Source organism: Metapseudomonas boanensis, from assembly GCF_042232855.1.
GTDB classification, from domain to species: Bacteria; Pseudomonadota; Gammaproteobacteria; order Pseudomonadales; family Pseudomonadaceae; genus Metapseudomonas; species Metapseudomonas boanensis.
In genome coordinates, this window is record NZ_CP113889.1 from 2,797,177 (window position 1) to 2,908,710 (window position 111,534).

Here is a 111,534-nt window from a genome sequence, read left to right on the forward strand (position 1 = left end):
CGCTGGACTTCGGCGCAGTCCAGTTCCCCCAAGCACGCCTTGCCCATGGCGGAGTGGAACAGGCTGGCCTGCAGCCCCACCACCAGGCGGTTAGCGGGGTAGCGCTTGCGCAGCACATCGGGAATCGAGCTTTCCACGACGTAAAGGTCGTCGCCATCGAAGAACGACAGGTCGGCGACAAGGCCGGTGCGTTCGCTGAGCTCACGGAGCAGTGGTGCAGCTTGTTCCACCAGGCGGCTGCTGAAGCGCTGGCTGGGGTTGCCGAACAATCGCTTGGAACGCAGCTGATACCGACGGTCGCAGAGGCCGCGGTAGAGCCAGTCCTGGTCCTGCAGGGTGTGCAGTAAGCGTGACACGGTCGCCTTTGGTAGGCCGGTGAGGTAATGCAGCTCCTCCAGGCCCAGCGGGCCGTGTTCGCCCAGCAATTCGACTATGGCCAAGGCGCGCCCCACCGAGCGCACGGTCCCACCTTCGTCTTTGCCTTGCATTGCCGTCTCCAGCGCTACCCTTGATGGAATTGTCACACGGGCGCTGCAAGATGCAGGCCCGAATGAGCTGGACGCTTAGGCGATTCGCCTATCGTGCATCGCCAAGCAGCGGTGGTGGACAGTTACGCACCCACTGTGTGAGCTGCTCATGGGCGTAGGCCAGTTGCAGCACAGCGAGGTCCGCCTGGGCGCGGCCGATGACTTGCAGCCCCATGGGTAGGCCGGCATTGTTGAAGCCCACAGGGATACTGATGGCTGGCAGCCCGGCTAGCGTGGCCCCAATGACTATCTCCATCCAGCGATGGTAGGTATCCATTTCGCGTCCGCCGACTGCCCTTGGCCAGTCCAGCGATGCATCGAAAGGAAACACTTGGGCGCTGGGCAGGAGCAGGTAGTCGTAACGCTCGAAGAGCTTCATCAGCGTGCGGTACCAGTCGCTACGGTCCAACGAGGCCTTATAGACATCGTTGGCGCTCAGGCGCAGCCCACACTCCACCTCCCAGATCGCCTCCGGCTTGAGCTGGGCGCGGGTGACGGGGTTGGCGTAGGCTTGGCCCAGGCTGCCGGCGACCAGCCAGTGGCGGTGCACCAGCCAGCAACGCCATAAGCGCTCCGGGTCGAAGTCGGGGTGGCAGGGTTCAACCTCGCAGCCCAGGTCACGGAAGTCAGCGAGGGCGCTTTCACAGAGCGACAGCACGCCGTGCTCCATCGGCAGGTACCCCTTGAAATCGCCCAGCCAACCGATTCGGGTGCCCTTGAAGTCGTGCTGCAAGGGGCCCGCGAGGTCATCACTGCCGCGGATCGACAAGGGCGCGCCCGGCTCATGGCCTGTCTGGGTGCGCAGCAGCGCTGCCACGTCAGCGACGCTGCGGCCCATGGGGCCTTCGGTGGCGAGTTGCTGGGCGAACAGCTCGGGTGTAGGGCCAAAGGGCACCCGCCCAAGCGACGGACGTAGTCCGTAGATGTTGTTGAAGGCTGCCGGATTACGTAAGGAGCCCATCATGTCGCTGCCATCGGCCACCGGCAGCATGCGCAGTGCCAGGGCGACTGCTGCGCCGCCGCTGCTGCCGCCGGCGCATAGGCTGGGGTCATAGGCATTGCCAGTGGTGCCGAAGACGCCGTTGTAGGTATGGGAGCCGAGGCCGAATTCGGGCACGTTGGTCTTGCCGATGAACAGCGCGCCTGCCGCGCGAACCCGCGCCACGGCGTAGGCATCGTGCTGGGGGACCTGCTTGGCAAAGAGGGGGGATCCCATCGTCGTGTGGATACCGGCGGTAGCGGCAAGGTCCTTCACCGCCTGGGGCATACCATGCATCCAGCCCAGCCACTGGCCCTGCGCCAGTTGGCGGTCGCGCTCATCGGCCTCGGCCAGCAGTTGGTCAGCCGGTTGCAGCGAGACGATGGCGTTCACCTCGGGGTTCATCCGGTCGATCTGATCGAGATAGGCCTGCATGACCTCACGGCACGACAATTGCCGTTTACGGATCGCTTCCGATAACCGCAGGGCCTGGAGGGTGACGATTTCCTCCCGCAGCGAGCGGGTGGCTTGGGTGTAGAGGGGGGCATCGAAACGAGTCATTCAGAGGCTCCGGGCAGCAGGGGACATCAGGTTGGCGCGGCGCTGCTGGCGTTCCAGGGCCGCGGGTGCGCCTTCACGCAGGAACCAAGTGGAAATGAGGCCGATCAGCGAAGCGAACAGCACATACCAGGCCGGGGCCACCGGCGTACCGCCTAATTGGGTCAGCCAGGTGACGATGAAGGGGGCAAAACCGCCGAAGAGCATCACCGCCATGTTGTAGGCCAGGGCAAGGCCCGTTGAGCGCACGCGAGTCGGGAACTGCTCCGCCACGGCTGTGGGGGCCGGGCCATAGAACACGCCCATCATGGCGCACAGCAGCAGTTGCATGACCAGCAGGCGTTCGACGCTGGGGGCTGCGGCTACCCAGGAAAACAGTGGGTAGACCAGTAGGAAGAACGCCAGGGTGCCGGCGAACAGCACGGGGCGCCGGCCGATACGGTCGGACAGTGCCCCGGCCAGCGGGATGATCAGGGTCATCAGCGCCACGGCGAGCATCTGCACCATGAACACCTGGTCCAGCGGCAGGCCGAGTTGCTTGTGGGCGAAGGTCGGCATGTTCACCAGCACCACGTAGAAGGCCACGGTGCCGCCGATGGTGCCGCCCATGGTTACCAGCACGGCGCGGCGATGCTCGCACAGTACTTGCATCAGGCGAATGGGCTCGCCGCCTCCTTCCTGGTGAGCGTCCAGGAAGGCTTCGGTTTCCTCCATGTGGCGGCGCATCCACAAACCCACCGGGCCAATCAGCAGCCCGATGATGAAGGGGACCCTCCAGCCCCAACTGTCCAGTGCTTCCGGCGACAGGGTATGGCTAACCAGGGCCCCCATGCCGGCTCCGGCGAATACGGCCAGGCATTGCCCGAACAGCTGCCAGGCACCGTAGAGGCCACGGCGATTGGCCGGCGCGCTTTCCACCAGGAATGCAGTGGCGCTAGCGTACTCGCCGCCAGTGGCGAAGCCTTGGAGCATGCGCGCGACCACAATCAGGATCGGGCCGCCGATGCCAATGGCGGTGTAGTCCGGAGCAAAGGCGATCAGGGCAATGGCCAGCGTCATCAGCAGGATGATCAATTGCATGGCCGCCTTGCGGCCCTTGCGGTCGGCGTATAGACCCAGCAATACGCCGCCTACCGGGCGCATGAAGAAGCCGACGCCGAAAGTCGCCAGGGCCATCAACAGCGAGGCGTGCTCGCTTTCAGCGGGGAAGAAAAGCCGAGCAATGATGCTTGAGAGGAAGCCGTAGACGATGAAGTCGTACCACTCGAGGGCATTGCCGATCACGGCAGCGGTCACCTGCCGGGTACGCGAAGTTCCACTCTGGGAAGCGTGCATGGAAATTCTCCAGGAATCAGGCGTGGGTGGCAGGGGCGAAGGGATGGGGCATTGGTGCCTGTAGCCAGGTCTCGGCCAGAGCGGCCCAGTACGCGGCACCGCGGGCCAGGATCTCGTCGTTGAAGTCGTAGCCGGGGTTATGCACCATCGGTCGCCCTGCACCGCTGCCGTTGCCGATGAACAGGTAGCTGCCGGGGCAGCGCTGCAACATCCAGGCGAAATCTTCGCTGCCCATTACCTTCGGTGCGTTCTGTACCTGTTCCGCGCCTGCCAGTTCTTCGCCGATGCGCCTGGCAAAAGCCGTCTCGGCTTCGCTGTTGACCAAAGCCGGATAAGCCGGGCGATGCTCGATGCTCGCACGGCAGCCGAAGCTCTGCGTCTGGCTGTGGATAATCGCCTGTACCCGCTCCAGCACTTGCTCGCGTACCTGGGTATCCAGGGCTCGCAGGCTGAGCCGCAGCAAGGCCTTTTGCGGAATCACGTTGGCGGCCTCGCCGGCCTGCAGCGCGCCCACCGTAACCACGGCGGCCTGCTGCGGATCGACATTGCGTCCCACCACCGTTTGCAGCGCCATCACTACGCTGGATGCCGCCACCAGTGGGTCGACGCTGAGATGCGGGGTGGAGCCGTGCCCACCGACGCCTTCGATGATGACTTCCAGCAGATCCTGGGAGGCCATCAGGGGCCCGGCACGGAAGCACAAGTGGCCGGCGTCCAGTCCAGGCATGTTGTGCATGCCGAACAGGGCATCGCAGGGGAAACGCTCCAGCAAACCGTCCGCGAGCATGGCCTCGGCGCCGCCCTGACCCTCCTCGGCGGGTTGGAAAATCAGGTTCAGAGTGCCCTCGAAGTTCTGAGTGGCGGCCAGGTAGCGCGCCGCGCCCAGCAGCATGACGGTGTGCCCATCGTGGCCGCAGGCGTGCATGCGCCCGGCGTGACAGCTGCTGTAGGTGAGGCCCGTGGCTTCGTCGATGGGGAGTGCATCCATGTCCGCGCGTAGGCCCAGGGTGCGGGGGCCGCTGCCACTGCGCAGCACACCGACCACGCCGGTGTGGCCGATACCGGTGTGCACTTCATAACCCCACTCGCGTAGCAGCTGGGCTACGAGGGCCGCGGTGCGTTGTTCTTCGAAACCCAGTTCAGGGTGGGCGTGGATATCCTGGCGCAGTGCCTTCAGGTCGTCGGCGACGTCATTGAGCCAGGCCTGGATGTGCGCATGGTGAGCCATGTCGTTCTCCTTATGGCCGGATTGGAGTCCGGTCTTGTTGATCGGGGCCGCGGATGCGTCGGCACCGGCGCGGCTGGCCATCAGATAACCGCGAGCGGGAAAGGAGGACAACGAAAGCCGGTTCCACAGGGTGGAACCGGGGCGCAATGACCTGGGATTGCAGGGGTATGGCGAATCAATTCAATGCAGGACGACTCTGAAGCGTCCCACGGTGCAGGGGGAACCAGGGGAGCTAGCGAGGCAGGCGGTAGTCCTCAGGCCCCATCAGGTCCATACCGCACTCGAGGTTTTCGATCCAGTAGAGGAAGGCGCTGATCATCTCGCGGCCCACGAAGGGGCGACCGTGTTGCGGCACGATCATTTCCACATCCATCCCGCGCACCATATCGACCCAGAGCCGGCAGATCTTGTTGCTGGCCATATAGCGGCGGTGAAAGCCCTCCATGTTCGGTACATGGTTGACGAAGTCGCGCACGGGAGTGGCGTCTTCCACCAAGGACGCGCCCATGTCGCCGGAGAAGAGGATACGGCTGACCGGGTCGTAAAGCTGGAAGTTGCCCACCGAATGGAGGAAGTGCGCCGGTACTGCTTTCAGTTTGCACTTGCCCAGTGTGATCGACTCCCCACGGTCGGGAAGGGCGATGATCCGGTCATAGGTGGAGATGCCGTGGCTGATGGCCAGGTAGTTGGCTGTGAGGTGCGGCAGGAAGCGCGCCCAGAGCTTGGAGCAGATCACTCGGGCGCGGGTATGCAGCAGCCATTTGGCCAGGGAGGCGATGATGTCCGGGTCCTGGTGTGAGGCGAAGATGTAGGTGAGGTCCTGCACCGGGATGTGCTTGGAAAGCTCAAGGGACAGCGGTGTGTAGGTCAGGTCTCCGCCCGGGTCGAGCAGCAGGTACTGCTCATTGTCGGTTATCAGGAACTGGTTGGATTGCACGCCTTCGCCGCTGACCAGATCGTCGAACATCAGGCATTGGTGGGTGCCGTTGTCGAACAGCACGATAGGCTCGCGGCGCATGGAAACCTCAGATGAAAAAACGACGCGCAGATGTAAGGCATTTCTGAAGGACGAGTGCTGATCCAGATCAAGGCACCGGATAACTGGGGACGACCCGTCAATCGCCCCTAGATGGGTATCCATCCTGCAACTCAAGCTCTCATCCGAGCCCTAACGACGACAGCGCCTTCTCCAGCCGCTTCGCCCTCGGGCCGCTGGCGATGTCCAGCACACCCTGGTCGCGCTTCCAGAGCTTCGCCCATGCGTCAGGTCCGCTGGCAAACGCCGCGTCCAGTTCGCTCTTGATTGCCTGGAACTGGGCGAACAGCGCCGCAAGCAACACATGCATGGCGGGCATGTTGGCGCACTGCCGAGCGACTTCAGCGGCTCCGGCCAGCAGGCCGAGAAGGCGCAGCTGCAGCGCCTGCGGCCAGGCACATTCGCGGCCGACACCATGTAGCCACGCACAGAGCGCGGCCAGTACGTGGAGATCCTCAAGGCTGCGGAAGGGCTTCACGTAGGCTTCCCAGCCGTCGCCCGCCAGGCGCTCGCAATGGGCGCCTTCCAGAAGCAGGCGTGCATGGGGCACCTCTGGCATCAGCGGCAAGGGCTTCAGCGGCTCGATGCGTACGCCAGGGGCGCCGTTGCGTACCACCACCAGGGCCAGGCGAGGTGACTCGCCAGCGGCTTCCTCGCGCGCCGCCACCAGCAGCCAGTCAGCCGCATTGGCGGCGGTCACGAAGTCCTTGCGCCCACTCAAGCTGAGGCCGTCGAGCCGCGTCTGCATGTCCGTCGGGCGCACACTGCGGTTCTCGGTCACGCACAACGCGCCCAGGCTCTGCGGTGCGGAGGGCCAGAGCAGCCGCAGCGCACCCTGGTAACCGGCGAGAAAAGCCATGCCAGGTGTTGCCGCCAGGCGACCGCCCAGCACAGCCAGCTCAAATGGCGTCACCTCGCCCAGGCGTTCCAGCAACTCGCCGTAGGCATCATCCAGGACCGGGTTCAGGGGCTGGCGATCGGTGATCTCGAACAGGCGTTGCCAGGGCATGGGGGGCTCCTAAAGGGTTGTCATACAAGCATCATGCGAACGTCATGGGGGTGACACCGGGTCTACCTAGCCTGAGCTTGCACAACAAGATCGTCCGGCTGCAACCGGGATCGAGTCGGCCAACGGAGGCTTATTCATGACCCAGATCGCCATGACCCGCGACAGCGTCGCACCCAACGGGAAAAGCCCACGTCGCCTGCAGGCCGAGCGCCTGAAGGGTATCGCTGCCATGCGGGAGGCCCAGTCGCTGCGCTACCGCGTGTTCAGCGCGGAGTTCGATGCCAAGTTGAACGGTGCCGAGTTCGGCCTCGACATGGATGACTACGATCCACACTGCCTGCACATCGGCGTACGCGACCTGGACAGCGGTGAGCTGGTGGCGACGACCCGCCTGCTCGACCATCGGGCCGCCCACGACCTGGGCCGCTTCTACAGCGAAGAGGAGTTCCGCCTCGATGGCCTGGGCGAGTTGCAAGGGCCGGTGTTGGAGATCGGTCGCACCTGCGTCGATCCAGCTTATCGCAATGGCGCCACCATTGCCGTGCTCTGGGGCGAATTGGCTGAAATCCTCAATGAAGGCGGCTATCGCTACCTGATGGGGTGCGCGAGCATCCCGATGCAGGATGGCGGCGTCCAGGTCCAGGCGATCATGCAGCGTCTGCGCGAACGCTATCTCTGCACCGAACACTTGCGTGCCGAGCCCAAGAATCCGCTGCCGGAGCTGGAGCTGCCGGGCAACGTGATTGCTGAAATGCCGCCGTTGCTCAAGGCTTACATGCGCCTGGGGGCGAAGATCTGTGGCGAGCCCTGCTGGGACCCCGATTTCCAGGTGGCGGATGTATTCATCCTGCTCAAGCGCGACGAACTCTGCCCGCGCTACGCCCGCCACTTCAAGGCGGCGGTTTGAAGTGGGAATGCTCAAGAGCCTGCGCTTCCAGGGGCGAGTCGCCCGATTGCTGGCCGTGATCGGTGTTGGGATGCTGCTGGCGGGTTGGATGGCGATCCTCGAGCGCCTGCTGCGACGTGACCTGATGCCCACGCGGCAGCGCCTCACTCGTTGGTTCCTGGCGCGCTTGAGTGGGGCGCTGCCGTTTCGCATCCATGTCGTCGGAAATGTTCCGCAAGAGCCGATGCTCTGGGTCAGCAACCATGTGTCCTGGACAGATATCCCGCTGCTGGGGGCGCTGGCGCCGCTGTCGTTCCTGTCCAAGGCCGAGGTACGTGCCTGGCCGGTGGCAGGGTGGCTTGCGCGCAAGGCGGGTACGCTGTTCATCCGTCGCGGGTCGGGCGACAGCGGGCTGATTGGCCAGCAGTTGGGACGTCACTTGGGCCTGGGACGCCACCTGCTGATCTTCCCTGAGGGCACGACCACGGACGGCAGCGGTTTGAAGGTTTTCCACAGTCGCCTGCTCACCAGTGCGGTAGAAATCGGCGTGGCCGTTCAGCCTGTAGCAATTCGTTACCTGCGCGACGACCAACTCGACGAGGTGGCGCCCTTCATCGGAGACGATGATCTGCTCTCGCATCTGCTGCGGTTGTTGCGCAGCGAGCGGTCCGAGGTCCACATCCAATTGCTGGAACCCATCGCCAGTACGGGGCTCAGCCGCACCCAGTTGAGCCTACGCGCCAGGAAAGCTGTTCAACTGGCGCTGTTTGGTGAAGAAGAGAAGGACATAGCAGCCTGAGCGCTACTCAGCGCTTGGCAGGCGGCACTGTAAGGATGTCGCATTCAAGTTCGCGCATCGCTGCGTCGGCGACGCTGCCGATCATGATGCGCTTGACGCCCGTGAGCCCGCGCGTGCCCATCACCAGTAGGTCGGTGGGCGTATCGTTCACGAGGCGGCGCAGTACGGTCATGGGCAGGCCTTCCTCGACCAGGCGCAGCCCAACCTGGGACTCCAGTCCTTCCCGGTGCAGGAACTCCTCCAGCTCACGGGTAATCCGAGTGCGTTCAGCGGCTGCATAGTCGCCCGGAATCGCTGCAGGCGCGCCCGGCGCACCGGCAGCCAGTAGCATTGTGCTGCCAAGAGGGTCGAAGGCATGCACCGTCCGCACGCCCGAGTCTGGCAGCAGACCCAGGTTCTGGCTGGTGCGCACAGCATGGGCAGAGGTGGAGGAGCAGTCGACGGCGAGCAGTGGGGCCTTGTAGTCCCCCTCGGGCACTTGGTTGACCAGCAGCACCGGAACCTGACTGGTGCGGATCACGCGCTCCAGCGTGGTGCCAACGAAAATATCGCGCAGCGGATTCTTGCGGTGGCTGCCCATCACCAGCAGCTCGACCTCGGACCAGCGTGCGCAGTCGCCGATGTGTTGCGCCGGGTCGCCGACCTCAACCCAGATCTCGGGCTCGCGGCCGGCCAGTTCCGAGAAGTAATCCAGACGCTCGGCGAGATACCGGCGTACCTGCTCGACCTCCAGTTCGACGCGGAGTTGTGGCTGGTCGCCATCGACCACGTGAAGGATGAACCACGGGCAATCGAACCGCCGGACCAGGTTGGCGGCGCGCAGGAGCGCTCGTTCGGAGCGATTGGAAAGATCGGTCGCCAGCATCAGGGATTTCATGGAGCACCTCACCAGCCAAAGTGACTTTTATCATTGCACTGCAACCGCTGGCCGGGGCCCTTGATTCAGATCAAGCGCGGGCCTTGGCGTCCTGCGCAAATGCCTGGAGTTCAGGGTAGAAGCACTGGAAATCTTCGCTCAGCGGCTGGTAGAGCCGCTCCAGCTCGTCCATGGCGCCGGCCAGCGCTTCGGGGCGGGATAGGCGTCGGCTCATGCCCTGGATGACCTGCTCGAGTACGGCGAAATCCCGGTAGCTGCCGAGCCAGTCCTGGGCCGCCATGCGCGGCGCGATCAGCGCCAGCCGGCCAGGCAGGTTCGCTTCGGCACCGAGCACCTGGTAGACATTGTGGGTGAAGAGGGTGAGCGGTTCCGGTGCGTAGAGCGGCCAGTCGCGGGCCAGGCAGTGGTCGAAGAAAATATCCAGGAGGATGCCGGCCATCCGCCGACGCTCGGCGGGAAAGCGCAGTTTGGCCTGAGTGATGAGCGGGTGGCTGTCGGTGTAGGCGTCGATGCGCCGATGCAGGCGGATGCCCGCCTCGATTTCCGTGGGCCAGTTTCCGGCCAGCGGGCCTTTGACGAAGTCGCCATAGAGGCTGCCGAGCAATTGGGCCGGCTGCGAGCCGCCGAGGTGCAGGTGTGCGAGGTAGTTCATGGGAGCAGCTTAACCCAGCCCTTGAGGTTTCATCATGCCGGTCGATGATGACTATCGGCGCAAACGATCTGCGTATCGTCTTTCATCGATATAAAGTTCGTTCCATTGCGATATACGTACCGGCCCAGACATGAGCACGACCATCGACATCGACGAAATCATCAAGGCGCTCTCCCATCCGCTGCGCCGCGAGATGCTGCTCTGGTTGAAAGACCCGGAGAAGTACTTCGTCGAGCAGGACCACCCATTCGAGATCGGCGTCTGCGCCGGTAAGTTCGACCAGCGCTGCGGGCTTTCGCAGTCCACAGTCTCTGCGCACCTGGCCACGCTGCAGCGAGCGGGTCTGGTGACCAGCCGCAAGGTGGGCCAGTGGAACTTCTTCAAGCGCAACGAGGCGGTCATTGCTGAATTTCTTCGCCAGATGAGCGACGAGCTGTAACTGCAGCACCTGCCACAACCTCATTTTGATCAAGGAGCAGGCTCATGCCGACTTCGCTTCTCGTCCTCGCTTTGTCCGCGTTTGCCATCGGCACCACGGAATTCGTCATCATGGGCCTGTTGCCCGAGGTGGCCGCCGATCTGGGTGTGTCCATTCCTGGCGCCGGCTGGCTGGTCACCGGCTACGCCCTGGGCGTAGCCATTGGTGCGCCCTTCATGGCCATGGCCACTGCCAGGCTGCCTCGCAAGGCGGCGCTGCTGGCGCTGATGGGTGTCTTCATCATAGGTAACCTGCTCTGCGCCATTGCCGCTGACTACGACCTGTTGATGTTGGCGCGGGTCATCACGGCACTCTGCCATGGTGCCTTCTTCGGCATTGGTTCGGTCGTGGCTGCAAGCCTGGTACCGGCCAATCGCAAGGCCTCTGCCGTGGCCCTTATGTTCACCGGTCTGACCCTGGCCAATGTCCTCGGCGTGCCGCTCGGCACAGCCCTGGGTCAGGCTGCCGGCTGGCGCTCGACCTTCTGGGCCGTGACCCTGATCGGTGTGGCTGCCCTGATTGGCCTCTGGCGCGTGCTGCCTCGGCAGGCCGATGAGGAGCCGGCGGATATCCGCAGTGAGTTTTCTGCACTACGCGGGGCAGGCCTGTGGCTGGCGCTGTCGACCACCGTGCTGTTTTCCGCTGCCGTGTTCTGCATCTTCACCTACGTGGCGCCGTTGCTGGGCAAGGTCACCGGCGTTTCGCCCCAGGGCGTCACCTGGTCCCTGCTGCTGATCGGCCTGGGCCTGACCCTCGGCAATGTGATTGGCGGCCGCCTGGCCGACTGGAAGCTGACGCCGACCCTGATGGGCGTGTTCGTTGCCCTGGCCGTGGCATCCACCGTGTTGAGCTGGACCAGCGCCGCGCTGATCCCCACGGAAATCACCCTGTTCCTCTGGGCCACCGCCGCCTTTGCCGCCGTGCCGGCCCTGCAAGTCAACGTGGTCGCCTTCGGTAGCGCCGCGCCGAATCTGGTCTCCACCCTGAACATTGGCGCTTTCAACGTCGGTAACGCCCTCGGCGCCTGGGTCGGTGGCCTGGTCATCGACCAGGGCCTTGGCCTCACCACTGTTCCCCTGGCTGCTGCCGTGCTGGCGATCTTCGCCCTGGTGGCCACCGTTCTCACCTTCAGCAACCGTAATCCCGAGCTGCAAGCGGCTCTCGACTAACCCGAGGTAAACGACATGCCCACGCTCTTCGACCCGATCAAGATCGGCGACCTGGAACTCGCCAATCGCATCATCATGGCGCCGCTGACCCGCTGCCGCGCCGACGAAGGCCGCGTGCCCAACGCGCTGATGGCCGAGTACTACACCCAGCGCGCTTCGGCCGGCCTGATCATCAGTGAGGCCACTTCGGTGACCCCGCTCGGCGTCGGCTACCCGGACACCCCCGGCATCTGGTCTGCCGAACAGGTGAAAGGCTGGAGCAACATCACCAAGGCCGTGCATGCCAACGGCGGCAAGATCGTGTTGCAACTCTGGCACGTTGGCCGTATCTCCGACCCGAGTTATCTGGGCGGAGAAGCCCCGGTTGCACCCAGCGCCATCGCTGCCAAGGGCCATGTGAGCCTGTTGCGCCCGATGCGCGACTATCCTGTGCCCCGCGCGCTGGATACCGAGGAGATCGCCGATGTCGTCGAGGCCTACCGCATCGGCGCCGAGAATGCCCTGGCGGCCGGTTTCGATGGTGTCGAGATCCACGCCGCCAATGGTTACCTGCTCGACCAGTTCCTGCAGGACAGCACTAACAAACGTACCGATCAGTACGGCGGCTCCATCGAGAACCGCGCGCGCCTGCTGCTGGAGGTGACCGATGCGGTGATCCAGGTCTGGGGCGCCGGGCGCGTTGGCGTGCATCTGGCCCCGCGTGCGGACTCCCACGACATGGGGGATTCCGACCGTGCCGCCACCTTCGGTTATGTCGCCCGCGAGCTGGGCAAACGGGGCATCGCCTTCATCTGCGCCCGCGAGAAGGAAGGCGAGGACAGCCTCTCGCCGCAGCTCAAGGAAGCTTTCGGCGGCGTGTTCATCGCCAACGAGCGCTTCACCAAGGGCAGCGCTGAAGCCTGGCTGGAAAGCGGCAAAGCCGATGCGGTAGCCTTCGGCATACCCTTCATCGCCAACCCGGACCTGCCTGAGCGCCTTCGTCTGGATGCGCCGTTGAACGAGCCGAAGCCGGAAACCTTCTATGCCTCGGGCCCAGTGGGTTATATCGACTATCCGCGTCTGTAATGACTCATGGCGGGTGGGTTGCGTCCTGTCGGGCGCAACCCACTGACAAGTCATGCCTGAAAGCTGCGGCCCGGACTGAAGCCCGGGCCGCAGCGCTCCTTGTGTCACTTACTCGATCACGGCTCCCCGCAAGCATCGGACGCCATCCTCTGGTAGTTTGGCTGCCATTGATTGTCAGCCCGGCCGGGTTCTTGCCGGGTTTGGCGGAACCTGGCTCCGGCATGTGTGACCAAAGGTGCCGGGCCGGAGTCTCTCCGCCGTCAGCGACATGCCAAAGGAAGCCTGCATGCACAGATCGATACGCACCACATTCTTCGCGCTCCTGGGCGCCTTGGCCCTGCCGGCCCATGCGAGCTGGTACCTGGACAACGAGTCATCCCGGATATCCTTCATTTCCACCAAGGCTGGCAACCTCTCCGAGGTTCATCGTTTTCTCACCCTGCACGGCAAGATCGCCGACAACGGCAACGCCAACCTGCGTGTCGAACTGGAATCGGTCAGCACGGGCGTGCCATTGCGTGATCAGCGTCTGCGAGAGCAATTCTTCGATATCGCCAGGTTTCCCAACGCCGAGATCAGCGCCCAGCTCGATCTTCGTCCGATCACCGACCTTGCCCCAGGGGCCCAGTTGGAGCTGAGCTTGCCGTTGACGGTGAAGCTCAAGGACAAATCGCAGGCATTCAACGCCGAGCTGCTGGCCACGCGCCTTGATGATCGGCGCTTCCAGGTCGTGACCCTGGCTCCGCTGGTGCTGCAAGTCGAGCGGTTCGGCCTGGCCGATGCCATGGAGGGGCTGCGCAAGATTGCCGGCGTGCCGAGTATCAGCCTGTCGGTTCCTGTGGGTGCGGTGCTGATCTTCACGGCGCGCTGATGGGGCAGATATTTCCCTGGAAGTCCGGCAACCGCTTCGAACTGCTGATCGACGGCCAGCAGTTCTTTCCGGTCATGCTCACCGCCATCGCCCGGGCCGAGCACCAGGTAGCCCTGGAGCTGTACCTGGTGGAGGATGGCCATTGTAGCAAGGCGCTGGTGGATGCCCTGTGCACGGCGGCCGTTCGCGGGGTGCGGGTGCGTTGTCTGTTCGATGGCTTCGGTAGCCTGCGCCTGGGGTCCGCCTTTCGTAATCGCCTGCTGGCGGCCGGGGTTTTGTTGCAGGTTTACAACCCGTTGCGCTGGCGCCGCGGCGTGCGCAACTTCCACCGTGATCACCGCAAAATACTGGTGGTGGATGACCGCGTCGCCTATGTCGGCGGCACCGGCTCGACCGATGAGTTCTGGAACCCGGTCAAGCAGACCAGCCTTTGGCACGAGGTGATGGTGGCGGTGGAAGGACCGTTGGTGGCGCACTGGCAACTGATCTTCGACTACCAATGGCTGGCCAGCTTGGGCCGGCATCCCTGGAAGCCGGAAGAGGCACCAGGGCTGGCGCACCTGCCGCCATATCCACCGATGGGTGAGGGGTTGGGCCGCGTGGCTTATGCGAACGCCCGCCAACACCGGGACATCGTTCAATCGCTGGTCCGTAGCATACGCACCGCGCGGCAACGCGTGTGGCTGGCTACGCCTTATTTCCTGCCCAGCTGGAAGGTGCGTCGCGCCCTGATCAAGGCGGCTCGGCGTGGTATCGAGGTCCGATTGCTGCTGACCGGTCGGCGTACCGATCATCCGCCGGTGCGCTTTGCCGGGCAGCGTTATTACCCCCGTCTGCTGCGTTCCGGTGTGCGGATATTCGAGTACCAACCGCGCTTCCTGCACCTGAAGATGGTGCTGGTCGATGAGTGGGTGAGCGTCGGCTCGTGCAACTTCGATCACTGGAACCTGCGCTTCAACCTAGAGGCCAATCTCGAGGCGCTGGATCCTACCCTGACGGCCGCCGCTGATGCCTGCATGCGCCAGGATTTCATCGACAGTCGCGAGATCAGCATTGATGACTGGCAGGCCCGGCCCTGGCACAAGCGGCTGCGTCAAAGGCTTTGGGGCTGGCTGGACCGACTGGTGGTCAACCTGCTGGACCGGCGCCGCTGACCCACACTTTCGACGGGCGGGCCGCCGAACGAGGGTAACGGGTCACTGCAGTTGGTGGGCGAGGAGCTGGGGCGCAGTGAGGTCATGGCAACTCACGAGGTGCAGCCCAGAGAGCGTTTCGCTGCCAGCGGCAAGCCCGTGCGCCCACAGCGCAGCTTCTGGCGCCGTGTCAGTCGCGTCCTGGACAAGATCGGCATCTGGGATGTCCTTGTAGTAGGGGCCTATTACCCGCTGCCGATCCGGCCTGTGGATAATTGGCTAACCTTTGAAGCCCCGGGGCTTCCACTTCAGGAGGATGCGAGATGGCCGCGAAAAAGATTCTGATGCTGGTCGGCGACTATGCCGAAGACTACGAGACCATGGTGCCGTTCCAGGCCCTGCTGATGGTCGGCCACAGCGTGCATGCGGTGTGCCCGGACAAGGTGGCCGGGCAGAGCGTGCGCACCGCGATCCATGATTTCGAGGGTGACCAGACCTACAGCGAGAAGCCAGGCCACAACTTTGCCCTGAACTTCGACTTCGCCAAGGCCAAGGCCGACGATTACGACGCGCTGCTGATACCCGGTGGCCGCGCCCCTGAATACCTGCGCCTGAACCCGAAGGTGCTGGAGCTGGTGAAGGCCTTCGACAAGGCCGGCAAACCCATCGCGGCCGTCTGCCACGGAGCCCAGTTGCTGGCGGCTGCGGGCGTCCTGGAGGGGCGCGAATGCAGTGCCTATCCGGCCTGCGCGCCGGAGGTTCGCCTGGCTGGCGGCAGCTATGTGGATATTCCGGTCGATGGCGCGCATGTGCAGGGCAATCTGGTTACTGCCCCCGCTTGGCCGGCGCATCCCGCCTGGTTGGCAGGGTTCCTCAAACTGCTCGGCACGCGGATCGAGCTGTAGCCCAGTGGGTGGACGGGGACCCAGTCGAACCTGCGATGCCGCTCGTGCAGGTTGGGCTGACCCCTGGCGAGGCCCAACAATCCCATGCACGCATTTCGAGCCCAGGAGGCGCGCCATGTGCGAGCTCTACGTCAAGGCCGATCCGATCCTATACGAGTCCCGCTCGCGCTCACTGCGCATTCGCGGGGTGGTGACCACACTGCGGTTGGAGAACCAGTTCTGGGACATCCTGCGCGAGATCGCTGAGGTTGATGGCATGACCACCAATCAGCTGATCACCAAGCTCTACGACGAAGTGATGGACTACCGTGGCGAAGTGGTGAACTTCGCCTCGTTCCTGCGCGTCAGCTGCACCCGCTACCTGGCCCAGCGCCGCGCCACGCTGCATGAAGTGCCGAAGGCGCGGATGCAGGGCTAGCATCTCAACAGACCTGCTCGATCCACTCGTTCAGGTTGTAGTAGTTGGTCACGCGGGCGATTCTGCCGCAATGGATGTGGAAGAACGCGCCTGCCGGCAGCACGTAGGTCTGCCCCTTTGCCGGCGGCAGACCCTCGTCATCGGCCAGGTACTGGCCATGCACCACGAACTCGGCGGCGGCGCGGCTGCCGTCGGCATTCTGCATGACCACGATGTCGGACAGGCGCTCCTTGTAGCAGCGGTTCATCTTGTCCATGAAGGCGGCAAACGCTGCCTTGCCCATCTGCCGCTCGCCCTGGTTGATGTCATGCACCACGTCTTCGCTGAGCAAGGCGAGGAAGGCCGGCATGTCGCCAGCGTTGAAAGCGTTGTAATAGGCCTGTACCAATTCGGTTGCGGTCATGGTTCGTTTCCTGTCGCAAAGGGGGCAGTCGTCACCTGCCGGGCATGATAGGGTCTTGCCGCTTACCCGGCTTAGCCAGGGGCGTCATCCACATCAGCAAAACGACCGCGTCCATGCATATCCGTCTGCTACATGGCCCAGCCATCGCGCCGCACATCGGCAACCTTGCTCGCCTGCGCCTGACTGTATTCCGCGAGTTTCCCTACCTCTACAACGGCACGCTCGAATACGAAGCCGAGTACCTGGCGACCTATGCCGAGTCGCCGGAGAGCCTGTTCGTCCTGGCGCTGGATGGTGAGCGAGTAGTGGGGGCATCCACCGGTCTGCCGCTGGTCGATGAAACGGAGGAGTTCCTGCAGCCGTTCCGCGAGCAAGGCTGGGACCCTTCGAGGATCTTCTACTTCGGCGAGTCGGTGCTGCTGCCCGAGTACCGGGGAACCGGTCTGGGCGTGCGCTTCTTCGCCGAGCGCGAAGCCTATGCGAGGCGGCTTGGGCGTTTCGAACACTGCGCCTTCTGCGCAGTCGAGCGTCCGCTCGATCATCCGCGCCGCCCGCTGGATTACCAGCCGCTCAATGAGTTTTGGCAGCGACGAGGCTATCGCCATTACCCGCAGCTCAGGACCGAATACCACTGGCGCGACTTGGACGAAGCCCAGGAGTCCGCCAAACCCATGTCCTTCTGGCTCAAGGAACTTGCCCCATGATCAGGATCGCCGCTTGCCAGTACGCCATCGAGTTGCACGAGACCTGGGAATCTTACGCGGCGCATCTACACGGACTATGTAGAGAAGCCGCTGAGGCTGGCGCACAATTGCTGGTGCTGCCGGAATACGCGGGCCTGGTGCTGACCGGGCAGCTGCCTCGCGAAGAGCGCAGCGACCTGCTGGCGTCCATCGCCGGTATCCAGCCACTGCTTGGCCGCTGGCTGGCATTATGTGCCGACATTGCCCGGCAGTTTGACCTGTATCTGCTTCCCGGCAGCCTGCCCGTGCGTGACGCTGATGGCCTTTACCGCAACCGCGCTTGGCTGTTCGGCCCGGATGGCTTCTTGGGCAGCCAGGACAAGCTGATCATGACGCGTTTCGAGCGCGAGCAGTGGGACATCGCTGCTGGAGAAGGCCTGCGGGTTTTCGATACGCCCTTCGGGCGGTTGGGCATTCTGATCTGCTACGACAACGAATTCCCGCTGTTGGCGCGGACCCTGGCCGAGGCCGGGGCCGACCTGATCCTTGCGCCCAGTTGCACTGATACTGAAGCTGGCTACCACCGCGTCCGCATAGGCGCCCAGGCCCGTGCACTGGAGAACCAGATCGCCGTGCTGCAGGCGCCCACCGTCGGTCCCGCACCCTGGTCGCCGGCGCTGGACGAGAACATCGGCCGCGCCGGCCTCTACGTGCCACCGGACTATGGCATGCCCAGTAACGGCGTGATTGCTGAAAGCCCCGAGCTTTGTCCCGAAAACAGTCGATGGCTGCTTTGTGACCTGGACCTGGCCGAAGTGCGCCGGGTACGCGTCGAAGGCCAGGTGTTCACCCGTCGTGACTGGCCGGAGCAGTTCAGGCAGGCAAGGCTTCGGTAGGGGGGACGTCGTTTGCCCCTTCAAGAAATAAAAACGCCCGGCCAATGCTGGGCGTTTTTGTCTGGTTGCCGAGATGTCCATCGAGAACGTCGATCAGAAGTCCTTGAAGGAGGGTGCAGCCAATTCGCCGTAGCGAGTCGAACCGATCTCGTTCAGGTGATGATTGTCAAAGTAGATGAGCACGCCTTCATCGAAAGGCGCCTCGGAGAACAGTTCACTTTCGGAGAGGTTCAGGAAGCGGGCTGACTTGTGTTGCGCGACGATCTGGGCGATTCGGCTGTTTGCCGTTTGCCATTCTTCGTTGCGCGTTCTTACTACTGGCAGACCGAGGCGTTCGAATCTGTTCATGCGCTGCATATTAGTGTTGAACATGGGCAGCTGGGCCATGACCAGTACTTGCTGACTCCGCGCGTCAGTACTCGCCAGGAACTGATCAAAGGCTTGCAGGAACTTGTCGCTTTGCGCCTGGTATTGCCACATGGCGGCAATGACGATTTTGTCAGCCTTCTGGAGGAACGGGGCGGCTGCATCGATCTGCGATCTGCAAGGGGCTTGAGCCCATTCCGGAAGGCGTTCGATATCGAAACCGGGGATGGTAACGCAGCTGCTGCCAGTGATGACTCGGGCCGCCAAAAGGTTCGCTCTGCCGACGACGTCGAAGAAAACGTTCAATTGTGCTGCATGGCTATCGCCGAGGACGAGGAGCGTATTCTGGCTATCGTGGTCCCCCCTGATGCAGTCGCCAATAATTGTTCCGTGGCAGATCGTTCCACTTGGCGCGTAGCGAGTCTGTTCCAGGGGAAGGGGATCGATCACCGAGCGATTCAGCGTTTCAGACAGGGTCAGCATCGGGACGGTGATCAGGCCGACTACAGCAATACGTTTGATGGTCGACCGACCTGTTCCTTGAGATCGGAAAGGGCACTCGATCCAGCGGTAAGACAAATAGGAAAGACCAAGGGTCAGCAGTGCGAATGACAACAGGTAGGAAAGTTGGAGTTCATATTGACCGGTGTAGTAACGCATTGCCGACAGAATCGGCCAGTGCCAGAGGTAAAGTGAGTAGGACAGGGCGCCAATCCAGACCATTGTGCCTGTGGATAAGACCGAACTGATGGCGCTGCGCCTTGCTGCAATCATGAGCATCACGCCCAAGCAGGGCACCAAGGCGGTTACACCAGGAAACGCCAGGGACTCGTTGATCCAGCAGAAGCTTCCCATCACCAGGCCCAGTCCGATGCAGGCCAGGATATTGGCGAGCCGGGGCGACCAGTTATCGCCCGGCTTGAAGATGGCGAGGCATGAGCCGAGCAGGAATTCCGGGATACGTGCCACCAGGGAAAAGTACATTTCCTGCCGGTTGCCGGGATCATTCAGGCGATAGGTCACATAGGCTGTCAGGGCCATCGCCAGGCTGGGTAATAACACTCGATGGAAGCGCGCAGGCACCACAACCAACAAGAGGGGCAGGATCAGATAGAACTGCATTTCCACTGCCAGCGACCAGGTGTGGATCAGCGGAAGCTCATGCGCGGTGGGTGCAAAGTAGTTTCCAAAACCGGCGAAATATTGGTTGCTGTTGAAATAGGCGGCTGCTTTCAAGCTCTTTTCAAAGAACCTGAAGTCATCCGGAGTAAGCAGAACGGCCATCACGCCTGAAACGATTGCAAGCAAAGCGACGTAAGCCGGCACGATCCGCTTGAGTCTGCTCAGGTAGAACTCACTGAACTTGAATCGCCCCGATTGTTGCTGGCGCGAGATGATGGATGTAATCAGAAAGCCTGATATCACCAGGAACACGTCGACACCGACGAATCCACCGGGCAGCCAGTTTTTGTTGGTGTGAAAGAGGATTACGGCCATTACGGCGATGGCTCGCAGCCCTTGGATATCGTCCCGCTGCAAAAGCGCCGGTGCGTTCGCACTTTCCAGAGAACGAGAGAGCTGATGCACTGTCGAGGGCTGGTCGATGTACTTGTTTGCGCTTGGCATAGGCTAACTACGTCGGGTTAAGCAATTGATTTGCGACTTAACCATCGAGTCTGATGGATTGTCGATGTCTTCCGTCGCCAACAAAAAAACGCCCAGCCAAAAGGCCGGGCGTTTTCTTCAGCGGTTGAAGCTTACTTCACTTCCACCGCAAGGTTTTCCGCAATCTTCTTCTGCCAGATGGCCGGGCCGGTGATGTGCACCGACTCGCCGTTGGTATCGACCGCGACGGTGACTGGCATGTCCTTCACGTCGAACTCGTAGATGGCTTCCATACCGAGTTCTTCGAAGGCCAGCACCTTGGACTTCTTGATCGCCTGGGCCACCAGGTAGGCAGCGCCGCCGACGGCCATCAGGTAGACGGCCTTGTTGTCCTTGATCGCTTCGATGGCGATGGGGCCACGCTCGGACTTGCCGATCATACCCAGCAGGCCAGTCTGCTCCAGGATCTGACGGGTGAACTTGTCCATGCGGGTAGCAGTGGTGGGGCCGGCTGGGCCAACCACTTCGTCGCCGACCGGATCGACCGGGCCAACGTAGTAAATGAAGCGGCCCTTCAGGTCCACCGGCAGTTGCTCGCCCTTGTTCAGCATGTCGACCATGCGCTTGTGCGCAGCGTCGCGGCCGGTGAGCATCTTGCCGTTGAGCAGCAGGGTTTCGCCCGGCTTCCAGCTCTGCACTTCTTCCGGAGTGATGCTGTCCAGGTCAACACGGCGAGCGGACGGGCCGGCTTCCCAGACGATTTCCGGGTAGGCGTCCAGTGACGGGGCTTCCAGGCTGGCCGGGCCGGAGCCGTCGAGCACGAAGTGCGCGTGACGGGTGGCGGCGCAGTTGGGGATCATGCACACCGGCAAGGATGCGGCGTGAGTCGGGTAGTCCATGATCTTGACGTCGAGCACGGTGGTCAGGCCGCCCAAGCCCTGGGCGCCGATGCCCAACTGGTTGACCTTCTCGAACAGCTCGAGGCGCATCTCCTCGATTTTGGTCTGCGGGCCGCGTGCCTTCAGCTCGTGAATGTCGATCGGGTCCATCAGGACTTCTTTCGCCATCACCGCGGCTTTTTCGGCAGTACCACCGATGCCGATGCCGAGCATGCCCGGCGGGCACCAGCCAGCGCCCATGGTCGGGACGGTCTTCAGTACCCAGTCGACGATGGAATCGGAAGGGTTGAGCATGGCCATCTTCGACTTGTTCTCGGAGCCGCCGCCCTTGGCGGCCACGTCCACTTCCACTTTGTCACCGGGGACGATGGAGTAGTGGATGACCGCTGGGGTGTTGTCCTTGGTGTTCTTGCGGGCCCCTGCCGGGTCGGCCAGGATGGAGGCGCGCAGGACGTTTTCCGGCAGGTTGTAGGCACGGCGTACGCCTTCGTTGATCATGTCGTCGACGCTCATGGTGGCACCGTCCCAGCGCACGTCCATGCCGACGCGGACGAACACGGTGACAATACCGGTGTCCTGGCAGATCGGGCGATGGCCAGTGGCGCACATGCGGGAGTTGATCAGGATCTGCGCCATGGAATCGCGCGCGGCGGGCGACTCTTCACGCCGGTAGGCCTCGTGCATGGCCTGGATGAAATCGACGGGATGGTAGTAGGAAATGAACTGCAGGGCGTCGGCGACACTCTGGATCAGATCGTCTTGCTTGATCACGGTCATGGGGTGCGCTCCTCTTCGAACGGGAACATCTGGGAAGCGCCGGACCACGACCCGGCGCGCTTTCAAGGCTCAAAAGGCGCGGCAGTATAGCGCGTGCTCCGTCTCGGGCACAGTCGCGGGTTGTTGACCTTGGTCGGTTGTCGGACACTTCCTACGGACTATGTTTTTTGTGATCACAAGGTTACATTGATGGCATGGTGCCATTGCGGGAAGGAGCCCATGAGCCCATCCAACCAGCGGGTAAGCCATCGAGCGCTGCAAAGCTTGCTGCTGAAACGCTTCGGTATGGCCGCCGTTACCTATTTCATGAGCCTGTCGTTGTGCTGGATCGCTATCTTCGGCGGACTCTTTCGGGGCCCTCTGTCCACGGCCCTGGCCAGCACCGGGCTGGTGATCCTTTCGCAACTGGTGTTTCTCGCGTTATTCACTAGCGGTCGAAATCTACGATTCAGCGACCCCAGCCTGACCGAGGCACAGGTGCTGGTCGCAATCTGTTGGCATACCTGGTTGCTCTCGCTCGTCGACACTGCCCGGGGCACTTTGCTGGTGATGTACGTGCTGATCATGCTATTCGGCGTGTTCCAGTTGAGGCCCAGGCTATTCGCGCGCTGTGCGGCCTTCGCTTTTTTCGCCTTCGCCGGACTCAACTTGCTGGAGGCCTATCAGATGCGCTTGGCGGAGCCGAGCCTGGCGCTGCTGCAGGTGTGCGCATTACTCGTGGTGATGGTCTGGCTAAGCCTGTTTGCCAGCTATGTCCAGGCCCTGAGGCAGCGGATGCGCCAGCGCCGATTCGCGTTGCAGGCGCACCAGGACACCCTGCGCGGCATGATGCGCCAGCTGGAAGACCTGGTTGCCACTGATGAGCTGACGGGTTTGTTCAATCGCCGCCATTTCCTGAGACTGGCCTCACGCGAACTCGAAAACCTCTCGCCGAGCCATCAGCACGGCATAGCGCTGATCGACCTCGATCATTTCAAACGGATCAATGACGGCCATGGGCACGCTGTCGGCGATCGCGTGCTGCAGACGTTCGCTACGGTGGCGCGAGGCTGCCTGCGGGAAGGTGACGTCCTGGCCCGCTATGGCGGCGAGGAATTCGTCCTGCTATTGCCCAACTGCGATGCCGATCGCATCACCGCCTGCTGTGAGCGCTTGCGCAAGGCGTTCGCCAACGCCGAACTGGCTTGCGTCGATGTGCAGAGCTTGAGCCTGTCAGTCGGGATGACCCTGGTGGGGTTGGGCGATGATCTCGATGATGCGCTGCAACGGGCGGATCAGGCACTCTATCGAGCGAAGCGCAATGGACGTAACCGTTGCGATGCTGCTTGGGAGAGGCTGGGTGCCTGAACTCGAAGTTGCCGGAAAGCGCTGGACTGTAGAGCCTGCCACCAATCTGCTGGATGCTCTGAACGCGGCGGGCTGTAACGTGCCCTATAGCTGCCGGGCGGGCAGTTGCCATGCCTGCATGGTGCGTTGCGTTTCTGGCGAGCCAGCGGACGCGCGGCCCGATGCCCTGGATGCTGGGCGACGCACGGAGGGTTGGCGGCTGGCCTGTCAGTGCCTGGTGGTGGAGGACTTGGTGGTCGAGGTATTCGATCCGCTGCGCGATGGTCTCGCGGCCGAGGTCCTGTCTGTGGATTGGCTCATTCCAGACGTGTTGCGCCTGCGCCTATCTCCACTGCGACCTTTTCGTTATAGCGCCGGCCAGCATGTGCTGTTGTGGAACGACGAGGGTATTGCCAGGCCGTATTCCCTGGCGAGCCTGCCTGGCGAAGATGACTTCCTGGAATTCCACCTGGAGTGCCGCGACCCTGGCCTGTTCAGTGGTCGCGCGCGTCGCCTGCGGCCCGGAGACGTGCTACGTCTGGGCGAGTTGCATGGCGGAGCGTTGCACTATGACCCTGCGTGGGATGACCGGCCTTTGCTGTTGCTGGCCTCCGGCACTGGCTTGGCGCCGCTCTGGGGTCTTTTGCGGGAAGCTCTGCGCCAGCATCATTCGGGGCCTATCCGTGTCATTCACCTGGCCCATGATGCCTCCGGCCATTACCTGGCTGAGCCGCTTGCAGTACTTGCGGCGGCGCATGCCTCGGTGCAGGTCGAACTGATTACTCCGGCGGAGCTGCCAGGGATTTTGGCGCAATTCCGCCTTGTTTCCCGCAGGACCGTCGCCTTACTCTGCGGCCAGCCCGCCAGCGTCGATGAATTTGCGCGCCGGCTTTACCTGGCCGGTCTGCCACGAAACCAATTGCTGGCTGATGTATTCCTGACTCGCGTCCCTTGAGCGCGAGGACCTATAAGAACCGAGGACCATCCCAATGAGCGAGCACATTCTCGTCGAGCGCGAGCAGGGTCTGCTGACGCTGCGCATGAACCGTCCGGACAAGATGAACGCGCTGACCCGCGCAATGTACAGCCGTATGGCCGAGGTGCTGGACGGCGCCAACGAGGACCGCAGTGTCCGGGCCGTGCTGATTACCGGTAGCGAAGAGTGCTTCACCAGCGGCAATGACATTGCCGACTTCCTGCAAGAGCCGCCGTCGGGGATGGATAGCCCGGTGTTCCAGTTCATGCGTGCGCTGTTCGACTTCAGCAAGCCCGTGGTGGCGGGGGTCAGTGGCCCGGCAGTGGGCATCGGTACCACGTTGTTGCTGCACTGCGATCTGGTCTATGTCAGCCGCGACGCCAAGCTGAAAATGCCGTTCGTCAACCTGGGTCTTTGCCCGGAGTTTGGTTCCAGCCTGATCCTGCCGCGCTTGCTTGGCCATGCGAAGGCTTCGGAACTGCTGCTGCTCGGAGAATCCTTCACTGGCGAACAGGCTGCAGCCTGGGGCATCGCCAACGCGGCACTGGAGAGTGGCGCAGCAACCCAGGCCAAGGCTCTGGAGTCGGCACGTCGATTCCTCGAGTTGGCCCCTTCGGCGCTGGAAGTGAGCAAGCACCTGATGCGCGCGCCAGGGCGCGAAGAACTACGCCGGGTGATCACCGAAGAGGGCGAACTGTTCGGCCAGCGCTTGCGCTCACCAGAGGCGGTGGAGGCCTTGTCGGCATTCATGCAGCGGCGAAAGCCGGATTTTTCCAGGTTCGTTTGATTCCTTGGTGATGCATTTATTGTGGGTACGAATCTATTCGCAATGCAGGCCAAGGGTGTGCCCTTCAGGGTTTGGGGACTGCTTTGCAGCCCTTTGCGAATGATTTCGCACTCGCGGGGGGCCGTCCCTCTGGGGAGCCAAGTGACCATGGATTTCTGTAGGCGGCCGGTTTGTGCCAGACGCCCCGTGAAGCTTTTCGCGAATGAAAGCCCTCCCGCAGGTAGCCGGGCCGTATGGCGACCTGATGCACGGCATTCGTCGGAATGACCGCCCAGTCGCCGGCGGCTTCGGTAGACTCTCGAACCTTGTTTGGTCGTCCAGAATTCTGGGCTTCCTGATCGTTCTGGTTTTACAGGTGGCGTGCCTTTGGTACACACCTGAAGCGGAGTTGAAGATGTCGCTGCAGGCGCTTTGGGCAATGTTTATGGCTCACCCGGCCCAGGTCGTAAATGGCCTGGCCATGTTCTTTGCGTGTGCAGGTGCTTGGGTGCTGGTCGCCACTCGCTTGCGCGAACAGCGCAGCGTTGCGCAACTTGCGGCCGACAGCAAGGTCGAGGAGCTTGAGGAAGAGGCTGCGTTCCAGGATGAGCCCTCTCGACGCTTGAACCACTTCTTCTACGCCTTCGGCTACTTCAGCCTGGCGGTGGCCCTGGGTGTCTCCTGGGCAAGCACCCAACTCTGAAGCGCTTGCGCAGACATGAAAACGGCGACCCTGGGGTCGCCGTTTTGCATTGCAGGCCGCGTTAAAGCGGCAGGCCCGCCTTGATTCGGTACTGGTTGCGTACCGGGGTCGCGTACTGCAGTACCAGGAAAGGCCGCTGTTCCTCCGAGCAGGCGCTCAGGCGCTTCTGCCATTCGGCCTTGGCCGCTGCCAACTCGTCGGCGGGGAAAACTGCGGAGGCATCGGGTACCTTCAGCTCCGGGTCTTTCTGGTCCCACATCGCATAGGCCAGATAATGCGCCGGGAACAGCCGGTAGCCGCTGAGAATCTGCTTGTCGATCTCCGCTGCCAGCTGCTTGGCATCCTCGCTGGCGCTGCCGACCACGCTGCCGAAGTTGATATGAACCCGGCCCTTGTAGCCGGTGATACCCAGGGCAATGCTGGCATCGTCCTCGCCCGGGGACTTGGTATAGCTGCCGGTGCTGGCGCGGATCTGCAACTCCCGGGCCTTGGCCTGATCGCAGGGGTCATACTCGTAACTGATCGACACCGGGACCAGGTGCAGATCGCGGATCACTGCGGCGAAGGACTCATCCTTGCGGCTCATGTGAAACATCTTGAGGATCGCCGAATCGGTGCGGTCGTCCCCGTCCTTGGCGCGGCCTTCAGCTTGGGCGATCCAGATGGATTGGCCGTCGTTGCGGATCGAATGGTTGATGTAGGCCGAGAGCAGCTGGTAGGCGGCCAGCTTCTCGCGTCGCCCAGTGATCGAGCGGTGCACGATGAAGCTCTTGTTCAGACGCATCAGGTCGGAAACGAATGGCTTCTGTAGCAGGTTATCGCCGATGGCGATGCGTGGCGTCGGCAGGTTGGCGTGGTACACGGCGTAGTTGACGAAGGCCGGGTCCATCACGATATCGCGGTGGTTGGCGAGAAACAGATACGCAGTGCCGGGCTTCAGGCGTTCGACGCCGGAATAGGTCACGCCATCGGTCGCGCGCACGATGGTGTTGTCCACATAGTGCTCGATGCGATCCTGCAGCGCGGCGACCGACTTGATGCCGTTGAACTCACGACGCAGGCGATGAGCTATAACAGGCTTCAGAAGCCAGCCCAGTGGGCCCGCCAACTTGGGGAAACGGTAGCGGGTGAGCGTGCCGAGGAAGGCGTCATCGGCGAACAGGCGCGCCAGTACTGCCGGGACTTCAGCATCATCGTAGGGTCGGATGGCTTCGAATTCGCCCATCATGGTCTCTTGTTCTGGATACGGCTGGAGGGTGGATGCGAGCCCGGGGATGCAGGGCCTCAAATAGACCGGCGATTATACCTGCAAGTCACACAGGAGGCGGCGATGCTGGAAACACAGGATTATCAGTGCCCTTACTGCGGAGAACCCGTGGAAGCGGTCCTCGACCTTTCCGCCGGTGATCAGCAGTACATCGAGGATTGCCCGGTCTGCTGCCAGCCGATTGTCTTCGACCTCCGGACCGATGGCGTCGACTGGACTCTCGAGGTCCGGAGGGAGGATGACTGATGCAGCGTATCTATGAGCCGCAAGACCTGATCGAGGCCGAGCTGTTGCTGGGTATGCTGGCCAGCGAAGGGGTGGAGGCTCATTTGGCTGGTGGACATCTACTCGGCGCCATCGGCGAGTTGCCGCCAGCCGGATTGCTCGGCCTGCTGGTCGAGGACCAGCAGGCCGAACGGGCGCGGGGCTTGATCGCCGCGTACAATGCCGCGCAACCCTTGCCGGGCGAAGAGCCTGACAGCTATCCCGGCACTCTGCTCTGTTGAGCCTCTTCCCTGGTTGGTTCCCATGTCCGGACGCTTCGCACTCTTTCGCTGGTCGCCCGCGCTGACGGCCTTGCCCGGATTCCCGGGCGACCAGCAGCCCCATTGGAACCTCGCGCCCGGCGGGCGTGTGCTGATGATCCGCGAGACACAATGCGAGCGGCGCATCGACCTGGCACGCTGGGGGCTGACACCCGCCTGGCTGACCGACCTGTCCAGGACGCCCGCCCATGCCCGTGCCGAAACAGTGGCCGAGCAGCCGATGTTCCGCGACGCGTTCCGCGCCCGGCGCTGCCTGCTGCCGGCCAATGGCTTCTATGAGTGGCGCGGGGTTCGCAAGCGGCCCTACTGGATCAGCGCCGAGGGCGGGATGATGTACTTCGGAGCGCTCTGGGAGGCCTACCCGGCGGGAGGCGTCGAGTACCTTAGCGTGGCGTTGGTGACTCTGGCCGCTGCGGACCTGCGCCGGCCCCTATTGCTCGATGAGGAGGCTCAGCGCATCTGGCTGAGCACTGAAAGCAGCGAGCCGGAGCTGCTGGCGCTGCTCGCCAAGCCACAAATGCAGCTACGCGAACGCGCCCTGGCGAATCTGGTAAACGATCCGAAGCTGGATGGGCCGGAGTGCCTGACGCCGGCGTGAGGACAACGGGATGACGGCAGATCTCATGGATGCGAATTCATTCGCAAAGGGCTGCCTTGCAGCCTCTCGGTTTCCCGGCAGGTCCAAGACCTGCATCGCGAATGAATCCCCACCCAGATTAGGGTGTCCCACCGACACGCGGGCCTTTTACCTCACACCCTGAATTGATTGATCAACCGGCGTTGCTGCTCGGCCAGCTTGGTCAGTTCGGCACTGGCGTGGGAGGCTTCGTCGGCGCCGCCAGCGACTTCGTTGGCCACCTGGCCGATGTTGATCACGTTGCGGTTGATGTCCTCGGCTACCGCACTCTGCTCTTCGGCCGCGCTTGCGATCTGGATGTTCATGTCATTGATCACCGAGACCGCCTGGGTAATTGACTCCAGGGCATGGGCAGCCTCGGTGGCGTGCTGCACGCTGGCGTCGGTTTTCTGCTGGCTGTCCTGCATCACCTTGACCACCTCGTGGGTACCGCTCTGCAGTTGCTGGATCATGGTCTGGATTTCTTCCGTGGCCTGCTGGGTCTTTTGCGCTAGGTTGCGCACTTCGTCCGCTACCACGGCGAAGCCTCGGCCTTGTTCGCCGGCGCGTGCTGCTTCGATCGCCGCATTCAGCGCCAGCAGGTTGGTCTGCTCGGCAATGCCACGAATAGCCACCAGGATTGCGTTGATGTTCTCGCTGTCCTTGGCCAGTGCCTGGACGACGCTCACCGCGTGGCTGATTTCCGTGGCGAGCACGGAAATAGCGTCTGCAGTGCTTTGCACGATACGCTTGCCGTGGTTCGCGGCCTGGTCGGCATGGCTGGCGGCTTCCGCTGCATGGGTGGCATTGCGGGCCACGTCCTGCGCAGTGGCGGTCATCTCGTGGACGGCGGTGGCCACCAGCTCGATTTCCGCCAGCTGCTTCTGCACGCCCTGGTTGGTGCGGATGGCGATGTCGGCGGTGTGCTCGGAGGAGTCGCTGACTTTCTGCACCGAGCTGACGACCTGGCTGATCATCGCCTGCAACTTACCGAGGAAGGTGTTGAAGCCGCCTGCGATGGCGCCCATCTCGTCCGCCCGCTCGTTGCGCAGGCGTTGGGTGAGGTCGCCTTCGCCCTTGGCGATGTCGTCGAGCATGCCGACCATCTCGCGCAGCGGCCGGGCGATGCCGTAGCCGACGAACCAGATCACCAGCAGGCCCAGGCCGGCGATGAGCAGGCCGACCAGGGTCATGCCGACGATATCGGCATCACGCTGGGCCTTGAGTTCGCTTTGCAGTTGGTTGAGTTCGCCAAATACCACCGCTTGCGGTAGTTGCAGCAGCAGGGTCCAGCGCACGCCAGTGTCGGCGATGGTGAAGGGAAGTAGCAGCTCGATCTGCTGGTGCTCGCTGTCCCAGGTGTAGGAGGGTTGCCCAGCGGCAAGCGTGGCCAGTCTGGCGACTTCTTCTGCCGGCAGGACGCTGGAGGCCAGTTCGCCAAGTTTGGTCACGTCCTTGGTGTAGGCCACCAAGCGACCATTGGCGGAAATCAGGGCGATTTCGCCGGCGCCATCGTACAGGTTCTGATCGGCGTTCTTCAGCAGTTCCTGAATGAACTCGAGGGACAAGTCTGCCCCCACGGCGCCGCGAAACTTGCCGTCGACCAGGATCGGCGCGTTGAACGACGACATCATCACCATCTTGCCGCCCATCTCGTAGGGGGCCGGATCGACGATGCAGGGACGCAGGCCTTCTTTCGGGCACAGGTAATATTCGCCCTCGCGGACTCCCGTCGCCAGCTGCTTCTCGCTTTCCAGGGTGGCCCCCATCGGCTCGACCGTGAGGCTGCCATCGGCCTTGCGGTACCACCAGGGCATGAAGCGGCCGCTGGCACTGTAGCCGTCGGCGTCGCGACCGACGTACTCGGCATCGCTGCCAGCGAAAGCGTCGGGCTCCCAGGCCGCGAAGGTATCCAGCAGCTTGGGGTTCTGCACGACGGTCTGACGCAGTAGACGGGACATTTCGTCCCGACCGATTTCCAGTTCAGACAAGCCGTTGGCCCCTGTCTGGCCCATCAGCATGTTGGTGCTAGCCAGTCCCTTGACCACCGTGAGTGGGTATTCCAATTCCCGCTGGATCTGGCTGACCTGCGACCGCGCCAATGCGACAAGACGTTCCTTGATGCCCTGCTCGAGCAACGCCTGGGCGCGCTGCTGGACTAGATCCTGGGTGTGCGCACCGGAAAACAGGGCATACAACACAAGGGCGGCGACCACTGCCAGCACGCTGGCACCGGCCAGGGCAGCGATGGAGAATTGGATGGACCTGAACTTCATAGGGGCTCCGGATACAGAAATCACGCCTGGCCCTCTGTATCGGCAGGCAGATGAAAATTCCTGAGTCCGGGACGCAGATAAAAACGGCGTTTTGCATGTCCATATGCGACACGGTTGCCGCGTCTTCAAGCGCAGCCGTAGCATATCGTCCGTTGTATCTGTGGAGAGCCACCATGGCCAAGCTGTTTTACCTGTCCGGACTGACCGCGGCCCTTCTCCTGGCGGGCTGCCAGGCTGTCAATACCACGAGCGGTGGGGCAGTGGGCGTCGATCGGCAACAGTACATGTTCAGCATGCTGTCGACGTCAGAGGTCAACCAGATGTACGCGCAGTCCTACCAGCAGACGTTGAGCGAAGCCTCGCAGAAGGGGGTACTGGATAAGAGCAGCGCCAACGCCCGTCGCGTCAATGCGATCGCCAAGCGGCTGATCGCGCAGGCACCTGTCTTCCGTCCCGATGCCGCGCAGTGGGCCTGGGACGTCAACCTGATCGACAACGACGACCTCAATGCCAACTGCGGCCCGGGCGGCAAGATCATTGTTTACAGTGGCCTGATCGAGAAGCTCAATCTCACCGATGACGAACTGGCTGCGGTGATGGGCCACGAAATTGCCCATGCCCTGCGCGAGCACAGTCGTGAAGCCATGTCCAAAGCCTATGGCGTGCAGATGGCCAGCCAGATCGGCTCGGTTCTCGGCGTGGGCCAGGCCGGCTTGGGTATGGCCAACGCTGGGGTCGAGTACCTGATGACGTTGCCGAACAGCCGCGGCAATGAAAACGAAGCCGATTTGATCGGTCTGGAGCTGGCGGCTCGTGCCGGCTACAACCCGAACGCGTCCATCAGCCTCTGGCAGAAAATGAGCAAGGCTGGAGGAGGTGCACCGCCGGAGTTCATGAGCACCCACCCGTCGTCCAGCACGCGCATGGCCTCGCTGCAGGCGGCCATCCCGAAAGTCATGCCGCTCTACGAGCAGGCCAAGGGACGCTGATCCCGTTGATGGTCTGGCGGGCTCGCAATGCCCGTCCTAGACTGCTTGCCGTCCCCTGTTGCTATCGGGGGACGGTTCTGCAACGGATCGAGGAGCTGCAGTGAGAATCGCCGTACTCGGAGCCACCAGCCTGCTTGGCCATCACACGGCGCGGGCAGTGAAGTCCGCAGGGCACGAGCTGGTGTTGATTCACCGGCCTGAGTCACGGGTCGGACGCCTGAACTACCTGGAGCCGGAATGTCACGCCGTCGAGCGACTTGATTATGTCGGGTTGAGGCGGGCGCTGAAGGATATTGATGCGGTGGTCCGGTGCGATGACCCCTTCCCGCAAAAGCCGCGTCGTTGGCAGGAAGAGGTCGCCAGCGCGCTGGACGAGGCCAACCATTTCTATGCTGCCTGCCTGGCTACCCATGTGCCGCGCATCCTCTATGTCGGCAGTTCCATCGCCTTGCCGCGCCATCCGGAGGGCCTGCCTGGGCACGAAGGGCTGTTTTATGAGGGTATGCCACGCTGGCGCAATCCCTTCCTGCTGACCAGGTGGGCGTTGGACGAACAGGCTCGCGAACAGGCTCGTAGCGGCCTGCCGGTCATCATCGGGATTCCCGGAATGAGCCTGGGTGAAATGGATTTCGGGCCGAGCACCGGTCGCCTGATCACGGCGATTGGCAGCGGGCAGATGACGCACTACGTGGCGGGCCGGCGCAACTTGATCGATGCTGCTGATGCAGGGCGCGGGCTGCTGCTCACGCTGGAAAAGGGCCGCGTCGGGGAGCGCTACCTGCTCACTGGGCAGAACATCGAAATGAAGGCGCTGACTGAGCGCATCGCCCAGCTCTTGGGTGTAGCGCCGCCGCAACCCATGCCGTTGGCCCTGGCCCGTGGCATGGCGGTGCTTGGCCGTCTGCGCTATCGACTGTCCGGCGAGGCGCCAATGCTGGATGACGTGTCTGTCGCGTTCATGGTTGGGGGGCAGTTCCTGGATGGCAGCAAGGCGCGCAACGAACTGCGGTTTGTCGCCGAGACGCCCTTGGAGGAAACGCTGGAGCGGACCATTCGCTGGTTCCGCGCCAACGGTTATCTCTGAGCGGACTGCGTCAGGGTAGAGCTTTTTCGGCAAAGGGTTGAATCGACAGGCCCAGTTGGGCGCGGAAACTTTCCATGTCGAACATGGTGCAGATCTCCTGCACCTCGCCCAGGCTGTTGAAGGTCCAGAAGGCCATGGCCGAGATACTGAGGATCTTGTCGCTCGGCGGATAGCCGAGTGCCGGCTTCTGGATGCTGCCGATCAGCGTACTCCAGGTCACCACCTTGTTGCCTTCGGCAACGCATTCCTCGATCACGACTTCCAGGTCGGGCATCGCTTCGCGGATGTTCTGCACCATCTCGCAATAGGCGGCGCTGCCCAGTGGCCGACCGACGAAAGAACTCTTGTAAAGGAAATCCTTGCTTTGAAGCTGTTCGGCCAGAGCCAGGTGCCCCCTGTTCCACGACAGCTCGATGTGCTGGCGAACCCGCCGTTTCATATCGTCCAGTGACATGTGGTGCGTACCTGCGTCTGATCCCAGGCGGCACTTTACCAGCGCGATTCGCACTGCCATTGGCCGTAATGCCACTGTAGGTTGGCGTTGAGTGGAACGAAGCCCAACGTGCAAGCACTTCGTGCGGGCGCTCAGCCCGTCGTCCTGCCTGTTGGGCTTCGGCAAGGCCCAGCACCAACCTACGTTATGATCAGAGCACGCCGCTCAGGCTCAAGGCCTGGTACACGGCATAGGCAGCCAGGGCGGCAAAGGCTGCGGCGGCCAAGCGGCGGATCAGCGTCAGCGGCAGGCGGTCGGCCGCGAAGTTGCCTGCCAGCACCACCGGGACGTTGGCCGCCAGCATGCCGAGCGTGGTACCGAGTACCACGAGGATGAAATGCGGGTACTGGGCCGCGAGCATGACCGTGGCGACCTGGGTCTTGTCGCCCATTTCGGCGAGGAAGAAGGCGATCAGCGTCGTCAGAAAGGGGCCGTACTTCTTGAAGCCCGAGGCTTCGTCGTCGTCAATCTTGTCGGGCACCAGCGTCCACAAGGCCACGGCAGCGAAGGAGGCAGCGAGAACCCAGCTCAGGGTGGCGGCGGAAAAGAAGCTGGCGACCCAGTTGCCTACGGCGCCGGCGGCGAAATGGTTGGCCAGGGTGGCGGCAACGATGCCCCAGATGATCGGCCAGGGCTTGCGGAAACGCGCGGCCAGGAGCAGGGCGAGCAATTGCGTCTTGTCGCCGATTTCGGCCAGGGAAACGATCAGGGTAGGTACGAAGAGAGATTCCAGCATCAGGCTTCCTAAGGGGCGGGTCGACTAATCACCATGACACGCACAACCTGCCCGCCCCGGGTCAGGTGTAACGTGTCATAGGTCTTGTCAAACCGCTTTCCGTGTAAAAGGTGCCTGCGCTTGCTCATGCTGCGTTGAAGGCAGACTCGGAATGCTCATTTACAGTCGTAAATTCCGCTTCCTCGCCTAGCTTCGCCTTGCCTGATCTTCGCTCGGCTACTTTTTCCTACGGAAACCCATTAAGGGCTGGGTCGCATGCGCCATGGTCTGCTGACCAAGTGTGTTGACGCATGCCGGGCGAGCAGGGCGCTCGCGGGAGACTACTCCCCTAGGACGGGGCGCATTTTGCACAAGCCGGGTGGTCCCGGCAAGTGCAGATCGTCACGGCTCAGTCTTCACAGGCCCTGACATCCATGGCGTCGTAGCGAACCAGGCGCGAGCCTTTCTTGACGCGATAGCCGAGCCAGATGACGAGGAACAGCGGCAGGCTGATGTACGTCGCGGCAAGGCCAGCCCAGTCGATGCGATCGCCGAAGAACGCCTGGTAGTTCTGTCCGAGGGTGATGGCCAGGCAGAGGGCGAAGGCGAACAGTGGGCCAAAGGGGAACAGTTTTGCGCGGTAGGGCAGGTCTTCCAGGCGGCCGCCTTGGGCCAGGTAGCCTTTGCGGAAGCGGTAGTGGGAGATGGCGATGCCCAGCCAGGCGATGAAGCCACACATGCCCGAGGTGTTCAGTAGCCAGGTGTAGAGCGTGGAGTTGCCGACGATGGAGGTAAAGAAGCACAGTGCGCCGACCAGGGTGGTGGCATACAGCGCGTTGCGCGGCACGCCGCTGTTGGAGAGGCGGGCGAAGAGTCTGGGCGCTTTGCCCTGCAGGGCCAAGTTGTAGAGCATGCGGGTGGAGGCGTACATCCCCGAGTTGCCCGCCGAAAGGATGGCCGTGAGGATCACCGCGTTCATCACGCTGGCGGCAGCCGCAAAGCCGGCGCGTTCGAACAGCAGGGTAAACGGCGAGACGCTGATGTCGCTGGCATCGTTCTTCATAAGATTGGGATCGGTGTAGGGAATCAGCACGCCAATCACAAAGATCGCCAGGATGTAGAACATCAGGATTCGCCAGAACACCTGGCGGATGGCGATGGGGATGTTCTTCCTCGGGTTCTCGGATTCACCGGCGGCGATGCCGATCAGCTCCGTGCCCTGGAACGAGAAACCGGCGATCATCGCGACTCCGACCATGGCCTGGAGCCCGCCGACGAAGGGTGCATCGCCCTCGGTGAAGTGGCTGAAACCGGGGGACGCGATGCCGCCCATGATGCCGAAGATGGTGGCCAGGCCGATGCCGATGAAGATCACTACCGTGACCACCTTGATCAGCGCGAACCAGAATTCGCTCTCGCCGAAACCCTTCACCGACACGACATTCAGCAAGAACATCAGGCCGAGGAACAGGGCGCTCCAGTAGATCCCCGGGATGTCTGGGAACCAGAAACTCATGATCAGCTGGGCCGCCACCAGTTCGGCGGCAATGGTCACCGCCCAGTTGTACCAATAGTTCCAGCCCAGGGCGAAGCCGAAGCCTTCATCGACGAAGCGGCTGCCATAAGTGCTGAACGAGCCGGAAACAGGCATATGGGCAGCCATTTCACCCAGGCTGGTCATGAGGAAGTAGACCATCAGACCAATCAGCGCATAAGCCAGTAGCGCGCCGCCGGGGCCGGCGGTCGCAACCGTCGCACCGGATGCGACGAACAGGCCGGTGCCGATGGAGCCGCCAATGGCGATCATGTTCAGGTGGCGAGGTTTCAGGTCCCTGTGCAGCCCTTCCCTTGGGGGCGTAGCACTGCCGATGTTCAAGTTGGTCACGCAAAACTCCAGGTATCCCGGTCAATGCCGGGCCAGGCAGCCAGCGAGTGGCCGCTCCATTGGGGATCAGGTTGGGTTGCCCGCCGAATTAGCTGTGGCGGGCGCTGTAGATTCGGAAGCCGTCACCCTCTGCGAGTGTGCGGCAGGGGCCGAGGTAACGCTCGATGAGCGGCGGATATTTGAGGAAGCTGTTGGCCACCAGGCGCAGTTCGCCACCGCGCTGCAGGTGGGCAACTGCCTCGTGCAGCAAGTCTTCGCTGGCCTGGTAGTCGGTGTGCACGCCCTGGTGGAACGGCGGATTGCTGACGATGGCGCTGAGCCCTTCAGGGGCACCGTGGATGCCATCGGCCGTCATCACATCGGCCTCCAGGCCATTCGCGGCCAGGGTCAGGCGGCTGCTGGCAGCGGCGAAGGCGTCCACGTCCAACAACGTCAGGCGGCTCTGTGGATAACGTCGCTTGAGCACCGCCCCCAGCACCCCTGCACCGCAGCCGAAATCGAGCATGTGGCCACCGGGCAGGCCGTCCAGCTGCTGCAGGAGCAGCGCGGTGCCGCGGTCGAGTCGACCGTGGCTGAAGACACCAGGCAGGCTGATGACCTCCAGCGGACCATCCGCCAGCTCCAGGCGATAGCGCTGGGCAAGGCTTTCCAGATCGGGCGCGGCGGGGGGCTGTTCGATGCTTACCTGCCAGAGTTGGCAGTGGCGTGCGCTATCCAGCTTGCGTGGCTTGCCGAACGCGGCCAGTTGCTTGGCGGCGCGCTCGATGCCGCCGCGCTTCTCGCCCACGAGGAACAGTTCGCCAGCCGGCAAGCGCGCAGCCAGGGCAGCCAGCAGATAGTCGGTCAGCTCGCGGGATTTCGGCAGGAACAACACGGCGGCGACGAACTCGCTTTCAGGCGCTGTAGTACCGAAGTCGCAGCGGCCGGGAAAACGCACGTCCAACGCCGCCTGTTCGCCTGCATGCCAGCTCCAGCCGCGGGCCTGTGGCAGGGTGCCGAGCAGGTCATCGGCGGGGAGGCCGGCCAGCATTACCGGGCCTTGGAAGAGTTCCGCTTGGCGGAGCAGCACTTCACTGCGCGGGTCCATGGGCAAGGCTCCTGAAAAAAGCCGGGAATTCTAGCAGAACGCCCGGGCTTCAACCGACCACCCGGAGCGGCGCACCGTCGGAAAAGGCGCGAGCATTCTCCGCCAATTGCACGACGATCCGCTGTCGCGCCTCACGGCTGCCCCAGGCATTGTGGGGGGTGACGATCAACCTGGGGATATCTCCGGCCAGCAGCGGGTTGCCGTCGCGCGGGGGCTCCTGGGTCAGGACGTCGGTGGCGGCACCGCCAAGGTGGCCGTTGCGCAGTGCATCGGCGAGGGCTTGCTCGTCCACCAATCCACCACGGGCGGTGTTGACCAACAGGGCACCGGGCTTCATCGAGGCCAATTCGGTTGCGCCGATCATGTTGCGCGTCTGGTCGTTGAGCGGGCAGTGGAGGGTCAGGGCGTCCACCTGTGGCAGCAGCTGATGCAGCGGCATCCGATCCGCGCGTGGCGGGCGGCCAGGCAATTGGCCGAGCAGTACGCGCATGCCGAAGGCTTCGGCCAGTCGCGCAACCGCGCCGCCCAATTCGCCGTGGCCGAGCAGGCCGAGGGTCTTGCCTTGCAGCTCGATGATCGGGAAGTCCAGCAGGCAGAATTGGCTGGCCTGCTGCCAGCGGCCGGCGCGTACGGCAGTCTGATAGTCCGGCAGGCGGGTGGCTAAAGCGAGCAACAGTAGCAGCGTGTGTTGCGCCACCGAGGGAGTGCCGTAGGCCTGGCAGTTGCTTACGGTAATGCCTTGGGCGCTGGCGGCGGCCAGGTCGACGTTGTTGGTGCCGGTGGCCGCCACCAGGATCAGCTTGAGATCCGGGCAGGCGGCGAGGGTCGTGGCGTCGAGCGGGACCTTGTTGCTGATTGCGACCTGGGCACCCTGGAGGTGCTCGATCACCTGGTCGGGAGCGGTGTGCGGGTGCAGGTCCAGTTCATCGAAGGCCTGCTGGAGCGGTGCCATGTCGAGGTCGCCGAGGTCGAGGGAGGCGTGGTCGAGGAACACTGCGCGGCTTATTTTCATGCTGAGCTGTACCTTTTTCTGAGACATCCGAAGGCGTAAGGTGGCCAGCCTATCAGACCCGCTCCCAACCTTCGGAGGTCGCATGTACTGGACGGAATTCCTCACTGTTGCCCTGATCCATCTGCTCGCCGTGGCCAGCCCCGGCCCGGACTTCGCCATCGTGGTGCGCGAGAGCGTCGCCCACGGTCGTCGCGCGGGCACTTGGACGGCGTTCGGTGTGGGTACGGGAATCTTCGTGCATGTGGCGTATTCGTTGTTGGGCATTGGCCTGATCGTGTCGCAGTCGATCATGCTGTTCAATGCGTTGAAGTGGTTGGCTGCGGCTTATCTGCTCTATATCGGTATCAAGGCGCTGCGTGCCAAGCCCTCTGACCCGGTGGCAGCCGAGGCGGCGCTGGTCGCCGGCGAGCGCAGCTCGCGCGGGGCCTTCGCAACCGGCTTCGTCACTAATGGCCTGAATCCCAAGGCGACGCTGTTCTTCCTCTCGCTGTTCACCGTGGTGATCAATCCCCAAACGCCTCTGGCGGTGCAGGCGGGTTATGGCGTGTACCTGGCCTTTGCTACCGCAGTGTGGTTCTGCCTGGTGGCGATGCTATTCAGTCAGCGCCGCGTACGCGCCGGTTTTGCCCGCATGGGGCACTGGTTCGATCGCCTGATGGGTGCCGTGCTGGTGGGGCTTGGCGTCAAGCTGGCGTTTACCGAGCTGAAGTAAGAAAGTTGATCGCCCAGTTACGACTTTGGCGGGCAAGCCTTGTGGGTGCGAATTCATTCGCAAAGGGGTACGCAGTGACCCCATGTAATTCCAGGGCAGGCCTCGAGTCTGCTTGGCAAATGGATTGGCTCTGTCCCAGTTAAGTGTTGTCACTGGCTGGCTCCCTTGTAGGAGCCAGCTTGCTGGCGAACGGGCTCATTTCGCGAGCAAGAACTCGGCGTCCCCCTCGCTCCTACAGGGCTCTCAGCCCGACCGTTGATGGCTAGCAACAGCTAACGCCGACAGAGCCAATGGGTTTGCCTGCACACGGAGAGGGGGGCTGAGGCCCGGCTGGCTGCCTCACTAAAAAAACTTTACGAATTGTCGGAGGAGTTGCCTATCCGAGTTGAGGCCGACACTCCTTAGAGCTTCGCCACAAAAAAAGGCGCGGTATCGACCGCGCCTTTTTCATTCTGCTTACGCTGTTACAGCAGTTCGACGGCCACCGCAGTCGCTTCGCCACCGCCGATGCACAGCGAGGCAACGCCACGCTTGCCGCCCTTGTTACGCAGGGCGTTGATCAGGGTGAGGATGATCCGCGAGCCGGTGGAACCCACCGGATGGCCCTGGGCACAGGCTCCACCGTAGACGTTGACCTTGGCATGGTCGAGGCCGTGCTCACGCATCGCCAGCATGGTGACCATGGCGAAGGCTTCGTTGATTTCGAACAGGTCGACGTCGTCCTTGTTCCAGCCGGTTTTCTTGAACAGGTTGGTCATGGCGCCGATCGGCGCCAAGGTAAACTCGCTCGGATCCTGGCTCTGGGTGGCGTGACCAACGATCTTCGCCAGCGGCGTGAGGCCGCGGCGGGAGGCTTCTTCGGCAGTCATCAGCAGCAAGGCGCTGGCGCCATCGGAGATCGAGCTGGCGTTGGCGGCGGTGATGGTGCCGTCCTTCTTGAACGCAGGTTTCAGGCTCGGAATCTTGTCCAGGTTGGCGGTCAGAGGCTGTTCGTCGTCCTTGACCAGGACCTCACCCTTACGGGTGACGACGTTGACCGGGACGATCTCGGCGGCCAGCGATCCATCGGCGATGGCGGCCTGGGCGCGCTTCAGTGACTCGATGGCATAGGCGTCCATCTCTTCGCGGGTCACACCGTACTTGTCAGCGGTTTCCTGGGCGAAGGATCCCATCAGCCGGCCGCTGCGGGCATCCTCCAGGCCGTCGAGGAACATGTGGTCCTTGATTTCGGCATGGCCCATGCGCAGGCCGGTACGCGCTTTTTCCAGCACGTAGGGGGCGTTGGACATGCTTTCCATGCCGCCAGCGACCATGATCGAGTTGGTGCCGGCTTTGAGCAGGTCGTGGGCCAGCATCACGGCTTTCATGCCGGAACCACACAGTTTGTTGATGGTGGTGCAGCCAGCGGTCGCCGGCAGGCCGGCGTTTAGCGCAGCCTGGCGTGCCGGGCCTTGCTTGAGGCCTGCGGGCAGTACGCAGCCCATGATCACTTCCTGGACATCAGCGGGCTGGAGACCCGCGCGGGCAACGGCCTCGCGGATGGCGAGCGCACCCAGGTCCACTGCGGAAACGCTGGACAGGCTGCCCTGGAGTCCGCCCATGGGAGTGCGGGCGCCGCTGACAATGACGATATCGGACATCTGGAACCTACCTCATTGGATGATGTGACGCGACTGGACGAGCGCGGCGATTCTAACTCGTGACTGAAACTGGCCAAAGGGTCACGGGAAAAATCATTCTTTTGACTGATTAAGCGTCCTGCGAAGGAGCCTAAAGTCGGGAAAAGCCAAAAACCACAACTCCTCACCAGGTGTGCTCCCTATGCTTCAGACCCGAATCATCGAACCCGCAGCCAATGCCTACACCTACCCCCTCCTGATCAAACGCCTGCTGATGTCGGGCAGCCGCTACGAGAAAACACGCGAGATCGTCTACCGGGACAAGGTTCGCCACAGTTACGCTACCTTCAACGAGCGGGTCGCGCGTTTGGCGAATGTCCTCACCGAGGCCGGTGTTAAGGCTGGAGACACGGTGGCAGTGATGGATTGGGATAGCCATCGTTACCTGGAGTGCATGTTCGCCATCCCGATGATCGGGGCGGTGCTGCACACCATCAATGTGCGCCTGTCACCTGACCAGATCCTTTACACCATGAACCATGCCGAGGATCGTTTCGTGCTGGTCAACAGCGAGTTCGTGCCGCTGTACAACGGCATTGCTGCGCAGCTGACCACGGTGGACAAGACGCTGCTGCTCACTGATGCGCCCGAGAAGACGGCCGACCTGCCGAATCTCTTGGGCGAATACGAGACGCTACTGGCGGCGGCTAGCTCAACCTATGCTTTCCCCGACTTCGACGAAGACTCGGTCGCCACCACCTTCTACACCACCGGCACCACGGGCAATCCCAAGGGCGTCTACTTCACCCATCGCCAGCTGGTGCTGCACACCTTGTCGATGGCGGCGACCATTGGCGCCCTGGACAGCATCCGCCTGATGGGCACTGACGACGTGTATATGCCCATCACCCCGATGTTCCACGTCCATGCCTGGGGCGTGCCATATGTTGCCACCATGCTCGGCGTCAAACAGGTCTACCCGGGCCGTTACGAGCCAGACATGCTTTGCCGCCTCATCAAGGAGGAGAAAGTCACCTTCTCCCATTGCGTGCCGACCATCCTGCAGATGGTGATGAACGCACCCAACGCCCAGGGGCACGACTTCGGTGGGCTGAAAATGATCATCGGTGGGAGCGCGCTGAATCGCACCCTGTATGAAACGGCCAAGAGCCGTGGGATCCAGCTCACCGCGGCCTATGGCATGTCTGAAACCTGCCCGCTGATCTCCGTTGCCCACCTCAACGAGGAGCTGCGTGCCGGAAGTGAGGATGAGCGCATCACCTACCGCATCAAGGCTGGTGTTCCTGTCCCTCTGGTCGAGGCAGCGATCATGGGGGGGGGCGACGGCCAATTGCTGCCCGCCGATGGTGAGGCCCAGGGCGAGCTGGTGCTACGCGCACCCTGGCTGACCTTCGGCTATTTCAACGAGCCGGAGAAGAGCGAGGAGCTGTGGGAAGGCGGCTGGTTGCACACGGGCGACGTGGCGACCGTGGACGGCATGGGTTTCATCGACATCCGTGACCGTATCAAGGATGTGATCAAGACGGGTGGCGAATGGATTTCCTCGCTGGAGCTGGAGGATCTGATCAGCCGGCACCCGGCCGTGCGTGAAGTGGCGGTGGTCGGTGTACCCGATCCTCAATGGGGGGAGCGCCCCTTCGCCCTGGTGATCGTGCGTGACGGACAGTCGTTGGACGCTAAAGGGCTCAAGGAACATCTCAAGCCCTTTGTCGAACAAGGTCACATCAATAAGTGGGCCATTCCCAACCAGATCGCGCTTGTTACCGAAATTCCCAAGACCAGTGTCGGCAAGTTGGACAAGAAACGCATTCGCGTCGATATCGCACAATGGCAGGCTGCCGGTAGCGCATTCCTCTCCGCACTTTGAGTGCCCGCGGGCCGCTGTCTGGAGAGGCGCGGCCCGCAGCCAAGCAAACGCTTGGCTTACATATTGCTCACTTGTGAGAAATCTTGGCTATGTTTCTTACCGAAGGACTGGACGGAGCCATCGGAAGGAGCGAGCCAGACAACCTGGGGGCTGCAAATCACACTTTCGAGGGATCAAGCGTTAATACCTGCTGGCTATAGTCCGTACCAATCCATAACAAAAAACATACATGGAGTAGCGTCGATGACAAAAACCACCCAGCTCTGGCGCCTGGCAAGATTGCCCTTGGCCGTCAGCCTCGCTTCCACACTCGCCGCTCCGGCATTCGGCGTCACCTTCAACATCGGGGAAATCGAGGGCCAGTTCGACTCGGCTCTCTCCGTGGGAGCCAGTTGGTCGATGCGTGGGGCTGATCCGGATCTGATCGGCGTCAACAACGGTGGCGATGGCCTTTCACAGACCTCCGACGATTCCCACCTGAACTTCAAGAAAGGCGAGACCTTCTCGAAGATCTTCAAGGGCATTCATGACCTGGAGTTGAAGTACGGCGATACCGGTGTGTTCGTACGCGGCAAGTACTGGTACGACTTCGAGCTGAAGGACGAGAGCCGTCCGTTCAAGGACATCGACGACAGCGGGCGGAAAGAAGGGGCCAAGGCCTCCGGGGCTGAACTGCTCGACGCCTTCGTCTATCACAACTACGACATCGCCGACCTGCCTGGCTCGGTCCGCCTGGGTAAGCAAGTCGTCAGCTGGGGTGAGAGTACCTTCATCGGCAACAGCATCAACTCGATCAACCCGATCGACGTGTCGGCATTCCGCCGTCCGGGCGCCGAGATCAAGGAAGGTCTGATTCCGGTCAATATGTTCTATGTGTCCCAGAGCCTGACCGACAACCTGTCGGCTGAGGCCTTCTACCAGTTGGAGTGGGACCAGACCGTTGTCGATAACTGCGGCACCTTCTTCGCCCAGCCTGACGTGATTGCTGATGGCTGCGACGATAACCTCCGCGTATTGAGAAAGGCATCGAGCCTGAGCCCCGCTGCTCTCGCTGCCTTGAGTCGGTTCGGGGTAAATGCCAACGAGGAAGGGGTACTGGTTCGTCGCGGGCCGGACCGTGATGCGGATGACGACGGCCAGTACGGCCTTGCTCTGCGCTACTTCGCCGAGCAACTCGATACTGAATTTGGTGGCTACTTCATCAACTACCACAGCCGGGCTCCGATTTTCAGCGGCGCGAGCGCTACCCAGGCGCAGCTGAATGCAATCAACGCCGGTTTGCCAAACGTTCCGGCCCTTGGCGCCAACAACCCGGCTAACCTTCGCCCGTTGGCAGTCGCCGGTTCTTCGAACTACTTCGTCGAGTACCCAGAGGATGTCCGCCTCTACGGCTTGAGCTTCTCCACCACTCTGCCCACCGGTACTGCCTGGAGTGGTGAGGTCAGCTACCGTCCTAACCTACCGGTCCAGCTGAACACCACCGATATCCTCTTCGCGGGTGTCGACTCCCTTGGCGGACTGTTCGGCAACGCTTCGCTGCTGCCAGGCGTTCCGGGACAGGACCTGCACGGCTATCGCCGCAAGGAAGTGACCCAGTTCCAGACGACCTTCACGCACTTCTTCGACCAGGTCATGGGGGCTAGCCGCCTGACTCTGGTGGGTGAGGTCGGCGTCGTTCATGTCGGTGGCCTGGAAAGCACCTCCGAGGTTCGTTATGGCCGTGACCCAGTCTTCGGCCCTGGTCCGCTGCCGGCCACAGGGCCAATCAATACTTGCGTGGCTCTGAATACCAGCACGCTGGGTAGCGCCACCGCAGAGAACGTCAGCAAGTATTGCGAAGACGATGGTTTTGTCACCAGCACGTCCTGGGGTTACCGCATGCGCGCCGTGTGGGATTACAACGATGTGTTCGCCGGTGTGAACCTGAAACCCAGCATCGCCTGGTCCCATGACGTCGATGGTTACGGTCCGAATGGTCTCTTCACCGAGGGCGCCAAGGCAGCCAGCCTGGGCCTGGATGCCGAGTACCAGAACACCTACACCGCCAGCCTGGCCTACACCGACTTCTTCGGCGGCAGGTACAACACCTCGATCGACCGCGATTTTCTTGCGCTCAGCTTCGGCGTGAACTTCTAAGCGGACTGGAATCTTGAGGAAAACGAAATCTATGAAAACAACAAAGAGTCTGCTGCAAACCGGCGCCCTGGCGCTGTCCCTGATGGCCTCCGGCGTCATGGCTGCGGTATCTGCCGACGAAGCAGCCAAACTGGGCACCAGCCTGACCCCGTTGGGCGCCGAGAAAGCCGGCAACGCTGATGGCACCATCCCAGAGTGGACCGGCGGTCTGCCGCAGAACGCCGGTAGCGCTGACGCCAAGGGCTTCCTGTCTGACCCCTTCGCCAACGAACAGCCGCTGTTCACCATCACCGCGCAGAACGTTGACCAGTACAAGGACAAGCTGACCCCCGGCCAACTGGCGATGTTCAAGCGCTACCCCGACACCTACAAGATGCCGGTGTACACGACCCACCGTTCGGCGTCCGTGCCGGCCAACGTGGTCGAAGCCACCCAGTACAACGCCACCAACACCAAGCTGGTGGAAGGCGGAAACGGTCTGGAGAACTTCCGTACCGCCAACCCCTTCCCGATTCCGAAGGACGGCCTGGAAGCCATCTGGAACCACATCACCCGCTATCGCGGTGGCAGCGTGCGCCGTCTGGTGACCCAGGCGACCCCGCAGCCGAATGGTTCTTATAGCCTCGTGTACTTCCAGGACGAGTTCACCTTCCGCGACAAGTTGAAGGACTACGATCCGAACAAGCCGAGCAACGTGCTGTTCTACTTCAAGCAGCGCGTGACCGCGCCATCGCGCCTGGCGGGCAACGTCCTGCTGGTGCACGAGACCCTGAACCAGGTGAAGGAGCCGCGTCTGGCATGGCTCTACAACGCTGGCCAGCGTCGTGTGCGCCGTGCACCGCAGGTGTCCTACGACGGTCCGGGTACCGCCGCCGACGGCCTGCGGACCTCCGACAACTTCGACATGTACAACGGTGCACCCGACCGGTACGAGTGGAAGCTGGAAGGCAAGAAGGAGATCTATATCCCCTACAACGCCTACAAGCTGGACTCGCCGAAGCTCAAGTACAGCGACATCATCAAGGCCGGCCATATCAACCAGGACCTGACCCGCTACGAGCTGCACCGCGTGTGGCACGTCGTGGCTACCCTGAAGCCGGGCGAGCGCCACATCTACGCCAAGCGTGACTTTTACATTGACGAGGACACCTGGCAAGCCGCTGCCATTGACCATTACGACGGTCGTGGCACTTTGTGGCGCGTTGCCGAGGCGCATGCCCAGTATTACTACAATAAGCAAGTGCCGTGGTACACGCTGGAGAGTCTCTATGACCTGCTGTCCGGCCGCTACCTGGCGTTGGGCATGAAGAACGAGGAGAAACAGTCCTACGACTTCAGTTACACCGCCGGTGAAAGCGACTACACCCCGGCAGCGCTGCGTCAGGCAGGAGTTCGCTAACAGTTCGCAGCACCCTGTTAAGGAAGCCGGCCTCCGGGCCGGCTTTTTCTTGGCTGTAGTTTCCCTGGGGACTTCTATTGGGCTTCCGTAACGGCTAGGCTCGATTGGGTTCGCGCCCTTGAAATCGCTATTCCAAGAAGCCAGGTGATGACTGACCTTTCTAGTTCGCGATCCAGAGCGTCGGTAGCCGTACAGATGGCCGATGCACGATTCTTCCGTCCGCCACGGCCCGCCGGCTATGTGTCGCGGCCGCGCCTTTGTGAGCGCCTGACCGCGGGCCTGGGCGGACGCCTGTTGATGCTCAGTGCGCCAGCGGGATTTGGCAAAAGCTCCCTGGCGATCGAGTTTTGCGAGGTCCTTCCGGAGGGCTGGCAAAGCCTGTGGCTGAGCCTCAGCCGTCGCGACTGCGACCCTGGGCGTTTCCTCGAGCGCTTGTTGGACGGCTTGCGCCAGTTCTATCCCGGGCTTGGCGACGAGGCCATGGGCCTGCTGAAGATGCGTCAGCGGCACCAACCGTTCGCGTTTGAGCAATGGCTGGACGGTTTACTCGATGAAATGGCCGTGCGCCCAGAGTCCGGGCAGCCCCTGCTGCTGGTGCTGGACGATTATCACCTGGCGCAGAACGCGGTCTTGGACCGTTGCCTGCAGTTCCTTCTCAATCACTTGCCAGACGGCTGGGTGCTGTTGGTGACCAGTCGTCAACGGCCTGACTGGCACCTGGCGCGGCTGCGCCTGTCGCGACACTTGCTGGAACTCAATGAGCAGGACCTGCGCCTGACCGAAGATGAATGCCTGGCCCTGCTGCGCAGCCAGGGCGCCCGGCTGGAAGACGATGACCTGGAAGGCTTGCTGCAGCGCAGCGAAGGCTGGGTCGCCGGGCTGCGCCTCTGGCTACTGGCCGGCCAGGACAAGTCGGGTTGTGATGGCTCGGACATGACGCCCCTAGGCGACGAGAGCTTGATCCGCGAATACTTGCTTGAGGAAGTGATTGAGCGCCAGCCGGCGGACGTCCAGACCTTCCTCTACGAAACGGCACGCCTGGAGCGCATTTGCGCAGAGCTTTGCGATGCCGTACGCGAGAGCCACGACAGCAGTTCCATCCTGCGACACTTGCAGGCCCACCAGGTGTTCCTGGTCCCGCTGGACGAGCATGGCCGCTGGTTCCGCTATCACCATTTGTTCTCCGATCTTCTGCGCACGCGCCCGCTGTCCAGCGTCTCACCATCAGCCATCCATCTGCGGGCCTGTCGCTGGTTCAGCGCCCAAGGGCTGCTGGATGAAGCAATCGAGCAGGCGTTGCGCGCCGGCCAACCAGACGTTGCCGCTTCGCTGGTGCAGAATCTGTCGGAAGAGCAACTGCTGGCCAATCAGAATATCGCCATGCTGCTGCGCTGGAAGATGGACCTGCCGGACAGTCTCCTGTCCAGCACTCCCCGGCTGATCGTGCTCTACAGTCTTGCCTTGGGCCTGGCTTGTCAGCTGGACGCTGCGGAAGAGCTGGCCGGAAACCTCGCGCGTTTCCTGCCGGCCCCCGATGCCCTGCAGCAACGTAGCCTGATGGTGCAATGGCTGGCTATCAGCGGTGTCATTGCGCGTGGGCGTGGAGATATCCAGCGGGCCGAGCAGATGTGCGCCGAAGCCCTGTCCGCGCTGCCTCCAGAGAACTTCGGCCTGCGCCAGCTCTGTCTGTCGACTCTGGCCAACATTGCGATGGTGCGGGGCGATCTCTGGCGCGCGCGCGGGCTCAACCGGGAAGCGCTGGAGCATGCGCAGCGGGGGGCGAACCCCTTGTTCGAAGCGTTGGTGCACTATGATCGCGCCCGGGTGCTACAGGCCAGGGGCGAGGTATTGCGAGCCCTGCAGGAGGTCCAGCAAGGCCTCGAGCGGCTGCGCACCATCCGTACACCGCGTTCCTCTGTTGCCCGGGCGCGGTTGATGCTGTACCAGGGCTACCTGCTCAGCGTGCGGCTGCAACCTCAGGCTGCGCGGGCCAGTGTGTCGGCCGGAATTGCCGAGGCGCGGGATTGCCGCGATATCAGCTTGCTGATCGGGCACTGCGTGCTCGCTGGACTGGAAGGCCGTGAGGGGCGCTTCGCTGCAGCTTTCGCGCAATTGGCCGAGGCTGAGCGGCTCATGCATATCTGGGACGTGCCGCCAGTCTATTATCTAGCGATGATCACTCTGGCGAAATGCGATCTCTGGCTGGCCCAGGGGCAGATTGAACTCGCCGAAGCCTGGCTGCCGCGCCTGGCGGAAGCCTATGGTGGGGAGCACGCGGCTGCTGCGCCCGAGTTTCACCCGCAATTGCCCTTGTTCATTGAGCTGCAACTGGCCGTCCTGGCCCAGGCCCAGGGGCAGCACGAGGAAGCGGAGCGACGCCTGCGGGCCCTTTTGTTCAAGGCTGAAGCTCAAGGTGCGCAGCATCTGGCCTTGTGGGTCCAATTGAAGCTGGTATCGCTACTGCGCACCAGTCGGGAACGCGAAGCAGCCACCATCCTGAATATGGCGCTCGATGCACTTCCCTGTGGATCATTGCTGCCCTATCGGCAACTGCTACAAGAGCACCCACAGTGGCTGCGCGAGCAATTGGGGGCGCGCGATTCCGGGCCGGTTCGCGAACTGCTCGATCTGCTGCCAGGGGCCGCCCATGAGACTCTGCCTGAAGCGCTCGTTTCGGAAGCGCTCAGTTCGCGTGAGCTGGCGGTCCTGCGGCTGATTGCCCAGGGCTGCTCCAACCAAGAAATCAGCGAGAAGCTTTTCATCTCCTTGCACACAGTGAAGAGCCACGCCCGTCATATCAACGGTAAGCTCGGTGTGGAGCGCCGCACCCAGGCCGTGGCGCGCGCCAAAGCCCTGGGCTTGTTGCGCTGAAGTTGCGGGTGGTGCGCGGAGGTCAAGAGCTGGGCGGGCATTCTTCGGCGCGGCAGGCTGGGCCAGTTGGCCTTCCACATCCTGCTGGATGCCGGCCTGCACCAGGAGGAGTTCGCCCATGCTGGTGCGCACCTCGGCGTGGGGGGCTGTTCGGCCAGCTCCGCGACCCGCGCCAACAGTTGCCCTCGCACGTCACTACCCAGATGCACGAGCAGTTCGGGCATCCGTTTTGCCAGTTCCGCGCTGTAAAGCACCAGGTCTTCGCGATTGAGCTGGCGTAGCTCAAGAGGCGCATAAATATTCAGCGGCGGCCAGAAGTTCTCCTCGCTGACCATCCGCTGGTAGATCGACCCGATGAGCTCACCGTTGCGGCGGGGCAGGGCATTAACTTGGGTTTCATCGATCTCCTGAAGGGCCGCGATCATCTGCCGGTAATCTGCGCTGTCCCAAGGGCGCTGGATGTCGGGAATCTTCTGGCCGAGGTAGAACAGCTCGGCGGCCGGCACGCGCTGAGCGAGCAACAGAAGGAGGATGGCCAGCGCCGATAGCGGTTCGTGTTTCATCGAGCTGCATGGCTCCAATGTCCATTACCGCGACGAAGTCTGCCGGGACAAGCCGGCGCTGGTATTGATCCACGGCATGGTCGCTTCGCTCCACAGCTGGGACGGCTGGGGCGAAGCCTTTGCCCCGCACTACCGCATCATCCGCTTCGACGTTCCCGGCTTCGGCCTCACAGGGCCCAGGCGCAACGGCGAATACTCCGGCGAGCACATGATCGGCGTCCTCGGCCTGCTTCTGGACTACCTTGGCGTGACCAGGGCTTCGATCGCCGGCAATTCGCTCGGTGGCTACATCGCCTGGAACTTTGCCCTGGCCCGGCCGCAGCAGGTTGAGAAGCTGGTGCTGATTGACCCGGTCGGCATACCAGATGCGCAAGGCATCTTGGATGATCGCTGCCCGGGGCGACCGTTGCCATGCCGATGAGGATGCCGAGTGCATTGGTCGCTCAGGGCGCCAAGGAAGTCTACCGCCAGCCGGGGCGGATCAAGCCAGGGGGGGGATCGATCGTTACTACGACCTCAGCCCCCCCGCTCGGGCAACCGGTGGGCGATGATGGCAATCTTTCGGGTGCTGCTGAAGGTCAATCGCGAGGAGCTGGATTGCAGCAGCGAGCGGGTGGCGAACATCCAGGTGCCGACGCTGCTGATGTGGGGTGAGTGTGACCGCAGGATTTCACCCAAGCACGTGCCGCTCTGGCAGCGCAGCTTGCCCGGTCTCAAGTGAAGATATAGTGGCAAGTAGGGCACATTCCCATGGAGGAGATTCCGTAGCAGACGTCGGCGATGCCATACGCTTCCTGCTCGGCTGAAGTGCTCTTGTGGAGGGCTTGCCTTGTCGGTTGGGCTGAGCCAGCGGTGGGACGCCAGCAGGGTCTGGCTTGAGGTTTCTCTCCGGCTCATCGTAGTAATTACGTGATGGTAGCGGTGCTCCTTCTTAAAGCGGCCCTTCATTCTGGCGCCTCGAAAAAGTGCCGCGCTGCTCTTTTCAGGATGTCCAGTTCTTCCACTCCGCGACGCATCTGCGCCCGTGTCCGCAATATCTCGCTTTTTGGCTTCGACCATTTCGCAGGTCTGCTTTCGAACCTACCAGGGGGCAACTGCCTTTACCCATTTGTGGAAACCATGGGGCGAAACTCCGAGGCGTGCGGTAGTTTTCGGCGCTGAATTACTGGGCTCGACGATCTGACTGGTCTTCTCTGCCTTTAGCTGCAGTGTGAACCGCAGGGTGCTATCTCCTTCGATGCTCAATACATGGACCGGGGATGTATGACGTGATGGGTTAGTACTGGGCGATTCAGCGGGATGACAAAAAAGTTTCTATTTAGTGTTGACGGCGCGTTTTGGATCCCTATAATGCGCACCTCTTCCGGCGCAGTCGCCAAGTAAAACTCCTTGAGATTCAATGAGTTAAGCTTGATAAGTGGTGAGCTGGAAGGTTCTTGCCTCGCAAGGCTCGCCAGTGGCGGGGGAGGCTGGAAAGGAGGTGTTGACAGCGAATTTGAATGCTGTAAGATGCGCCTCCCGCTGACGAGAAGAGAGATCGGATCGAAAGCGCAAGCGGTTGAGTAGAAACGAAAAATTTCGAAAAACAGCTTGACAGAAAGAAAGGCTGCTGTAGAATGCGCGGCCTCGGTTGAGACGAAAGGCTTGATCGAAACGCTCTTTAACAACTGAATCAAGCAATTCGTGTGGGTGCTTGTGGAGTAAGACTGATAGTCAACTGATTATCAGCAACACAAGTAACTCTTCGTGAATTCAAAGAGTTTATTTGCGATTGCTGAGCCAAGTTTAGGGTTTTCTCAAAACCCAAGCAGTATTGAACTGAAGAGTTTGATCATGGCTCAGATTGAACGCTGGCGGCAGGCCTAACACATGCAAGTCGAGCGGCAGCGGGTCCTTCGGGATGCCGGCGAGCGGCGGACGGGTGAGTAATGCCTAGGAATCTGCCTGGTAGTGGGGGATAACTCGGGGAAACTCGAGCTAATACCGCATACGTCCTACGGGAGAAAGCGGGGGATCTTCGGACCTCGCGCTATCAGATGAGCCTAGGTCGGATTAGCTAGTTGGTGGGGTAATGGCTCACCAAGGCGACGATCCGTAACTGGTCTGAGAGGATGATCAGTCACACTGGAACTGAGACACGGTCCAGACTCCTACGGGAGGCAGCAGTGGGGAATATTGGACAATGGGCGAAAGCCTGATCCAGCCATGCCGCGTGTGTGAAGAAGGTCTTCGGATTGTAAAGCACTTTAAGTTGGGAGGAAGGGCAGTAAGTTAATACCTTGCTGTTTTGACGTTACCGACAGAATAAGCACCGGCTAACTTCGTGCCAGCAGCCGCGGTAATACGAAGGGTGCAAGCGTTAATCGGAATTACTGGGCGTAAAGCGCGCGTAGGTGGTTCAGCAAGTTGGAGGTGAAATCCCCGGGCTCAACCTGGGAACTGCCTCCAAAACTACTGAGCTAGAGTACGGTAGAGGGTGGTGGAATTTCCTGTGTAGCGGTGAAATGCGTAGATATAGGAAGGAACACCAGTGGCGAAGGCGACCACCTGGACTGATACTGACACTGAGGTGCGAAAGCGTGGGGAGCAAACAGGATTAGATACCCTGGTAGTCCACGCCGTAAACGATGTCGACTAGCCGTTGGGATCCTTGAGATCTTAGTGGCGCAGCTAACGCGATAAGTCGACCGCCTGGGGAGTACGGCCGCAAGGTTAAAACTCAAATGAATTGACGGGGGCCCGCACAAGCGGTGGAGCATGTGGTTTAATTCGAAGCAACGCGAAGAACCTTACCTGGCCTTGACATGCTGAGAACTTTCCAGAGATGGATTGGTGCCTTCGGGAACTCAGACACAGGTGCTGCATGGCTGTCGTCAGCTCGTGTCGTGAGATGTTGGGTTAAGTCCCGTAACGAGCGCAACCCTTGTCCTTAGTTACCAGCACGTGATGGTGGGCACTCTAAGGAGACTGCCGGTGACAAACCGGAGGAAGGTGGGGATGACGTCAAGTCATCATGGCCCTTACGGCCAGGGCTACACACGTGCTACAATGGTCGGTACAAAGGGTTGCCAAGCCGCGAGGTGGAGCTAATCCCATAAAACCGATCGTAGTCCGGATCGCAGTCTGCAACTCGACTGCGTGAAGTCGGAATCGCTAGTAATCGTGAATCAGAATGTCACGGTGAATACGTTCCCGGGCCTTGTACACACCGCCCGTCACACCATGGGAGTGGGTTGCTCCAGAAGTAGCTAGTCTAACCGCAAGGGGGACGGTTACCACGGAGTGATTCATGACTGGGGTGAAGTCGTAACAAGGTAGCCGTAGGGGAACCTGCGGCTGGATCACCTCCTTAATCGAAGACTTCAGCTTCTTCATAAGTTCCCACACGAATTGCTTGATTCAATTGCGAAAAGCGATTGGGTAATTAAGACCCGAGAGTAAGACGATTGGGTCTGTAGCTCAGTTGGTTAGAGCGCACCCCTGATAAGGGTGAGGTCGGCAGTTCGAATCTGCCCAGACCCACCAATTGTCACGGGACGTGGCCGGTCATGCAGATGGGGCCATAGCTCAGCTGGGAGAGCGCCTGCTTTGCACGCAGGAGGTCAGGAGTTCGATCCTCCTTGGCTCCACCATTACTCGACAATCGCTGAAAGCTCAGAAATGAGTGCCTCGCGAAGGGCATTGATTTCTGGTCTTTGCGCCAGAACTGTTCTTTAAAAATTTGGGTATGTGATAGAAGTAGACTGATTAATCTCTTTCACTGGTGATTAGTCAAGTCAAGGTAAAATTTGCGAGTTCAAGCGCGAATTTTCGGCGAATGTCGTCTTCACGTTCGAGGCTTATAACCAGATTGCTTGGGGTTATATGGTCAAGTGAAGAAGCGCATACGGTGGATGCCTTGGCAGTCAGAGGCGATGAAAGACGTGGTAGCCTGCGAAAAGCTTCGGGGAGTCGGCAAACAGACTGTGATCCGGAGATATCTGAATGGGGGAACCCACCTAGGATAACCTAGGTATCTTGTACTGAATCCATAGGTGCAAGAGGCGAACCAGGGGAACTGAAACATCTAAGTACCCTGAGGAAAAGAAATCAACCGAGATTCCCTTAGTAGTGGCGAGCGAACGGGGATTAGCCCTTAAGCTTCTTGGATTTTAGCGGAACGCTCTGGAAAGTGCGGCCATAGTGGGTGATAGCCCCGTACGCGAAAGGGTCCAGGAAGTGAAATCGAGTAGGACGGAGCACGAGAAACTTTGTCTGAATATGGGGGGACCATCCTCCAAGGCTAAATACTACTGACTGACCGATAGTGAACCAGTACCGTGAGGGAAAGGCGAAAAGAACCCCGGAGAGGGGAGTGAAATAGAACCTGAAACCGTATGCGTACAAGCAGTGGGAGCCTACTTGTTAGGTGACTGCGTACCTTTTGTATAATGGGTCAGCGACTTATTTTCAGTGGCGAGCTTAACCGAATAGGGGAGGCGTAGCGAAAGCGAGTCTTAATAGGGCGTTTAGTCGCTGGGAATAGACCCGAAACCGGGCGATCTATCCATGGGCAGGTTGAAGGTTAGGTAACACTGACTGGAGGACCGAACCGACTACCGTTGAAAAGTTAGCGGATGACCTGTGGATCGGAGTGAAAGGCTAATCAAGCTCGGAGATAGCTGGTTCTCCTCGAAAGCTATTTAGGTAGCGCCTCACGTATCACTCCAGGGGGTAGAGCACTGTTTCGGCTAGGGGGTCATCCCGACTTACCAAACCGATGCAAACTCCGAATACCTGGAAGTGTCAGCGTGGGAGACACACGGCGGGTGCTAACGTCCGTCGTGAAAAGGGAAACAACCCAGACCGTCAGCTAAGGTCCCAAAGTTATGGTTAAGTGGGAAACGATGTGGGAAGGCTTAGACAGCTAGGAGGTTGGCTTAGAAGCAGCCACCCTTTAAAGAAAGCGTAATAGCTCACTAGTCGAGTCGGCCTGCGCGGAAGATGTAACGGGGCTCAAACCATACACCGAAGCTACGGGTTCGTCGTAAGACGAGCGGTAGAGGAGCGTTCTGTAAGCCTGTGAAGGTGAGTTGAGAAGCTTGCTGGAGGTATCAGAAGTGCGAATGCTGACATGAGTAACGACAATGGGTGTGAAAAACACCCACGCCGAAAGACCAAGGGTTCCTGCGCAACGTTAATCGACGCAGGGTGAGTCGGTCCCTAAGGCGAGGCAGAAATGCGTAGTCGATGGGAAACGGGTTAATATTCCCGTACTTCTAGTTACTGCGATGGAGGGACGGAGAAGGCTAGGCCAGCTTGGCGTTGGTTGTCCAAGTTTAAGGTGGTAGGCCGAACACTTAGGCAAATCCGGGTGTTCAAGGCCGAGAGCTGATGACGAGTGTTCTTTTAGGACACGAAGTGGTTGATGCCATGCTTCCAGGAAAAGCTTCTAAGCTTCAGGTAACTAGGAACCGTACCCCAAACCGACACAGGTGGTTGGGTAGAGAATACCAAGGCGCTTGAGAGAACTCGGGTGAAGGAACTAGGCAAAATGGCACCGTAACTTCGGGAGAAGGTGCGCCGGTGAGGGTGAAGCATTTACTGCGTAAGCCCATGCCGGTCGAAGATACCAGGCCGCTGCGACTGTTTATTAAAAACACAGCACTCTGCAAACACGAAAGTGGACGTATAGGGTGTGACGCCTGCCCGGTGCCGGAAGGTTAATTGATGGGGTTAGCGCAAGCGAAGCTCTTGATCGAAGCCCCGGTAAACGGCGGCCGTAACTATAACGGTCCTAAGGTAGCGAAATTCCTTGTCGGGTAAGTTCCGACCTGCACGAATGGCGTAACGATGGCGGCGCTGTCTCCACCCGAGACTCAGTGAAATTGAAATCGCTGTGAAGATGCAGTGTATCCGCGGCTAGACGGAAAGACCCCGTGAACCTTTACTGTAGCTTTGCACTGGACTTTGAGCCTGCTTGTGTAGGATAGGTGGGAGGCTTTGAAGCGAGGACGCCAGTTCTCGTGGAGCCATCCTTGAAATACCACCCTGGCATGCTTGAGGTTCTAACTCTGGTCCGTCATCCGGATCGAGGACAGTGTATGGTGGGCAGTTTGACTGGGGCGGTCTCCTCCTAAAGAGTAACGGAGGAGTACGAAGGTGCGCTCAGACCGGTCGGAAATCGGTCGTAGAGTATAAAGGCAAAAGCGCGCTTGACTGCGAGACAGACACGTCGAGCAGGTACGAAAGTAGGTCTTAGTGATCCGGTGGTTCTGTATGGAAGGGCCATCGCTCAACGGATAAAAGGTACTCCGGGGATAACAGGCTGATACCGCCCAAGAGTTCATATCGACGGCGGTGTTTGGCACCTCGATGTCGGCTCATCACATCCTGGGGCTGAAGCCGGTCCCAAGGGTATGGCTGTTCGCCATTTAAAGTGGTACGCGAGCTGGGTTTAGAACGTCGTGAGACAGTTCGGTCCCTATCTGCCGTGGACGTTTGAGATTTGAGAGGGGCTGCTCCTAGTACGAGAGGACCGGAGTGGACGAACCTCTGGTGTTCCGGTTGTCACGCCAGTGGCATTGCCGGGTAGCTATGTTCGGAAGAGATAACCGCTGAAAGCATCTAAGCGGGAAACTTGCCTCAAGATGAGATCTCACTGGGATCTTGAATCCCCTGAAGGGCCGTCGAAGACTACGACGTTGATAGGTGGGGTGTGTAAGCGCTGTGAGGCGTTGAGCTAACCCATACTAATTGCCCGTGAGGCTTGACCATATAACACCCAAACAATCTGCGGATTGTGGGTGCGGATGGTGAAGTCGACAGACCGAAAATTGGCCTGAACTTGCAAACCAGACTGTCACATACCTGATTCGGGGTCGCGCCAGCGGCGAGACCCCAACCGAATTGCTTGACGATCATAGAGCGTTGGAACCACCTGATCCCATCCCGAACTCAGTAGTGAAACGACGCATCGCCGATGGTAGTGTGGAGCTTCTCCATGTGAGAGTAGGTCATCGTCAAGCTCCTATCCCAAACCCCCGATACGCCCAGGCGTGTCGGGGGTTTGTCTTTGGGCGCGGGAAAAACCGGCTTCGGTCCGGCCGTTGGAACAGGGCTGAAGGGGGAGCCGAAGCGCTGCAGATTTCCCCATGCCGGACAAGCAGTTTTGACAGCTTTGCCAGGGCCGGGCATTCAACGATTGGCAAAAGTGACTCGCCTAGGAAGTCGAAACAGAGACTTCAAACCAGTTCGGTAATCTGCTGCGAGCAAGAACCAGACTTACTTCTGATTACCTATCGGAAGTACCGCCCCGCCTCCGGTATCTCCCTAAACACACCAAATGAGCCATTATCGCGGTAATGTGTTCCAGCGCGGCAGTTGCGGCCAGTAGGCGGCGTGTAGAGAACGTCTTTATGTGTAGCGTATACGCGCTTTGGCGCGGTGCTCAATGGTGCCGATGCCATAACCTAACTCGCGCAGATGGTTGCTGTACTCCAGGTGCTCGCGGCTGTGGTGGCCTTCCTGGCCGATGAAACCGCGGATCTGCTCTTTGAGCACTGGCTCTTTGATCTGGTCGCGGAACAGCCGCACCGACTCGATGAAGAAGCACTCACCGTCGTGGAACAGCCCCGATATCGCGTCGAACAGGTGGGCCTTGGAGGCGTCGCCGTTGTGCCAATGCCGGGGCAGCGGGCTCGGCAGGTCGAAATCCATGTGGCGTGGGCAAATAACCAATCCTTCGGGTGTGGTACTTGCCATGGCGGCTATCTGAGTATGTCTTAACCATGTGGCAACTACCGGCTTGCTGGGTTTTGTCAGAAAGGTTATCAACTGCCAACCTTCAAGTCATATCTGGCCAGCAGCCAAAAGAACAAGAAGACACGATGAAGCAGCCGTTTACCTTTACCGCCGAACTGGTGCCGGTCGCGTATGCAGAGGCCCTGCTGGGACTTGCTGAGAAGTTGGGTGTCCCGCGCGATGCGCTGTTGGCTGCGGCGCTGCCAAGACAGGGAGTCCTTGGCAATCCCAATGGCCGCCTGTCATTCCTCGATTTCAATCAACTGGCCAGTGTGGCACTGGCGCAGTGTCGGGAGCCTGCACTAGGGCTGGTCCTCGGGCAACGCCTCAACGTCTCCATCTACGGCATTCTTGGCTACGCAGTGTTTTGTCCAGCGCCAGCCTCGTCCATGCCCTGCCATTCGCGTTGAAGTACTACCGAGTGCTTGACCTAGCCTACGAACTGGAACTGGTGGAGCAGTTCGATTGCGTGCAACCGAGTCCTTTCCCATAGGTTCGCTCGGCCGCTTTGCGCGTACGCCGCCTGCCACTGGCCCGCTCGGGCGATTTTCCCGATCTCGATAGCACTGTCCACATACTGCATATCATCGGCCGGAGCCTGCGTCGCCACCTGGCGGCCATGGGGATCGGTTACCAGCAAGTCTTGGACGAGATACGCAAGGGTCTGACCCTGCGATACATTGCCACCACCCATTTGCGGCTGTACGAGATTGCCAGCCTGCTTGGGTTCAGCGACCCGTCAAACCTCCGCCGCGCCCTCCGTAGATGGACGGGCAGGCTACCCAGCGATTATCGTGCCGAGCCATGAACCTGAATCCACAGCGCTCTGCACGCCAAGATGCGGTCGGGGCTCAGCGTTGCAACGGAGACATCTGATGAGAGAGCCAACGACCCTGATCCGTGAAACCTTCCCTGTCGGGCCTTTGCAGTGCAACTGCACCCTGATCGGCGATCCCATCAGCAAGAAGGCCATCGTGGTCGATCCAGGCGGTAACCATGAGCTGATCCTGGCGCGACTTCAAGCCCATGGGCTGAAGCTGGTCAGTATCATTCACACGCACGCCCACCTGGACCATTTCCTCGCATCTGGAGAATTGAAGAAGGCTACCGGCGCCACGCTCCACCTGCACAAGGAGGACCAGTTCCTCTGGGACAACCTGGAAATGCAATGCCGCATGTTTGGCGTGCCCTATAAGCCCGTACCATCGCCCGACCAGTGGCTGGCTGATGATGAGGAGTTGGCTTGTGGCTGCGGGGTGGCCTTGCACACGCCAGGGCATACACCTGGCTCCATGAGTTTCTGGTTTCCCCAGGCCAAGTTGCTGATTGCTGGCGATACGTTGTTCCGTCGCGGAATTGGCCGGACCGACCTGTGGGGCGGTGATTACGGCACCATCGAGCGTTCGATCAAGCAGCGCCTCTACAGCCTCGACGAGGACGCCACCGTGATTACCGGCCACGGTCCGGAAACCCGCCTGGGTGAGGAAATGCGTGAAAACCCCTTCGTGCGGGCCTGATACACGGAATTTCTACCGATTGTTGTGCTCTAATCGTGCGCAGCCGAGATCGGCTGTAAGAATTTTCAGGAGTAAAAAGTCCATGTTCACCCCGCGTCGCCTGATCATCGCCGCTACTGCCTTCGCCATGCTTTCGGGCTGTGCACAAACCCCTTACGACGTCCAGAGCCAAGCCCCAAGCGAAGGCAGCAGCATGAGCAAAACCGCCAAGTACGGCGCCCTCGGTGCTCTGGCTGGCGCCGTGGCAGGTGCTGCGATCAATCACGACAACCGTGGCAAGGGCGCGCTGATCGGTGCCGCCGTTGCGGGCGCGGCCAGTGCCGGCTACGGCTACTACGTCGACAAGCAGGAAGCCGAGCTACGCCGCAGCATGGAAGGCACGGGCGTCCAGGTGCAGCGTGATGGCGACAATATCAACCTGATCATGCCGGGCAGCATTACCTTCGCCACCGACTCGGCCGATATCGCCAGCAACTTCTACAACCCGCTGAACAACCTGGCGACCTCCTTCAAACAGTACGATCAGAACAACATCGAGATCGTCGGTCATACCGATAGCACTGGCAGCCATCAGTACAATATGACCCTGTCGCAGCGTCGTGCGCAGAGCGTGGCCAACTACCTGATGGCCCAGGGCGTCAACGGTGCCCGTGTCTCCTCCCGTGGCATGGGCCCTGACCAGCCTGCCGCCAGCAACGCCAATGAGGCCGGCCGTTCCCAGAACCGTCGTGTGGAAGTCAAGCTGACACCTATCCCCGGCGCTCAGGTTTCGCAACAGTAATACTGATCCCGCTGAGTGCAAGAAGGCCCGCATAAGCGGGCCTTCTTGTTTCCGGGGCTGTCTGTCGAAGGGCAACACGCTCAGCGCCAGTTATTGGATTCCTGTCTAAACTGGCGAGGTGAGTTTCACCGAATCTCGCCAAGCCTGCACGCCAGTTGTCAATGGCTGCTTGCTGGAATCCATGGAGTGGACAGGAGACAGCATGGAAGACGAATCCCCCTCTCTTTTACACCGCTTCGGTGTGCCAGCGCTCGTCACCCTTGTCTTGATCGTCGGCCTTGGCGGGCTGGTGCTCTGGCAGTGGCTGGCCCTGGAGGACCGTAACCGCAACGAGTACGAGCAGCGCTTTCGCATCGAGGCCGAAGAGATCGCTCAGCGCGTCAATGCCCGCATGCTGGCCTACGGCATGGTGTTGCGCGGAATGTCCGGCTTGATGGTGGGCAGTTCTAACGTCTCTGCCGAAGAGTGGTCCAGGGCGGCCGAACAGTTGCAGTTGCAGGATCGCTATCCGGGAATTCAGGCCCTGGCCTGGGCGCGTGCACTGAAGAAGCCGGAGTTGAGCCAGTTCGTCGGGGAAATCTGGGATCAGGGGAGGCGGGAGTTTCGTGTTTTTCCGCCGGGTGAGCGCGACGAGTATGTGGTAGTTCAGTACAGCAACCCCCTGGATTGGCGCAACCGTCGTGTGCTGGGTTACGACATGCTTAGCGAACCGGTGCGCAAGCTGGCCGTGGAGCAGGCGCGAGAGAGCGGCGAGGCCCGTCTGACGGGGCCGGTGAAGCTGAAGCAGGAAACCGAGCAGGACGTCCAGAGCGGTGTGCTGCTGTACATGCCGGTGTATCGGGTCGACGCGCCCATCACGACGGTCGAAGAGCGCCGCGATGCCTTACTGGGCACTGTGATCGGCGCATTCCGCGTGCACGACCTGATGGATGGCATCCTGGGGAGCCAGAACGCCCTTTATCAGATCGACCTGCGAGATATGGGCAGTCCTGATGACCCTTTGCTTGCCGGAGCCGAAAATGCCGCGCGACAGCCGCGCTTTCGCCAGGTCGAAAAGCTCAATCTGTTCGGCCGCACCTGGGCGTTGGGCATCAGCAGTACGCCCGATTATGAGGCCATGCTGGGCAATAACCGCCTGACCTTCAGCCTGTGGACCGGTCTCGCCGCTGCAGTTCTGCTAGGTCTGCTGGTCGGTGGCTATCTCTACCAGCGCGAGCGCCGTCTTTTGCTCACCCAGGCTGCCGCTGCGGAGTTGCGCGAGCGCGAGGAACGTTTCCGTCTTGTGGTTGAGGCCTCGCCTAATGCCATCCTGCTGGTTGATGCGCGGGGGCGAATCGAGATGGTCAATCGCCAGGTCGAGCAGCTGTTTGGATACAGCCGCGACGAGCTTCTGGGGGAGACGGTGGAACGGCTCCTGCCGGAGAGCTTCAGAGCGGCCCACGTGGGGCTGCGCAAGGGCTACCAGCAGAAGCCCGAGCAACGGCGAATGGGTAGTAACCGCGAACTCCATGGCCAGCATCGCGACGGTCAATTGATTCCCCTGGAGGTGGGCCTGTCGCCCATCCAGAGTGGCGGCGAACTGCTGGTCCAGGCGGTGATCATCGACATCAGCGAGCGCAAGGCAGCCGAGCAGCGCCTGCGCGACCAGGCCGAGCAGCTGATTCTGGCCAATCGCTACAAATCCGAATTCCTCGCCAACATGTCCCATGAGCTGCGTACGCCGCTGAACAGCATCCTGATTCTCAGCGATCAGCTGCGGCAGAACCTGGCCGGTAACCTCACTGAGCGTCAGGCCCGCCATGCCGATATTGTCCACAAGGCGGGCAATGACCTGTTGCAGCTGATCAACGATGTGCTCGACCTCGCCAAAATCGAGGCGGGGCGCATGCAGTTGAAGCTGGAGCCGCTCAACGTCCAGGACATGCTCGCCGAGCTGGATGGCAGCCTGCGCCCCATGGCCGAGATCAAGGGATTGCGCCTGGTCACAGAGGTCCAGGCGGGCGTTCCGCGGGTTATCCACAGCGACCGAGTGCGTCTGCATCAGATCTTGCGGAACCTGCTTTCCAATGCCCTGAAATTCACCGAGCACGGCGAAGTAGGGCTCAGCATTGAGCTGGACCCGGCAGGTGCTTGCGATGGACGCGAAGTGCTGCGCTTCGTGGTGCGCGACACCGGAATCGGCATCGCCGAGGACCAACGCGAACGAATTTTCCAGGCCTTCCAGCAGATAGACGGCTCCACCAGCCGCCGTTTCGGCGGCACGGGTCTGGGGCTGGCCATCACCCGGCAGTTGGTGCTGGCCCTGGAGGGCAGCATCAGCCTTGAAAGTGCGCCAGGCAAGGGGGCGAGCTTCATCGTGCGGCTGCCGGTAGCGGTAGCAGCGGTGCAGCCGACGATGGACGAGGCCTCGACGCAACCCCTGCGCAGCGGTCAGGGGCCAGCAGTGCTGATTGTCGAGGATGACGCCAATTTCGCCTCTGTGATTGCCGAGGAAGCGCAGAACCACGGGTTTGCCACCGTCCTCTGCCGCAGTGGCAAGCAGGCCATGACTGTGCTGCAGGAGGAGCGTTTCGTGGCGGTGATTCTCGACATCCTGCTGCCGGACGTCAGTGGATGGCAAATCTACCGGCGCCTGCGCAGCCTGGCCAACCATCGAGGAACGCCAGTGAACATCATCTCTTGCGTGCCCCAACCCCAGGACTGGGAGGAGGACGGTACCCGCTACCTGGTCAAGCCCATTGCACGCGAAGACCTGGAGCAGGTCTTCGAAGGCATCGAGCGGGTCGGCGTGGAGTCTCGTCGGCTGCTGCTGGTTGAGGATGTCGAGGTGGAGCGCGAACACTATCGCGAGCACCTGGAGCGGCTGGGCTTCGAGGTCACCGCCAGCGCCAGCGGCGAGGCGGCCAGCCAGGCCTATGCTGCGCAGTCGTTCGATGCCCTGGTGGTCGACCTCGACCTGCCCGACCAGGATGGGTTCGAATTACTCGAGCGGCTTGATCGCCTGCGGCCGTTGAACGGCGCGCGGGTGGTGGTCAATACGGGCGTGGACATCGAGCAGCAGAGTCTTCAGCACTTGCGCCGCTACTCGGCCGTGGTGGTGCGCAAGGCAGGCAATGACCTGGACGGGCTCAGTTCCGCTGTCGAAGGGTTTCTCGCCAGCGTGCGCGAGCCTAAGGGGCAGCAAGGTCATGCCGGTATCGTTGACCCGCTGGAGGGAGGGCGCGTGCTGCTGGTCGACGATGACGTGCGCAACATCTATGCCTTGAGCGCGCTGCTCGACGAGGTCGGCTTGAAGGTGACGGCCGCGAGCGATGGACTCGAGGCCATCGCCTGCTATCAGCGTGAGCCTTTCGATCTGATCTTGATGGACATGGCGATGCCCGAAATGGACGGCTACGCCGCCACCAGAGTCCTTAAGCAGAAGCACGGTTGCAGCATCCCTGTGATCGCACTGACGGCCCATGCCATGAAGGGTGATCGGGAGAAGTGCATTACCGCAGGTGCCGACGACTACCTTGCCAAGCCGGTGAGTCGTCAGGATCTGTTGGACATGCTCTATCGTTGGCTCGATAACCCGGGAGGTCGCGATGGCAGACCTGCAGCCTAGGGAAAATCCGTTGTACAACATCTTGCTGGTGGTGGATGACCGTCAGGAAAATCTCATCGCCATGGAAGCCTTGCTGGACAACGGAGATTGGCAAGTGCGTACCGCGGACTCGGGCGAAGCAGCGTTACGCTGCCTGCTTGAAGAAGAGATTGGCCTGGTGCTGCTGGACGTGCAGATGCCGCGCATGGATGGCTTCGAAGTGGCGCGGCTGATGCGCTGTAGCCCGTTGACTCGCTATACGCCCATCATCTTTATTTCCGCCATCGCCCATACCCAGGATGCGGTGCTGCGCGGTTATACCTCGGGCGCTGTGGACTTCATCCTCAAACCCTTCGACCCCCAGGTGTTGCGCTACAAGATCCAGTCGCTGCTGGCCCACGAACGCAATCGCCGCGATCTGTTGCACCTTAGCCAGCAACTCGACAGCGCCCGAGCCTTCAATGCGTCGGTGCTGGAAAACGCGGCGGAAGGCATTGTTGTGGTCGGCGAAGATGGCCTGATCAGCTTTGCCAACCCGGCCATGGCGCAGATGCTCCAGTGCAGCGTCGGCGATCTGGAGGGCAGACCGCTGCTGTCACTGTTCGGGTCCCCGGAAATGGCTGTCGAATGGCGTTTTTCGGAGTTCTATCGGCATTGGAGGCAGGGGCTGACCTACCGACTGCACGACGCGAGCCTGCAAACTCTGGGTGGAGAACGCCTGCCGGTAGCCGTGTCCTGCTCGCCCTTGCCGCGCGCCCAGCGCTCCATGGTGGTGATCGCCCTGGATATGTCGGTCGTACGCCACCTGCACGCCCAGCTCGAATCCCAGGCCATCACCGATGCCCTAACCGGGCTGCTCAACCGACGCGGCTTCTACCAGTCGCTGGAGTCGGTGCTGGCGCGCATCGAACGCAATGGCAAGCGCATGGCGGTGCTCTACCTCGACCTGGACGGCTTCAAGCTGATCAACGACTCCCTCGGCCACGACGCCGGAGACCATGTACTGCGTCGGGTGGCTGAACAGCTCAAGTCCTGCCTGCGTCCGTATGACGTGCTGGCGCGTGTAGGGGGCGACGAGTTCACCGCATTGCTGGATGTGCTCGAACATCCGGAGGATGCGGCACGGGTGGCGGAAAAACTCATCGAGCTTGTTTCGGTCCGGCAACGGATCGAAGGCATCGACGTTACCCTCGGCGCGAGCATCGGCATTGCCTGCTATCCGGAGTGCGGGCAGAGTGTTGACGGGCTGATGCGCGCTGCCGATATCGCCATGTACGAGGCCAAGCGCGCCGGGCGCCAGCAGTACCGCTTCTACTCGCCGGAGATGAATGGTCGCGCGCGTTCACGGCTGATGCTGGAAGAAAGCCTGCGTAATGCCATCGAGCACAGCGATTTCCACCTCGTCTATCAGCCGCAGATTTACCTCGAAAGTGGCCGCCTGCGCGGTTTCGAGGCACTGTTGCGCTGGGAGCATCGCGTGGCCGGCACCGTGGCCCCCAACGTGTTCATACCGCTGTTGGAAGAAACCCGCCTGATCAACCGGCTGGGGGATTGGGTTATCCGCGAAGGCGCTAACCAGTGCAAGACTTGGCTCCCTCGATTTGGCGAGGACCTGGTAATCAGCCTCAATGTCAGCCCGGTGCAGTTCAGCATGCCGCAGTTGCTGAGCGACCTGCAGCGAGTGCTTGACGACCTGCAACTGCGGCCCAGCCAACTCGAAGTGGAGGTGACCGAAAGTGCCCTGATGCAGGATCTGGAGCAGACTCGCAAGAAGTTGCAACAGCTGCGCGCCTTGGGTGTACGCATAGCCATCGACGATTTTGGGACGGGATATTCCTCCCTGGCCTACCTGCGGCATTTCGAATTGGACACCTTGAAGGTCGACCGGTTATTCATTGCCAGCATGCTGGACTCCCCGCGTGATGCCGCCGTCGTGAGCACCATCATCGACCTGGGGCGGCACCTGGGGCTGGAGGTGATCGCTGAAGGCGTGGAAACCATGGCTCAGCGCGACTGGTTGCTGGACCACGGCTGCGCCATCATGCAGGGCTTCCTGGTCGCGCCGGGAATGGCGGCCGCTGCCGCCGGGGCTTTTCCGATGCAAGTGGAGTGGGGGGCGTTACGCTCCACGCCGGTCCCGGCTCTCTCCCCCGCCCCCTCTCCCTGAGCGGAGAGGGTGGCCGAGCCTTACTCGATAAATCGTCCATTTTCCGTTTCGCTCCATAGCGCACTTCCAGCTCCCCGGGCCTACACTTTTCCTGTCGGGGCAGACGGAAACTCGCTCTGGCATTCGAGCGATAAGGAGGCTCCATGTACTGCTTTGTTGTGGCGTACCCCAACGCGCCTGGCGCGAAGTTCGATTTCACCTACTACTGCGAAGAGCACATTCCACTGCTGAGCCGCCTGCTGGGCGAGAACTTGGTGAAAGTGGAGGTCCGCAAGGGGCTGTCGGCTGCCGATGGTGCCGTCGCGCCATTCATCTGCATGGCCAATTTGTGGGTGCTGTCGGCAGAGGAATTGCGCAGTACGTTGGACCTGAACGGTGACGAGATTAGTGCCGACATCCCCAATTACACGAACCTTTCGCCGTTGCTGCAGCTGGATGAGGTGCTTTGACAGCGACGAGAAAAAAGCCCGGCAGAAGTCGTAATGCTGGTCACATAAGAAAGAAACGCCGCTTGGCCCTCAGGGGGAGGCGGCGTTTTTGGGGAGGCGCCATCAAAGACGGGTTATCCTGACGCACCTTCCGCGCAGCACCATCGCTGAAACCGCAACAGCTGACGCAGACATCGCCTAATTGAACCGCATTACGCAATCAGGCGGGCTTTTCGTCGTTTCAGGTGCTGCGGGCTGGCTGGAACTTCTGATGCAGCCTTGCCAGCTGTGCGTCCTTCACTTCCCACAGGTTGTTGACCCACTTCTGGAAGGCCAGGCGGTATACCTCGTCCTGGTCGTAGCTCTTGCCGATGAACTCCTGTGGAATCTCCAGCTTCTCGATGCGCACCACTACCTGGCGTAGCTCCCCGGACAGCAGTGTCCAGAAGTTCGGATTGCCGTCCGGGTAATGGATGGTGACGTTGAGCAGCGCGTGCATCTGCTCGCCCATCGCGTCCAGTACGAAGGCGATGCCCCCAGCTTTGGGCTTGAGCAGGTACTGGAAGGGGGATCCCTGCTGGTCATGCTTGTGACGCGTGAAACGGGTGCCTTCGAGGAAGTTGAATATGCCCACCGGGTGGTCGCGGAACTTGGCGCAGGTGCGGCGGGTGGTTGCCAGGTCCTTGCCCTTTTTTTCCGGGTGCTTGGCCAAGTACGCCTTGGAGTAACGCTTCATGAAGGGGAACTCCAGCGCCCACCAGCATAAGCCGATCACCGGAACCCAGATCAATTGCTGCTTGAGGAAGAACTTCAGCGGACGGATGCGGCGGTTGAGCAGGTGTTGCAGCACCAGGATGTCAACCCAGCTCTGGTGGTTGCTGGTGACCAGGTAGGAGTGCTGGTAGTCCAGCCCGGCCAGGCCGTCGACGTCCCAGCGCGTAACGCACACGAGGCGCATCCAGCCATTGTTGCAGGTGATCCACGCCTCCTGGATGAAGCTCATCATCACGTTCAGCACGCGCTTGGCGAAGCGGAAGGGCAGCAGCAGCTTGAGCAGGGTGACGCCGAAAAGCGGCCAGCACCAGAACAGGGTATTGAGCGCCAGCAGAAGGGTGGCCAGTACACCGCGCAAGGGGGAAGGGATAAAACTGAGCATGGAAGGGATGCAGCCTCACCGTGCGGTGGTCATGGCCACCTCGTTATGGGTTGGGCCCGCTGTGTTCCCTGAGGGCGGGCAGAATGGGGCAAAGGTTAATGGTTGTTCCCTGGACTGCAAGTGCGAAGGGTGACCAAGCGGTCGCGTGGGAGGGCGGCCCGTGGTGTCTTTATGAGGGGGATTTCATTTGCCAAGTAAAGGGACCAGGGACCTGCCCGGCGGACTTGCTGGGGGCCGCGGTGCGGCCCGTTGCGAATGAATTCGCACCCACAAGGTGCTTCTGGAGTGTGTTGCTCAACCCTGGCTCGCCGCCTGGATCGCGGTCAGGGCGATGGTGTGGACGATGTCGTCCACCAGTGCCCCGCGCGACAAGTCGTTGACCGGTTTTCGCAGCCCCTGCAGCACCGGACCGACGCTGACCACCTGGGCGCTGCGCTGCACAGCCTTGTAAGTGGCGTCGCCCGTGGCCAGGTTGGGGAAGACGAACACAGTGGCTCGGCCGGCCAAGGGGCTGCCCGGCGCCTGTTGGCGCCCCGCATTCTCGAAGGCGGCGGCGTCGTAGGGCAGGGGACCATCAATCAGCAGGTCGGGGCGTGCTTCCCTGGCCATGCGGATGGCCTCGCGGAGCTTTGCCAGCTCCCCGTCGTCCGTGGCATCGCTGATCATCGCCACACGCGGCGGAATACCGAGGGCGGCTGCGGAGTCGGCACTCTGCAGGGCTATCTCAGCGAGATCGCTGGCATTCGGTTCCGGGTTCACCGCGCAGTCGCCGAAGAGCACCACCTGCTCTGGCATCAGCATGAAGTAGACCGACGACGCCAGGCGGTAGCCGGGTGCCGACTTGATCAGCTGCAACGCAGGGCGAATGGTGTTGGCGGTGGGGTGGATGGCGCCGGATACCAGGCCGTCCACCTCATCCAGGGCGAGCATCATGGTTCCCAGCAGGACGTTGTCCTCGAGTTGCGCGGTGGCCATTGGGGCGTTCAGGCCCTTGTTCTGGCGCAGCTCCACCATGGGGTGCACATAACGTTCGCGGATCAAGTCCGGGTCGAGGATTTCCAGCCCGTCCGGTAGCTGGATGCCCTGGGCGCTGGCGACCGCGCGGACGTCCTCGGGCTTGGCCAGCAGCACGCAGTGAGCGATGCCGCGTGACTGGCAGATCGCCGCAGCTTGCACGGTGCGCGGTTCGCTGCCCTCAGGCAGGACAATGCGCTTGCCCGCCAGCTGTGCGCGTTCGATCAGCCGGTGACGGAAGGCTGGTGGCGACAGGCGCTCCTCGAGTGGGCTGCCGCAGCGTTTGCGCAGCCAGTCGAGGTCGAGGTGGCGGGCGACGAACTCGGTGACTTTTTCCGCACGCTCCCGGTCGTCCACCGGGATCTCCTTGTTCATGTGGTTGAGGTTGGTGGCCGTGTCATAGGTACCGGTGACCACGCCCAAGACCGGCAAGCCGCCTTGCAGGGCGCCCCGGCAGAGCTCGAGGGTGCGTGGATCGGGTTGGATATCGCTGGACAGCAACAGGCCGGCCAGGGGCACGCCATTCATCGAGGCCAGGCTGGCGGCGAGGATGATGTCGTCGCGGTCGCCGGGTGTCACCACCAGCACGCCGGGTTTCAGTTGCTGAACTGTGTTGGGCACGGTGCGTGCGCAGACCACTATCTTCTGCACTCGGCGCTGGTCGCAATCGCCGGCGCTGATGATGCGCGCACCGAGCAGGTCGGCCACATCGCGGGTGCGCGGGGCGTTCAGCTCTTCCAGCCACGGGACGCAGCCGAGCAGGCGGAACTCGCCACTCCTGAGCAGGGACGACTGCTCTTTGAGGCGCTTCGGGAAATCGTCGCCCTGTACCTTGTTGAGGATCACGCCGAGCATCTTGGGGTCGCGTGGCCCACCGAATTGCTGGGCCTGAATCTCCAGGCGATCGGAGAGTTCGCCGAGGGTTTCGTCTTCCGGTGCGGACACCAGCATCACATCAGCATCGAGGCTTTTCGCCAGGTGGAAGTTGATTCGTGCCGCATAGCTGGCGTGGCGGGTCGGCACCATGCCTTCGACGATGACCACGTCCTTGCCTTGGGCGGCCTGCTGGTGCAGGTCGACGATCTCGTTCAGCAACTCATCCAACTGGCCGTCGGCTAGCATGCGCTCGACCTGCGACAGTCCTAGCGGCTTCGGGGGGGTGAGACCATGGGTGCGGGCGATCAGTTCGGTGGAGCGCTCCGGGCCGACGTCACCGGGGTGCGGCTGGGCGATGGGCTTGAGGAAGCCCACCTTCAGACCGGCCAGTTCGAGGGCGCGGACCAGGCCCAGGCTGGTGGAGGTTAGGCCCACACCGAAACCGGTGGGGGCGATGAAAAAGGTATGCATGGGGTTCCTCAGTTGTACTGCGGGAGCCGGGTGTCAGTTGAGCAGGTCCAGTGTGTCCAGGGCGATCTGCCGTTCTTCGTTCGTAGGCACCACCAGCACGCGGGGATGACCGCGCTTGTGGATGGGGCCAGCGACGCCACGCACGCAGCGCGCGTTGGCCTCCCGGTCGATGGCCAGGTTGAGCAGCTTCAGGTGATCCACCGTTCTGCTGCGTATCAAGGGTGAATTCTCGCCTATCTCGCCGGTGAAGATCAGCCCGTCCAGTTGCGGCAGGGCACATCCGACGGCGGAAAGGGCCTTGGCCAGGCGGTAGCAGAATACCTCGATGGCCAGGGTCGCTCCGGCGTGTCCTTGGTCGCGGGCGCGCTCCAGGCTGCGCATATCGCTGGCCAGACCGGAAAGGCCCAGCAGGCCGCTTTCCTGTTTCAGCACCTGATCGATCTTCTCCAAGCTCCAGCCCAGGCTGCGATGCAGCTGGGTGTAAAGGTGCGGGTCGATGTCCCCGCTGCGGGTACCCATCACCAGGTTCATGCTGGAGTCGCGGCTCTGCCCGTTTACGATGGCGCATACGGAGCTGTGCAAACCGAGGTGTGCCGATAGCCAGCAGCTGTCGCCAATGGCCAGCCCCGCCAGCTCGGCGGCGCGATGGCTGACGAAGCGATGGCTGCTGCCGTGAAAGCTGAAGCGGCGGAAGCTGTGCTGGCGATAGAGTTCGTCCGGCAGGGCCAGGCGGTAGGCATGTTCGGGCAGGGTCTGGTGGAAGGCGGTGTCGAACACTGCCACCTGCGGCAAGTTGGGGGCCAGGTGCAGGGCGGCCTCGATGCCATGCAGGCTGGCCGGCATCTGATCCGGTGCGAGCGCAGCGAGGGCGCGCAGCCGGGCGAGGACCTTGGCATCCAGCCGGCACGCTGAGGTGAACTGTTCGCCGCCATGCAGGACGTGATGGCCAATGCCATGCAGCTTGCCGCCAGCAGCATTCTGCACCAGGGGCAGGAGCTGGGACAGCGCTGCACGGTGGTCGGCATTGGGGATCATCAGGCTGTCTTTCTCGCCGCCGCGCTGCCAGCGGAGCTCGGCGTTGCGGCTGCCCAAGCCATCGGCCATGCCGTGCAGAGGGAACTGGCTGTGGGCCTCGTTGACCAAAGCAAAGCGCAAGGACGAGGCGCGGGCGTGGATGACCAGGATATTGCGTGCAGGCATCAACCTTCCTTCTTCGGTTCGGGCTCGATGCCCTGGGCACACCAGCCGCACGGGAACAGGCGGCCTAGCTGCGCTTGGCGCTGCTCGGGGTCTAGAACCCAGGTGCGCGACTGCCACGGCGGCTGGTGCCGCAGGTGTTGAGTATGGCCGCAAGAGAGCACGGCTACCCAATGGCCGTCGTCATCCTGGCGGAGCCCTATCAGACGCGGCGCGGCAGCGATCCGTCCGTCAGTGCTCGGGTCGCAATCGGCTGACTGCGCGGTTAAACTTGCATGTTCATCATTCATTCGCAAAAGGTCTCGCACCATGCTGATCGCCGCCAACAAGGCTGTGTCCATCGACTATACCCTGACCAACGACGCCGGTGAGGTGATCGACAGCTCTGCCGGCGGCGCTCCGCTGGTGTACCTGCATGGCGCGGGCAACATCATCCTCGGCCTGGAGAAGGCACTGGAAGGCAAGCAGGCCGGTGACGAGCTGAGCGTTGCCGTCGAGCCGGAAGATGCCTACGGCGAATACAGCGCCGAGTTGGTTGCTACCCTTGATCGCGCCATGTTCGAAGGCGTCGACCAACTGGAAGTCGGCATGCAGTTCCACGCTTCGGGCCCGGACGGCAGCATGCAGATCGTCACCATCCGCGACATCGACGGCGACGACGTGACCGTTGACGGCAACCACCCGCTAGCTGGCCAGCGCCTGAATTTCAAGGTCAAGGTAGTCAATGTGCGTGATGCCAACTCCGAAGAGATCGCTCACGGCCACATCCACGGCGAAGGCGGTCATCACCACTGACCGATCGTCAGCGATTGCTGGCCTCAGCAAGACATGATTCGGCTGCTAAGCTGATCAAACCGAAAAGGCGCCCCGGGGCGCCTTTTTCGTCCGTTGTGAAATCCCTGCGACTTTCAAGGAGTCTGTCATGAGCGCCTTTCACGACCTCAAACTGCGTGGCCTGGACGGTCAGGACCTGCCTCTGGCTCCGTTCAAGGGGCAGGTGGTCCTGGTGGTGAATGTAGCCTCCAAGTGCGGCCTGACCCCCCAATATGCCGGTCTGGAAAAGCTTCACCAGCAGTTCCATGAGAAAGGCTTCACGGTGCTCGGTTTGCCGTGCAACCAATTTGCAGGCCAGGAGCCGGGCACTGAAGACGAGATCCGCGAGTTCTGCAGCCTCAACTACGGGGTGACCTTTCCCCTGGGCAGCAAGCTCGAGGTCAACGGCGCGGCGCGGCACCCCTTGTACCGACTGCTGGCCGGCGAGGGCGCGGAGTTCCCTGGCGACATCACCTGGAACTTCGAGAAGTTCCTGGTGGGTAAGGATGGTCGCGTGCTGGCGCGATTCTCGCCTCGCACGGCGCCGGACGATCCCGTGTTGATCCAGGCTGTGGAAAAGGCCTTGGCCTGATCTACCATCGCCCCCATGAGCTTTCACTGGTAGGAGCGAGCTTGCCCGCGAAGGGCACGAAGCTGGTAATTCGCCGGCAAGCTGGCTCCTACAGCGCCCACCTCACAACATCCTCCCTGTTGCCACCCAATCACTCTGATCAATAGTGCTGGGCGGGCGAGACGACCGGTCATATGCTCGCCGCCATGACCAGTATCCGACTCGACAAACGTGACCTCATCCTCGCCAAGGGCTCCCAGGTGATGACCCGCCGTGGTTACCACGGCACCGGCGTACAGGAGATCGTCCAAGCCGCCGGCATCCCCAAGGGGTCCTTCTATCACTACTTCGCCAGCAAGGAAGATTTCGCCCTGCAGGCGTTGGAGTACCTCTACCTGCCACGCCTGGAGCGTTATGCACAGGCCTTGACCAACCCGGCGTTGAGCCCACGCCAGCGCGTGATCGGTTATTACCAGGACTTGCTGACGCACTTCGCCAGCCGCGAAAAGCCCGAGTATCACTGCTTCATTGGCAGCCTGGGGTTCGAGATGGCCGAGCTGTCTCCCGCCATTGGCGAGCAGGTGGATCTGATCCTGCAACGTTCGGCGGACATCCTTCAAGGCTGCCTGGAAGAAGCCGTGGCGGCCGGCGAACTAGCACCTGAAGAAGACTGCGCGAACCTTGCCGCCTTCATCGCCAACGCCTGGCAAGGCGTGCTGACGCGCCTGAAGGTGGGTGGCGGCACCTTGCCGATGAACGCTTTCGTAGACCGCCTGGAGCTGCTGCTCCGGGCCTGATTTTTCCACGCCTGTAAACGAGACGACCGGTCATATGGCCGGCCCAAGGAGACCCCGTGACTGCTCCCGTGCAAGCCCTCTTCGAACCCTTCCGCCTTGGCGGCCTGGAACTTCCCACACGCGTGGTGATGGCGCCGATGACCCGTTCCTTCTCCCCGGGCGGCGTACCCAATGCCCAAGTGGTGGAGTATTACCGTCGCCGCGCAGCTGCCGGTGTCGGCCTGATCATCACCGAGGGCACCACGGTTGGCCATAAAGCCGCCAACGGTTACCCGCATGTGCCGCGCTTCTACGGCGACGATGCCCTGGCCGGGTGGAAAGCGGTGGTGGACGCCGTGCATGCCGAAGGTGGCCGCATTGTCCCGCAACTCTGGCACGTGGGTAATGTACGTCGCCTCGGCACCGAGCCGGACGCCAGCGTGCCCGGCTATGGCCCCAGCGAGAAGCTGAAGGATGGCCAGGTGGTCGTCCACGGCATGACCCAAGAGGACATTCAGGACGTGATTGCCGCCTTTGCCCAAGCAGCTCGCGACGCTAAGTCCATCGGTATGGACGGTGTGGAAATCCACGGGGCACACGGTTACCTGATCGACCAGTTCTTCTGGGAAGGCAGCAATCAGCGTACCGACGAGTACGGCGGTAGTCTGGCCAATCGCTCGCGTTTCGCCATCGAGCTGATCCAGGCAGTGCGTGCGGCTGTGGGCTCGGACTTCCCGATCATCTTCCGTTTTTCCCAGTGGAAGCAGCAGGACTACGCCGCACGCTTGGTGCAGAGTGCCGAGGAGTTGGAAGCCTTCCTCAAGCCGCTGTCCGAGGCCGGAGTGGATATATTCCATTGCTCGACCCGCCGCTTCTGGGAGCCGGAGTTCGACGGTTCCGACCTCAACCTTGCAGGCTGGGCCCGCCAGTTGACCGACAAACCGACCATCACCGTCGGCAGCGTCGGCCTGGATGGCGAGTTCCTGCAATTCATGGTGAAGACCGACAAGGTGGCGCAGCCGGCCAACATCGAAGGCCTGCTGGAGCGCCTGAACAAGGCCGAGTTCGATCTGGTGGCCGTGGGCCGTGCCCTGCTGGTCGACCCGGACTGGGCGGTGAAGGTTCGTGAAGGGCGCATGCAGGACATCCTGCCGTTCAGCCGCGAAGCCTTGGGTAGTCTGGTCTGAGATGTAGGAAGCCCCGCTCAGGCGGGGCTCTTGCTATGTGGATGTCGTTTGTATGCCCTCACTCTCGTCGGCGCCCCTCCGTGGGTGGATGGTCGTGGAGAGACCGTGAATCGCTGGCTTGCGGCAGTGACTGTCTATCGGGGGGCGGCAATGCTGGCCTGGCGCGCCTCCATCAGACATTGTTCAAACTGCTGCACAATCGCCTCCCACCCCTGACGACCAGCGTGCTGGCGGGCATTGAGGCGGACCCGCCGCAGGACTTCCGGGTCTTCCAGCAGCCAGATGGCTGCATCAAGGAAGCTGCCTGGCTCGCCCGGCAGGGCCAGCGCGCCATTGTGTCCATGGCGGATGTGCTGGGCGGCGGCGGCCTGGTCGAATGCGACTACTGCCAATCCCGAGGCGAGGGCTTCGAGCACTACGTTGCCGAAGGTTTCCGAAAGGCTGGGAAAGAGGAACAGGTCGCCGCTGGCATAGTGTCGCGCCAGCTCCTCCCCGCGTTGGATGCCGCAGAAGATTGCCTCCGGCAGAACCTGCTGGAGCATCGCCAGCTGTGGACCATCGCCGACCAGGATCAGTCTCAGGCGTCGCTCGGGATAGCGTTTGCGCAGGCTGTCGAAGGCGCTGCAGAGCAGGCCCAGGTTCTTCTCGGCGGCCAACCGGCCGACGTGGAGCACCGCAATGTCGTCGTCATCCAGGCCCCACTGGGCGCGAAGTTCACAGCAGCGCCGGGCGGGGGTGAACAGTTGGCCGTCGACCCCGCGGGACAGCAAATGCAGACGCTCGAACCCGCGTCGGGCCAGGTCCTGCAACTGGCTCACGCTGGGCACCAGGGTCAGACGCGTGGCATTGTGGAACCAGCGCAGGTAACCGGTCAGTAGCCGGGTCAGCAGACCGACACCGTAATGCCCTGTGTACTGCTGGAAGTTTGTGTGGAAGCCGCTGACCACCGGAATCCCCAATCGCCGCGCCGCCCGAAGGGCAGAGAAGCCCAATGGGCCTTCGGTGGCGATGTAGAGCACATCCGGTGGCTGTTGACGCCAGCGCCGCAGCAGTTTGTGCAGGCACGACTGACCCCACTGCAGGCCGGGGTAGCCGGGCAGTGGCCAGCCGCGGATCAGCAGCAGCTCGTCGCTGCTTTTTCGGCCCTGGTCGCAGGCCTGGCGCGGGCGGACCACTTGCAGGCGGTGACCGTGGGCGCGCAACCCGTCGTAAAGACGGCCGAGGGTGTTGGCTACGCCGTTGACTTCAGGCAGGAAGGTTTCGCTAATCAGCGCTATACGCAGGAGTGTCGGGCTCATGCGAGCAGTTTCCCGCGCGCTCATGTAGTCGATGTGACGCTGAGGTGACTGCCAGGTGACGGTGCTTCCCCGCATGAGCGCAGAGGCGCAACGATGCTATCTACCCCTTCTCAGCGCATCTGGAATAGTTCCTGGTGGAAATCGACGGGGCTCAGGCCATGGGCCAGAAGATCCTTGCGCAGCGCCGAAGCGGGCCGGGCCGCAGAACCAGAGGCTGGCCTCCTTCCAGTCGGGAATCTCGTTGCGCAGGCGTTCGGCGTTCAGGCGTCCATCCTTGGCGTCCACCAGCAGGTGCAGCTTGACGTTGGCGGCCTGAGCGTCGGCCTTCAGGTTGTCGATGGCCGCCTGGGAGTATTCCGAAGTCGGGTGGAACAGGTCGATCCGGTGCTGTCGGTCCGGGACCTTCGCCAGGTGTTCCATACGCGCAATAAAAGGGGTGATTCCGATGCCAGCGCCGATCCAGATCTGCCGCTTGCGCTGGTCGGTAACGGTAAAGCAACCGTAAGGCTCTTCCACCGTCACGGGCTGGCCAACCCGGAGGGTCTCGTGCAGTCGGCCGGTGTGGTCGCCGAGGGCCTTGGTGATGAAGGTGATCTTGTGCTCCTGCGGGTTCCACGCCGAGGCAATTGTGTAGGGATGCGCGCCTTCATTGTGGTTGGAGGTAACGAAGGCGAACTGACCTGGCTTGTGTCCATGCCAGCCCTGCAGCAGGTCTATGGTGCTCTCCAGCACTCGCAGCTCCGGGTAGTAGGTCAGAGACTTGATGCTGCCTTTAACCTTGCGGTCGGCCCCAGCCCGGTTGAGCAGCACCAGGTGCGCGGAGATGGTACCAGCGGCTACCAGGGTAGCCATCACGATCCCAAGTGGCTGCATCCAATAGCTGAACTCCAGCAGGATGACGGTGTGGAAGGCCAGCACCAGGTAGAGGATGGCCAGGAGGGTGTGCGTCTTGGCAAGCAGGCGGTAGGGGAAACGCTGGATCAGCGCCAGGATGATCAGGATGGCGGCGATGTAGAACGTCCACTCACCCAGGAACTCGGCAAGGCCGCACTGGCTTCGGAACAGCTGCTCGACGACGCCGAGGGTTTCTTGCCCGCTACCACCGCGTGCTGGCTTGGCCAGCCAACCCCAGGCAACAGCCCATTTGGTGCCCTTGGCCCATAGCCAATGGATGGTGCCGAACACTAGTGCAGTGATCCCCAGCCATTTGTGCAGACGGTACATCTTGTCCAGACCACCGAGCCAGGGTTCGATCAGACGTGGTCGGGCGGCGAGGACGACGGCGATGCTCATCGCACCCATGGCGATCACGCCGGAATCCTGGACCAGCACATGGCGCAATGGGAAGTAACCGAAGGACTGTGGAACGAAGGTGTCAGCGATTATCCATAAAGGGTTAGTGTGGCCAAAAGAACCAGAGGGCGATCTTGATCTTATTCATCCTGAATTACCTCTGTGAAAAATAAACGAACAATGCCTCGTCCAAGAGTTGCTTGCGAAGAAAAGGAAGCAGGATAACGAGTTTCGAATGTCTGCCATGGATCGATTACATATTCTTTACCTTTTTCTCATTTTGCTGATTAGATCTCGGCTTATTGATGTCTGAGAGGTTTCGTATTTCAAAATTTTGCTGTTGCATCAATCTTCTCTGGACGCTGTTCATGCGTGGTTGAGTTCTCTGGTGCGCGCTGTAGATCAGGCACGTTAAAGGTTTGGCTTTTAGGAAGTGGATGTCGGTGATTGTGGAGTGAAGTTAATTTATCTGGCTGCTTTTTAATGTCAGTCAGTGGCTTGGTTTTTGGGTTATAAGTAGAGTCTGGAATTAATCGTGGGTTGACGATAATCTACGATGATGTCGACTTGTCCGACTCCAGCCGAGTTGTGGATGCGCGAAGCGATTACAGGGTGTGTAAGCCGGCCCAGATGTTTGCTCCGCTAGTTGCAGTAGTGCCGAAGAAATCCGGGCTTGATGGTTATTTCGCGTATTCAGTGATCGGTGGATTTCGGTCTTTTCAATGACTATTCGCGGCAGATCCGGCACCCCACGTCGCAGGTATCAGATCCCTGGATCGGGGTGCCGGAAGGAGGGGCAATGTGTGCCAATCATGTGGATCAGCCAGCGGGTATGACCCGTTATTTCACCAGCGCCTTGTCACCGCCCTCGCGCACCCAGAACAGCGTCGCGCCGGCAACTGCGGCGGGCATCATCAGGATGTTGAGTCCCGGCACCAGCAGCGCAGCGTAGGTGGCGCCGCCGAAACCCAGGCTCTGCCAGCGCTTCTCGCGCAGCCAGGCGAGCATCTCGTTCCAGCCTAGCTTGTGGTTGTCCGCTGGGTAGTCGATGTACTGCACAGCCATCATCCAGATACCGAAGATGATCCACAGCGGCGCGGCCAGCAGGTTGAGCCCCGGGATGAAGGAAAGGATGAGCAGGGCGGCTGCACGAGGCAGGAAGTAGGCCAGCTTGCGCAGCTCTCGGCCAACGGTGCGCGGGATCATCGCCATCAGCTCGCCCCAGCTGAAGGATGGGAAGTTGTCCTGGCCGCGGACAACCACCTCGACCTTCTCTGCGAGGAAACCGTTGAACGGCGCGGCAATGACGTTGGCGAGCATGGTGAAAGTGAAGAAGATCAGCACCAGCACCAGCAGGACGAAGAGCGGCCAGATCAGGTACTGGAGGAAACTCAGCCAGTCCGGAAGGCTCGGCATGAAGGCATCGACCCAACCGCTGAATTCCTGCATCGCAAAACCGATCAGAGCCATGAACAGCAGCAGGTTGACCGTCAGTGGCAGCAGCACGAATAGGCGCAGCCCGGGACTGAGGACCAGTTTCAGCCCCTCGCCGAGGTACTGCGGGCCGGAGAGAGTAGGTGTCAGCATGGAGGTTCCCCCAAAGGTTGAAATCGCGCCGACCATACCGGCTTTGCCGCTGCGCTGGAAAGGCCCGAAACGGCTGGGAACAATTTCCTCTGGCTGGCATGCCGCTGTTTAGAGACCACACCATAGGCCCTGCCTATGACCCGCATTGAGAATCGACATTTCCGCTGCAGCGGGAGGGTCCGTAACCTTGCAGCCATTCCCTGATCTGCCGGCGAAAGTTGGGGGCCAGGCCCGGTTCGACGGAGCCACTGCATCTTCAAAGCCTTCCCCAAGTGCCGCAGTGGCTCCTTTTTATTTGCACGCCGGCTAGCCGGCAGGAGTCAGCCATGTCCGAAGCACGCCATTCGCGGGTCATCATCCTCGGTTCCGGACCGGCGGGTTACACCGCTGCTGTCTATGCCGCCCGGGCCAACCTCAAGCCACTGCTGATCACCGGCATGCAGGCTGGCGGCCAGCTGACCACCACCACCGAAGTCGACAACTGGCCGGGCGATCCCCACGGACTGACCGGCCCGGCGCTGATGCAGCGTATGCAGGAGCATGCCGAGCGTTTCGAGACCGAGATCGTGTTCGATCACATTAACGCGGTGGACCTGGCCGGCAAGCCGTTCACCCTGATCGGTGACAGCGCGACTTACACCTGCGATGCGCTGATCATCGCTACCGGCGCCAGCGCCCGCTACCTGGGGCTGCCGTCCGAGCAGGCGTTCATGGGCAAAGGCGTTTCCGCCTGCGCCACCTGCGATGGCTTCTTTTACCGCAACCGGGAGGTTGCAGTGGTTGGCGGTGGCAATACCGCTGTGGAAGAAGCGCTGTACCTGGCCAACATTGCCAGCAAGGTCACCCTGATACACCGTCGGGAGACCTTCCGCGCCGAGAAGATTCTGCAGGACAAGCTGATGGCGCGGGTTGCTGAAGGCAAGATCGTACTGAAGCTGAATGCTGAAGTGGACGAAGTGCTGGGCGACGACATGGGCGTCACCGGCGTGCGTCTGAAGCGTCAGGGCGGCGCCAGCGAGGATTTGAAGGTCGACGGCCTGTTCGTCGCCATCGGTCATACCCCAAATACCTCGCTGTTTGAAGGTCAGATGGCGTTGAAGGACGGCTATCTGGTAGTCAGCGGCAGCCGCGACGGTAATGCCACCGCGACCAGCGTACCGGGTGTGTTCGCTGCGGGTGATGTGGCCGATCACATCTATCGTCAGGCCATCACCTCGGCCGGAGCCGGCTGCATGGCGGCACTGGATGTCGAGCGATACCTCGACGCGCAGTGAGATCGGAAGGAGAAAACCCCCGCAAAGCGGGGGTTTTTCATGGCTGACCAGTCAAGCGTTAGTCCGTAGGATGGGGGGAGCGCAGCGATACCCTACGCCTTGCGTTGCAGCGGCTGGCGCTCGAAGCGCACACCGGCTAGGCCGGTGGCCATCAGGGCGCGGATATTGCCATGGTCGTTGCCGTCTGGCGTGGCCAGGACGGAGCGGTAATGCTCGCCGAAGGCCTGCAGGGTTTCTTCCAGGCTGAAGTCCTCTAGCAGCGCGAGACCGAGGGTCTTGCAGGAGCCTTCGTTCTGCCCGGCAGCGTTCTCTACCGAGCCATTCGCGAAGGCACTTTGCTGGTAGTCGTAGTGGGTCGCAATGAAAGCGAGAGTATCGGCAAAGAGGTGCTGCTCGCTGTGCAGGCGGGCACGGAAATCGTTCAGGTCAGTCATTCTTTGTTCGCTTTGTTGAAGGCCGCTTGCTGCTCGGCGCTGGCTTCTTTCTGGTATTTGGCCTTCCACTCGGCATAGGGCATGCCGTAGATCTCTTCGCGTGCCTCGTCGGGGCTCACTTCGACGCCAATGTCGTCGGCGGCGGCTTTGAACCACTTGGACAGGCAGTTGCGGCAGAAGCCGGCGAGGTTCATCAGGTCGATGTTCTGTACATCCGGACGGCTGCGCAGGTGTTGCACCAGACTGCGGAAGGCTGCGGCTTCGAGTTCGAGGCGTTCTTGCTCGGTCATGGCAGGACTCTCCTGGGGCTTGCGGGAGGAATTGTGCGGGATGATAAAAGCCCGCCCAGGCGGCGACAATGCCCGGCGGCAGCTTGCAGCCGGGCGGGAAGGAAGCCCTTAGCGGTGGCTGGCCAAGGTAATGGAGACTGACTCGGCGAAGCGCAGGGCGTGGGGCTTATCTACCTCGACCTCAGCGTAGCGCACGTTGGAGTTGGCCATGATCAGGTCGAGGATTTCCTGGGTCAGGCGCTCCAACAGGGCGAAGCGGTTTTCCTCGACATGGCGGATGATCGCCTTGGTGATGGTGCGGTAGTTCAGCGCGTGGTCGATGTCGTTGTCGCGCACGGCGTCGGTCGCGGGGTAGAGAATGGTCAGGTTGATCAGCACATCTTGCTTGTTGTTGATCTCCTCTTCCTTTATTCCGATGAAGGTGCGCAGGCGCAGGTCCTTGACGCGGATACGCGCCATTCCGGGCTCCAGTCGCGGCATTCTTACTTGCTCCGTCCGATCAATTGCAGGAATTCCTGGCGGGTAGTGCTGGACTCTCGGAAAGCTCCGAGCATCACCGACGTGCTCATCACCGAGTTCTGCTTCTCCACGCCTCGCATCATCATGCACATGTGCTGGGCCTCGATCACCACCGCGACGCCGGCGGCCCCCGTCACTTCCTGGATGGCCTCGGCAATCTGTCGGGTGAGATTCTCCTGGATCTGCAGGCGTCGCGCGAACATATCGACGATGCGTGCGACCTTCGACAGACCCAGCACTTTGCCGGTGGGAATGTACGCTACATGGGCCTTGCCGATGAAGGGCAGCAGGTGGTGTTCGCACAATGAATAGAGCTCGACATCCTTGACCGTCACCATCTCGTCATTGTCGGAGGCGAAGAGGGCGCCATTGACGATCGCTTCGAGGGATTGCTCGTAGCCGTGGCACAGGTAGCGCATAGCTTTGGCAGCACGCTTGGGCGTGTCCAGCAGGCCTTCTCGTTCCGGGTTCTCGCCCAGGCCCACCAGGATTTCCCGGTAGTGCTGCGACAGTTGTTCGCTCATGGCGTTTGTCCTTCGGCTCGTATCAGACGACATGGCGGCCGCCGTTGAGGGTTAGGGTGGTGCCGGTGACGTAAGGATTGTCCAGCAGGTAGCGCAGACTCTGGTAAACCACTTCGGGGCCGGGTTCGATGCCCAGCGCCGACTTGGCGAGCGTCTTCCTGCGGTACTCGGCGTCGTCGTCCGGGTTGAACATGACCAGTGCCGGTGCAATGCCGTTCACCTTGATATGGGGGGCGAAGCGAGCGGCAAAGGACAGGGTCAGGTTGTCCAGCCCCGCCTTGCTGGCGCAATAGGCCAGGCGTTTGGCGCTGCCCTTGCGAACAACATCGTCGCTGATGTGCACGATGTCGGCCGGACTGCTGCGGCGCAGCAGATCTTCGCAATGCAGGTTGATCAGGTAGGGCGCGAGCATGTGCACGCTGAACATGCGCTGGAACGCGTCAGCTTCCTGGCCGGGGGCTTCAGTGAGCCAATCAGATGCGTTGTGCACGATGGCGCGCAGGCTCCCAGTACTGCTCCTGAGGGCAACGATGAAATCGAGGATGCCGCGCTCGCTGGAGAGGTCTGCCTGCAGGGCAATGGCGCCGCGCTCACGCAGCTGGCCGACCGCGTCGCGCTCAGTACGGTAGCTGATGATCACCGGCTGCCCTTGATCGAGCAGCCGCCCAGCGCAGTGCAAACCGACGCGCTGGCTGGCACCGGTGATCAGGATGGGGGGTAGGGGAGCGCTCATGTGCGCCTCGTTCAGGGATTGGGCATGGCCGGCAACTCAACGGTTCGCCGGCTTCTCGGACCCAACGTTATACCAGAGGGTGTATTTGTACAACTGTCGGCCACCCTGTACATCTCCACCAATCCCTTGAAATCAGGTGGTCTATGGCTTTCTGTGTGAGGCTTCAGCTGATTGATTAAAAATTAAGTTGTACATGGTTTTTGATTGTACAAGTATTTTTCGGCGAGATTGGTATGCGGCAGTGTCACGCATACCCCCCGAGCGTCGCCCTTGCAACCAGGGGGCCAGCAGATGAGTGGACAGCGGTATGAACCAATAGGTCATCAATGGCGTGAGGGCCAGGGTGCTGAGGAAGATCCGCAGGGCCAGGGGAAGGTCGCCCAGTGCGTCACCGAACAGCAGGTTGAAGGCTAGGGATACGGGAAAGAACGCCAGCCAGATAGCCACGCTCTGCTTCCACCGCGGAGGCCGTTGCTCGGCTGCTCCGAACCAGGTGTCCAGGCCCGTTGCGCGCACTTCATGAGGTTGCTCGAACAGGCCGCTGCCGCGTTGCAGCCAGGCGTGGCGAGAAGCAGAGTGTTCCCAGGTGGCCATGGTCTGTCCGTCGGAAAAACGGAAAACCATCTGGAATTCGTCGTCATCGGGCGGTGGTGCCAGCACGCCAGAGCCCAGGTAGCCGGGAAAGTCGGCGGCCAACTGTTCGCCTTCGCGTAGCCAGTGAATGAAGTCCTGGTAGCGCTCGCGAGGCACGCGGCGCGCCACCATCAAGGTGACGGGGTCGGTAGACATCGTGTATCTCCAAAAGCCAGGCGAGTGCTCGGGTAGAGCGATTCGCGTCACGCAGCGCCGGGGTATTGGGCTGCATGAAAAAAGAGGCAAGGATTATTCCGCTTTTTCCACCCGATACAAGGCTTGAGGCTCTGCCGTATGAAGCCTGTAATTGGAATCCGCCACACTCGGGTTAAACTGCCAGAACACTTTTCTGCCGATTGCTACGTCATGACCGAATCTGGTGCTTCCTTCGCCTCGGGCGCCCTGAAACAGGAAGAGCTGTTCCCCATCCGTGAAGTCTCGCGCCTGACCGGCGTCAATCCGGTCACCCTGCGGGCCTGGGAACGCCGCTATGGGCTGATCCAGCCGACCCGCACCGACAGTGGCCATCGGCTTTACTCGATGACCGACGTCGACTCGGTGCGCAGCATCCTGGCGTGGATCGATCGCGGCGTGCCAGTGAGCAAGGTTGGCAAGCTGCTGGCCAAGGGCGGCGCGGCGCGAGTACCGGTAGCGCCGGTCTATCGCGAAGTGGCTTCCGGTGAGTGGAACGAATGGCAGGGCCGCGTGCGGCACGCTGTTTCACGCTTCGATGAGGCGGAGCTGGAGCGGGTCTACGGGCAAGTATTTTCCACCTACCCGCTCCATGCTGTGTTCCAGGACGTGTTAATGCCGGTCTGGCAGGAGTTGCTGGTACGCCAAGATGAGCCGGGTGTTGGCAGCGAGTGGGTATTGCTCGACAGTTTTCTGCGCGCGCGGGTGCTCCAGCGCTTGCAGCTCGCTCGTGACAGTCAGCAGGCGCGGGTGTTGCTGGCACCCTTGTCAGCACAATGTCGTGAATTGGAGTTGCTGGTGACGGGGTTGCTGCTGGGAAGCAGCGAGCTTGGCGTCAGCGTGCTCGGGCTTGGGCAGCCTTTGGATGAGCTGGAGTTGGTCTGCGGGAAGACTCTGCCGCAGGCGCTGGTGTTGTTTTCCAACCACCCCCCTGCCGACGACCTGGAGCGTGAGCTCGGTCGCTTGGCCTTGGCCTTGGATTGCCCTCTGGCTCTGGCAGGCGAGGTGTCGGACTTGATGGGCGAGGAGCTGGCCGGCTCTCCTGTGGCCTGCCTGGGTAGCGAAGGGCGACTGATGCAGCGTCGCCTCCGGCAATTCCTTGCGGGGCACCTCGATACCTGATCGGGGACTCCTCCCATTTCCAATGACCGTTCGGCCGGGAAACTCGCCCTCCCGAGGGCGTCCATTTGCGTTTCGGATGGCTATTTTCTATACAGCTATTATGCAATATTTTTGATTGTGTAATTTTCGTGTAAACATAGGGTTGCGCACCCGGTAGCCATTCCTTCCCTCAAGTGGCCTACCGGTTTTTCATTCCCATGGAATATGCGCCCCGCCGTCTTCGGGGGCGCAGACTCTGTGATCAACCCTTTAGTGCAGCCAGTTCGGCCTTCAGGCTGGCGACTTCGTCTTCGAGGTCGCGGATGCGCTGGCGCGCCTCTACCTGCTCGGTGACGTTCTTCTGAATGCCGATGAAATAAGTCAGTTGGTCCGATTCGTTGAACACCGGCGTGATGGACAACTCGTTCCAGAATGGGCTGCCGTCCTTACGGTAGTTACGAACAATCTGGCGGCATGGCTGGCTTTTGCGGATGGCCTGGCGAATGGCGGCCAGACCGATCTGGTCGCGATCCTTGCCCTGCAGGAACCGGCAGTCCTGGTAGAGGATATCGTCACGGGCATAGCCAGTCAGACGCTCGAACGCAGCGTTGGCGTAGATCAGGATGTTGTCATCGCCTTCCTGCTCGGCGACCACGATGCCGTCGTTGGATGCGTCTATGACCAGTTGCAGCAGTTTGGCGTTGATCATATTCAGGCTCGTCAGGTCGGACTGAACAATTCTAAAGCATCATGTAGCCCTTTCCACTTGCGGCATAATACGTGTCATTACGCCTTGTTTCGGAGTACCCATGAAAGTCGCCATCCTGTCCGGCTCGGTTTACGGCACCGCTGAAGAAGTCGCCCGTCATGCCGAAAAGCTGCTCGAACTCCAAGGCCTGGAAGCCCGGTATCAACCACGGGTTAGCCTGGAAGAACTGGTCGCCTTCGACCCCGACGCCGTACTGACCGTGACCGCTACCACTGGCATGGGTGAGCTGCCGGACAATCTGTTGCCCCTCTACCATGAACTGCGCGACCGGCTGCCCAACTGGCGTGGACGTTCTGGCGCAGTGCTGGCGCTGGGTGACTCCAGCTACGAGACTTTTTGCGGTGGTGGTGAATTGATGCGTGAGCTGTATGCTGAACTTGGGCTGCGTGAGGTCGTCGAGATGCTGCGTCTGGACGCCTCCGAAACGGTTACACCGGAAGTCGATGCCGAGCCCTGGCTGGCCACTTTCGTTGCAGCGTTGAAGGCCTGATGCACTCGCGTGCAGCTTCCCTGATCCGCGAACTTCAGTTGGCGCCCCATCCCGAGGGTGGCTATTACCGCAGGGTGTTCCAGTCAGCTGTGCAAGCAGCCAACGGCCGTGCCTGCTCTTCGGCCATCCTGTTTCTCCTGCCGCAGGGCGCGGTGAGCCGTTGGCACCGTGTGGATGCCGACGAGATCTGGCATTTCTACGAAGGTGAGCCGCTGGAGTTGCTGATTGCGGAAACCCCGTCGACGGTCCGGCGTGAACTGCTTGGCCCGGTGGCGGAAGACTGCATGCCGCAACGTGTCGTGGCGGCCCACGCCTGGCAGGCGGCGCGCGCGCTCGGCGACTACACCTTGGTGGGGTGCACCGTCGCGCCCGGGTTCGAGTTCGCCGGCTTCCGCTTGCTCGCTGACGACCCGCAGGCTCAGCGCGACTGGCCGCTGCTGGATCTGGCGCTGCTCTGAGCGATCGTCGATCGCCGGTCGGGGCAGTAAGGCGGAGGCCAATTCATTGGCTTTGTCCCTGTCATGTGCTGCAACGGGATGCATCTCTCGTAGGAGCGAGTTCGCTCGCGAAAAGGTCGGGTTCGCGAGCAAGCTCGCCCCTACCAGGCGCTAAGCCCAGCCGTTGATGATTGGCAACAGCCAACGCAGATAAAGCCCATTCATTGGCGCGCCGTTGTGGCCGCTTTAATCTGACTCGCACGGACAATAAGCTGGCTGCCAAGGCGACTTTCGGTGTTGGGGGCTGTGGCTAGACTCCGGGGTCAGCAAAACAATAACGAGGTGATCGCCATGCCAGCCCCACAAGTCCTGCCCCAACTCAATCTGAAGGACCAGGTGTCCGCTGCCGAGTGGCAGGCCCGCGTCGACCTGGCCGCCTGCTACCGATTGATCGCGATGTATGGCTGGGATGACCTGATCTTCACCCATATCTCGGCCAAGGTCCCCGGTACAGAGGACTTCCTGATCAACCCCTTCGGGCTGATGTTCCACGAGATCACCGCGTCCAGCCTGGTAAAGATCGATCTGGCCGGCAAAAAGCTGATGGACAGCCCCTTCGACATCAACCCGGCCGGCTATACCATCCATAGCGCCGTGCACGAGGTGCGTCCCGATGTGGGATGCGTGCTGCATATCCACACTCCGGCCGGCATCGCGGTATCGGCACAGAAACAGGGCCTGTTGCCGATTTCCCAGCAATCGCTGTTCGTCCTTTCCAGCCTGGCCTACCACGACTACGAAGGCGTGGCGCTGAACCACGAAGAGAAGGCACGTCTGCAGGCCGACCTCGGCCAGGCGAATTTCATGATCCTGCCTAACCATGGGCTGCTAACCGCTTCGTCGAGCATCGCCGACACCTTCCTGATGATGTTCACCCTGCAACGCGCCTGCGAGATCCAGATCATGGCTCAGGCCGGCGGCAGCGAGCTTATCCACATCCCGCAGCAGATTCTCGACGGCGCCAAGGCGATGGTCGCTGGCGTGATGAAAAGCTCCCAGGGCATGGGCGGCTCGCTGCCCTGGCCGGCGCTGTTGCGCAAGCTGGACCTGCAGAACCCTGGGTACGCCGAATGATGGACCTGGCGGGCATTGCCTTGGGCGACTGGCGCGCCCAGGGACGAGAGCTCCTGTTTCGCGGACAACGCATTCGCTACTGGGTTGCGGGGCAGGGCGCGCCATTGCTGTTGATCCACGGCTTTCCCACGGCATCCTGGGATTGGCATTACTTGTGGCAACCGCTGGCGGAGCGCTACCAGGTGATTGCCTGCGACATGCTCGGGTTTGGCTACTCCGACAAGCCGCTCGGGCACGATTACCGCTTACTGGAACAGGCCGACCTGCAACAGGCACTGCTTGCCCACCAAGGCATCGAGGGGCCGGTTCATGTGCTGGCTCACGACTACGGGGACAGCGTTGCCCAGGAACTCCTGGCGCGGCACCATGAGGGGCGCTTCCAGATGGCCAGCTGTGTTTTTCTCAACGGAGGCCTGTTCCCGGAAACCCACCGTCCGGTGCTGGTACAGAAGCTCTTGCTGAGCCCGATCGGTTTCCTGGTGGCGCGAGGATTCTCGCGGCACAAGCTGGCGGCCAATTTCGCCAAGGTATTCGGCCCGCATACCCAGCCGAGTGAGGCAGAGCTGGATGACTTCTGGAGCCTGATCGCCGAACAGGATGGTCCGCGTGTCATGCATCGGCTGATCCGTTATATGCCGGAGCGCCGTCAGCAGCGTGATCGCTGGGTGGTGGCCATGCAGCGGGGCGATGTGCCCCTGCGGGTGATCGACGGTGCTGTGGATCCCATTTCTGGCGCACACATGGTGGCACGCTATCGCCGACTGGTACCCGAGGCGGATTGTGTGCTACTCGAGGGCATCGGCCACTATCCACAAACCGAGGCGCCTGGGGAGGTGCAGCGGCATTACTTCGATTTCAGGGCAGGAGTGGATTAACGGACCGCTCTGGCGTCTATTTCAGACCTATCTGTCTAGGCCGCCCGAGTGGTTCGAAATAGCATGCGCAGCTTTCGTTACCCGATCAGCGCAGGGAGCAGGGCTTCCTGTGAGGAGGCCCGCGCAAGATGCTGTTCAAGCTCCTGGTTTTCGTCTATCCGATCATTCGCCTGGTTGGCCCTTCGCTGTCGGCTTTGCTGTCAGTGGGAGGTCTGAGCCTGGCTGGCTACGCCTGGTTTAAGGAGGATGGCCTGCTGTATTGGCTGGTCGCATCGGTCTGCTTCATCAGTGCAGCTTGCCTGGGATTGCTGTGCCACAGCTACAACTGGTGGCTGTTCAAGCTCCGGCCACGAGGTTGCCTGTTCATCCCCCTCAAGTAACTCGTTCATCCCCAGGCGTTATCGAGCACTATTCATGGTCGTGCGCATTCTTGTGGGGGCGTGGCTGCTGCCGGAAACTCGGTGCATTCCCAGGCCTGCCAAGGAGCCGATCGATGAGCGAAGCAATCAGGTTCGAAGACAAAGTCGTCATAGTCACCGGTGCGGGCGGTGGCCTCGGCCGTGCCCACGCGCTGCTGTTCGCCCGTCACGGGGCGAAAGTCGTGGTCAACGACCTCGGTGGCAGCACCCACGGCGAAGGCGCCAATGCCTCGGCCGCAGATCGGGTGGTTGCAGAGATTCGTGAGGCCGGCGGCACTGCCGTCGCCAGCCATGACTCGGTGACCGACGGCGACAAGATCGTGCAGGCTGCCCTGGACTGCTTCGGTCGAGTGGACGTGGTGGTGAACAACGCCGGCATCCTGCGCGACAAGACCTTCCACAAGATGGAAGACGCCGATTGGGACCAGGTCTACAAGGTCCATGTCGAAGGTGCCTACAAGGTCACGCGCGCCGCCTGGCCGCACCTGCGCGAGCAAAGCTACGGACGTGTGATCTTCACCTCGTCCACGTCGGGCATCTATGGCAATTTCGGTCAGTCCAACTACGGTATGGCCAAGCTGGGCCTGTATGGGCTGACTCGCAACCTGGCTCTCGAAGGTCGCAAGAACAACATCTTGGTCAACGCGATTGCCCCGACCGGCGGCACCCGCATGACCGAAGGCCTGATTCCTCCACAGGTTTTCGAGCAGCTCAAGCCCGAACTGGTCAGCCCGCTGGTGGTGTACCTGGGCAGCGAGCAATGCCAGGAAACCTCTGGCCTGTTCGAAGTCGGTGGCGGCTGGATTGGCAAGGTTCGCTGGGAGCGCAGCCTGGGCGTGGGCTTCGACCCCAAGGCCGGCTTCGATGCCGAGGATGTCGCGGCGGCCTGGCAGCGCATCTGCGACTTCGACAATGCCGCGCATCCGGCCGATAACGTCGAGGCGCTCAAGGAGATGATGGCCAACCTGCAGAAATACGCGCTCTGATCGCGACAGCCCTCCGGGGATTTCGGCCAGTGCGCTGAACGTCCTGGCAGGAGGAGCTAAGGTGAAGGCCGGCAGTGATGCCGGCCTTTTTCATTTGAGGCGGGGAGTTGTAGTGGCGAATGAATTCGCCCCAACAACGTCTTTTACCTACCAGCTGTGCAGGAGTCGCCATGAACATCAAAGTCGAAAGGAATGGCCCGGTCACGACCCTGATCATCGACCGGCCCGAAGTTCGCAACGCCGTGGATCGGCCTACTGCCGAGGCGTTAGCCGCTGCCCTACGCGCTTTCGAAGCCGATGATGAGGCGTGCGTGGCGGTGCTCACGGGTGCGGGCGGTACCTTTTGCGCGGGGGCCGACCTTAGCGCAGTGGCCGAAGATGGCGCCCGGCGCAATCGCCTGGAGACCGAGGGCGATGGCCCGATGGGGCCAAGCCGCATGCAGTTGCAGAAGCCGCTGATCGCTGCCATCGAGGGCCACGCCGTCGCCGGGGGAATGGAACTGGCATTGCTGGCGGATATGCGGGTGATGGCCGAAGACGCGGTGTTCGGCGTGTTCTGCCGGCGCTTCGGCGTACCGTTGATCGACGGTGGCACGGTGCGCCTGCCGCGCATTGTCGGCCAGGGCCGAGCGCTGGACCTGATCCTCACAGGTCGCCCGGTGAAAGCCGAAGAAGCCCTGGCCATGGGCCTCGCCAACCGCGTGGTACCCAAGGGCGAGGCGCGCGCCGTGGCGGAGCAGTTGGCACATGCCATCTCCGCCTTTCCACAGCGCTGCATGCTGGCCGATCGTGCCAGTGCCTTTGCGCAATGGGAGCTGCCCTTCGAGGCGGCCATTGCCAACGAGTTCAAAGGCGGAATGCGGGTGATCGGCAGTGGCGAAACCCTGGCTGGCGCCCGTGCCTTCAGCAGGGGTCAGGGGCGCCACGGTGATTTCAGCGGCGAATAATGATCATGTCTGGGGTTCAGCGCATCAAGCCTTCCATCAGGTCGGCCAGCTTGAGGGCCATGGCCCGGCGCCAAGGTGCGCTGTTGGGGTTGGCCAGCACTCGGTCCTCATGCACGAAGCTGCGGATGATCGCGTTGTAGCCCAGCCAGCGGCAGGGTTCGGGCTCCCAGCGGCTCAGGCGGCTGATGGGCGTGTTGCCGAGAACCCAGGGCTGGCGTGTCAGCGTCGTGTCCTTCTGCAAGATCAGGTCGGCCAGCGTGCGGCCGCCGAGATTGCTGGCGCCCACGCCCTCGCCGCCATAGCCGCCGGAAAGGGCGATGCCGCTCTTGCAGTCGGCCAGCATGTGCGGCTGGAAGCGCCGTGCCATGCCGAGGTTGCCGCCCCAGGCGTGGCTGATGCGGACATTGCGCAGCTGTGGGAAGAGCTCGCCGAACAGGTAGCGGCGCAGGCCGATTTCGTCCTCGCTGAGGTGGAAGTTTTCGCGCAGGCGACCGCCAAAGCGGTATCCACCACGGGCGCCAAAGGCCAGGCGATTATCGGCGGTACGTTGGCCGTAGGTGACCTGGCGGCTGCTTTCGCTGAAGGCCTGGCCGCGTTCCAGGCCGATGTCCGCCCATTGCGCGTCGCTCAATGGTTCGGTGGCGATCAACAGGCTTTGCACCGGCAGTTGGTAACGTCCCAGCGGCGGCAGGCTGGCGGCGTAGCCTTCTACGGCCGGCACCACCCAGAGCGCCTTGAGCTGGCCCTGAGCCGTACTCACCAGACCGGGCCGCCAGTCGGTGGCTGGGCTTTGCTCGAAGAGTTGCACGCCCATTCCTTCCACAACCCGCGCCAGGCCACGGACCAGGCGCGCCGGCTGGATGGTGGCGCAGTGCGGCGTGTGGATGGCGCCCAGCACATTGGACACGCGCAACTGGCTGCTCAACTCAGATGGCGTCAACCAGCGGTAGTCGGACTCGGATAGCCCTTCGGTGTAGAGGTCCGCCAGTTGTGCACGCAGGCGTTTTTCCTGTTCCGGGTAGCGGGCCGCGCAGTAGAGCACGCCGGCTTTGCGGTAGTGGCAGTCGATGCCTTCGCGTTGCAGCACAGTCGCGACTTCATCGGGGATGCCATGCAGCAGATCGAACGAGGCCCGGCGCAGTTCGGCCGGGAGCTTGCTCAGGACACGGTCTTCGCCCAGCAGGTTGCCCATTAGCCAACCGCCATTGCGCCCGCTGGCGCCGAATCCGGCGAACTGAGCTTCGACGATGGCGATCTTCAGGTCCGGCGCCTGGCGCTTCAGGTAATAGGCTGTCCACAGCCCGGTGTAGCCGGCACCAATGATCGCCACGTCCACCTCCAGTGTGCCGGCCAGTGCCGGGCGCGGGGTGAGGTCTTCATCGAGCTGGTCCATCCATAGGCTGATCGAGCGCCAGTTCGGCATAGGCAGGTCTCCGCGGCAAAGTTGTCTTGGTTGGCAAGGCTAGTGGTTGTGTGGGGCGTTGTCGTCTACGCGGGCACGCTCGGCGCCTGGGATGCTGGGCTTCGCGCTGCTCAGACCTCCGCGGCCCGCACCAACCTGCTCACCCGTGCCATCAGGGATAGGGTGGGAGCCGAGACGTGCCAGCGTTCAGGTGGCGTCGGCAGGGCAGCGTACAGGGGCTCAATGGAGCGCGGGGCTGTGGCCTTTCTTGTGCAGGCGTTGCGTCAGGCTCAGGCGCTCGGCAGGGTCGTCGCACAGCAGCAGAGCGCGTTCCAGGTCATAGCGTTCGGCCTGTGGGCACTCCAGCAGTTGGTAGATATCCGCGCGGGCCAGGTGGTCCTGCATGGTGGGTGGACCGAGCAGCAGCACGCGCTCGGCATCCTTCAGCGCTGCCAGTGGATCGTCGGCCTGCTGGTGCAGCTGGCGCAGGTTGCGAGATAGACGCTGCAGCTGGTCGCTCGGGCTTGCTACCTGCAAGTGCTCGGCTTGGAGCGCGGCGTGCGGGCCATGAAGGCGCAGCAGCAGTTCGCGGCAGTCGCGGGTGTATAGCCGGCGACCGCCGCAGGGGTCGAGCAAGTGATCGGCGCCCGGCACGCGCAACAGAAAGTGGCCGGGGAAGTTCACCCCATTCAAGGGGATGTCCAGGCGCGCTGCCAGTTCGAGGGCGATGATCGCCAGGGACAGCGGCTGGCCACGTCGTCGTTGCAGCACCTGGTGCAGCAGCGCCGCCCTGGGTTGCGTGGGAATGTAGTCGTCATCGTGGAAGTCGAGCTCGTTGAGGCGGCGCAACAGGGGCTGTGCCAGCTCTGCAGCCGGTAATCGTGGCAGACCGGCGGAGACCTGCTGGACCAGGCCGGCGAACTCTTGCATGACCTGTTCAGGGCGCAGCTGGGCGTCATGTTCGGCAGCGATCCAGAGGGCCGCCTCCAGCGTTGCAGGAGGGGCACGATCGAGGCAGGCCAAGCATCTTTGACGCGGGTTCATGGACTTCTCCGGGAAACTTTATTTGTTTAGCTGGCGGTCGGTTCTTCGTCCAGTGCTGCCGTCGGCTACCGAGGCATCGTGGTTATCTACGGGCGGTGGTTTATGCCGCGATGCCCGGGGGCGGATCGCGAAGGGCGTCCTATACTGGGCCTAAAGTCCGAAGGGGAGTCCGACATGTTCGCCATGATGGAGACCGCCCGGCTCGAGGCGCTGCATCTTGCCAACGACCCAGTCACCGGGCTAAAGGCCATCATCGCCATTCACAACACACGCCTTGGCCCGGCTCTGGGCGGGTGTCGCTACCTCGCCTATCCCGATGATGAGAGTGCCATTCGGGATGCCATACGCCTTGCCCAGGGAATGAGTTACAAAGCTGCCTTGGCCGGCCTCGACCAAGGCGGCGGCAAGGCTGTGATCATCCGTTGCGCACATGTGGATAACCGCGCCGCCTTGTTCGAAGCCTTCGGTCGCATGATCGAGTCGCTCAAGGGCCAATACATCACGGCGGTGGACAGCGGCACCTCGAGCGCTGACATGGATTGCATTGCCCAGCAGACCCAGCACGTCACCAGCACCTCGGCCGAGGGAGATCCGTCACCCCACACCGCCATGGGGGTGTTCGCCGGTATTCGCGCCACCGCTCAGGCCCGCCTCGGCAGCGATGACCTGGAAGGCCTGCGGGTGGCCGTGCAGGGGCTCGGCCATGTCGGCTACGCACTTGCCGAGCAATTGCATGCTGCAGGAGTTGAGCTGCTGGTCAGCGACCTGGATGCCGGCCGTGTGCAGTTGGCCATCGAACAGCTTGGAGCCCAACCCGTGGCCAGTGGAGCCTTGCTCACGACACCTTGCGACATCCTTGCACCGTGCGGTCTGGGCGGCATCTTGAATGCGCAGACAGTCGGCCAGCTGCGTTGCGCTGCGGTTGCCGGCGCAGCCAATAACCAGCTGGCCAGCACGGAGATCGCAGATGAAATGGAGGCGCGCGGCATCCTCTACGCGCCGGACTACGTAATCAACTCGGGGGGGCTGATCTATGTCGCCCTCCGTCACCGGGGTGAAAGTCTGACCGCGATTACCAGCCACCTGGCGCGGATCAGCCTTCGTCTCACCGAGATTTACGCGCACGCCCAGGCCGACAAGCGCTCACCCGCGCGCGTCGCAGATGCCTTGGCCGAGCGCCTGTTGTACGGCTGAGTCGCCCCAACAAGGGCGCGAGCCGGTCGGATGAGGAAGCGGGCGTTTACCAGCGCACCTTCCGTGGTATCCCGACGTCACGAGCGTCGGCCCCTGTGCAGGCACCCAAAAGGTGTGAGGAGAGATGTCATGTCCAGCAGGATCGATCTGTCTTTTACCCGCTACCTCGACCCCGAGGGGCGCCTGGTCGGTGAGTTGCCCGACTGGGCTGATGATTTCAACCTCCTCACCCAGCTCTACCGGCGCATGGTGCTGACCCGCCTCTTTGACCAGAAAGCGGTGGCCTTGCAGCGCACCGGCCGCATCGGCACCTATGCCCCGACCCTGGGCCAGGAGGCCATCGGTGTTGCCATCGGCAGCCTGATGCACCCCGAAGACGTGCTGGTGCCGTACTACCGCGACACCGCCGTGCAACTGATGCGTGGCGTGCGCATGGAGGAAATCCTCCTCTACTGGGGCGGCGACGAACGTGGCAGCGCCTTTGTCGACCCGGCCGCCCGTGAAGACTTCCCCATCTGCGTGCCCATTGCCACCCAGTCCCTGCATGCCTGCGGCGTCGCCTCGGCCTTCAAGATCCGTGGCGAGCATCGCGTGGCCGTCACTACCTGCGGCGATGGTGCCACCAGCAAGGGCGATTTCCTCGAGGCATTGAACGTGGCCGGTGCCTGGCAACTCCCCGTGGTGTTCGTGGTGAACAACAACCAATGGGCGATCTCGGTGCCCCGGCGCATCCAGTGCGGTGCTCCGACCCTTGCGCAGAAAGCCATCGGTGCCGGCTTCCACGGCGAGCAGGTCGATGGCAACGATGTCATTGCTGTCTATGACCGCGTCAAGGCCGCCCTGGAACGCGCCCGTCACGGCAAGGGGCCGGCGCTGCTCGAATGCATCAGCTACCGCCTGGGCGACCACACTACGGCTGACGATGCCACGCGCTACCGCAGCGCCGATGAGGTCAAGCAGGCGTGGATGGAAGAACCAGTCAAGCGTCTGCAGGGCTACCTCGCGAGTCATCAGGTCTGGGACGAAGGCCGCGAGCAGGCGCTGATTGCCGATTGCCAGCAGCAGGTGCAGGCGGCAGTGGATAACTTCGAAGCGGCAGGCATCCAGCCCGTGGAGTCCGTCCTCGATCATGTTTACGCACGCTGGCCTGCGGCACTGGGCGAGCAGCGAGAAATGTTGCTGGAACGGGTCGCGCGCAGGGAGGTTCAAGGCCATGAGTAACCTCAACATCACGACCGAAAAGCGTGCCCTGCTGGAGGCCGTCAATCTTGCACTGCACCGGGCGATGCTGGAGGACGATAACGTCGTCGTGCTGGGTGAGGACGTCGGCGTCAACGGCGGCGTGTTCCGCGCCACCCTCGGCCTGCGCGAGCGCTTCGGCTTCAAGCGGGTGATCGATACGCCGCTGGCGGAAACGATGCTTGGTGGCCTGGCTGTCGGCATGGCCGCGCAAGGGCTGAAGCCGGTGATGGAAATCCAATTCCTCGGCTTCATCTACGCTGCCATGGAACACCTGGTCTCCCACGCCAGTCGCCTGCGCTGTCGCACCCGCGGCCGCCTGAGCTGCCCGATGGTGCTGCGCAGCCCCATGGGCGCGGGCATCCGCGCGCCAGAGCATCACAGCGAAAGCACCGAGGCGCTGTTCGCCCATATTCCCGGCCTGCGCGTAGTGATCCCCTCGTCACCGGCACGGGCCTACGGCTTGCTGCTGGCGGCCATCGACGACCCAGACCCGGTGATCTTCCTCGAACCCACCCGGCTCTACCGGATGAACCCTCAACCCATCGTCGACGATGGCAGGCGTTTGCCGCTGGATACTTGCTTCACCCTGCGCGAAGGCTCGGATCTGACCCTGATCAGTTGGGGGGCCAGCGTCCACGAGACCTTGCAGGCCGCCACCCTGCTGGCCGAGCGGGGTGTTTCCGTCGAGGTGATCGACGTCGCCAGCATCAAGCCCCTGGACCTCGACACCCTCGAGGCCTCAGTGCGCAAGACCGGGCGCTGCGTGATCGTGCATGAGGCACCGCGTTCCTGTGGGGTAGGCGCGGAAATCGCTGCGAGCCTTTATGAGCGTGTGCTGCTCGACCTGCAGGCGCCGATCCAGCGGGTCACTGCGCCGGACATCCCTCCGCCGCTGTATCGCCTGGAGCAGCTCTACATTCCGAGCCCCGAGGACATCCTCGCGGCCTGCGACCTGGTGCTGAATTACGCCTGAGCCCGATTAGAGGAGTGCGCGATGAAATACTTCAAACTGCCCGACCTGGGGGAAGGCCTGCAGGAGGCTGAGATCGTCCAGTGGCATGTGAACGTGGGGGACAGCGTCAAGGCCGACCAGTTGCTGGTTTCGGTGGAGACCGCCAAGGCCCTTGTGGATATCCCTGCACCTCACGACGGTGTCGTGGCCAAGACGTTCGGCAAGGAAGGCGACATCCTCCATGTCGGCGAGCCGCTGCTGGGCTATGAGGGCAAAGACGACGATGCCGGCACCGTGGTCGGGCGCCTCGAGGGTGGCGGCAGCGCCCAGGCCGATAGCTTCTTCGTCGGTGCCGCGCCGTCCACCCGCGAGCACCTGGCTCCCCGTGCGACACCGGCAGTTCGCCAACTGGCACGGCAGCTCGGGCTGGAACTGAGCAACCTCGCCGGCACGGGCCCTGACGGCCTGGTGACCCGGGCCGACGTGGAACTGGCCGCGCAGAGCGCCCGTGAAAACTTCGGTGGCGAAAAGTTGCGTGGCGTACGGCGCAGCATGGCGATCAACATGGCGCGTTCCCACGCTGAGGTGGTGCCGGTGACCATCTTCGGCGACGCCGACCTGCACCGCTGGCCGGAGGCCCGTGACCCGCTGGTCCGCCTCACCAAGGCGATTGCCGCCGCTTGCGAAGTGGAGCCCATCCTCAACAGCTGGTTCGATGGCCGTGCCCTGTCGATCCGCCAGCACCAGAAACTTGACCTGGGCATTGCCGTGGATACCCCGGACGGTTTGTTCGTGCCGGTGGTGCGGGATGTTGGTGGGCGCGCTGCGGATGACTTGAAGGAAGGCCTGGCGCGCTTGAGGGCGGACGTGAAGGCGCGCTCCATTCCGCCACAGGAGATGATGGGCGCCACCATCACCCTGTCCAACTTCGGCATGCTGTTCGGGCGCTATGCCAACCCTGTGGTGGTGCCGCCACAGGTGGCCATCATCGGTGCCGGGGGCATCCGTGAAGAGCCGGTGGCTTGGCAGGGCAAGGTGGAGATTCATCCGGTGCTGCCGTTGTCGCTCACCTTCGACCACCGCGCGGTGACGGGCGGGGAGGCGGCGCGATTCCTCAAGGCATTGGTGGAGGCGTTGGAGGCGCCATAGCGCGAGGACGGTATCTTGGGGGCGGACTCCGCCGCCCTGTCCCCCGCCCCTCTCTCTCACGTGGAGAGGGGCTCGCGCCTGAAACTTTGGCGCAGTACCGGGTAGCTTGGGGCAGCGCTGGACGCAGGAATGATCTCGGCACGGATCAACTCCACTCTCCTCTTCGGGCGGCGGGGGAAGTACAGCCTGTCGTCTACTCAGCACCCAGCTCAGACAACGCTTCAGGCTGGTTCTTGAACGCGCGGGCGAAAGTGTCGCGGTGCTTGGCCATGAAGATGCCGATGTCTTCCACCTGCTGTTCGCTGAGTGAAGGCACCGCCTTTTGCAGGACTTCCGCCAGCGACTCCGCCAGTTCCAGCATCTTGTCGTAACGATCGGCTTCAGCCTTATCCATGAACAGGCGCTCCGGATCGCGGCTGCTGCGATACACCACTTCGACGGCCATTCATCACCCCTCACCTTTGTTCATTGGCTTAAAATTACTGTATGCGCATACAGTATATGGATTGGCTGCCGACGGGAATAGGCGAAGGCAAATTTCCCGCCGACGTGGGCCTTGGAGCTCGCTCACGATTTCACCGCTGGTGCGGGATATCGTCATCAGCGTCTCAACGGTCGCTACGGATTGGCCCGTACTCCGCCGGTACCCAAGCATAGCCACTGTTTTCTCGGCGAACGTGGCCGAGGCCGGGGAAGGGCAGGTGGGCGCCGGCGACCCAGAGCTTGTCCTTTGCCGCGTTATCGAACACCTGCTTGCGGCTGGCAATGGCCTTGGCGTTATCCACATCGAATTCGATGGCGATATCCGGATTGGCGAACTGGGTGGCGTGGCTATGCACCACATCGCCCCAGACCAGCAGGCTCTGGCCCTTGGAGCTGAACAGGTAGCCGGTGTGGCCAGGCGTATGGCCAGGGGAGGGGGCGGCGACGAGGCCTTCGACCAGGCTGTCGCCCGGAGCGTAGACCTTCATGCGGTTGGCGGCCTTGTAAGGCGCCACTGCGGCCTGCGCCATCGCGAAGAACTTCTTTCCGTCTTCCGAGGCCTTGGCGGCGACTTCGGGGTTCAGCCAGTAGTTGGCTTCGTCACGGCTGACGAATACGGTGGCGTTAGCGAAAGCGACCTCGCCTTCGGCATCCAGCAGGCCGCAGGCATGGTCGGGATGCAGGTGGGTGAGCAGCACGCTGTCTATCTGCTCCGGCTGGTAGCCCGCTGCCTTCAGGTTGCCGAGGATGCCGCCCAGGGTGGGCCCGAAGCACTTGGCTGCCCCGGTATCGACCAGCACCAGATGGCTGCCGGTGTTGACCAGGTAGGCATTCACGGCGGTTTGTACGCCTTTGCTGGACTCGACGAACATGCGTGCCAGCAGGCTCTGGATGTCCTCGGCGCTGGCGCCCTTGAGCAGGCCGGTGCCGAGGTCGACGTAGCCATCGTAGAGCGCGGTGATCTCCAGGTCGCCCACGGCCGTGCGGTAGAAACCAGGCACTTGGGTCTGCTGCTTGGCCACCGGCGCGGCCAGGGTGGCAATTGGCGTGGCCAGTGGAATGGCCAGCGCGAGGGCGGTGAGCAGGACGTGTCGGGGAGCGAGCGGGCGAATCATGACGGAACTCCTTTTCAGTGCGAACCGCGTTTATGCGGGTGCGGACCCGGCCTTGTCCAGTCCGCAGTTTTTTCTCAGGAGCTTTCCCTTCGTCAAGGGTGCGACAACCTGTCCAGTGGCGTGGCAGTGGGCCCAGCCTTCATAACGAGGCACTGGCCTCCATCCTGCATAATCCCCCTGTCACTTTCGCCCGCCACTCTTGGGCCTGTCGTATCAAGGAGCTGTATCGTGAAGATCAACTGGGCTGACACCCTGCGCGAGAACGTGCATGGCCTGGCCGAATCGCTAGGTAACCTGTTGGTGGAGAGCTTCCACTACCTGGCGCTGTTCGCCATTGGTGGCATTACCGCGTGGGCCGCCGTGGTCGCGTTCCTTGGAATGGTGGAGAAGGGGCACATCACGGTCGATGACATCCTCCTGCTGTTCATCTACCTAGAACTGGGCGCCATGGTTGGCATCTACTTCAAGACCAACCACATGCCGGTGCGCTTCCTGATCTACGTAGCCATCACCGCGCTGACCCGTCTGTTGATCTCCGACGTTTCCCATCACCACCGTCCAGACCTTGGGGTGGTCTATGTGTCCGGCGCGATCCTGTTGCTGGCGCTGGCGATCCTTGTGGTGCGTTTCGCCTCATCGCGCTTCCCTTCGGTGCAGAGCGATGGTCCCCATCGGCGCCACCTGCGTCGCGATGAGGTGGCGGAGGAGGAGGCCTGAGCCGCCACCTCCATTCACATCCCCGCGTTCTGCACAGCACAGACCCGGCCAGGCCGAACCGGAGTGACCCGGCCACCGGTCATGGCGCACAGCAGTGAGCCCACCTCGTGCCCGCGCTCGATGGCGATGCCCAGGCGTATGCTCTCGATCACCCGTTGCAGGCGAACCGGATCGTTGCGCTGGGCCGGGCTGATCATGCGCCGCGCCACTACGCCGCGCTCGTTGGTGAGGGTCAGCATGATGTTGCCTCCTTGCCGTTCCAGGCTGAGATTGACCCGGTATTCGGCCTGGAAGGCGTCGGTCAGGATCTGGAATGGGTTGTACATGGCATGTCACCTGATTGATCGGGCAATGAATCGATGGACTGCCATGACTTCTGCAAAGTTCGAACCGCAATGACCAGCGGCGCACCCCGTCGCCGACCAAGTGTCGTTGGGGAGCCGCAATGGGTCGCATCGCCTTGCAGGGGCATCCGTTCGCAGTAAGTGCTATGGAATTTCAACTGCACCCATTTTTCAAACGAGAATTTATTGCAAAATTGCGGTCGCGCTCGGATAACCCTCTCCTGAGCGCCGCATTAGCCATCCTGCGGAGCATCCAGGGAAGCGGCGAAACCAATATTCGGAGTTGGGCTGGACACGGCTGCCGATGGGCATTCAAGAAAAAACTGCGGTTTTTGCCGACTCGTCCGGCTCTATCTGCACAAGCCCTGTCTTGCGGGGGGAAGAGCGTCCAGCGGGCAACAACGGAGTTAACAACCCATGAAAGGTTCGCCGTGAGCAAGGCCAGGACCCCATTTGCTGGGATGTGGCAGCGCGTGTACTGGCGGCTGTACTCGAGGTTATGCGGTTGCTGATGTGGTCACAGCGTTCCTGCCGGTCTACCTGCCGCTGATGCATAGTGACTGCGTGGTGTTTGCCAACCTGTCCTGCTTCGCCGTCTACATCGCGGCGATCTCCTATGCCTTCGCCGCGTGTTCGGCCCTGCTGGCCTGGAAGGCGCGCTGGGTCTTGCCTTTGATGGCGCTGCTGCCGGCGAGCGGCATGGTGTTGGCATTGGCATGAGCGTAATGGCAGGCCTTTGGCCGGCTTGGCAAATTAATTGGCTCTGTCCCTGTCAAGTGTTGCAACTGGATGCATCTCTTGTAGGAGCAAGCTTGCTCGCGAAAAGGTCGGGTTCGCGAGCAAGAACTCGGCGTCCCCGCGCTCCTACAAGGCCTCAGTCCGGCCGTTGATTTCTAGCCACAGCTGGCGCAGGCAGAGCCAATGAATTCGCCCCAGTAACGCAGCGACTGAAGCGGTAGGGGGGACTTCATACGCCAAGGGTTGCAGCGCGACCCGGAAAGTCACGGGTACGCCCGAAGCCGCCGCCCACCGGCTACCCGTCCCACCCTCGGAGGCAGGCGTACACTGAGCGAGGCAGTCAATCTGGTGTTGCCGTCAGGAGGTGTGCCATGCGTCCAACGCTTCCCCTCATCGTCCTCGCCGTGCTGATCCTCACCCCCGCAGCGCTCGCTGCCACCACCGAAGTTCGTTTCACCCATCCTGAAAGCTTCAGCGACGCCTATCTTGGGCGCGACCATGGCCGTGGTGCGGATGACGTCGTGCTGAAAGAGCTGAAAGCCCATATCCAGAAGCTGGGCGAGCGTTACCTGCAGGCCGGGCAGGCCTTCAAGGTGGATATCCTCGATATCGACCTTGCCGGCCGCTACGAGCCTTGGCGCGTGGAGTTCCAGAATGTCCGCTTCATGCGGGAAATCACCTGGCCCCGGATAAAAATGCACTACAGTTTTGAGCAGGATGGCAATGTGCTAGTCAGTCGCGAGGCGATGGTGATCGACCAAGCCTACCTCCAGCATGGCAACCGTTATTTCAGCAGCGACCGGTTGCGTTATGAAAAGGCCATGCTCGACGATTGGTTCCGTAGGAACATTGGCAAGGCTGCAGCTGACTGATCGGCTGATTTTCCGGCGGACGAATCGCGTAGTTGCGTCAGACAATTTTTAAAACTGTGAACGAATCAACAACTTGGCTTCAGGCAGTAAGGAACTGTCGGGGGCGGTTGTGGTCAATGCGTAACAAATCCAAGGAGAATTCCTATGCTTTCGCGTTCCTGCAATCGTAGTCTTGCTGCTGTTCTGATGGCCGGCCAGATTGCCTTTCTCGCCCAGGCCCCCATTGCCCATGCCGCCATGATCGGCACTCCCCAGGCTATCCAGCAGCAGTCCCAATACCAACCGGTAGACCGCGAGCAGCTCCGCGCCATGCTCGACGACCAGCAGGTGCAACAGAAGCTCGAATCCCTCGGCGTACCTCGTGAACAGGTCGAAGCCCGTATCGCCAGCCTGACGCCGGCCGAACTGGCGCAGTTCAATCAGCGCCTCGAGCAGGAGCCAGCGGGTGGTTGGGTCGGCATCATCGTGCTGTTCCTGGTGATCTTCATCATTACCGACATGCTCTGCGCGACAGACATTTTCAGCTTCATCAAATGCATCAACTAAGCCTGTTGCGGCCATGTCTCGCCGCGCTGGCCCTCGTGCTTGCCGGTTGTGCGGGGCAGCCCATGCTGCCCCCGCAGAGCGACCGGCTGCCTCAGCGAGTGGAGTTGGACCAGGTACCGTTCTACCCTCAGGAGATTTACCAGTGCGGGCCGGCGGCGCTGGCCACGGTGCTGGTACAGCGCGGGGTCAAGACCTCGCCTGAGGCGCTGGTGCCGCGCGTCTACCTGCCAGAGCGCGAGGGCAGCCTGAAGCTGGAACTGGTGGCTGCCGCGCGCCAGCACGGCATGCTGGTCTATCCGCTGGAACCGAACCTGGATGCCTTGCTGACTCAAGTTGCGGCTGGCAATCCGGTGTTGGTTATGCAGAACCTCGGCCTCGACCTGTTGCCGCGCTGGCACTTTGCAGTAGTGGTGGGTTTCGATCGCAGCAAGGATGAGCTGGTGTTGCGTTCCGGTACCGAGCGTCGCTGGGTGACCGACCTGCGCAGCTTCGACCGCACCTGGGAGCGTGCCGAGCGTTGGGCAGTAGTGACCGTGCCGGCGGACCAGTTGCCTGCCGAGGCGCAGCTGGAGCCCTGGCTCAAATCCGCCAGTGACCTGGAGGAAACCGCCCAACGCCCGGTAGCCGAGAAGGCCTATCGGACGGCCGCCAAACACTGGCCGGAGGAGCCTCTGCCGCTGTTCGCCCTGGCCAATGCACGCTACGCCGAAGGGGATCGTAATGGCGCCGAGCTGGCCCTGCGCGAAAGCCTGCGACGCAAGCCGGACTTTGCCTTGGGCTGGTTCAATCTGTCCGAGGTGCTGAGCGAAAAGGGCTGTGCCTCCCAGGCCTCCCAGGCTCGCGCCTGCGCCCGCAAGCTGGCCCCCGATGACCAGCGCCTGGCTGCACCCCTGGACAGCTCTGCCAGCAGCAAGGGCCAGTGCACGGCACTACCCGCCTGCGTATCACCGTAGTTTGGTGCGGGCCGCACAGGTCCGAGCCTGGCGAGGCCCAACGGTTTGGGGACTGTTGGGCTTCGCTTCACTCAGCGAAGCGCCGCCCTGCGCAACCTACAAGTTGTCGCTGAGCCTCAGAGCCGCAGGAGAACGCCAACGGGCAGCCATGCGGCCCCAATGATCGATTACCGAAACACCGCTCGGAACGCCCCCGGCGTGCCGCCCATGGCTGCCCGGAACCGGTTGCTGAAGTGGCTGGCGCTGGCGAAGCCGCAGGCCATGGCGATCTCGCCCAGGGGCAGGGCGGTGTCCTGCAGCAGCTTGCGCGCCCGCGCCAGGCGCCTGGCGAGCAGGTATTGGTGCGGCGGCATGCCGAAGCTTTCGCGAAACATGCGCGCGAAGTGATACTCCGAGAGCGCGGCGAAGGTCGCCAGTTCGCCTAGGCTGATGGGTTCCGCCACCCGGTGCTCGATGTACTCCACCAGGCGTTTTCGCAGGGCCGGCGCCAGCCCGCCCTTGAGCCTCAACCCTTCGCGCAGGCCGGCCTGGGTCAGCAGGCTGTGATGGATCATTTCGTGCGCGAGGCTGCTGGCCAGCAGGCGCTCGCCGGGTTCGTCCCAGTCCAGACCGATGAGTTGACGGAAGTTGTGTGCTTGCTGCGGGTCGTCGAGGAAGGTCCGCTCGCGCAGCTGCAGCTCGCGCGGTTCGCGGTCGAGCAGGGTGATCGCCGCCTGGGCGAAATGTTCGGCGCTGAAGTAGAGATGGGCGAGGCGAATCTCGCCATTGATCACCCAGGATGATTCATGGCCAGCCGGCAGGACGCACAGTTTGTCTGGCGCGCCCTTGGTGTCGGGCCGCTCGCGGCGGAAGGTGCCGGTGCCGCCGGACAGGTAGCAGGACAGCGTGTGGTGCGCCGGCCCCTGGTAATCGCGGGCATCGTGGTGATTGCTCCAGAGTGCCGCGCCCAGCCCGTCGCCCAGCTCCGCGCAATGCTCCAGGCGCGCGTTCGGGGAGCTGCTGAGGGACTGGAATACCTGGTTCTGTTCGAGCGGCGACATGGCCTGGAATCGAGCTGGTTGCGATGTTGGCAATCCTAACGCGTGTGCCCGCGCCTGGGCAGCGAACCGACGAGATAAGCGCAAGTTTGTGCAAGCGGGCAGAGCCTGCGAGGTGGAGACTTCCCTCACTGCCACCGGGAGTTGTTCTCATGAACCTGTCGCTTTACCTGCTCACCGTCGTGATCTGGGGCACCACCTGGATCGCCATCAAGCTGCAGATGGGCGAGGTCGCCATTCCGGTTTCCATCGCCTATCGCTTTGGCTTGGCGGCCGTCGTGCTGTTTGCCATCCTCCTGCTTAGCCGCCGCCTGCAGAAGCTTGACGGCCGCGCGCAGATGATCTGCCTGGCCCAGGGCCTATGTCTGTTCTGCGTCAACTTCCTGTGCTTCTACACCGCGAGCCAATGGATCCCCAGCGGCCTGATCGCCGTGGTGTTTTCGACAGCAACTTTGTGGAATGCTCTGAACGCTCGGATCTTCTTCGGCCAGCGCATCGCGCCAAACGTGCTGGCCGGCGGCGGCCTCGGGCTCGCAGGCCTGGCACTGTTGTTCTGGCCAGAGTTGTCCGGCCACACCGCCAGCCGCGAAACCTTGATGGGCCTCGGCCTGGCCCTGCTCGGCACGTTGTGCTTTTCTGCCGGCAACATCCTCTCCAGCCTGCAACAGAAAGTTGGCCTCAAGCCGCTCACCACTAATGCCTGGGGCATGCTCTACGGCACCTTGCTGCTCTGCGCCTGGTGCCTGGTGAGCGGTACGCCATTCGCGATGGAGTGGAACACCCGTTATGTCGGTTCGCTGCTGTACCTGGCCATTCCCGGCTCGGTGATCGGCTTCACCGCCTACCTGACCTTGGTGGGGCGCATGGGGCCGGAGCGCGCGGCCTACTGTACGGTGCTGTTCCCGGTGGTGGCGCTGAACATTTCGGCGTTCGTCGAAGGTTATGAATGGACTGCCCCAGCCCTGTTCGGTCTGCTACTGGTGATGGCGGGCAACCTGCTGGTGTTCCGCAAGCCAAAACTTGCAGTGGCACCTGCAGCCGGGGAGGCCAGGGCATGAGTAGCCGAGTGGTACGCGGCCGCGCTTTCACCGCCGAGCGGGCCTGGGGCGCGCTGGATATCGCCAACCTGGACGGCACCACGGTGCGCCTGCACTGGACCGACCAGCCCTACGTCTGGCACGTGAACGATGGCCAGGAGGTGTTCGTGGTACTGGATGGCGAGGTGCAGATGCACTACCGCGACGGCGGCGAGGAGCGTCAGGTGCTGCTGGGCGTTGGTGACCTGTTCTACGCTGCTGTCGGCTGTGAACACGTTGCCCGTCCCCGCGGTGCGGCGCGCATCCTGGTGGTGGAGCGTGAGGGCAGCGTCTAACGGACCTTGCCGAACAACCGGTCGGACAGCATCACCGCAACCAGCACTGGGTAGCAGAGGTAATGCAGGCCGAACAACACCACGCCCATGGGGCTGGGCGTGTCCTGGACGGTCATCATCCCCAACAGGCCGAGGTACAGCACTCCCAGAATTCCGGCGAAATACAGCACGATGCGCCAGCGCTCGCTTGCGCTGGGCGCGCGATGCTGCGCCAGGCGGAACCACAGCGCCATGGCTGCCGAGACAGTGGTAGCGACGATCAGTGTGGCGAAGATCCCTCCGACCTTGACGAAGGTGCGCAACAGCAGGTTGAGGACGATGGCCAGGGCGACGCCGCCAAGGGCATAGCGGAGGGGGAGCGACATACTCGTTACTCGCAGTGGATGTGTGGAGACTGTAGCCCGGATCCAATCCGGGAGAGGCGGTTGGGCATTTTCCCGGATTCCATCCGGCTACAAAAAATCCGTCTGTGCTGTAACGCAGGGGAGCCTGCGATCTCTACCTCTATGTCCGCACCATGAAGTCGATCTGGAGCGGCCCAACCTACTGTTAGAGGACGCATAAAAATGACCATCAAGACCTCCGCCACCATGACCGGTGCCGCTCTCGCCCTGGCCGCCGCCGGCCTGTTCGCCAGCCTGCCGACCCAGGTTTTCGCCGAAGAGGCCATGGTGCACTGCTATGGCATCAACGCGTGCAAGGGCCAGAACGACTGCAAGACCGCCAACAACGCCTGCAAAGGGCAGGGCGCCTGCAAGGGGCAGGGCTTCAAGAGCACCACCCTGGCCGAGTGCAACAACGCGGGCGGCAAGGTTGGGCCATGACCCGGAGCGGGGCAGCCTTCGGGCTGCCCCACGTCCCACCGACAGGGGCTAGCCATGCACACGGACCGCACAAACCTGGGCTTTGGCCTGGGGCTGAGAACCCAGTACTACCAAGACATCCTTGACCACGCACCGCCGGTGGACTGGTTCGAGATCATCTCGGAGAACTACATGGTCGAGGGCGGAAAGCCGCTCTATTACCTGGACGCCATTGCCGAGCGCTACCCGCTGGTGATGCACGGCGTCTCGTTGTCCATCGGTGGCCCGCATGATCTGGACCGCGACTACCTGCGGCGCCTCAAATTACTGGCGGGGAGGGTTCGGCCGCGTTGGATCTCCGATCACCTGTGCTGGAGTCGGGGCAGCGCCCATCAGCTGCATGACCTGTTGCCGCTGCCCTTCACCGAAGAGAGCCTGGCGCATGTGTCTGAGCGGGTAAATCAGGTGCAGGACGTGATCGGCCGCCCGCTGGTGCTGGAGAACGTCTCCAGCTACCTGCGTTGTACCGACAGCGAAATGAGTGAGTGGCAGTTCCTTGCTGCGTTGGCCGAGCGCACCGACTGTGAGCTGCTGCTGGATGTGAATAACGTCTATGTGAGTGCGCGTAACCAGGGTTTCGAGCCCTGGGAGTTCATCAGTGCCTTGCCGGCAGGCGCGATCCGCCAGCTGCACCTGGCCGGTCACAGTGACTACGGCCATTACCTCATCGATACGCACGATCAACCTGTGTGCGACCCGGTGTGGGCACTCTACCAGCGCACCCTGGCGTTCTTGGGGCCGGTATCGACGCTGCTCGAGCGCGATGACCATCTGCCGCCGCTGGATGAACTGCTGAGTGAGTTGCAGAAAGCGCGTGTGCTGGCTGACGCGACTTTCGCTCGGGAGGCCGCATGCGCCTGAAGGAATACCAGCAGCGCTTCGAGGCCTACCTGTTGAATGAAGGTGGGACGCTGGACGCCGACCTGCTCGCAGGCCTGCACGGAGGCCCTGCGCTCAGCGCGGTCGAGGGTCTGCAGATCTACCATCACGCCTATCGCGCGCGGCTGATCGAAGCGCTGCGTGAGGATTACCCGGCCATTCACCACTGGCTCGGCGATGACGAGTTCGACGCATTGGCGCGCGCCTACCTGCCTGCCCACCCTTCCAGCCATTTCAGCTTGCGTTGGCTGGGGGCCGGCCTTGCCGACTTCATCGAAACCTGGCTGGTAGCGGAGCAAGCCGCGCCGCTGTCTGAGCTGGCGCGACTGGAGTGGGCTTTTACCCTGGCGTTCGATGCGCCGGACGGGGAGCCGCTGACCTTGATGCAGATGGCGCAGTTGCCAGCCGAAGATTGGCCGGAGCTGCGCCTGGCGCTGCTGCCCAGCGTGCAGCGCGTGTCATGCCAGTTCAACAGCCTGGCGCTATGGCGGGCGGCGAAGCACGAGGCTGAATTTCCCGCTAGCCAGGCCCTGTTGCGGCCAGAGCTGTGTCTGGTGTGGCGGCGGGAGCTGGTGGGGCAGTACCGCAGCCTCGCGAAAGAAGAAGCACAGGCGCTGCTGGGGATGGTGGAGCAGGGAAGGAGCTTTGCCGAGTTGTGCGAGGCGTTGGGTGATCCGGCCCAGGCGGCAGAGTGGTTGAAATTGTGGATAAGTGAGGGGCTGGTGGAGCGGAGTGGTTGAATTCGCTTGCCCTCTCCCCCGGCCATCTCCTCTTCAGGGAGAGGGGGCGGGGGAGAGGGACGTGATGCCTACAACGACACCCCCAAGCCAAACCGCTTCTTCAACACCCGATCCAACAACCCACGTGGCACCCAGCGTGCGATCAGGGGCAGGGCGCGGCTGCCGTTGCCGATGCGTACCAGCGTCGGGCGCGGTGTGCGTTGGACGGCGGCGAGCAGCGCGTGGGCGAAGTCGGCCGCTGGAGTCGGGTGGTCCTGGGAGGCACGAGCGCGGGCGCGGATGCCTTCGCGCAGGGGCCACCAGGGCGAACCCTCGGCGATCAGCGCTTCGGCCTCGCGGATGGCATTGGTGCCGAAGCTGGAAGCGATGGCACCGGGCTGTACTTCCATAAGCTCGATGCCGAAGGGCGCCAGTTCCAGGCGCAGGGCATCGCTTAGCGCATGCACTGCGGCCTTGGATGCGCAGTAGGCACCGGCGAAGGGTGTGACCAGCACACCAGAGACACTGCCGATGTTCACCACCAGGCCGCGGCTGCGGCGCAGCAGGGGGAAGCAGGCGCGGGTCACGCCCACTAGGGCGAACACGTTGGTCTCGAACTGCCGGCGCAGTGCCGCGGGGCCGCCGTCCAGCAGCGGCCCCATGGCACCGTAGCCGGCGTTGTTGATCAGCACGTCGAGCCGTCCGGTTTCCGTTTCCAGGCGCTGGGCGAGCTCGGCCACCGCGGCTTCATCGTTGATGTCCAGGGCTACGGCGGTGAAGCCGGCAGCCGCCAGTTCGGCAAGGTCACCAGGCTTGCGGGCGCTGGCCCAGACGTTGTAACCGGCGGCCTTGAAAGCGTCGGCAAGGGCGCGGCCGATACCGCTGGAGCAGCCGGTGATCAGGGCGACGGGATTGGGCATGTTGAGTCCTTTGCTGGATGGGCGTCCGGTTTGTCCTCTCCCTGAAGAGAGGGAGGTAGTTCTTGCTTTTTTCTCCCCTCTCCCCCTGGGAGAGGGTCCGGGGGAGAGGGATGCCTGGCTCCACGCAGAGTTCAACTTCCCTCACCCCAACGTTCTCCTGGAGAGGGTGGGGGCTAGTTCGTACAGCGACCGCTGTTTACTCAATCGACGAATTTGCCACGCAGATTGGCGGCGCGAAACTCCAGTGATTGCGGTCGATAACCTTGGCGAATGGGTGGCAGCGGGATGCAGTTGCGCCACTGGGCACCGGCCTGCAACTCGGTGGGGCCTAGGTAGCGCGGATGGTCGTAGCTGGGCTGCACCAGATTGATGGTGTCGTCGGGGCGGAAGGCCTGCACCTGCCAGGCGAAGTCACGCAGGGTGGCGGAGCTGCCATTGCGGACCTGGATCGCCAGCGGGCGGTCGGCAGGGCATTCGGCGGGGCTGTAGGTGAGGCTGATTTCCAGGTGGGAGAACCGACGTTCTTCGCCTTTCTCCTGCCACAGCACCCAGCCCGCGATCAGGGCGACTCCACAGACTGCCGCCAGTGATAGCGGCAGGGCCTTGGTCGGGTAGCGGATCAGCAGGATCAGCCAGGTGAGGACGAGAATGGCGCCGATGAGCATGGAAGGCCTCCTTGAGGCCTTCCATGCTAGCGCAGAGCGAGGTTCACCGGAGGAGCCAGCGTCAGCGAGCGATGCTGTGCACCGTGGCGATTTGCGGGGCGCGGCCGTAGACGTCATCGAGCCGCTCGATGTCGTCCTCGCCCAGGTAGCTGCCTGATTGCACTTCGATGATCTCCAGCGGGATCTTCCCGGGGTTGGCCAAGCGGTGCACGGAGGCGATGGGGATGTAAGTCGACTGGTTCTCGGTGAGCAGGAAGGTCTTGTCGTCGCAAGTGACCTGCGCGGTGCCGGACACCACGATCCAATGCTCGGCACGGTGGTGGTGCATCTGCAGCGACAGCTGCGCGCCTGGTTTGACGGTGATGTGTTTCACCTGGAAACGACCGCCCATGTCCACTGAGTCGTAGGAACCCCAGGGGCGATATACCGCGCAGTGGTTCTGGGTTTCGCTACGGCCGTCGGCATCGAGCTTGTTGACCAGCTTCTTCACGTCCTGCACGCGGTCCTTGTGGGCGATCATCATGGCGTCCTTGGTTTCCACGACCACGATGTCTTCCAGGCCGATCACCGACACCAGCTTGCCGTTGCCGTGGACCAGGCAGTTGTGGCTGTCCTGCACCACGACGTCGCCCTTGGTGACGTTGCCGTTCTTGTCCTTGTCGTGCACTTCCCAGATCGAACTCCAGCTGCCGACATCGTTCCAGCCGGCGGAGAGCGGTACCACGCAGGCGCGGGCGGTTTTCTCCATCACGGCGTAGTCGATGGAGTTGTCCGGGCAGCAGGCGAAGGTGGCCGGGTCGATACTTACCGCGATGCCGTCACGCTTGCTGCGCTCCAGGGCCAGCAGACAGGTGTCGTAGATATCCACATCGTGGTGCTTGAGTTCTTCCAGGTAGCGGCTGGCGCGGAACAGGAACATGCCGCTGTTCCAGAAGTAGTCGCCAGACTCCACGTACTGGCGTGCGCGGGCCTCGTCCGGCTTCTCGACGAACTGGGCGACGCGGCTGATGCCGTCTGGCAGGTTGCCGTCAACCTGGCCACGGATATAGCCATAGCCGGTTTCCGGACGCTCGGCCGGGACGCCGAAGAGCACCATTTCGCCCCGTTCCGCTGCGATAGTGGCCAATGCCAGGGCCTGCTGGAAGGCGCGCTGGTCTTTCAGCACGTGGTCGGCCGGCAGCACTAGCATCAGCTCATCACGGCCTTCGGCGACCAGCTGCATGGCAGCGATGGCGACGGCCGGTGCGGTGTTGCGGCCAAAGGGTTCGAGCAGCATGGATTGGGCTTCCAGGCCGATACCGTCGAGCTGTTCCTGGACGATGAAACGGTGATCCTGGTTGGCCACCAGCACGGCCGGCTGCATGCCCTCGAAGGAGAGGCGTTGCAGGGTCTGCTGGAACAGGGTCTGGTCGCCGGCAAGGGCGAGGAACTGCTTAGGATACTGTTTACGCGAAAGAGGCCAGAGGCGAGAGCCGCTACCGCCAGAGAGGATCACAGGAATCATGGTGTTTCTCCTAGAACTGTCATGGGTTGTGGGCGCTGCTTCCATCGATCACTTTTCATTTTTCTTCCCGCCCTCTGCGGGGCGGGTAGCTGTGGCGCGGACGTTATCCGCGCAGGCTGTTGTTCAGGACTCGACCGGACGTTTCACCCAAACCGGCGAAAGCTTGCTGCCGCTGCCGGTGATGTAGAGGCACACCACCTCGCCACGCTGCAGCGAGATCGGCTTGAGGTCGCTGACCTTGCGGTCGCCGTCGAACAGGGCGAGACCGACCTTCACCGGGTTGATTTCACGTTCGCCGCGGCCCTGCGGGGCGACGTCGGGCACTACTGGGGTCTTGCCGTCGGCGGTTTTCAGGGTGAGCTTGGCGTCGGTCAGGTTCTGCACCCGCAGCAGGGCCTTCTGCTTGTTCTTGAAGGGCGGCTCCTCTACCAGTTGCGGGCCCTTGCCCGGCTGATTGACCAGGGTGTAGTAGTGGTCGGCTTCCAGCTTCACCGAGAGGTTGCTGCTGCCGACCTTGGCGCTGTAGTTCCCCGCTGGGAGGAACTTGAAATCGCTGGAGCCCAACGGCGGGACATCGGTCAGCGCGGTATTGCCGACGTTCACGCTGAGTTCACCGCTGGTGGCGTTGTACGCGCGGACGAAAGCGGAACCCTTGGGGGCCTGCGGGCCATACAGACCGCCTTCGTCAGCATTGGCTTGCAAGGCGCCAAGGCCCAGGACCAGGGCGCAGGCATATGACGTCCAGCTGCGGTTGTTCTGTCGGTTCATGGGGTATACCTCCATCTTCTCGTTCAATGGGGCCGGTTCGGGCCCCGTGTTTCCCCTCTACGAGGGGGACTCTTCAGTTGCCTGTCCGTGCGGCCAGGCGTTCGTCGGTGGTGCCGCCCTTGCGCAGGCTGGCAACCCATTCAGGATCGAAGTCGCTGAGGTCGCTGGTCATTGGCAGGTAGCGCTCAGGGAACTCCCAGATCACCAGCTGCGGTGGGGCGTTCTTCAGCTCGTCACTCTTGAGGTACTTGAGCATCGGCAGGATCGGTCCGTGGCCGTCTTCGGCGTGGTTGACCAGGTCGCGCTGCAGGGCCTGGCGCAGGGCACCGGCGAAATTCCAGCGGTCGTTGGCGCTGTAGCTGGTGCCGACCAGGGCCACGGGCACTTCGGTTTCGGCGAACAGGGCGTCGTCGGCCGATGCACTTTCGTCCGCGGCGCGGGTGGCGCGTTTCTGCAGGTGGTCGGGCTCTGGCATCAACTCCTCGAACAACGGGGCCAGGGGCAGGAAGCGGGTCAGGTCGCCCTTATAGGTCTCGCTGCCTTCGTTCTGGGTGATGTAATGCTGCGGGGCGCCGCGCAGGGTCATGGCTTTGGTCACCGCCTGGCCCAGACGGCCCGCGACCACTTCAGCGCCCAGCGGGGTCCAGTGGGTGTCGGTGCGCAGGAAGAGCTGGCCCTGGTCCTTGGCCTGTTCCAGGCTGGCGAACAGGTCGGGGGCGATGATCCCCGCTTTATGTGCAGCACCGAGGAAGCGCGGATAGAGGTCCTCGCGCAGGGCGGTCGGGGTGGAATCGCCGACGTGCTCCGGGTAGAGCCGCGACTTGGCCGGGACGATCGCCAGGACCAGTTCCACGTTGTGCCGCGCCAGTTCGTCACGTACGCCCTGGATCAGCGCCAGGTTGTCGCGCAGGTGGCGAGCGCCGTCCGCTACCGGGTCGAACTCTTCGTCCGAATAGAGCCAGCCGTTCTCTCCGATCAGCACGCCCTGACGGCCTTCGCCGAACAGTTTGAAGTCCAGCAGCGCCCAGAGATTGGTGCCCGGTTGCTTGACCGGGAATTCGGCGTCGTAGTGTTTCTCGAAGGCCTGGGCCAGCTTGCCATTGAGCACGGCGGTGTCCTGGGCTGCGGAAAAGCCGAACACACCGCGCATCGAAAGCAGGCTGAGGGTCAGCAGCAGGCCGGCGAAGAGCAGGATGTAGAACAGGTTCAGGGTTCGGTTCATGGTCGTCTCCCCTCAGAACTGGAAGTAGAGGAAGGGCGAGAAGCTCTGTGCCGAGAGCTTCAGCACCGAGGCGGCGAACAGCAGCAGGATGGCCG

Annotated in this window: 103 protein-coding genes, 2 tRNA genes, 3 rRNA genes, 4 pseudogenes and 1 riboswitch (2 of these 113 cut by a window edge); of the genes and pseudogenes, 64 read left to right on the forward strand and 48 right to left on the reverse strand. The window is 62.1% G+C overall.

Going from position 1 to position 111,534, the window contains the following annotated elements:
* The 6 genes from OXH74_RS12885 to OXH74_RS12910 all read right to left on the reverse strand — a co-directional run.
* Positions 1–488 carry the 5' portion of an IclR family transcriptional regulator gene (locus OXH74_RS12885; RefSeq protein ID WP_375741509.1) on the reverse strand. Its footprint begins 283 nt before the window's first position, so the window shows 488 of its 771 coding nt (coding positions 1–488); the start codon lies at positions 486–488; its stop codon lies beyond the left edge, outside the window.
* Between the two features lie 88 nt (positions 489–576).
* The gene (locus tag OXH74_RS12890; RefSeq protein WP_375741510.1) at positions 577–2,067 is read right to left on the reverse strand and encodes an amidase; all 1,491 of its coding nucleotides are present in this window, start codon (positions 2,065–2,067) and stop codon (positions 577–579) included.
* Entirely contained in the window at positions 2,068–3,399 is a 1,332-nt protein-coding gene (locus OXH74_RS12895) for a citrate-proton symporter (protein WP_375741511.1), read from the reverse strand.
* Positions 3,400–3,415: 16 nt separating this feature from the next.
* Positions 3,416–4,627 carry a M20 aminoacylase family protein gene (locus OXH74_RS12900; protein WP_375741512.1) on the reverse strand — a complete coding sequence of 404 codons (1,212 nt, stop codon included), beginning with the start codon at positions 4,625–4,627 and terminating at the stop codon, positions 3,416–3,418.
* A 232-nt stretch (positions 4,628–4,859) separates the two neighbouring features.
* On the reverse strand, positions 4,860–5,645 hold the full coding sequence (locus tag OXH74_RS12905; protein ID WP_375741513.1) for an MBL fold metallo-hydrolase: 786 nt from the start codon (positions 5,643–5,645) through the stop codon (positions 4,860–4,862).
* Between the two features lie 139 nt (positions 5,646–5,784).
* The gene (locus tag OXH74_RS12910; RefSeq protein ID WP_375741514.1) at positions 5,785–6,672 is read right to left on the reverse strand and encodes an acyl-CoA dehydrogenase family protein; all 888 of its coding nucleotides are present in this window, start codon (positions 6,670–6,672) and stop codon (positions 5,785–5,787) included.
* Between the two features lie 136 nt (positions 6,673–6,808).
* Here OXH74_RS12910 and olsB point away from each other — a divergent pair, with 136 nt between their 5' ends.
* Both olsB and OXH74_RS12920 read left to right on the forward strand, forming a co-directional pair.
* The gene (olsB, locus tag OXH74_RS12915; protein WP_375741515.1) at positions 6,809–7,579 is read left to right on the forward strand and encodes an L-ornithine N(alpha)-acyltransferase; all 771 of its coding nucleotides are present in this window, start codon (positions 6,809–6,811) and stop codon (positions 7,577–7,579) included.
* 7 nt (positions 7,580–7,586) lie between these two features.
* Entirely contained in the window at positions 7,587–8,357 is a 771-nt protein-coding gene (locus tag OXH74_RS12920) for a lysophospholipid acyltransferase family protein (RefSeq protein WP_375741516.1), read from the forward strand.
* A gap of 7 nt (positions 8,358–8,364) precedes the next feature.
* Here OXH74_RS12920 and OXH74_RS12925 read toward each other — a convergent pair whose 3' ends face one another.
* Entirely contained in the window at positions 8,365–9,234 is an 870-nt protein-coding gene (locus OXH74_RS12925; protein WP_375741517.1) for a universal stress protein, read from the reverse strand.
* A 70-nt stretch (positions 9,235–9,304) separates the two neighbouring features.
* On the reverse strand, positions 9,305–9,886 hold the full coding sequence (locus tag OXH74_RS12930; RefSeq protein ID WP_215379767.1) for an ACP phosphodiesterase: 582 nt from the start codon (positions 9,884–9,886) through the stop codon (positions 9,305–9,307).
* A 130-nt stretch (positions 9,887–10,016) separates the two neighbouring features.
* Between OXH74_RS12930 and OXH74_RS12935 the strand changes: the two genes are divergently transcribed.
* From OXH74_RS12935 to OXH74_RS12965, 7 genes are all read left to right on the forward strand, one after another.
* Positions 10,017–10,325 carry an ArsR/SmtB family transcription factor gene (locus OXH74_RS12935; protein ID WP_375741518.1) on the forward strand — a complete coding sequence of 103 codons (309 nt, stop codon included), beginning with the start codon at positions 10,017–10,019 and terminating at the stop codon, positions 10,323–10,325.
* A 44-nt stretch (positions 10,326–10,369) separates the two neighbouring features.
* Positions 10,370–11,533 carry an MFS transporter gene (locus tag OXH74_RS12940; RefSeq protein ID WP_375741519.1) on the forward strand — a complete coding sequence of 388 codons (1,164 nt, stop codon included), beginning with the start codon at positions 10,370–10,372 and terminating at the stop codon, positions 11,531–11,533.
* Between the two features lie 15 nt (positions 11,534–11,548).
* A complete protein-coding gene (locus tag OXH74_RS12945) occupies positions 11,549–12,598 on the forward strand; it encodes an alkene reductase (protein ID WP_375741520.1) in 1,050 nt (349 codons plus the stop codon).
* Positions 12,599–12,884: 286 nt separating this feature from the next.
* Positions 12,885–13,469, forward strand: coding sequence for a YceI family protein (locus OXH74_RS12950; protein ID WP_375741521.1), 585 nt, complete (start codon positions 12,885–12,887; stop codon positions 13,467–13,469).
* Positions 13,466–14,623, forward strand: a complete 1,158-nt coding sequence (locus OXH74_RS12955; protein ID WP_375741607.1) for a phosphatidylserine/phosphatidylglycerophosphate/cardiolipin synthase family protein — start codon at positions 13,466–13,468, stop codon at positions 14,621–14,623. The genes OXH74_RS12950 and OXH74_RS12955 overlap by 4 nt, the downstream gene beginning before the upstream one ends.
* A gap of 302 nt (positions 14,624–14,925) precedes the next feature.
* Positions 14,926–15,507 carry a DJ-1/PfpI family protein gene (locus OXH74_RS12960; protein ID WP_375741522.1) on the forward strand — a complete coding sequence of 194 codons (582 nt, stop codon included), beginning with the start codon at positions 14,926–14,928 and terminating at the stop codon, positions 15,505–15,507.
* Positions 15,508–15,622: 115 nt separating this feature from the next.
* Complete coding sequence (locus OXH74_RS12965; RefSeq protein WP_215379782.1) at positions 15,623–15,925, forward strand: ribbon-helix-helix domain-containing protein; 303 nt, start codon at positions 15,623–15,625, stop codon at positions 15,923–15,925.
* 4 nt (positions 15,926–15,929) lie between these two features.
* Here OXH74_RS12965 and OXH74_RS12970 read toward each other — a convergent pair whose 3' ends face one another.
* Positions 15,930–16,328, reverse strand: coding sequence for a nuclear transport factor 2 family protein (locus OXH74_RS12970; RefSeq protein ID WP_375741523.1), 399 nt, complete (start codon positions 16,326–16,328; stop codon positions 15,930–15,932).
* A gap of 113 nt (positions 16,329–16,441) precedes the next feature.
* Here OXH74_RS12970 and OXH74_RS12975 point away from each other — a divergent pair, with 113 nt between their 5' ends.
* Positions 16,442–17,032, forward strand: a complete 591-nt coding sequence (locus OXH74_RS12975; protein ID WP_375741524.1) for a GNAT family N-acetyltransferase — start codon at positions 16,442–16,444, stop codon at positions 17,030–17,032.
* Positions 17,029–17,907, forward strand: coding sequence for a carbon-nitrogen hydrolase family protein (locus tag OXH74_RS12980; RefSeq protein ID WP_375741525.1), 879 nt, complete (start codon positions 17,029–17,031; stop codon positions 17,905–17,907). The genes OXH74_RS12975 and OXH74_RS12980 overlap by 4 nt, the downstream gene beginning before the upstream one ends.
* 93 nt (positions 17,908–18,000) lie before the next feature.
* On the opposite strand, the gene OXH74_RS12985 is transcribed toward OXH74_RS12980, so the two are convergent.
* Positions 18,001–19,899: an acyltransferase family protein gene (locus OXH74_RS12985; protein ID WP_375741526.1), complete on the reverse strand. Its 1,899-nt coding sequence runs from the start codon at positions 19,897–19,899 to the stop codon at positions 18,001–18,003.
* Between the two features lie 131 nt (positions 19,900–20,030).
* Positions 20,031–21,554 carry a fumarate hydratase gene (locus tag OXH74_RS12990; RefSeq protein ID WP_375741527.1) on the reverse strand — a complete coding sequence of 508 codons (1,524 nt, stop codon included), beginning with the start codon at positions 21,552–21,554 and terminating at the stop codon, positions 20,031–20,033.
* Between the two features lie 219 nt (positions 21,555–21,773).
* Here OXH74_RS12990 and OXH74_RS12995 point away from each other — a divergent pair, with 219 nt between their 5' ends.
* The 4 genes from OXH74_RS12995 to OXH74_RS13010 all read left to right on the forward strand — a co-directional run bounded on the left by OXH74_RS12995 (position 21,774) and on the right by OXH74_RS13010 (position 25,325).
* Entirely contained in the window at positions 21,774–22,901 is a 1,128-nt protein-coding gene (locus tag OXH74_RS12995; RefSeq protein WP_375741528.1) for a diguanylate cyclase domain-containing protein, read from the forward strand.
* Positions 22,894–23,835 carry an iron-sulfur-binding ferredoxin reductase gene (locus OXH74_RS13000; RefSeq protein WP_375741529.1) on the forward strand — a complete coding sequence of 314 codons (942 nt, stop codon included), beginning with the start codon at positions 22,894–22,896 and terminating at the stop codon, positions 23,833–23,835. Before OXH74_RS12995 ends, OXH74_RS13000 begins: the two co-directional genes overlap by 8 nt.
* Before the next feature lie 34 nt (positions 23,836–23,869).
* Entirely contained in the window at positions 23,870–24,643 is a 774-nt protein-coding gene (locus OXH74_RS13005) for an enoyl-CoA hydratase (protein ID WP_375741530.1), read from the forward strand.
* A 394-nt stretch (positions 24,644–25,037) separates the two neighbouring features.
* On the forward strand, positions 25,038–25,325 hold the full coding sequence (locus tag OXH74_RS13010; protein ID WP_375741531.1) for a hypothetical protein: 288 nt from the start codon (positions 25,038–25,040) through the stop codon (positions 25,323–25,325).
* A gap of 61 nt (positions 25,326–25,386) precedes the next feature.
* Here the strand turns inward: OXH74_RS13010 and OXH74_RS13015 are convergent, their stop codons facing one another.
* Complete coding sequence (locus tag OXH74_RS13015; RefSeq protein WP_375741532.1) at positions 25,387–26,553, reverse strand: 1-acyl-sn-glycerol-3-phosphate acyltransferase; 1,167 nt, start codon at positions 26,551–26,553, stop codon at positions 25,387–25,389.
* A 102-nt stretch (positions 26,554–26,655) separates the two neighbouring features.
* On the opposite strand from OXH74_RS13015, the gene OXH74_RS13020 reads away from it, so the two are divergent.
* Genes OXH74_RS13020 through OXH74_RS13030 form a run of 3 tightly spaced genes read left to right on the forward strand, consistent with a single transcriptional unit; the run spans position 26,656 to position 27,735 of the window.
* On the forward strand, positions 26,656–26,838 hold the full coding sequence (locus tag OXH74_RS13020) for a CPXCG motif-containing cysteine-rich protein (RefSeq protein WP_215379809.1): 183 nt from the start codon (positions 26,656–26,658) through the stop codon (positions 26,836–26,838).
* Entirely contained in the window at positions 26,838–27,098 is a 261-nt protein-coding gene (locus OXH74_RS13025) for a putative signal transducing protein (protein WP_215379811.1), read from the forward strand. Before OXH74_RS13020 ends, OXH74_RS13025 begins: the two co-directional genes overlap by 1 nt.
* A gap of 22 nt (positions 27,099–27,120) precedes the next feature.
* A complete protein-coding gene (locus OXH74_RS13030) occupies positions 27,121–27,735 on the forward strand; it encodes an SOS response-associated peptidase (protein WP_375741533.1) in 615 nt (204 codons plus the stop codon).
* A 152-nt stretch (positions 27,736–27,887) separates the two neighbouring features.
* On the opposite strand, the gene OXH74_RS13035 is transcribed toward OXH74_RS13030, so the two are convergent.
* The gene (locus tag OXH74_RS13035; protein WP_375741534.1) at positions 27,888–30,029 is read right to left on the reverse strand and encodes a methyl-accepting chemotaxis protein; all 2,142 of its coding nucleotides are present in this window, start codon (positions 30,027–30,029) and stop codon (positions 27,888–27,890) included.
* Between the two features lie 173 nt (positions 30,030–30,202).
* On the opposite strand from OXH74_RS13035, the gene OXH74_RS13040 reads away from it, so the two are divergent.
* Together OXH74_RS13040 and OXH74_RS13045 are read left to right on the forward strand one after the other, a co-directional pair.
* Positions 30,203–31,018 carry a M48 family metallopeptidase gene (locus OXH74_RS13040; RefSeq protein ID WP_375741535.1) on the forward strand — a complete coding sequence of 272 codons (816 nt, stop codon included), beginning with the start codon at positions 30,203–30,205 and terminating at the stop codon, positions 31,016–31,018.
* Positions 31,019–31,118: 100 nt separating this feature from the next.
* A complete protein-coding gene (locus OXH74_RS13045) occupies positions 31,119–32,102 on the forward strand; it encodes an NAD-dependent epimerase/dehydratase family protein (RefSeq protein ID WP_375741536.1) in 984 nt (327 codons plus the stop codon).
* Between the two features lie 10 nt (positions 32,103–32,112).
* Here the strand turns inward: OXH74_RS13045 and OXH74_RS13050 are convergent, their stop codons facing one another.
* The 5 genes from OXH74_RS13050 to OXH74_RS13070 form a co-directional block, all read right to left on the reverse strand.
* The gene (locus OXH74_RS13050; protein WP_375741537.1) at positions 32,113–32,556 is read right to left on the reverse strand and encodes an ester cyclase; all 444 of its coding nucleotides are present in this window, start codon (positions 32,554–32,556) and stop codon (positions 32,113–32,115) included.
* Positions 32,557–32,746: 190 nt separating this feature from the next.
* Positions 32,747–33,328: a TMEM165/GDT1 family protein gene (locus OXH74_RS13055; protein WP_375741608.1), complete on the reverse strand. Its 582-nt coding sequence runs from the start codon at positions 33,326–33,328 to the stop codon at positions 32,747–32,749.
* A gap of 236 nt (positions 33,329–33,564) precedes the next feature.
* A riboswitch (yybP-ykoY riboswitch) is annotated at positions 33,565–33,672 on the reverse strand.
* A 47-nt stretch (positions 33,673–33,719) separates the two neighbouring features.
* A complete protein-coding gene (locus tag OXH74_RS13060; protein ID WP_375741609.1) occupies positions 33,720–35,180 on the reverse strand; it encodes an amino acid permease in 1,461 nt (486 codons plus the stop codon).
* A gap of 103 nt (positions 35,181–35,283) precedes the next feature.
* Positions 35,284–36,282, reverse strand: coding sequence for a methyltransferase (locus OXH74_RS13065; protein ID WP_375741538.1), 999 nt, complete (start codon positions 36,280–36,282; stop codon positions 35,284–35,286).
* A 49-nt stretch (positions 36,283–36,331) separates the two neighbouring features.
* The gene (locus OXH74_RS13070; RefSeq protein ID WP_375741539.1) at positions 36,332–37,294 is read right to left on the reverse strand and encodes a 2-hydroxyacid dehydrogenase; all 963 of its coding nucleotides are present in this window, start codon (positions 37,292–37,294) and stop codon (positions 36,332–36,334) included.
* 82 nt (positions 37,295–37,376) lie between these two features.
* On the opposite strand from OXH74_RS13070, the gene OXH74_RS13075 reads away from it, so the two are divergent.
* The gene (locus tag OXH74_RS13075) at positions 37,377–38,006 is read left to right on the forward strand and encodes a LysE family translocator (protein WP_375741540.1); all 630 of its coding nucleotides are present in this window, start codon (positions 37,377–37,379) and stop codon (positions 38,004–38,006) included.
* 464 nt (positions 38,007–38,470) lie between these two features.
* Here OXH74_RS13075 and OXH74_RS13080 read toward each other — a convergent pair whose 3' ends face one another.
* Positions 38,471–39,646 carry an acetyl-CoA C-acyltransferase gene (locus tag OXH74_RS13080; RefSeq protein WP_375741541.1) on the reverse strand — a complete coding sequence of 392 codons (1,176 nt, stop codon included), beginning with the start codon at positions 39,644–39,646 and terminating at the stop codon, positions 38,471–38,473.
* Positions 39,647–39,827: 181 nt separating this feature from the next.
* Here OXH74_RS13080 and OXH74_RS13085 point away from each other — a divergent pair, with 181 nt between their 5' ends.
* From OXH74_RS13085 to OXH74_RS13100, 4 genes are all read left to right on the forward strand, one after another.
* Positions 39,828–41,513: a fatty acid--CoA ligase gene (locus OXH74_RS13085; protein WP_375741542.1), complete on the forward strand. Its 1,686-nt coding sequence runs from the start codon at positions 39,828–39,830 to the stop codon at positions 41,511–41,513.
* Between the two features lie 243 nt (positions 41,514–41,756).
* Entirely contained in the window at positions 41,757–43,649 is a 1,893-nt protein-coding gene (locus OXH74_RS13090; protein WP_375741543.1) for a DUF1302 domain-containing protein, read from the forward strand.
* A gap of 31 nt (positions 43,650–43,680) precedes the next feature.
* On the forward strand, positions 43,681–45,048 hold the full coding sequence (locus OXH74_RS13095) for a DUF1329 domain-containing protein (RefSeq protein WP_375741544.1): 1,368 nt from the start codon (positions 43,681–43,683) through the stop codon (positions 45,046–45,048).
* 147 nt (positions 45,049–45,195) lie between these two features.
* Positions 45,196–47,919, forward strand: a complete 2,724-nt coding sequence (locus OXH74_RS13100) for a LuxR C-terminal-related transcriptional regulator (protein ID WP_375741545.1) — start codon at positions 45,196–45,198, stop codon at positions 47,917–47,919.
* On the opposite strand, the pseudogene OXH74_RS13105 reads toward OXH74_RS13100, so the two are convergent.
* Positions 47,899–48,482, reverse strand: a pseudogene (locus OXH74_RS13105) (hypothetical protein); the annotation flags it as partial. The gene OXH74_RS13100 and the pseudogene OXH74_RS13105 sit on opposite strands and share 21 nt — an antisense overlap.
* On the opposite strand from OXH74_RS13105, the pseudogene OXH74_RS13110 reads away from it, so the two are divergent.
* The 6 genes and pseudogenes from OXH74_RS13110 to rrf all read left to right on the forward strand — a co-directional run bounded on the left by OXH74_RS13110 (position 48,451) and on the right by rrf (position 55,489).
* Positions 48,451–49,288 (forward strand): annotated as a pseudogene (locus OXH74_RS13110) (alpha/beta fold hydrolase). The pseudogenes OXH74_RS13105 and OXH74_RS13110 sit on opposite strands and share 32 nt — an antisense overlap.
* Before the next feature lie 1,009 nt (positions 49,289–50,297).
* A 16S ribosomal RNA gene (locus OXH74_RS13115) occupies positions 50,298–51,834 on the forward strand.
* Positions 51,835–51,930: 96 nt separating this feature from the next.
* Positions 51,931–52,007, forward strand: a tRNA-Ile gene (locus OXH74_RS13120).
* A 31-nt stretch (positions 52,008–52,038) separates the two neighbouring features.
* Positions 52,039–52,114 (forward strand) — tRNA-Ala (locus OXH74_RS13125).
* Positions 52,115–52,348: 234 nt separating this feature from the next.
* Positions 52,349–55,238, forward strand: a 23S ribosomal RNA gene (locus tag OXH74_RS13130).
* Positions 55,239–55,373: 135 nt separating this feature from the next.
* Positions 55,374–55,489, forward strand: a 5S ribosomal RNA gene (rrf, locus tag OXH74_RS13135).
* The 16S, 23S and 5S rRNA genes sit together here with 2 tRNA genes alongside, the layout of an rRNA operon.
* 320 nt (positions 55,490–55,809) lie before the next feature.
* Here rrf and OXH74_RS13140 read toward each other — a convergent pair.
* Positions 55,810–56,225 (reverse strand): annotated as a pseudogene (locus tag OXH74_RS13140) (metal-dependent hydrolase); the annotation flags it as partial.
* A 125-nt stretch (positions 56,226–56,350) separates the two neighbouring features.
* Here OXH74_RS13140 and OXH74_RS13145 point away from each other — a divergent pair.
* The 6 genes and pseudogenes from OXH74_RS13145 (at position 56,351) to OXH74_RS13170 (ending at position 64,764) form a co-directional block, all read left to right on the forward strand.
* Positions 56,351–57,072 (forward strand): annotated as a pseudogene (locus OXH74_RS13145) (AraC family transcriptional regulator ligand-binding domain-containing protein).
* 67 nt (positions 57,073–57,139) lie between these two features.
* Positions 57,140–57,781, forward strand: a complete 642-nt coding sequence (locus OXH74_RS13150; RefSeq protein ID WP_375741546.1) for an MBL fold metallo-hydrolase — start codon at positions 57,140–57,142, stop codon at positions 57,779–57,781.
* A gap of 82 nt (positions 57,782–57,863) precedes the next feature.
* Complete coding sequence (locus tag OXH74_RS13155) at positions 57,864–58,562, forward strand: OmpA family protein (RefSeq protein WP_375741547.1); 699 nt, start codon at positions 57,864–57,866, stop codon at positions 58,560–58,562.
* A gap of 202 nt (positions 58,563–58,764) precedes the next feature.
* A complete protein-coding gene (locus OXH74_RS13160) occupies positions 58,765–62,169 on the forward strand; it encodes a response regulator (RefSeq protein ID WP_375741548.1) in 3,405 nt (1,134 codons plus the stop codon).
* Positions 62,150–64,315 (forward strand): putative bifunctional diguanylate cyclase/phosphodiesterase, encoded by a 2,166-nt coding sequence (locus OXH74_RS13165; RefSeq protein WP_375741549.1) that lies wholly within the window; start codon positions 62,150–62,152, stop codon positions 64,313–64,315. The genes OXH74_RS13160 and OXH74_RS13165 overlap by 20 nt, the downstream gene beginning before the upstream one ends.
* Before the next feature lie 143 nt (positions 64,316–64,458).
* Positions 64,459–64,764: an EthD family reductase gene (locus tag OXH74_RS13170; RefSeq protein WP_215377949.1), complete on the forward strand. Its 306-nt coding sequence runs from the start codon at positions 64,459–64,461 to the stop codon at positions 64,762–64,764.
* 220 nt (positions 64,765–64,984) lie between these two features.
* Here OXH74_RS13170 and OXH74_RS13175 read toward each other — a convergent pair whose 3' ends face one another.
* The 4 genes from OXH74_RS13175 to OXH74_RS13190 all read right to left on the reverse strand — a co-directional run bounded on the left by OXH74_RS13175 (position 64,985) and on the right by OXH74_RS13190 (position 69,798).
* Positions 64,985–65,899, reverse strand: a complete 915-nt coding sequence (locus tag OXH74_RS13175) for an acyltransferase (RefSeq protein ID WP_375737418.1) — start codon at positions 65,897–65,899, stop codon at positions 64,985–64,987.
* Between the two features lie 294 nt (positions 65,900–66,193).
* On the reverse strand, positions 66,194–68,260 hold the full coding sequence (gene pta, locus OXH74_RS13180) for a phosphate acetyltransferase (protein ID WP_375737419.1): 2,067 nt from the start codon (positions 68,258–68,260) through the stop codon (positions 66,194–66,196).
* Positions 68,261–68,293: 33 nt separating this feature from the next.
* Complete coding sequence (locus tag OXH74_RS13185; RefSeq protein WP_375737420.1) at positions 68,294–69,460, reverse strand: acetate/propionate family kinase; 1,167 nt, start codon at positions 69,458–69,460, stop codon at positions 68,294–68,296.
* On the reverse strand, positions 69,460–69,798 hold the full coding sequence (locus OXH74_RS13190; RefSeq protein WP_375737421.1) for a DUF3565 domain-containing protein: 339 nt from the start codon (positions 69,796–69,798) through the stop codon (positions 69,460–69,462). Before OXH74_RS13190 ends, OXH74_RS13185 begins: the two co-directional genes overlap by 1 nt.
* Between OXH74_RS13190 and OXH74_RS13195 the strand changes: the two genes are divergently transcribed.
* The 4 genes from OXH74_RS13195 (at position 69,767) to OXH74_RS13210 (ending at position 72,804) form a co-directional block, all read left to right on the forward strand.
* Positions 69,767–70,252 (forward strand): peptidylprolyl isomerase, encoded by a 486-nt coding sequence (locus OXH74_RS13195; protein WP_215377960.1) that lies wholly within the window; start codon positions 69,767–69,769, stop codon positions 70,250–70,252. The two genes, OXH74_RS13190 and OXH74_RS13195, sit on opposite strands and share 32 nt — an antisense overlap.
* Positions 70,253–70,379: 127 nt before the next feature.
* Complete coding sequence (locus OXH74_RS13200; protein WP_375737422.1) at positions 70,380–70,862, forward strand: glutathione peroxidase; 483 nt, start codon at positions 70,380–70,382, stop codon at positions 70,860–70,862.
* 185 nt (positions 70,863–71,047) lie between these two features.
* Positions 71,048–71,638: a TetR/AcrR family transcriptional regulator gene (locus OXH74_RS13205; RefSeq protein WP_375737423.1), complete on the forward strand. Its 591-nt coding sequence runs from the start codon at positions 71,048–71,050 to the stop codon at positions 71,636–71,638.
* A 56-nt stretch (positions 71,639–71,694) separates the two neighbouring features.
* Positions 71,695–72,804 (forward strand): NADH:flavin oxidoreductase, encoded by a 1,110-nt coding sequence (locus OXH74_RS13210; RefSeq protein WP_375737424.1) that lies wholly within the window; start codon positions 71,695–71,697, stop codon positions 72,802–72,804.
* 134 nt (positions 72,805–72,938) lie between these two features.
* Here OXH74_RS13210 and OXH74_RS13215 read toward each other — a convergent pair whose 3' ends face one another.
* The 3 genes from OXH74_RS13215 to cysZ form a co-directional block, all read right to left on the reverse strand.
* Complete coding sequence (locus OXH74_RS13215; RefSeq protein WP_375737425.1) at positions 72,939–74,102, reverse strand: glycosyltransferase family 4 protein; 1,164 nt, start codon at positions 74,100–74,102, stop codon at positions 72,939–72,941.
* 96 nt (positions 74,103–74,198) lie between these two features.
* Complete coding sequence (locus tag OXH74_RS13220; RefSeq protein WP_375741610.1) at positions 74,199–75,404, reverse strand: ferric reductase-like transmembrane domain-containing protein; 1,206 nt, start codon at positions 75,402–75,404, stop codon at positions 74,199–74,201.
* An 831-nt stretch (positions 75,405–76,235) separates the two neighbouring features.
* The gene (gene cysZ, locus OXH74_RS13225; protein ID WP_375737426.1) at positions 76,236–76,982 is read right to left on the reverse strand and encodes a sulfate transporter CysZ; all 747 of its coding nucleotides are present in this window, start codon (positions 76,980–76,982) and stop codon (positions 76,236–76,238) included.
* Positions 76,983–77,308: 326 nt separating this feature from the next.
* Between cysZ and trxB the strand changes: the two genes are divergently transcribed.
* Positions 77,309–78,256, forward strand: coding sequence for a thioredoxin-disulfide reductase (gene trxB / locus OXH74_RS13230; RefSeq protein WP_375737427.1), 948 nt, complete (start codon positions 77,309–77,311; stop codon positions 78,254–78,256).
* A 92-nt stretch (positions 78,257–78,348) separates the two neighbouring features.
* On the opposite strand, the gene OXH74_RS13235 is transcribed toward trxB, so the two are convergent.
* The 6 genes from OXH74_RS13235 to OXH74_RS13260 form a co-directional block, all read right to left on the reverse strand.
* Positions 78,349–78,690, reverse strand: coding sequence for a HopJ type III effector protein (locus OXH74_RS13235; protein ID WP_375737428.1), 342 nt, complete (start codon positions 78,688–78,690; stop codon positions 78,349–78,351).
* Positions 78,687–78,980 (reverse strand): DUF1244 domain-containing protein, encoded by a 294-nt coding sequence (locus OXH74_RS13240; RefSeq protein ID WP_215377973.1) that lies wholly within the window; start codon positions 78,978–78,980, stop codon positions 78,687–78,689. Before OXH74_RS13240 ends, OXH74_RS13235 begins: the two co-directional genes overlap by 4 nt.
* Positions 78,981–79,088: 108 nt before the next feature.
* Complete coding sequence (folX, locus tag OXH74_RS13245; protein WP_215377974.1) at positions 79,089–79,460, reverse strand: dihydroneopterin triphosphate 2'-epimerase; 372 nt, start codon at positions 79,458–79,460, stop codon at positions 79,089–79,091.
* 2 nt (positions 79,461–79,462) lie between these two features.
* Positions 79,463–80,023, reverse strand: coding sequence for a GTP cyclohydrolase I FolE (gene folE, locus OXH74_RS13250; protein ID WP_215377975.1), 561 nt, complete (start codon positions 80,021–80,023; stop codon positions 79,463–79,465).
* 22 nt (positions 80,024–80,045) lie between these two features.
* A complete protein-coding gene (folM, locus tag OXH74_RS13255; RefSeq protein ID WP_375737429.1) occupies positions 80,046–80,756 on the reverse strand; it encodes a dihydromonapterin reductase in 711 nt (236 codons plus the stop codon).
* A 141-nt stretch (positions 80,757–80,897) separates the two neighbouring features.
* Positions 80,898–81,545, reverse strand: coding sequence for an antibiotic biosynthesis monooxygenase (locus OXH74_RS13260; protein WP_375737430.1), 648 nt, complete (start codon positions 81,543–81,545; stop codon positions 80,898–80,900).
* A 210-nt stretch (positions 81,546–81,755) separates the two neighbouring features.
* Between OXH74_RS13260 and OXH74_RS13265 the strand changes: the two genes are divergently transcribed.
* The gene (locus OXH74_RS13265; protein ID WP_375737431.1) at positions 81,756–82,703 is read left to right on the forward strand and encodes a MerR family transcriptional regulator; all 948 of its coding nucleotides are present in this window, start codon (positions 81,756–81,758) and stop codon (positions 82,701–82,703) included.
* Between the two features lie 241 nt (positions 82,704–82,944).
* On the opposite strand, the gene OXH74_RS13270 is transcribed toward OXH74_RS13265, so the two are convergent.
* The gene (locus OXH74_RS13270) at positions 82,945–83,391 is read right to left on the reverse strand and encodes a PAS domain-containing protein (protein ID WP_215377981.1); all 447 of its coding nucleotides are present in this window, start codon (positions 83,389–83,391) and stop codon (positions 82,945–82,947) included.
* Positions 83,392–83,491: 100 nt separating this feature from the next.
* On the opposite strand from OXH74_RS13270, the gene OXH74_RS13275 reads away from it, so the two are divergent.
* The 7 genes from OXH74_RS13275 (at position 83,492) to OXH74_RS13305 (ending at position 88,739) form a co-directional block, all read left to right on the forward strand.
* Positions 83,492–83,941, forward strand: coding sequence for a flavodoxin (locus tag OXH74_RS13275; RefSeq protein ID WP_375737432.1), 450 nt, complete (start codon positions 83,492–83,494; stop codon positions 83,939–83,941).
* Positions 83,941–84,399 (forward strand): cupin domain-containing protein, encoded by a 459-nt coding sequence (locus OXH74_RS13280; RefSeq protein WP_375737433.1) that lies wholly within the window; start codon positions 83,941–83,943, stop codon positions 84,397–84,399. Before OXH74_RS13275 ends, OXH74_RS13280 begins: the two co-directional genes overlap by 1 nt.
* Before the next feature lie 330 nt (positions 84,400–84,729).
* Complete coding sequence (locus OXH74_RS13285) at positions 84,730–85,512, forward strand: class II aldolase/adducin family protein (protein ID WP_375737434.1); 783 nt, start codon at positions 84,730–84,732, stop codon at positions 85,510–85,512.
* Entirely contained in the window at positions 85,512–86,387 is an 876-nt protein-coding gene (locus tag OXH74_RS13290; protein WP_375741611.1) for an alpha/beta fold hydrolase, read from the forward strand. Before OXH74_RS13285 ends, OXH74_RS13290 begins: the two co-directional genes overlap by 1 nt.
* Before the next feature lie 128 nt (positions 86,388–86,515).
* A complete protein-coding gene (locus OXH74_RS13295) occupies positions 86,516–86,767 on the forward strand; it encodes a hypothetical protein (protein ID WP_375737435.1) in 252 nt (83 codons plus the stop codon).
* A gap of 113 nt (positions 86,768–86,880) precedes the next feature.
* Positions 86,881–87,792 carry an SDR family oxidoreductase gene (locus tag OXH74_RS13300; RefSeq protein WP_215377993.1) on the forward strand — a complete coding sequence of 304 codons (912 nt, stop codon included), beginning with the start codon at positions 86,881–86,883 and terminating at the stop codon, positions 87,790–87,792.
* Between the two features lie 170 nt (positions 87,793–87,962).
* Positions 87,963–88,739: a crotonase/enoyl-CoA hydratase family protein gene (locus OXH74_RS13305; protein ID WP_375737436.1), complete on the forward strand. Its 777-nt coding sequence runs from the start codon at positions 87,963–87,965 to the stop codon at positions 88,737–88,739.
* Positions 88,740–88,755: 16 nt separating this feature from the next.
* Here the strand turns inward: OXH74_RS13305 and OXH74_RS13310 are convergent, their stop codons facing one another.
* Together OXH74_RS13310 and OXH74_RS13315 are read right to left on the reverse strand one after the other, a co-directional pair.
* On the reverse strand, positions 88,756–90,162 hold the full coding sequence (locus OXH74_RS13310; RefSeq protein WP_375737437.1) for an NAD(P)/FAD-dependent oxidoreductase: 1,407 nt from the start codon (positions 90,160–90,162) through the stop codon (positions 88,756–88,758).
* Between the two features lie 219 nt (positions 90,163–90,381).
* The gene (locus tag OXH74_RS13315) at positions 90,382–91,185 is read right to left on the reverse strand and encodes a SirB1 family protein (protein WP_375737438.1); all 804 of its coding nucleotides are present in this window, start codon (positions 91,183–91,185) and stop codon (positions 90,382–90,384) included.
* A 174-nt stretch (positions 91,186–91,359) separates the two neighbouring features.
* Here OXH74_RS13315 and OXH74_RS13320 point away from each other — a divergent pair, with 174 nt between their 5' ends.
* From OXH74_RS13320 to OXH74_RS13335, 4 genes are all read left to right on the forward strand, one after another.
* On the forward strand, positions 91,360–92,379 hold the full coding sequence (locus tag OXH74_RS13320; RefSeq protein WP_375737439.1) for a Leu/Phe/Val dehydrogenase: 1,020 nt from the start codon (positions 91,360–91,362) through the stop codon (positions 92,377–92,379).
* A gap of 129 nt (positions 92,380–92,508) precedes the next feature.
* Positions 92,509–93,600 carry a pyruvate dehydrogenase (acetyl-transferring) E1 component subunit alpha gene (gene pdhA, locus OXH74_RS13325; protein ID WP_375737440.1) on the forward strand — a complete coding sequence of 364 codons (1,092 nt, stop codon included), beginning with the start codon at positions 92,509–92,511 and terminating at the stop codon, positions 93,598–93,600.
* Positions 93,593–94,594 (forward strand): alpha-ketoacid dehydrogenase subunit beta, encoded by a 1,002-nt coding sequence (locus OXH74_RS13330; RefSeq protein WP_375737441.1) that lies wholly within the window; start codon positions 93,593–93,595, stop codon positions 94,592–94,594. The genes pdhA and OXH74_RS13330 overlap by 8 nt, the downstream gene beginning before the upstream one ends.
* Before the next feature lie 21 nt (positions 94,595–94,615).
* On the forward strand, positions 94,616–95,722 hold the full coding sequence (locus OXH74_RS13335) for a dihydrolipoamide acetyltransferase family protein (protein WP_375737442.1): 1,107 nt from the start codon (positions 94,616–94,618) through the stop codon (positions 95,720–95,722).
* 193 nt (positions 95,723–95,915) lie between these two features.
* Here OXH74_RS13335 and OXH74_RS13340 read toward each other — a convergent pair whose 3' ends face one another.
* Both OXH74_RS13340 and OXH74_RS13345 read right to left on the reverse strand, forming a co-directional pair.
* Positions 95,916–96,167 (reverse strand): YebG family protein, encoded by a 252-nt coding sequence (locus OXH74_RS13340; protein WP_375737443.1) that lies wholly within the window; start codon positions 96,165–96,167, stop codon positions 95,916–95,918.
* A 163-nt stretch (positions 96,168–96,330) separates the two neighbouring features.
* Positions 96,331–97,320, reverse strand: a complete 990-nt coding sequence (locus OXH74_RS13345; RefSeq protein ID WP_375737444.1) for an MBL fold metallo-hydrolase — start codon at positions 97,318–97,320, stop codon at positions 96,331–96,333.
* Positions 97,321–97,548: 228 nt separating this feature from the next.
* Between OXH74_RS13345 and OXH74_RS13350 the strand changes: the two genes are divergently transcribed.
* Positions 97,549–98,037 carry a phosphate-starvation-inducible protein PsiE gene (locus tag OXH74_RS13350; RefSeq protein WP_375737445.1) on the forward strand — a complete coding sequence of 163 codons (489 nt, stop codon included), beginning with the start codon at positions 97,549–97,551 and terminating at the stop codon, positions 98,035–98,037.
* 14 nt (positions 98,038–98,051) lie between these two features.
* Here the strand turns inward: OXH74_RS13350 and OXH74_RS13355 are convergent, their stop codons facing one another.
* The gene (locus OXH74_RS13355) at positions 98,052–98,363 is read right to left on the reverse strand and encodes a DUF3509 domain-containing protein (RefSeq protein WP_375737446.1); all 312 of its coding nucleotides are present in this window, start codon (positions 98,361–98,363) and stop codon (positions 98,052–98,054) included.
* Positions 98,364–98,894: 531 nt separating this feature from the next.
* Between OXH74_RS13355 and OXH74_RS13360 the strand changes: the two genes are divergently transcribed.
* The 4 genes from OXH74_RS13360 (at position 98,895) to OXH74_RS13375 (ending at position 101,490) form a co-directional block, all read left to right on the forward strand.
* Positions 98,895–99,101 (forward strand): hypothetical protein, encoded by a 207-nt coding sequence (locus tag OXH74_RS13360; RefSeq protein WP_375737447.1) that lies wholly within the window; start codon positions 98,895–98,897, stop codon positions 99,099–99,101.
* A gap of 389 nt (positions 99,102–99,490) precedes the next feature.
* On the forward strand, positions 99,491–99,991 hold the full coding sequence (locus OXH74_RS13365; RefSeq protein ID WP_375737448.1) for a DUF3016 domain-containing protein: 501 nt from the start codon (positions 99,491–99,493) through the stop codon (positions 99,989–99,991).
* Positions 99,992–100,135: 144 nt separating this feature from the next.
* On the forward strand, positions 100,136–100,537 hold the full coding sequence (locus OXH74_RS13370; protein WP_375737449.1) for a PA2779 family protein: 402 nt from the start codon (positions 100,136–100,138) through the stop codon (positions 100,535–100,537).
* Positions 100,525–101,490 (forward strand): PA2778 family cysteine peptidase, encoded by a 966-nt coding sequence (locus OXH74_RS13375; protein WP_375737450.1) that lies wholly within the window; start codon positions 100,525–100,527, stop codon positions 101,488–101,490. Before OXH74_RS13370 ends, OXH74_RS13375 begins: the two co-directional genes overlap by 13 nt.
* A gap of 167 nt (positions 101,491–101,657) precedes the next feature.
* Here the strand turns inward: OXH74_RS13375 and OXH74_RS13380 are convergent, their stop codons facing one another.
* On the reverse strand, positions 101,658–102,530 hold the full coding sequence (locus OXH74_RS13380) for a helix-turn-helix domain-containing protein (RefSeq protein ID WP_375737451.1): 873 nt from the start codon (positions 102,528–102,530) through the stop codon (positions 101,658–101,660).
* Positions 102,531–102,679: 149 nt separating this feature from the next.
* Here OXH74_RS13380 and OXH74_RS13385 point away from each other — a divergent pair, with 149 nt between their 5' ends.
* A complete protein-coding gene (locus OXH74_RS13385) occupies positions 102,680–103,585 on the forward strand; it encodes a DMT family transporter (RefSeq protein ID WP_375737452.1) in 906 nt (301 codons plus the stop codon).
* Positions 103,582–103,899: a cupin domain-containing protein gene (locus tag OXH74_RS13390; RefSeq protein WP_375737453.1), complete on the forward strand. Its 318-nt coding sequence runs from the start codon at positions 103,582–103,584 to the stop codon at positions 103,897–103,899. Before OXH74_RS13385 ends, OXH74_RS13390 begins: the two co-directional genes overlap by 4 nt.
* Here the strand turns inward: OXH74_RS13390 and OXH74_RS13395 are convergent.
* The gene (locus OXH74_RS13395; RefSeq protein ID WP_375737454.1) at positions 103,896–104,264 is read right to left on the reverse strand and encodes a hypothetical protein; all 369 of its coding nucleotides are present in this window, start codon (positions 104,262–104,264) and stop codon (positions 103,896–103,898) included. The genes OXH74_RS13390 and OXH74_RS13395 overlap by 4 nt on opposite strands.
* A 201-nt stretch (positions 104,265–104,465) precedes the next feature.
* Between OXH74_RS13395 and OXH74_RS13400 the strand changes: the two genes are divergently transcribed.
* From OXH74_RS13400 to OXH74_RS13410, 3 genes are read left to right on the forward strand one after another with little or no spacing between them, the layout of a single operon-like run.
* Positions 104,466–104,723: a hypothetical protein gene (locus OXH74_RS13400; RefSeq protein ID WP_375737455.1), complete on the forward strand. Its 258-nt coding sequence runs from the start codon at positions 104,466–104,468 to the stop codon at positions 104,721–104,723.
* 54 nt (positions 104,724–104,777) lie between these two features.
* Positions 104,778–105,623 (forward strand): DUF692 domain-containing protein, encoded by an 846-nt coding sequence (locus tag OXH74_RS13405; RefSeq protein WP_375737456.1) that lies wholly within the window; start codon positions 104,778–104,780, stop codon positions 105,621–105,623.
* The gene (locus tag OXH74_RS13410) at positions 105,614–106,381 is read left to right on the forward strand and encodes a DUF2063 domain-containing protein (protein WP_375737457.1); all 768 of its coding nucleotides are present in this window, start codon (positions 105,614–105,616) and stop codon (positions 106,379–106,381) included. The genes OXH74_RS13405 and OXH74_RS13410 overlap by 10 nt, the downstream gene beginning before the upstream one ends.
* A gap of 68 nt (positions 106,382–106,449) precedes the next feature.
* On the opposite strand, the gene OXH74_RS13415 is transcribed toward OXH74_RS13410, so the two are convergent.
* The 6 genes from OXH74_RS13415 to OXH74_RS13440 all read right to left on the reverse strand — a co-directional run.
* Complete coding sequence (locus tag OXH74_RS13415) at positions 106,450–107,280, reverse strand: SDR family oxidoreductase (RefSeq protein WP_375737458.1); 831 nt, start codon at positions 107,278–107,280, stop codon at positions 106,450–106,452.
* A 200-nt stretch (positions 107,281–107,480) separates the two neighbouring features.
* A complete protein-coding gene (locus OXH74_RS13420; protein ID WP_375737459.1) occupies positions 107,481–107,945 on the reverse strand; it encodes a multidrug transporter in 465 nt (154 codons plus the stop codon).
* A gap of 61 nt (positions 107,946–108,006) precedes the next feature.
* The gene (locus OXH74_RS13425; protein WP_375737460.1) at positions 108,007–109,449 is read right to left on the reverse strand and encodes a mannose-1-phosphate guanylyltransferase/mannose-6-phosphate isomerase; all 1,443 of its coding nucleotides are present in this window, start codon (positions 109,447–109,449) and stop codon (positions 108,007–108,009) included.
* 123 nt (positions 109,450–109,572) lie between these two features.
* Positions 109,573–110,232, reverse strand: a complete 660-nt coding sequence (locus OXH74_RS13430) for an alginate O-acetyltransferase AlgF (RefSeq protein ID WP_375737461.1) — start codon at positions 110,230–110,232, stop codon at positions 109,573–109,575.
* Positions 110,233–110,290: 58 nt separating this feature from the next.
* Positions 110,291–111,439 carry an alginate O-acetyltransferase gene (locus OXH74_RS13435; protein WP_375737462.1) on the reverse strand — a complete coding sequence of 383 codons (1,149 nt, stop codon included), beginning with the start codon at positions 111,437–111,439 and terminating at the stop codon, positions 110,291–110,293.
* Between the two features lie 12 nt (positions 111,440–111,451).
* Positions 111,452–111,534 carry the 3' portion of an MBOAT family O-acyltransferase gene (locus tag OXH74_RS13440; protein WP_375737463.1) on the reverse strand. 1,414 nt of this gene lie beyond the right edge of the window, so only the last 83 of its 1,497 coding nucleotides appear in the window; its start codon lies beyond the right edge, outside the window; the stop codon is at positions 111,452–111,454.

Excerpts from the sequence above, each read along its gene's own strand:
- OXH74_RS12910 (WP_375741514.1), bottom strand. The coding sequence starts at position 6,672 with ATGCCCTGGCAACGCCTGTTCGAGATCACCGATCGCCAGCCCCTGAAC.
- OXH74_RS13370 (WP_375737449.1), top strand. The coding sequence starts at position 100,136 with ATGCTTTCGCGTTCCTGCAATCGTAGTCTTGCTGCTGTTCTGATGGCC.
- OXH74_RS13400 (WP_375737455.1), top strand. The coding sequence starts at position 104,466 with ATGACCATCAAGACCTCCGCCACCATGACCGGTGCCGCTCTCGCCCTG.
- pdhA (WP_375737440.1), top strand. The coding sequence starts at position 92,509 with ATGTCCAGCAGGATCGATCTGTCTTTTACCCGCTACCTCGACCCCGAG.
- OXH74_RS13290 (WP_375741611.1), top strand. The coding sequence starts at position 85,512 with ATGGACCTGGCGGGCATTGCCTTGGGCGACTGGCGCGCCCAGGGACGA.
- OXH74_RS13035 (WP_375741534.1), bottom strand. The coding sequence starts at position 30,029 with ATGAAGTTCAGGTCCATCCAATTCTCCATCGCTGCCCTGGCCGGTGCC.
- OXH74_RS12995 (WP_375741528.1), top strand. The coding sequence starts at position 21,774 with ATGAGCCCATCCAACCAGCGGGTAAGCCATCGAGCGCTGCAAAGCTTG.
- OXH74_RS13160 (WP_375741548.1), top strand. The coding sequence starts at position 58,765 with ATGGAAGACGAATCCCCCTCTCTTTTACACCGCTTCGGTGTGCCAGCG.
- OXH74_RS12945 (WP_375741520.1), top strand. The coding sequence starts at position 11,549 with ATGCCCACGCTCTTCGACCCGATCAAGATCGGCGACCTGGAACTCGCC.
- OXH74_RS13080 (WP_375741541.1), bottom strand. The coding sequence starts at position 39,646 with ATGTCCGATATCGTCATTGTCAGCGGCGCCCGCACTCCCATGGGCGGA.
- OXH74_RS13190 (WP_375737421.1), bottom strand. The coding sequence starts at position 69,798 with ATGGACACAGCCTTGTTGGCGGCGATCAGCATGGTGCGAGACCTTTTG.
- OXH74_RS13040 (WP_375741535.1), top strand. The coding sequence starts at position 30,203 with ATGGCCAAGCTGTTTTACCTGTCCGGACTGACCGCGGCCCTTCTCCTG.
- OXH74_RS12950 (WP_375741521.1), top strand. The coding sequence starts at position 12,885 with ATGCACAGATCGATACGCACCACATTCTTCGCGCTCCTGGGCGCCTTG.
- OXH74_RS13020 (WP_215379809.1), top strand. The coding sequence starts at position 26,656 with ATGCTGGAAACACAGGATTATCAGTGCCCTTACTGCGGAGAACCCGTG.
- OXH74_RS13280 (WP_375737433.1), top strand. The coding sequence starts at position 83,941 with ATGCACTCGCGTGCAGCTTCCCTGATCCGCGAACTTCAGTTGGCGCCC.
- OXH74_RS12965 (WP_215379782.1), top strand. The coding sequence starts at position 15,623 with ATGTGCGAGCTCTACGTCAAGGCCGATCCGATCCTATACGAGTCCCGC.
- OXH74_RS13050 (WP_375741537.1), bottom strand. The coding sequence starts at position 32,556 with ATGTCACTGGACGATATGAAACGGCGGGTTCGCCAGCACATCGAGCTG.
- OXH74_RS13295 (WP_375737435.1), top strand. The coding sequence starts at position 86,516 with ATGCTGTTCAAGCTCCTGGTTTTCGTCTATCCGATCATTCGCCTGGTT.
- OXH74_RS13405 (WP_375737456.1), top strand. The coding sequence starts at position 104,778 with ATGCACACGGACCGCACAAACCTGGGCTTTGGCCTGGGGCTGAGAACC.
- OXH74_RS12935 (WP_375741518.1), top strand. The coding sequence starts at position 10,017 with ATGAGCACGACCATCGACATCGACGAAATCATCAAGGCGCTCTCCCAT.
- OXH74_RS13265 (WP_375737431.1), top strand. The coding sequence starts at position 81,756 with ATGACCGAATCTGGTGCTTCCTTCGCCTCGGGCGCCCTGAAACAGGAA.
- OXH74_RS13025 (WP_215379811.1), top strand. The coding sequence starts at position 26,838 with ATGCAGCGTATCTATGAGCCGCAAGACCTGATCGAGGCCGAGCTGTTG.
- OXH74_RS13305 (WP_375737436.1), top strand. The coding sequence starts at position 87,963 with ATGAACATCAAAGTCGAAAGGAATGGCCCGGTCACGACCCTGATCATC.
- folX (WP_215377974.1), bottom strand. The coding sequence starts at position 79,460 with ATGCCGCGACTGGAGCCCGGAATGGCGCGTATCCGCGTCAAGGACCTG.
- OXH74_RS13090 (WP_375741543.1), top strand. The coding sequence starts at position 41,757 with ATGACAAAAACCACCCAGCTCTGGCGCCTGGCAAGATTGCCCTTGGCC.
- OXH74_RS12960 (WP_375741522.1), top strand. The coding sequence starts at position 14,926 with ATGGCCGCGAAAAAGATTCTGATGCTGGTCGGCGACTATGCCGAAGAC.
- OXH74_RS12990 (WP_375741527.1), bottom strand. The coding sequence starts at position 21,554 with ATGACCGTGATCAAGCAAGACGATCTGATCCAGAGTGTCGCCGACGCC.
- OXH74_RS13070 (WP_375741539.1), bottom strand. The coding sequence starts at position 37,294 with ATGAAAATAAGCCGCGCAGTGTTCCTCGACCACGCCTCCCTCGACCTC.
- OXH74_RS13005 (WP_375741530.1), top strand. The coding sequence starts at position 23,870 with ATGAGCGAGCACATTCTCGTCGAGCGCGAGCAGGGTCTGCTGACGCTG.
- OXH74_RS12890 (WP_375741510.1), bottom strand. The coding sequence starts at position 2,067 with ATGACTCGTTTCGATGCCCCCCTCTACACCCAAGCCACCCGCTCGCTG.
- OXH74_RS13430 (WP_375737461.1), bottom strand. The coding sequence starts at position 110,232 with ATGGAGGTATACCCCATGAACCGACAGAACAACCGCAGCTGGACGTCA.
- OXH74_RS13205 (WP_375737423.1), top strand. The coding sequence starts at position 71,048 with ATGACCAGTATCCGACTCGACAAACGTGACCTCATCCTCGCCAAGGGC.
- OXH74_RS13240 (WP_215377973.1), bottom strand. The coding sequence starts at position 78,980 with ATGACCGAGCAAGAACGCCTCGAACTCGAAGCCGCAGCCTTCCGCAGT.
- OXH74_RS13385 (WP_375737452.1), top strand. The coding sequence starts at position 102,680 with ATGAACCTGTCGCTTTACCTGCTCACCGTCGTGATCTGGGGCACCACC.
- OXH74_RS13310 (WP_375737437.1), bottom strand. The coding sequence starts at position 90,162 with ATGCCGAACTGGCGCTCGATCAGCCTATGGATGGACCAGCTCGATGAA.
- OXH74_RS13330 (WP_375737441.1), top strand. The coding sequence starts at position 93,593 with ATGAGTAACCTCAACATCACGACCGAAAAGCGTGCCCTGCTGGAGGCC.
- OXH74_RS13100 (WP_375741545.1), top strand. The coding sequence starts at position 45,196 with ATGACTGACCTTTCTAGTTCGCGATCCAGAGCGTCGGTAGCCGTACAG.
- OXH74_RS12900 (WP_375741512.1), bottom strand. The coding sequence starts at position 4,627 with ATGGCTCACCATGCGCACATCCAGGCCTGGCTCAATGACGTCGCCGAC.
- OXH74_RS13435 (WP_375737462.1), bottom strand. The coding sequence starts at position 111,439 with ATGAACCGAACCCTGAACCTGTTCTACATCCTGCTCTTCGCCGGCCTG.
- OXH74_RS13015 (WP_375741532.1), bottom strand. The coding sequence starts at position 26,553 with ATGATGGGCGAATTCGAAGCCATCCGACCCTACGATGATGCTGAAGTC.
- OXH74_RS12905 (WP_375741513.1), bottom strand. The coding sequence starts at position 5,645 with ATGCGCCGCGAGCCTATCGTGCTGTTCGACAACGGCACCCACCAATGC.
- OXH74_RS12930 (WP_215379767.1), bottom strand. The coding sequence starts at position 9,886 with ATGAACTACCTCGCACACCTGCACCTCGGCGGCTCGCAGCCGGCCCAA.
- OXH74_RS13010 (WP_375741531.1), top strand. The coding sequence starts at position 25,038 with ATGTCGCTGCAGGCGCTTTGGGCAATGTTTATGGCTCACCCGGCCCAG.
- OXH74_RS12970 (WP_375741523.1), bottom strand. The coding sequence starts at position 16,328 with ATGACCGCAACCGAATTGGTACAGGCCTATTACAACGCTTTCAACGCT.
- OXH74_RS13085 (WP_375741542.1), top strand. The coding sequence starts at position 39,828 with ATGCTTCAGACCCGAATCATCGAACCCGCAGCCAATGCCTACACCTAC.
- OXH74_RS13335 (WP_375737442.1), top strand. The coding sequence starts at position 94,616 with ATGAAATACTTCAAACTGCCCGACCTGGGGGAAGGCCTGCAGGAGGCT.
- OXH74_RS12895 (WP_375741511.1), bottom strand. The coding sequence starts at position 3,399 with ATGCACGCTTCCCAGAGTGGAACTTCGCGTACCCGGCAGGTGACCGCT.
- olsB (WP_375741515.1), top strand. The coding sequence starts at position 6,809 with ATGACCCAGATCGCCATGACCCGCGACAGCGTCGCACCCAACGGGAAA.
- OXH74_RS13155 (WP_375741547.1), top strand. The coding sequence starts at position 57,864 with ATGTTCACCCCGCGTCGCCTGATCATCGCCGCTACTGCCTTCGCCATG.
- OXH74_RS13195 (WP_215377960.1), top strand. The coding sequence starts at position 69,767 with ATGCTGATCGCCGCCAACAAGGCTGTGTCCATCGACTATACCCTGACC.
- OXH74_RS13275 (WP_375737432.1), top strand. The coding sequence starts at position 83,492 with ATGAAAGTCGCCATCCTGTCCGGCTCGGTTTACGGCACCGCTGAAGAA.
- OXH74_RS12920 (WP_375741516.1), top strand. The coding sequence starts at position 7,587 with ATGCTCAAGAGCCTGCGCTTCCAGGGGCGAGTCGCCCGATTGCTGGCC.
- OXH74_RS13315 (WP_375737438.1), bottom strand. The coding sequence starts at position 91,185 with ATGAACCCGCGTCAAAGATGCTTGGCCTGCCTCGATCGTGCCCCTCCT.
- OXH74_RS12940 (WP_375741519.1), top strand. The coding sequence starts at position 10,370 with ATGCCGACTTCGCTTCTCGTCCTCGCTTTGTCCGCGTTTGCCATCGGC.
- OXH74_RS12985 (WP_375741526.1), bottom strand. The coding sequence starts at position 19,899 with ATGCCAAGCGCAAACAAGTACATCGACCAGCCCTCGACAGTGCATCAG.
- OXH74_RS13300 (WP_215377993.1), top strand. The coding sequence starts at position 86,881 with ATGAGCGAAGCAATCAGGTTCGAAGACAAAGTCGTCATAGTCACCGGT.
- OXH74_RS13365 (WP_375737448.1), top strand. The coding sequence starts at position 99,491 with ATGCGTCCAACGCTTCCCCTCATCGTCCTCGCCGTGCTGATCCTCACC.
- OXH74_RS13345 (WP_375737444.1), bottom strand. The coding sequence starts at position 97,320 with ATGATTCGCCCGCTCGCTCCCCGACACGTCCTGCTCACCGCCCTCGCG.
- OXH74_RS12925 (WP_375741517.1), bottom strand. The coding sequence starts at position 9,234 with ATGAAATCCCTGATGCTGGCGACCGATCTTTCCAATCGCTCCGAACGA.
- OXH74_RS13175 (WP_375737418.1), bottom strand. The coding sequence starts at position 65,899 with ATGCTCAGTTTTATCCCTTCCCCCTTGCGCGGTGTACTGGCCACCCTT.
- pta (WP_375737419.1), bottom strand. The coding sequence starts at position 68,260 with ATGCATACCTTTTTCATCGCCCCCACCGGTTTCGGTGTGGGCCTAACC.
- OXH74_RS13185 (WP_375737420.1), bottom strand. The coding sequence starts at position 69,460 with ATGCCTGCACGCAATATCCTGGTCATCCACGCCCGCGCCTCGTCCTTG.
- OXH74_RS13390 (WP_375737453.1), top strand. The coding sequence starts at position 103,582 with ATGAGTAGCCGAGTGGTACGCGGCCGCGCTTTCACCGCCGAGCGGGCC.
- OXH74_RS13410 (WP_375737457.1), top strand. The coding sequence starts at position 105,614 with ATGCGCCTGAAGGAATACCAGCAGCGCTTCGAGGCCTACCTGTTGAAT.
- OXH74_RS13320 (WP_375737439.1), top strand. The coding sequence starts at position 91,360 with ATGTTCGCCATGATGGAGACCGCCCGGCTCGAGGCGCTGCATCTTGCC.
- OXH74_RS13260 (WP_375737430.1), bottom strand. The coding sequence starts at position 81,545 with ATGTCTACCGACCCCGTCACCTTGATGGTGGCGCGCCGCGTGCCTCGC.
- OXH74_RS13355 (WP_375737446.1), bottom strand. The coding sequence starts at position 98,363 with ATGTACAACCCATTCCAGATCCTGACCGACGCCTTCCAGGCCGAATAC.
- cysZ (WP_375737426.1), bottom strand. The coding sequence starts at position 76,982 with ATGCTGACACCTACTCTCTCCGGCCCGCAGTACCTCGGCGAGGGGCTG.
- OXH74_RS12980 (WP_375741525.1), top strand. The coding sequence starts at position 17,029 with ATGATCAGGATCGCCGCTTGCCAGTACGCCATCGAGTTGCACGAGACC.
- OXH74_RS13220 (WP_375741610.1), bottom strand. The coding sequence starts at position 75,404 with ATGGGTGCGATGAGCATCGCCGTCGTCCTCGCCGCCCGACCACGTCTG.
- OXH74_RS13395 (WP_375737454.1), bottom strand. The coding sequence starts at position 104,264 with ATGTCGCTCCCCCTCCGCTATGCCCTTGGCGGCGTCGCCCTGGCCATC.
- OXH74_RS13030 (WP_375741533.1), top strand. The coding sequence starts at position 27,121 with ATGTCCGGACGCTTCGCACTCTTTCGCTGGTCGCCCGCGCTGACGGCC.
- OXH74_RS13065 (WP_375741538.1), bottom strand. The coding sequence starts at position 36,282 with ATGGACCCGCGCAGTGAAGTGCTGCTCCGCCAAGCGGAACTCTTCCAA.
- OXH74_RS13165 (WP_375741549.1), top strand. The coding sequence starts at position 62,150 with ATGGCAGACCTGCAGCCTAGGGAAAATCCGTTGTACAACATCTTGCTG.
- OXH74_RS13170 (WP_215377949.1), top strand. The coding sequence starts at position 64,459 with ATGTACTGCTTTGTTGTGGCGTACCCCAACGCGCCTGGCGCGAAGTTC.
- OXH74_RS13375 (WP_375737450.1), top strand. The coding sequence starts at position 100,525 with ATGCATCAACTAAGCCTGTTGCGGCCATGTCTCGCCGCGCTGGCCCTC.
- OXH74_RS13215 (WP_375737425.1), bottom strand. The coding sequence starts at position 74,102 with ATGAGCCCGACACTCCTGCGTATAGCGCTGATTAGCGAAACCTTCCTG.
- OXH74_RS13415 (WP_375737458.1), bottom strand. The coding sequence starts at position 107,280 with ATGCCCAATCCCGTCGCCCTGATCACCGGCTGCTCCAGCGGTATCGGC.
- OXH74_RS13200 (WP_375737422.1), top strand. The coding sequence starts at position 70,380 with ATGAGCGCCTTTCACGACCTCAAACTGCGTGGCCTGGACGGTCAGGAC.
- OXH74_RS13420 (WP_375737459.1), bottom strand. The coding sequence starts at position 107,945 with ATGCTCATCGGCGCCATTCTCGTCCTCACCTGGCTGATCCTGCTGATC.
- OXH74_RS13150 (WP_375741546.1), top strand. The coding sequence starts at position 57,140 with ATGAGAGAGCCAACGACCCTGATCCGTGAAACCTTCCCTGTCGGGCCT.
- OXH74_RS13075 (WP_375741540.1), top strand. The coding sequence starts at position 37,377 with ATGTACTGGACGGAATTCCTCACTGTTGCCCTGATCCATCTGCTCGCC.
- folE (WP_215377975.1), bottom strand. The coding sequence starts at position 80,023 with ATGAGCGAACAACTGTCGCAGCACTACCGGGAAATCCTGGTGGGCCTG.
- OXH74_RS12975 (WP_375741524.1), top strand. The coding sequence starts at position 16,442 with ATGCATATCCGTCTGCTACATGGCCCAGCCATCGCGCCGCACATCGGC.
- OXH74_RS13285 (WP_375737434.1), top strand. The coding sequence starts at position 84,730 with ATGCCAGCCCCACAAGTCCTGCCCCAACTCAATCTGAAGGACCAGGTG.
- folM (WP_375737429.1), bottom strand. The coding sequence starts at position 80,756 with ATGAGCGCTCCCCTACCCCCCATCCTGATCACCGGTGCCAGCCAGCGC.
- OXH74_RS13235 (WP_375737428.1), bottom strand. The coding sequence starts at position 78,690 with ATGACTGACCTGAACGATTTCCGTGCCCGCCTGCACAGCGAGCAGCAC.
- OXH74_RS13095 (WP_375741544.1), top strand. The coding sequence starts at position 43,681 with ATGAAAACAACAAAGAGTCTGCTGCAAACCGGCGCCCTGGCGCTGTCC.
- OXH74_RS13340 (WP_375737443.1), bottom strand. The coding sequence starts at position 96,167 with ATGGCCGTCGAAGTGGTGTATCGCAGCAGCCGCGATCCGGAGCGCCTG.
- OXH74_RS13380 (WP_375737451.1), bottom strand. The coding sequence starts at position 102,530 with ATGTCGCCGCTCGAACAGAACCAGGTATTCCAGTCCCTCAGCAGCTCC.
- trxB (WP_375737427.1), top strand. The coding sequence starts at position 77,309 with ATGTCCGAAGCACGCCATTCGCGGGTCATCATCCTCGGTTCCGGACCG.
- OXH74_RS13425 (WP_375737460.1), bottom strand. The coding sequence starts at position 109,449 with ATGATTCCTGTGATCCTCTCTGGCGGTAGCGGCTCTCGCCTCTGGCCT.
- OXH74_RS13270 (WP_215377981.1), bottom strand. The coding sequence starts at position 83,391 with ATGATCAACGCCAAACTGCTGCAACTGGTCATAGACGCATCCAACGAC.